We start from the raw sequence: 86857 nt of genomic DNA, 5'->3' as shown, positions 1-86857 counted from the left end.
TATTGGATAAAAATTAAAAGTTTTTTTTTCGTTTGTTATCTTAGTAGATCTTACTGTTTCTGCCCATCTAAAGGCCCTTCTGCGCTTACTGATACTCTCGTTTTCAGTGGGGCAAAGATAGAGACTTTATACCACGCAAAACAAATAAACTTAACATAAATTTCATATTCATGTAATATTTTACACCTAACACACTGATACCTTGAGAGAAAAATTTTAAACATTTGTTTGGCGAGAGACAGTGGAGGGTTAGAGGGTATGGGTGTGGGAGGGAAATGGACGTTATTATAGATGAGTAATGAGTAATGAGTAATGAGTAATGGAAGATATACATATTGTAATACATGTGGGATTTTCAAAAAAAATGAAAATAGGTTTTGGCTAAAGCCAATGGATGAAGAAGATTTGTTTATGTAAACGGGCTTCCTTCGGCTAAGCCCAATCCTATTGATGAACTTCTATTTGTTGGACGATAATGATAGAGTACAGCATTGTTTAGATCCTTACAGATGACAAAGATTGCATAAAGAGAATAAAGAATAAGAGAGAGATGGGAAATAAAGAGACTATATTATATATATAAGGAGAAGGATTATTATGATAGATTATAAACATGACTGAAGGGAAGTGTTTTTTTATTTCCCCACAGAGGACACGGATTTTCACAGAGGACTGAGAATAATGAATATTGGAAAGTTACCACCCCGTCAAAAATCTTTTGAATTTTTGACACCCCTCCAAAGGATGGGAATGATGGAAGCCGACCCATATGGATAATCGTGATCATATTAATTAATGCCAACCTATTACCTATTACCTATTACTTATTACTCATCATTTATAAATTCATCCCCTACCCTAGCCCCGATAGGAACGGTTACCCCGCAACAAGAGTTGGAGAGTGGGAGGGTTTGAGGGCGGCCAGCTCAGTGTGAGGAGTATGAGTGGATAGCGGGATCAAGCTCCTGAAAAGTTTTGAGAGATGAAGATCGCGATTTCGAAGAATGTGAATGGAAGGAAGATTGATAGCCCACTCTCTTAATATATGTATGTACATTGCATCATAAAGTGTTTTGTAAATCCTAACGATTATCCTTTCTACTATAATAAGATGCAAGGCTTTGGATCTATTGAGAGAATTAAAATAAAAATCTAATTTGAAAGAATTCATTTTTTTGCCAAAGTCATTAAAGACTTTCTATTTTACTCTTTCTTAAAAAAAGGATTTGGATGTATATAAATCATAAATACAATAATTTTTCACCTTGTCATTAATTAATTGATCCTTATCTACTAAGGTAAAAAACATAGTATTCATTTTTTCTTAAATGATAGTACTATTTTTGTTAAATTTGCCGTTTTACATAAAAGCGTAGAAATATTTTATTTTTTTGTATATTTTTTAAAAAACTGCATACTTTTTGTTTGTGCTAATTGCCTGAAGAAACGAATGATGTTAAATAACAATTCCAAAAAACACTATTTTTTATTTTTTTTCCTGACCATTGCCAGCTTTGTATATGCTCAAAACAGGGCCAGCGGAAAGATTGTTGATGCTAAAAACAAAGAAGTGAGCAAAGTTGATATTTTTATCAACGATAATACAACTCCATCTCTTACCACAACTTCTGGAAGCTTTAGCGTTCAGTCTGACAGCATTATCCAAAGATTAAAGTTTGTTCGAAAGAATTATACTACAGAAACTTTTGATGTTACGCCCGAAAATGCAGAAAATATTTTTGTACAGCTTTCCCAAGCCAAAGTGAGCAATATCCAGGAAGTGGTGATCCAGGCAGGAAAACCTAAATACAAAAGCAAAAAGGAAAACCCAGCTTATGCTATCATGCAAAAAGTGTGGGCTCAAAAAAGAAATAACGGTCTCGAAAAATTTGATACTTATTCTTACAAGGAATATGAAAAGACTCAATTTGACCTCAATAATATAGACAGTGCTTTTATGAAGAAGAAAATCTTCAATAAGCTAGACTTTATTTTTAATTATGCAGATTCTACAGCCAGTGGCAGACTCGGTCTTCCTATTTTCCTGAATGAAGCCGTTTATGAAAATTATGGTAAAAACAGACCGGATAAAGATAGCAAAAGAACATTGGTAGCTCAAAAAACGTCAGGTTTTCAAGACAATCAGGTCATTACTGTTTCTGCCAAAAATCTTTACAGAGACATTAATATTTACGATAATACTTTAAATTATTTTGATATTGGATTTCAGAGCCCTGCAGGAAGTGATGGATTCGGGACTTATGATTACAGTCTTGTAGATACTATTTCTATTCACGGAGAGAAAGCTTTTCAAATAAGATATCAGCCTAAACGTAAAGATGTACTGGCATTTCAGGGAAATCTTTATATAGATACAGACAGTTATGCTGTTCTGGGAGCTACTTTAAGATCAACACAAAAAATAAATGTCAATTTTGTCAATAGTGTTTATACTCAGCTGGAGTATGACAATCCGGATGAAACAACATTTCTTCCAAAGAAGTTGATTACTGAAGTTGAGATGAGTCCTTTTTCAAAAAAGAAAGGATCTAAGAGTATTATTGCCAGAAAATCTGTTGATTATTCAGATTATCAATTCAACATATCTCTTGATCCTAAAGTTTTTAAAAGAAAGGAGGAGGAATACGAAGACAAATTCACGGATAAAGATGATGCTTACTGGGTAAAAGCAAGGCCAGATACTTTATCTAAATCTGAACAGGGTGTATATAAAATGTTAGACCAATTACAGCAGACGCCCAAGTTCAATCGTATGGTAAAATTGTTTGAAACCCTTGGCTCCCGCTATTACAATGCCTTTAAAGGGGTAGACTTCGGACCTATTTTCTCAGTATACGGAAGAAATGAAGTAGAAGGAGACCGAATAAGATTGGGAGCAAGAACCTATTTTGGATTGAATGATCCATGGAGAGTTCAATTTTATACTGCTTATGGATTTAAAGATCAGCAGGTAAAATACGGTGCTGAAGCACGATATATGTTCAATAGGCTTAACCGATTTATGATTGGAGCTGGAACCAGCAGAGATATTGTTCAGCTAGGAGGACAGCTTACATCCGGAGACGGAGTGGCATCACGTTCTTTATCTTCAAGTACATTTTTTGCAAGAGGTGAGAATATTTCTTTAAGTTCTGTAAACCAAACGAGTGTTTTTGCTGCTATTGAACCGTGGAAAAACATACAAATACGTGTTGACGGAGTCATGCAAAGTATCAAATCTGCTATTCCGGAAAAATTTAACCTGATGTATTATCAGCCGGATGGGCAGTTAAGAAAAACCGTAAATGATTCTCACGTTACAATTAGTTTGATCGCAAAACCTGGAGCTCGTTTTTCCCAAACAGGAATTGACCGATATCAAGCAAAAAACCTGGCTCCTACGATTGTATTAAGATATACGAGAGGTATTGAAGGATTATTCAATGCTGATTTTAACTATGATAAGCTTCAGTTTATGTTCTACAAACCATTTTTGATTGGAACATTAGGGAAAACGGTGGTAAGTTTTGAAGCGGGTAAAAATTTCAATACAGTTCCATTGGCTTTGCAGAATATTATTCCTGCTAACCTTTCTTATGGCTTAGTTCCTAATACATTCTCTCAGCTTAATTATTATGAATTTGTAGCTGATGCCTATACCACTCTTCATCTGGAACATCATTTTAACGGTAAAATATTGTCTTACATCCCTTTAATTAAGAAGTTAAAGTTTAGAGAGGTTGCTTTTATAAGAGCAGCATACGGAACTTTGAGTGATGCATCCAAAGCTATCAATGTAGAAGGGTTTAAGTATTCAGCACCAAGTGATCATATTTACTATGAATATGGATTCGGAATTGAAAATATTGGTATCGGAAATCTAAGGCTTTTCAGAGTAGATTTCAACTGGAGAGGGAATTATCTTGACAGACCAGATATTTCAAAATTTGGTGTTAAAGCTGGTATTCAAGTAGGGTTTTAAAGTAAAACGAGCACAATACACAAATCGGGCGGCTTCTTCGAAGCCGCCCGATTTTATTATAAACTTTACTAAGAGCAGTTACAAGACTCTACTAAAGTATTCAGACAATATTGTTGTTGCCAGGAACTTAGTACACACCATTGCACACATGTCTTTATTATGAAATCCGGGCATGTATAATCATTACCACCTCCAATTGATTTTAATTGCTTTTTAGTAATCTTTTTATAATTTCTCATGTTCTGCAATAGTTTATTAAATACATTCACAAGGCTCTTCAAAGATATTACTCGGGCAATGTAACTTCTGCCATGGAGTCCAGCGACACCATGAATTACAAGAACTTGCTACTGGAGGACAGTTCCCCGCCCCGCCATTAATTTCTTTCAGATTTTTTTTTGATAATTTTTTCAGATTTTTCATAGTATTTAGTTTTAATTCGTTGTTTTACTCTCTATATTTTTGGCATCCGCAACTTATTTAGAGTTTATTGGAGCAAATAAATTATTTTCTTTTATTTATTCATCGCAAGGCATACAAAGTATTTCAAGTAAACAACGTTGTCTCTGGCGTGGCGTCCATCTGCACCAATTGAAGCAATCATCTGTTACAGGAGGACAATTTTCTGAGCCTCCACTAATATTTTTCAGGCTCTTTTTTGTAAGTCTATTCAAATTCTTCATAAATCCTATGTTAATTTATTGACTGTTTATAAGAAATAGACTAGCAGTCACAAGGCATATCAATAACTGCATTGGCACAATGAGCTTTTTGCCATGCGCTCCATCCACACCACTCGCTGCACCATGAAGCTGGAATTGGACATCTCTCACCACCAGCAATTGTTTTTAGCTGCCTTTTTGATAGTTTTTTTAGGTTTTTCATAGTATTTAGTTTTAATTTTTTGCCTACTCTGTATGCTTTTCGGCTACCGCAACTGATTTGTTATTTGATATATAACAAATATATAAATATTTCACAATCTGTAGAATATTTATAAAAATTTTAACTTTTGGATATAGAAACAAAAAAAAGCCTCAGCAAAAATGCCGAGGCTTTAATCTTTATAAAACGCTTACGATTATGCGTTTGGTTCTACAGATACGAAAGATCTGTTGTTTGCTTTCTTTCTGAAAACTACTTTACCATCTACTAATGCAAACAAAGTGTGGTCTTTACCGATACCAACGTTATCACCTGGGTGGTGTTGAGTACCTCTTTGTCTAACAATAATATTTCCGGCAATAGCTGCTTGTCCTCCGAAAATCTTCACACCTAATCTTTTAGAGTGAGACTCTCTACCGTTCTTGGAACTACCGACTCCTTTCTTGTGTGCCATTTTATTACTGGATTATTTGTTAAGTGCTTTAAATTGATCAATATTCTTAATGATAGCAGCATCTACTTCTTCATGAGTAAGAATATTCTTTTCTAATTCAACTTTAACTGCTTTACCTAAAGTAATTAAAGTTTCTCTGTTCTCTTTAGATTGAGACAAGTTATTTTTCTTTAAGTGATAGTTCAACTCGTGATCTTCGCTAAAGTTAACAGTTGCGTTGTCAGAAAGAACCTCAGACTTTACAGTTTCTTTTTTAGCAGCTTTTTTAGCTCCTGCTTCAAATCCTGTAATACCAGTGATTACGATTTGAGTTAAAGATTGTCTGTGACCGTTTTTCACTTTGTAACCCTTTCTTCTTTTCTTTTTGAAAACGATTACTTTATCAGCTTTTACATGGTCTAGGATCTCTGCCTCCACAGTGATACCGCTTACAGCTGGGGCGCCTACAGTGATTGCTCCGTTTACAGTAAGAAGAACTTTATCGAAAGAAACTTTTCCTCCTTTATCTCCTTTTAAACGGTTCACAAACAACTTCTGGTCTTGCTCAACTTTGTATTGAAGCCCTGCTATTTCTACAATTGCAAACATTGTTTATAAATTTTTAGTTATTTCGAGGTGCAAATATACAAAGAAATTTCTAAACACCTTACAATCAAAGCAATGTTTTTTATAAAAATAATGTATTCACTATGTTTTGAATAATTTTTCATAGTAAAGTACTCATACATAAAAGATAATTTCTTACCTTCGTTTCACCAACTAAATAATTATATGAAAAGAAACTTTAATCTCTGCTTTATAGCAGGCGCTATTGCTGCAACATTCCTGACAGCATGTAGTGATGACAAAATGGAAGAGACTGTTCTTCCTCAACAGGAAAACCTTAGTGCAAAAATAGAACAACCAGGAGCCACAGAAAAAAACTGCTCTTATGTAGACAACTACTGGAGTTCCAGTTCTGTTTTAGTTACCGGACTTCAAAACTCCACAGACACCAATTTTATGAATGCTCAGATGACTAAAATTGCAAGTTTATGGGGAAGAAGTAATCCTACTCTGCGATTCGTAAACGATCCATCCAATTTCAATTCAACGTACAATGCTATTTCCTATTCTACAGGAAAAATCTATTATGGATATGCTATCTATTATGATGCAAAAGCAAAAGGCGGTGATATTGTGAATGCAATGATCCTCGCTCATGAGTATGGACATCAGTTACAATATATATTCGGACTTCCTTCAGTAAACGAAAACACAGCAAGACCCAACGAGCTTGAGGCAGATGGTTTTGCAGGATATTATCTGAGAAGACCTAATGGGTATAACAAAACCAATTTCTCTGAAATTGCTGCAGCTTATGAGTTTGCACAAAGTATTGGAGATTATCAAACATCAGATCCAGGACACCATGGAACGCCTGCACAAAGAAGATCAGCAGTTCGTTTAGGTTTCCTTTTAGGGCAGTATGACCTAAATGCCTCTAATTTTGATTACAATTTCTTCTATTATTATCAAGGTGTTCTTAACGGAACTTATAAAATGGCTAAAAACACTGTAAACCCAGAAATTGACGCTTACATGAGCCAATATATAGATGAGTTAAGAAAAATTCAATCTGGAGAAATCTCAGCAGAAGAATTTAAACATCTTCAATAACGAAACATTCATTTTTAGCATATTTAAGAAAGGAGGCGGACGATTGAGTTCTGCCTCTTTTTATTGGACTTGAAAAATAACGGAAGTTTATTTACTTTTGATCCCACATTCAATAATAATGAACAGAGATCTCTATATTGACTTCGCCAAAGGATTGGCTACCCTATCCATTATCTTTATCCATACTGCTTTTTGGTCGGGGCAGTTCTATATTCCTGCGGAGGTAAGGGTCTTTTCACTTGTTTTTGATGTTGCCTTATTCTATGCATTAAGCGGAATCACATCAGGCACTAATATTGAGAAAACTTTTTACAGATTGCTCAAATTACAGATCACTTACATGATCTTTGTGACTTTTCTGTTCTTTTTAGATTATTTTTTTAAAGTATTTGGCCTTACCTTCTTTTCTTTGGAATGGCTTCAGAGTTTTTATTCCACATTTGGGTCTAAATACTCCACAACCAGTATTTCTACAATACCTCAATGGCAAAATCTGGGAAATTGGTATCTTCATCAATATACCAATGCTGATACTTTTCCAGTAGTAATGGGAAGCTTTTGGTATTTGAAGGTCTATTATATTCTTACTGTTTTAGGGGTATTAATTTTAAGGTTTTTTCCAAAACACATCAATTGGTTCATTGGTGTTTGTATTGGTCTCACTCTGTTATTCAATATCTTTCCGGAATATTATCCGACAGGACAGGTAGGTTATGTTGCCTTTTATATGGCAGTATTTTTAATCGGGAACAGAATGCGTGGTAACAAGATCCCTACGAAGTTTATCCCTGTTTTATATGCACTTGTAGGAATTGCTTTAGCATGGATGTTCTGGTATTATGGAAATGAAATTTTCTACAAAATCAATAAGAATAAATTTCCGCCCCAAATCCCTTATATCATTTGGGCACAGTTCTCATTGGTTACCTTATTTATTCTTTATAACAGATTAAAAATAACCAAAGATAATATCATAACTTATATTGGTAAAAATGCCATTTTCTTCTATTTTGCACAGGGAATTAGCTCATCATTGGTTTATTTCCTTGTAGTTCCTTTGAAGGAAAACATGCCTTGGTGGATTTTGATGTTAATTATTTATGGAATTAATATTATTTTAGCCTTCATTATTTCTGCAGGATTGAAAAAAGTAGATACATTAGGATGGAATATCCTTGAATTTTTAGGAAAGAAAACAGCTATTAAAGACTGATCTTCTTACTAAAACTTTCTGAAAGATCAATTCTAAGACCTAAAGCGAAAACACTCTTTTCTCTTTCTCCCGTTGATGTTTTCCCATAGAAAATCTTTGTTCACTATAAATTTGTGCAAATTTAAAAGGGAAATAAGAAAGACCTATAATAATATCATTCTTTTTAAATCCTGAATCAAGAGCATATTGCGCTGAAACTTCATCTATAGATTTTGTTTCAAGAAGATATAGATTATATCCTGCTAAAACAGAAAACTTCTGGAACTTATATTTCCCGAAAACTTCTAATCCTTTAGCATTGAAGACTGTTGTAAAAGGCAATGATCGAATGATTATCTGATTATTAGTTTCGTTACTAGACAGAAATGTAAGAAAAAATATAATAATCTAAGGGTACAAGTATTTATAAATACTGCACAAAACAAGCTCCTCATTAAACAAAACCCAACAGAATAGAAATTCTAATCCGTCAAAAGCACCGAATATGCCTAATTTGTTTTAAATTTACAAAAATTTAAAACATGTTTAAGTTGAAACTCCCAACCGATCCAAGGTGGGCAAACATTGCAGAAGGAAACATCGAAGAAATTTTAACAGACCATGCCTGGTGTGAGCAAAAAGCAGCTACCAACGCCATTGGCCTGATCACCATGCTTCCTGAATATCCGGAGATCGTTACCGAGCTTCTTGCTATTGCTCAGGAAGAACTGGATCATTTCAATCAAGTTCATGAAATCATTAAAAAGAGAGGCTATAAGTTTGGAAGAGCCAGAAAAGATGATTATGTGAATGAGCTGGCCAAATTTATTATTCAGGGAAGCAGAGAAGATCTGATTGTAGACAAAATGCTTTTTGCTGCTATGATTGAGGCCAGAAGCTGTGAAAGATTCAAGGTTCTTACTGAAAACATCAAAGATGAAGAACTTAAAGTCTTCTACAGGGAACTTATGATCTCTGAAGCCAACCATTATACAACTTTTATAGGGTTTGCCAGAGAACTTGGAGATCCTGAAAAAGTAAATGAACGATGGGAAGCATGGCTGGAATATGAGGCCAATATCATTAAATCCTATGGAAATAAAGAATCCATTCATGGTTAAAATATAAAACAGTAAAGAAATAACGTTGAAGAAACCAAGCTTTGAAAGTATTGCGAATCTATTCCTGAAAAACTTTTTTCAGGGACTAGTTATTATTGGACCAATCGGACTGACAATTTTTGTAATCTGGTATATTGTAAGTGCAATAGACAATCTTGTACCTTCACTTGCAAAGCAGATTCCTGGGCTTGTTTTCGTTTCAATCATATTACTTACTGCTATTTTAGGCTATCTGGGTAATAAATTTGTGGTAGGGAGATTCTTTTTCGATACCATGGATAGCTTACTGGAAAAAACGCCAGGAGTAAAACATATTTATACTCCTACCAAGGACGTGATGTCCTCTTTTGTGGGCGACAAGAAAAAATTCAATGATCCTGTATGGGTAAAAACCAATGAAAATCCGGAAATCTGGAGGATCGGCTTTTTAACTCAAAAAGAAATGTCGGACGTTGACAAGCATAATTACGTTGCGGTATATTTACCCCACTCCTATGCAATTTCAGGCTGGGTAATTGTTACTGAAGAAAAAAACATCAAACCTGTAGTGGGGATGACTGCTGCTTCTGCCATGAAGTTTGCGGTAAGCGGCGGTGTAGCCGGATTCCATTCTGATGAAAATATATTTAAAGCTCCGGAATAATCCTTATTCTATTTTAAATGTACATTGATGAATTTGAAAATATTTTCAAACTGATTTTTCTTTTATACACAATTTAAAAACATACCAACCCATGAATTTACCGTACGCGGAACCTTACCGCATTAAAATGGTGGAAGAAATCTACCAATCTACAAGAGCTGAAAGAGAACAATGGCTTAAAGAAGCGAATTATAACCTCTTCAACTTAAAATCTTCACATGTTTATATCGATCTTTTAACAGATTCCGGAACCGGAGCCATGTCTGACAGACAATGGGCAGCATTGATGACTGGAGATGAAAGCTATGCAGGATCCCGTTCTTTTGAACAGCTGCAAAACAATGTTGAAAAAATTACAGGATTCAAATACCTGTTACCTACCCACCAGGGAAGAGCTGCTGAAAATGTTCTTTTCTCGGTGTTGGTAAAAGAGGGAGATGTGGTTCCGGGGAACTCACATTTTGATACTACAAAAGGACATATTGAGTTCAGAAAGGCACATGCCATTGACTGTACTATTGACGAAGCATTTGATATCAATAATCTTCATCCTTTCAAAGGAAATATCAACCTTGAAAAGCTGGAAGAAGTTTATAAGAGCCACCCTAAAGAAAATATTCCTTTCTGCCTGATTACTATTACCTGTAACTCTTCCGGAGGACAGCCTGTTTCTCTTGAAAATATGAAAGCCGTAAAGGCTCTTTCCGATCAATATGGAATCCCCGTATTCTTTGATTCCGCAAGGTTTGCAGAAAATGCTTACTTCATTAAAAAAAGAGAACAAGGTCAGGAAAACAGAAGCATCAAAGAGATCTGTAAAGAAATTTTCTCTTACGGTGAAGGAATGACAATGAGTTCTAAAAAAGATGGGTTAGTCAACATTGGAGGTTTTATCGCTTTAAACAACGAAGAAATTTTCAGAAAAGCTTCTAACTTTACCATTATCTATGAAGGATTTATTACTTATGGAGGAATGGCTGGAAGAGATATGGCTGCATTAGCGGTTGGCCTTGATGAAGCTACAGAATTTGCTTATCTGGAAAGCAGAATCTCTCAGGTAGAATATCTTGGAAATAAACTGATTGAATATGGAATTCCTGTTCAGAAACCAATCGGAGGACATGCTGTTTTCATTGATTCTTTACATTTCCTTCCTAATGTTTCCCGAGAAGAATACCCGGCACAGACTTTAGGGCTTGAAATCTACAAAGAAGCAGGAATCAGAACCGTAGAAATTGGAACGTTACTGGCAGACAGAGATCCTGAAACAAGACAAAACCGTTATCCAAAACTGGAACTGGTACGTCTTGCCATCCCTAGAAGAACCTATACCAATAACCATATGGATTATATTGCAGCAGCAATAAAGAATGTATATGAAAGACGTGAAGAAATTGCTAAAGGCTATAAAATCACCTGGGAACCAGAAATATTAAGACACTTTACTGTTCAACTTGAAAAAGCATAAGCATAAAAATAAAAGCCGGAATTTATTTCCGGTTTTTTTATGCTATCTATATATTCGCTAAATATTTTGCTCAATACCGTACCTTTTGACTGCTATAGTTCTTATGCTTTTCATCTGATTTTTCAGGAATTCAGAATCAATTTAATTTATTTTTTAAAAATAATGAATGATTTTAATTTACTTTTGTATCTATAAAAAACAGACCGAAAAGTATTTAAACACCAACCTGAAAAAATCCATTATTCCGAACATGAACAAAATTGCTGTCGTGGGCGCTGGTATTTCCGGCTTAAGCATGGCGAATTATCTCGAAAAACACAAAATTGATTACCACATTTATGAAAGAAGAAATAAAGAAGATCTGGCAGGCCATGGCTTTCTTATTCCACAGGAAGGCATTAAGTACCTTACACAGATCATAGACCCTCCCCTTCTGTTCAAACATGGAGGTTTTCTGAAAAAATACATCCAGTATTCCCATACAGGAAAAAAAATTGCAGAAAAAGACCTCAGCAATGTGTTTGCTATTTCAAGACATGCCCTTATACAGCTTTTATCAGCAAATATTTCTCCTGAAAATATTTCGTACAATACAACAGTAATTCCTTCTGAGATAGAAAAAGGAAAACTAAGACATACTGACGGGACTTCTATAGATGTTGATATTGTCATTGTTTCAGACGGTTCTAAAAGCCGCATCAGAAAATATTTATTCAAGGACGAAAAGATGAGACAAGTCAGAGAAAATGAAGTGGTTAATATCATTAAAAATGAAGATATTGCTGCCTCTGTGGAAAATGACTTTATGAAGTTTCATCACGATCAGGGTGGACTTACTTTTGGAATCCTTAAGCTTTCTCATGACACAATTCTTTGGTACTCTCAGTTTGATAATGAAAAATATAAAATCAATGAGTGCTCCTCAGACAATCTTAAGACCTATATGCTTGAAGTTTTTGCCGGCTGGGATCCTTTAGTCTCTTCAATTATCCAGCAATCTAGCTATGAAAATGTTCATTTGTGGTGTGTTTATGAACTGGAAGAACTCAATCCTTTTTATAAAGATAATATTGTATTCATAGGCGATGCAGCACATCCGCTCATCCCTTTTACAAGCCAGGGAGTTACCTCAGCGTTGAAAGATTCCTATACACTAACTAAATATCTAGTTGAAAAACCCAATTTCACAGAAGCTTTTCGTAAATATGAAGCGGATAGAAAACCTGAAATAGAAACCCATATCAATAATGGCAGAATATTATTGAATCAGTTTCTTCTCCCGATTGACCAACAGACAGATCGTATTTTACCTATATCTTATAAATAAAAAAATGTTCACCAATAACGATATCAACTTTGAAGCCTTAAAAAGAAAAGCCTATAATGGTAGATGGGCTACACTGGAAGACGGAATTATCCCTTTAACCGCTGCTGACCCAGATTTCAGAACAGCTCCTGAAATAGAACAGGGAATTATTGAATATATAAAAGACGGCTACCTGAGCTACGGTCCCTTTTCCGGACTTCCTGAATTTAAGAAAAGCGTAGCTGATCATTTCAATCAGGAAAAGCATGGCCGCTTCACTGCTGAAAATATACTGGCCGTAAACAGTGCTGCACAGGGAATGTTCCTGATCGCCAAATATGTTTTAAAACCTGGAGATGAAGCCATCATTCTGGATCCTGTAGATTTTTTATTTAAGAAATCTGTTGAAACAGCTGGTGGAACAGTAAGATTATGTCCTGTAAACACCCAAACAGGGGAAATTGATTTTGAAAAATTGGTTTCTTTAATCAATACCCATACAAAACTGATCAGTATCTGTAACCCACACAATCCTCTTGGAAAAGTTTATTCTAAAGCAGTACTGAAAAAGATTTCAGAGATTGCTTCAGCTCATGATTTATGGGTTATGAGTGATGAAATCTGGAGTGATATTATCTATGACAACAGAGATTATTATACCTATTCATCTGTTTCCGAAGAGGCCAAAATAAAAAGCTTTACCGTATATGGATTTTCAAAATCATTTGGAATTGCAGGGTTGAGAATTGGAGCCGTTCTATGCAATGACCAGGAAATTCTGGAGGACTTTACAGAAAAATCAGGTTTCAACTCTACCATAGAAGGGGTCTCCACTCTATCCCAGATTGCAGGCAGTGTAGCATTGGAAAAAGCTAAACCTTGGTACAAAGAGTTTTTAAATCATTTACAACAGAATAGAGATCTGGCTTTCCAACTTCTGAGCGGATCGGGTCTTGTTACTCCTAATCTTCCCGAAGCCACTTTTGTATTATTTCCGAAGATTGAAAACGGAATGTCCAGTGACCAATTTGCACAGCATGTTCTTCAGCAAGGAAAAGTCGCTATTGTTCCTGGATCAGAAAGATGGTTCGGGAAAGGAGCTGAAGGACATATCAGAATATGTTTTTCCACTTCTCGGGAAATTCTGGAAGAGGGTCTTAAGAGAATCATTATCAGCTTTTAATATTAAAAAATTTCGTTAAATTCTATATTTTAACTATTATTTTACATTTATTTACTATAAACAATATTAAATTAAGACATTCATAACAAATAATCAATTTAATTGTTGATTTAAAAATAAATATTGATAATTTTGAGTTAACCATCACTCAAAATTATCAATATGAAGATAAAATACATAAGCATTATTTTTCTTACGGCATCTTCACTATCCTATGCCCAACAGGTAAAAGATACCTTAACAAAGGAATCCAAAATAGACGAAGTAGCCATTACCGGAAGCCGGAACAAAAAAAGAACTGTCATCAACACTCCTGTTCCCATTGATGTTATCGATATCAAACAGGTAAGCCAGTCTACAGGCCAGGTGGAGGTAAACCAACTTTTACAGTTCTCCGCACCTTCCTTTAACTCCAACAAACAATCAGGGTCGGACGGTGCTGATGCCGTAGATCCGGCAACTTTGAGGGGGCTCGGTCCGGATCAAACTCTGTTGCTCCTTAATGGAAAAAGATACCACCAGTCTTCATTGATTAACCTTTTCGGAACTAAAGGAAGAGGGAATACTGGATATGATATGAATACCATCCCTATCGGAGCCATTAAACGGGTTGAAGTGCTGCGCGATGGGGCCTCAGCTCAATATGGTTCGGATGCTATTGCTGGGGTCATTAATGTTATTTTGAATGACAGGGATAAGGGTTTTGAAGGAAATGCCTTCTATGGAATGAATCTTTTTAAAAGCCCTGGAAATAATGATGTGGTTTCTGATCATAAAGTTGATGGAAATACCTTTAATTTTAATGGGAACCTGGGAACAAAAATAGGAAACAAAGGAGGCTTTGGTAATTTCACGGCAGAGTTTATCAATAAAGATTACGCCATCAGAAATGCCAACCCGGAAATGTATAGTGCACCAAGGCAGCGCTTCGGAGACGCCAAAGCTCAAAATGTGTATTTCTTTGGAAATATTGAGCTTCCTTTAACGGATGGACTAAAGTTCTATTCCCGACAGGGCTTTTCACACAGAAATACCAAAGCTTATGCTTGGACAAGAACTCCTAAAGCCAATGGCAATATCCCTGAAATCTATCCTATGGGGTTTGATCCTATTGAAGATACCAGCATCAGTGATTTCACCTTTGATAATGGTTTAAAATTTAAGGTTGCCAACTGGGATGTAGATTTTTATAATGCTTTTGGAAATAATAGGTTTACTTATGATATCACTAATACCGTTAATGCAACTCTAGGTAGTAAATCACCGACTCAATTTTACGCTGGCGGACATTCATTGCTTCAAAACACAACAGGATTTAATGCTGTAAGACAGTTTAAGGTCCTTGAAGGATTGAATATTGCCTTCGGATCAGAATTCAGATATGAAAAATTCAATATCATTAAAGGAGAAGAGGCTTCCTATACGATGTATGATATCAATGGAAATCCTGTAACCCCAAACACTCCGGACAATTTATTGGTCACTAATCCTATTGCTGATGATCCTGAAGACAATATAAGACCAGGAGGATCACAAGGATTTCCAGGTTATTCTACAGATATTGGTAAAAGCAGAAATAATTTTGCTGCTTATGTAGATACCGAGCTTGACATTACCAAAAAATGGATGATCAGTATTGCTGGAAGATTTGAAAATTATAATGACTTTGGAAGTACATTGAATGGAAAATTTGCTACAAGATATGCTATTACTCCACAACTTGCTTTCAGGGGATCGGTCTCTACGGGCTTCAGAGCACCTTCTCTAGCACAAAAATACTACAGTCAACAGTTCACCAATTTTCAGGGTGGTAAATTGGTTACCATTCAACTTGCATCAAATGACAGTGATTTAGCCAGCAGAGTAGGTATAGAACAGTTAAAACAGGAAACTTCAGTCAACGGAAGTGCCGGCTTCACTTTTAATACAGGTAAATTTACGGCAACGGTTGATGGTTATTATATTACTGTAAAAAATAGGATTGTTCTTACTGGTAATTTCTCAAGAGATGACTTACCTACAGATGTTCAAACTGATTATCCCTATATTGACCAAGCTCAGTTTTTTTCTAACGCCATTGATACCCGGACTAAAGGTATCGATGTCATCTTAAGTTATAGTGAAAGTTTAGGCTCTGGAAAGTTAACAGCTACTTTAGCCGGCAACTATAATGATATGGAGATCACAAAAATTAATACTTCAAAACAATTGGCAGGGAAAGAAGATATTTATTTAAGCCGAAGAGAAAGAGGCTTTATTCTCGCTTCCGCTCCAAAGACAAAAATAAACCTTAACCTCAACTATAAGATCAATAAATTCAATGCAAATCTTCAGTTGGTAAGATTTGATAAGGTTACATTAATCGGGTATGATGATGCAGAACAAGTCTACAATCCAAAAGTAACAACTGATATTTCTTTTGGATATGAATTTACAAAGAACCTCAACTTTACCTTAGGGAGCAAAAATATTTTCAATAGATATCCAACTTTGCAAAGAACACATGTGAGTGATGGAAATACAGAAGGAGGTGGAATTTTTGATCCGGTACAGATGGGATTTGCAGGAAGACAGGTTTTTGCCAGACTTAATTTTAAGTTTTAAAAAGAATAGAAGCTGGAAGAGGGAAACTGAAAGCTCCTAGTTATCCTACACCACTTAAAATCAATTCCTAAAAAATTAGAATTTCACTTATCATAACTATTAGAGCTTCTCTTTTTCCACTCTTCTGCTTCATTACCAAAACGCCAGCTAAAAAATATTCAGCTGGCGTTTTTTATTTCTTCGAAATTCTATATAGTTTTCCGCTGTCTGTTACTGCATAGAGATTACCATCTATCCCATTCAACACATCACGGAAACGCTCACCCTGATCTGCAAGAAGACGTTCTTCTCCTACAACTTTCTTATCCTTCATCACAATTCTGTTGATATGTTCACCACTCAGACATCCGATAAAAAGATTTCCTTTCCATTCATCTATATTCCCGGTATAAAAAGTAACTCCACTTGGAGAAATTACAGGATCCCAATAATAAACTGGTTGTTCTGTACCGTCTTTCTGGGTAATTCCAGCACCTACTTTAGCTCCAGAATATTCTATACCATAGGTTACATCTCCCCAGCCATAATTTTTCCCCGGTTGAATAAGATTGATTTCATCACCTCCTCTTGGTCCCATTTCCACATCCCAAAGATTTCCATCTGGATCAAGAGCCAATCCCTGAGGATTACGGACTCCGTAGGCATAAATTTCAGGTTTATAACCTTGCTTCCCTATAAATGGATTTCCAGGAGAAGGCAGCCCATCCTTGGTAATTTTTATTATTTTACCTAAATAATTGTCTGTTTTCTGAGCGTAGACCCTCGTTTCCTTATCAGACCTTTCTCCTGTACTTATGAATAAGTTTTTATCTTTATCAAAAACCAAACGGCTGCCATAATGTTTATCGCCATCATAAGAAGGTTCTGCTCTGAAGATAACTTTTACTTCAGAAAGGGTTTTGAGGTCTCCTGATAACTTTCCTTTAGCAACAGAAGTCAGATTTCCTTTTCCAAATGGTTCAGAAAAACTGAAATAAATAACAGAATTAGTTTTAAAATCAGGATCCAATGCTACATCCAGCATTCCACCCTGCCCTTTGGAATCTACTTTTGGAAAACCATCTATCTTAGAAATCTGTTTTCCATCTTTTGAAACCACATTCATATATCCTCTTTTATCTGTAATGAGGAATTTTCCATCCGGCAAATTAATAATTCCCCAAGGCTTTCCAAGCTCTTTATTCAATATTTCTATACTATACGGGGTATTTGTTCTTACTGCCTTAATCCTTGTTTGCCCCTTAAATGCAGGCTGATAGTCAGAATTAGGTTTTTCAGTCTCTACACTACTATTGTTTCCGGTCTGTTGTGCATTCGCATAATTTTTTTTACACGAAGATAAAGTCAGAAAAAGACTTAGCAAAGAGATGTAAAATTGATTGATTTTCATACTATTATGATTATGTGTTTAAAAATGAATGGAAAAATAATGCCATAAAGTTTGTGTAATTAAATTTTTATTCTACATTTGTAGAACAAATTACAACATTGTAGAATGAAAGAGATTAAACTTACTGATTCTGAAAAAGTTCTTATGGATATTCTTTGGGAGAGAAAGAAAATTTTCATGAAGGACATTCTGGAAGCTTATCCGGAACCTAAACCCGCTGCCACTACCATAGCAACTTTATTGAAAAGAATGCAAAATAAAGAGCTTGTAGGCTATACATTATATGGAAATTCTCGTGAATACTATCCTATGGTAGAGAAAGGAGAATATTTCAAGGAAGAAATGACTTCTATGATTGACCGTTTTTTCAACAGCTCTGTAGCACAGTTTGCCTCATTTTTTACCTCCAATGCTAAGCTTAGCCAAAAGCAATTGAAAGAACTTCGTGATATTATTGACGATCAGATAAAAGAATAGCTATGGTACCAATTATTCTAAAAATAATTCTGTGTTCAGCACTTTTCATTGCAGTATATTATTTGTTTTTGGAAAAAGAGAAAATGTATAGATTCAATCGTGTCTATCTGTTAAGCTCCCTGCTCCTTTCATATGTAATTCCATTTATTACGTTTACAGTACAGGCTCCAAAAGCAACTCATCCACAGCTGATTATTGAAGAAGCGACACAACTTGTTACCTTGGCGCAGCCTGAACAGGAAAGCTTTAATTGGATCAATTTGATATGGGCAATCTATGCCGCTGTCACTTTTTTCATGCTGATTAAAGGTATCCTAGCCATAATAAGCATTAAAAGAGTACGAGGAGAAAAGTGTAAGTACCAAAATTACAATATTATAATTACTCAAAAGAGTCTCTCTCCATTTAGCTTTTGGAACACTATCTATATGGGAAAAGAATATGTAAAAAACGGCATTATCGATCCAAGAATATTTCTTCATGAGAAAAGCCACCTTGATCAAAAACATAGTATAGATCTCTTCATTATACACTTTGTGAAAATTTTCACGTGGTTCAACCCTGCTCTTTTCCTCTATAAAAAAGCAATTATTACCAATCATGAATTTTTAGCGGATGAGGCTGTATTGAATAATGAGTTCAACCTTAAGGAATACCAGAACCTAATCCTGGATGAGCTCATGGGCAGCCAGAATATGCCATTTACTCATTCACTTAATTTTAATAACACAAAAAAACGATTTATTATGATGAAAGCTCAAAAAACAAAATTCAGCTTATTGCGGAAGACCGTAGGGATCACGGCACTTGTAGCAGCTACAGCATTACTTTCGGAAAGAACGTATGCCAACAACTCTGTTAAGACTGAGAACAATACAGAGTTCAAACCTGCTTTTGCACCTATCAAAAATCTAAATACAGAAACAACAAAGGTTGTACAGTATTCAATGAAAAATCTTCCAGAAGATATTTTGAAGGAAGAAAGCCCTGTAGCTCCCAAAGCTTTAAAAACTGTCACTGACACAATTTCTCCGAAAAAAGACGAAGAAGGTAAGAACACAAACATTCAGGAAGACAAAAACTTTGTCAGTGCAGAATATCTGGGCAGCATGCGAGATCTTAGAGTCAAGATAGGTCAAACTATGGATTTAAGTGAACTACAACCTGTGGCAGGAGTCATAAAGGGAATGGCGTATGTTCATATAGACCAAACAGGAAAGGTAACCAACGTGACAACTTCAGGGGATAACGATATTTTCAATAAGGAATTCCTTAAAACGATGACAGCCATCAGCAACGAAACAAGCTGGAAACCTGCAATGAAAGATGGACAACCCATCGCATCAGTGTTAAAGATTCCGGCAACCATGACTTTCACAAAACCATGAGAACGAAGCGCTTTTTAAAGCGCTTTTTTTGTATATGATCCTGCCATTTTTACTCAAAAGTTATTTCCTAAAAGAACCGAAAAGCTAAATGAACATCAGCTTAAGTTTTATAATCAAAATATTCATCATCAAAACCTTATCATGCCTAATAATTTCTTTTGTACTTTTGTTCTATACATTCTTTTCTTATGGATTTTAAGCTTCAATCAGAATATAAACCCACTGGGGATCAACCCCAAGCCATTGATAAATTAACTGCAGGAATAGAGATTGGTGAAAAATACCAGACTCTTCTTGGGGTAACAGGGTCCGGTAAAACCTTTACAGTTGCTAATCTTGTTCAAAACGTTCAACGTCCTACTCTGGTTCTGGCCCATAATAAAACACTGGCAGCACAGCTTTTTATGGAGTTTAAAGAATTCTTCCCCGAAAACGCTGTAGAATACTTTGTCAGCTACTATGATTACTATCAGCCGGAGGCTTATATTGCCACAACCGGAACTTATATTGAAAAGGATCTGAGCATTAATGAAGAAGTTGAAAAATTACGTCTTTCAGCTACAGCAAGCCTTCTCTCCGGAAGAAGAGATGTGTTGATTGTGGCTTCTGTTTCGTGTATTTATGGTATCGGAAACCCAACAGAATTCCACAAGTCATTAATTTCCATTGCTATTGGAGAAAAAGTAACGAGAACAGCATTGCTCCATTCTTTAGTGAATGCTTTATATGCGAGAACATTAAATGAATTCCAAAGAGGAACATTCCGTGTAAAGGGAGATGTTATTGATGTTTTCCCTGCCTATACCGATAATGCCATCAGAATTCAATTTTTTGGAGATGAAATTGAAAAAATTCAAAGCTTCGATCCAGTGAGTGGAAATGTAGAGGATAATTTTGACCAAATTCAGATCTATCCGGCAAACCTTTTTGTAACATCAAAGGAAACACTCAACGGAGCCATCAAAGATATTCAGGACGATATGGTAAAGCAGGTAGACTTCTTCAGTTCTATCGGAAAACCTTTGGAAGCTAAACGACTTCAGGAAAGAACAGAACTGGATCTGGAAATGATCAAAGAGCTTGGATATTGTTCTGGAATTGAGAACTATTCCAGATACCTTGATGGCAGACTTCCCGGAACAAGACCTTTCTGCCTGATTGATTATTTCCCCAAGGACTTCTTAATGGTTATTGATGAAAGCCACGTAACCGTTCCACAGGTTCATGCCATGTATGGTGGAGATAGAAGCAGAAAAGAAGCATTAGTAGAATATGGGTTCAGGCTTCCTGCAGCAATGGATAACAGACCTTTAAAATTTGAAGAATTTGAAGCTATTCAGAATCAGGTTATCTATGTTTCTGCCACTCCCGCTGATTATGAGCTGGAAAAAACAGGTGGAGCTTATATAGAGCAGATCATACGCCCAACAGGGCTTCTTGATCCCATTATTGAGGTGAGACCAAGTTTAAATCAGATTGATGATTTAATGGAAGAAATTCAAAAAAGAGCTGATGCTGATGAAAGAGTTCTGGTAACGACCTTAACCAAGAAAATGGCGGAGGAATTAACAAAATACTTCACAAAATTCGGAATCAGAACAAGATATATTCACTCTGATGTAGAAACGCTGGAGCGTATTCAGATTATGCAGGATCTTCGTTTAGGGCTTTTTGATGTTTTGATTGGAGTCAACTTATTAAGAGAGGGATTGGACTTACCGGAAGTTTCATTGGTAGCAATTTTAGATGCTGATAAAGAAGGAATGCTGAGAAGCAGACGATCCATGATCCAAACAGTAGGACGTGCAGCAAGAAATATCAATGGTAAAGCGATTATGTATGCTGATAAGATCACCAAATCTATGCAGGCAACATTAGATGAAACCGAATACCGCCGAGCCAAGCAGATGAAGTATAACGAGGATAATGGTTTGGTACCAAAAGCTCTTAATAAAAAGATATCTGAAAATCTCGTAGGAAGAAGTAAAGACTTCCCGGATGAAAAATATACTCAAAAAGAAATTCTTCAAAAAGTGGCTGAAGTTAAATCTACCTATGCCAGTGAAGATGTAGAGAAAATGATCGAACAGAAGCAAAAAGAAATGGAAGCGGCGGCTAAAAATCTTGATTTTATTAAAGCAGCTAAACTTAGGGATGAAATTGCAGCACTTAAAGCTTAAAATATCTTAGACAAAATAATTTGGGCGGCTTCTTCGAAGCCGCCCAAATTATATCATAAAACAGAACTTCTTACAATCCGTTTCTTACAGAAGCTCTGATTGGTGTTAACAGGTCCATCAATCCGTTTAATTTAATTTCATAAACAGTCGACAGCTGCATTCCCAATTTACCTTTAGGCATTCCATTTTTATTGAACCATTCCAGATAGCTTATCGGAAGGTCAATCAATACTGTTCCTTCATATTTGCCAAATGGCATTTTAAAAACACAGATTTCTTTTAATATTTCCGTATTGAGTTCCTCCACTTTTTATATAATTAAATCAATTTATCTTCTATTTCACCCTGATTGGGTAATTCCAGGTCAGGAGGAGCATTTTCATCCGCGAACTCGTTTCTGTACACTTGTATCAAAAGAAGAGTAAGCGAGATCAGGATAGGCCCGAAAATAAGCCCCATAAAGCCAAACAGATTCATTCCCATAATGATTCCAAAAACGGTATTCAGAGGGTGAATATTTTCAAGTTTCTTTAAAAGCGTAAAACGAAGCAGGTTATCAGTAAGCCCTACTACCACTACACAATAAATGGCTAGTCCCAGCCCTTGTCCAGTATTCCCTTCTGCAATCATAAAGATACAGACAGGAACATACACAATAGCCGTTCCTACTACTGGAATAACAGAAGAAGCGGCTGTAAGAGCAAATAATAATACTGCTCCCGGAGCTCCAAATATAAGATATCCTATCAAAGAAACAATCCCCTGGCCAATAGCAACTACAGGAATACCAATAGCATTGGCCATAATTAACTTCCTTAGCTTTTCTCCGATCAACGAAATATTGGCTCTCTTTAGAGGTGCTGAATTCGTCAGAATTCTTTCAAACAGCCTTGGCTTTTCTAGCATAAAATACAGAATAAAGTACATGGACATTATTACTGTAAGCGTATTGAATGTTCCACTCAATGCTGAAGTAGAAAACTTACCTACAAAGCTTTTCAGTTTGTTCATATTCTCCTGGCTCAGAATATCAAAACTTGTTTTGGTTTGGATATAGGAATGTATTTTGTCTAAAAACACATTGAATTTGTCCATATAAGCCTGTGCATTCCCTAATTTATCAATTATCAGATCGGCAATGAAATAAATAGGCAGGATCAGAACGATAAGACTTGCCAACATTAATACAAAAGCTGCAAGCGAAGGTTTCCACTTCTTTTCTTCCTGAAGATAAAAATTATACTTTCTACAGACCACATAAATGGTAATCGCTCCTAAAACCGATGGAATAAACAATGCAAGATTAAAGCAGATCAAACCTGCCAGCACCAAAATAATGGCGAGCAAAGAAATCTGCTTTATGGCAACACTGCTTATTTGATTGTCTTTATTCATCAATTGTTATTTATTTTTATTGTTTTGTATACGTGATTTGTCTTGGCTTTCCTGCAAAAGCACAATATGCAGAATACATTACAACCATAATGAATGGTGCCGTCAAAATAAACCCGATTCCACATAAAATAATCCCTGCCATTGAGATTAAAAGCCCAAGGAAACTTACTCCTAAAAGTGTTCCGTAATTCTCTTTTGCAATATTGAATGACTTACTTAAAGCATCAATAGCTGATGAGTTTTCAAATAATAAGATAGGATATCCTAGCAATAGAAACGGATAAATAAAAATAAACGGAAGAAAGCAAAGCGTCAGCGCAACAGAAGAAATAATCCCAGAAATGAAACTGTAGATCAATATATTAACAAAGTTCTGGCGGTATCCGATGAAGAGATCAGAAAACTCAATTGGATTTTTGGTATTGAATTTATTCACCATATAGATCAAACCTACATACAGCGGAGTTAATAACAATAAAAAAAGACTGGAAAAAGTCATATACATTGAGAATCCAGGAGTTTCCCAATATCTAAAATTTCCATAATCACCTGAGGTTCTCATTTCTTCCATGATCGCTGCAGAATTGAAACCGGTAAGACTTTGGATAATAATTCCTCCAACGATATAAATTATCATGGCAACAATAGCGTACCCAAAAACCCCTTTATACATTTCAAAGGCATGAGAAATGATTGATCCCGTTTCCCTGTTGGGAACAGAACCTTGCTGATCAAATTCGTTAAATTCAGACATAGTTTAAATATTTTAATGATTTTACCAAATTTAACTTTTTTTGATAAAAAAACATATTAAACCTGATTGAATTTTAGCCTTTCTCTGAAAATATTGTTTTATATAAAGAATAAATCATAGCATTCCAGAAAGGAAAAGTAAAAAGACCACCAATTAAAAACAAACTGAATCCCAGACATTTAAACAAAACCGCAACAAATACACACACCATGATTTCTACAAAATACATTTTAAGAGCTTTAAAATTTAAAGAAATCGCCTCAAATATCCTTTTATTGGTGAAGAACATTAATGGAGCTACAAATACGGTCACTGCTACCCATACAATTGCTAGAAGAATCGTAGGCATAGTAAACCTGTAGATCATAAACCAAAACAGATAGTACCCAACGTATTTAAAAAAATTTATTCCATTATAGCCTACGAATAAATCTCCCAATTCAATCTTTTCGTTCAGATCCAGTTTTCTGAAGATCTGAAACATTCCTAGATTCAGAGGATACAGAAACGCTGTTGTTGCCCAGATGGAGAGTATAAACATCTGATAATTTTCCGTTGCACTTAGTTGGGCTATCTTTTCCATATAAGCTTTTGTCCCCTCTTTTAAGGCATCTGTTAATACCTGATTCTGCTCCCATATTCCATATCTTTCTCCAAAGAAGAACAAAGAGGTAAGAAAGATTCCAAAAAATATCATTGAAAACATCAACTGAAAAACCAGTGTTTTATTCCAATAGAAAAAAGCCTGCTTCAATATAAAATCTATTCCTGGTTTCTGAGGATATTTACTCTGCATCATAAAAATTTTATGCAAAAGTAAACATCAATAAGTATTTTTGCCGAATGTTTTCAGTGAATCATCAAAAATTTATGGAAATGGATGAACTTTCCCTTCAGAAAGTTCCCTATTTCTTTGTTATCGACTTTCTTTCAGAGAATGTTGAAATCTATCAGGAAAACGAAATTGAAAAATCAGGCTTACTCATTGATTTTCAACTATTTTCAAACACAAAAAAAGAACACAAGCTTGATAAAAAAGTAGAATGGAAATTCTTTTCGGAAACCCTGGAAAGCTTTAAAATAGGATTTGATAAGGTTCAAAAAAATATTCGTCTCGGAAATTCTTACCTGGTAAATTATACCCGAAAAACTGAAATTGAGACCAATTTAAGTTTAGAAGAAATTTTTTATCACTCAGAAGCCAAGTACAAGGTTTTTTATAAAGATTTTTTTGTATTTTTTTCTCCTGAAACTTTTGTAAAGATTATTGACGGAAAAATTCTGACTTATCCTATGAAAGGTACTATTGATGCCTCCATAGAAAATGCAGCCGAAATTCTGAAGAATGATCCTAAGGAAAAAGCTGAGCATTACACAGTCGTGGACCTACTCCGCAATGACCTGAGCATGGTAGCAGATAATGTACGTGTAGACCAGTTTCAGCATATCGACTTCCTCAAAACCCGGCAAAAGGACTTATATGCCATGAGTTCTGAAATTTCAGGAGCATTAAAACCTGAATTTGACGGAAAAGTTGGAAGTATTATGCAAAAATTGCTCCCTGCAGGTTCTATTTTAGGAGCTCCAAAACCTAAAACTTTGGAAATAATTCTGGAGGCTGAAGGCTATAACCGAGGATACTACACGGGAGTGTGCGGCTGGTTTGATGGAAAAAATGTTGACAGCTGTGTAATGATACGTTTTATTGAAAAAGAAGGCGATAAGCTTTATTTCAAAAGCGGAGGCGGTATAACGCACATGAGTAAATTAGAAGACGAATATCAGGAAATGAAAAATAAAATCTATGTCCCAATTCATTGAAAGCATTAAGGTAGAAGATAAGGAGGTTTTTCTATTAGATCTCCATCAAAAACGTGTCAATCAAACATTCTCTCACTTTGGAAAAGAGGGATCTATTGATCTGGCCAAAATCTATAAAAACCTGCAGCATGATGAAGATGGACTTTTCAAGTTAAGAATCTCTTATGACCTTGACAAGAGAATTAGAACCCAGATGATTCCGTATGCAATTCCTGAGATTCAGGATTTCCAGCTGGTAGAAAATAACAGTTTTGACTATTCTTTTAAGTTTGAAGACCGTAAGGAATTAGATAAAATGAAGATGAAATCCAAAGCTGAGGAAATCATCATTGTTAAAAATAATCATATCACCGATACGTCTTTTTCTAATCTCTTATTTTTAAAGGGTAAAGACTGGTTTACTCCCAACTCTTTTCTTTTGAATGGGGTACAAAGACAACATCTTTTAAAACATAAAAAAATAAAAGAGGCTGAAATTACTTTACAGAATATAAAGCAGTTCAGCCACTTTCAACTCATCAACGCTTTAAACGATTTTGATGATATGTTTATCTACCCTATTGACAGAATTATGAATCTACCGGGAAGTGAAGAATATTTAGATCTTTAGCTTTCTTTCATAAAGTTAAAGTAAGCTTTCTGAACATCAGCACTGTTTTTCCCATAGGTGTTTACTTCCAGAATTTTTGGTTGTGCATCCGGCTTGAAGAAATTCTCCAACACCCTGTCCAGCGTCAATTCATCTTCCACTTTGATGTAAGAGAATCCAAAATGTTTCGCCAGATGTTCCGCATTTTTACGGTGTTTGGTGGCAATAAACTCATCCAGGGTATTAGGATTGGCATTGCCTGGTCCAGGAATGATTTTAAAGATATTCCCTTCTCCGTTGTTGAAGATCATAATTCTTACAAATGGCGGAATATACTGGTTCCAAAGACCATTGATGTCATAAAAAAAGCTTAGATCTCCGGTAATCAATAAAGTAGGATTGGCATTTTTGATTGCAAATCCCATTGCTGTAGACGTTGAACCATCAATTCCGCTGGTTCCTCTGTTACAGTACATTTTTCTTTTCCCAAAATCAAACAACTGTGCATACCTGATTCCTGAAGAGTTACTGAAATGGATATTATAGTTTTCAGGAACGGTTTGTGCTGCCTTATTGAAAAAATAAAAATCCGAGAACTCAACTGTATTTAAAAACTGTTGGTGCTTCGCATCTTTTTTATCTCTCAAAACATCCCAAAGGTTGAAATAAGGTCTTGGTTCCAAATTAATAAACTTTAATAATTTAGAAAAGAACACCTCCGGCTTTACCTCTATTTTCTCTGTTAATGAGAAATAAGTATCAGGCTGCCAAACTTCATCCAGATGCCAGTGCTGTTTTGGTCTTGCACTTCTCAGAAACTGTTTCACTTTTTTGGAAACCACATTCTGTCCTACCGTAATTAATAAATCTGGCGCATAGGTTTTATAGTCTTCTTCTGTAAAATTGAAGATATAACGGTCTATATGTCTGAAAAACTTCTCATGGTAAAGGTTAGAGTTCGCTTCACTCAATACTACTACAGAATGATTTTTAACCAATTGCGTCAACTGATTTTCCAATTCCGGACTATAATCTCTTGTCCCTACCAACAGCATAATTCTCTGAGAGGTATGCCAATCTGCAATCAGGTTGGATGGGATCTCATAGTCTTTATGCTTGATCGTTTTTTCAACGGTAGGGAAAGTAGGAAGTTCTGAAACCAACTCATACAGTGGCTCTTCCAAAGGAATATTAATATGTACTGGGCCCTGCTTTTCAAAGCAAAGTTCAATTGCCTTTTTAATGATATCAAAATTTATATCTTCTGCATTCTCAACACTGTCTTCCAGCAACTGGAAGTCTCCATAAGAGTGCTGATGAAAAACATCCTTCTGCCTGATGGTCTGTCCATCAAAAATATCAACAAAATCTGTTGGCCTGTCGGCAGTTAGCACCAAAAGTGGAATATTCTGATAAAAAGCTTCTGTAACTGCAGGATAATAATTGACAACTGCAGACCCGCTGGTACAAGTGATAGCTACAGGTTTTTTCTCACTTTTAGCCATTCCCATTGCTACAAAAGCGGCACTTCTCTCGTCTACAATGCTGTAGCAGTTGAAACTGTCTATTTCTGAAAAATGAATCGCCAAAGGAGCATTTCTCGATCCCGGGGAAATGACAACGTCTGCAATTCCGTACTGCTGAAGAAGATGTGCAAGTATTTGGATACTTCTCTTAGAAGAATATTTTTTCATACAGCAAATTTAACTTATAAATAATGATTTTAAAATCATTTAATTTAAAAAAAATGTAATTTTGCTATTCGTAAATTTCTAAAAATGGATAAAATACCTAGTGTAGACCTGCGTGATTTCCTTTCGGGTAACCCGGAACGCAAACAGAAATTTGTAAATGAAATCGGAAAAGCTTATGAAGAAATTGGTTTTGTTGCCTTAAAAGGCCACTTTCTTGATGACAACCTTGTAGAAGATTTATATGGAGAGGTAAAAAATTTTTTTGACCAGCCAGTGGAAACGAAACAGAAGTATGAGATTCCAGGAATTGGCGGCCAAAGAGGGTATGTAGGATTCGGTAAAGAAACTGCAAAAGGTTTCAAAAAAGGAGACTTAAAAGAGTTTTGGCACTTTGGACAATACTTGTCTGATGATTCAAAATACAAAACAGAGTATCCAGACAATGTCATCGTTGATGAACTTCCAAAATTCAACGAAGTAGGTAAAGAGGCATTCCAGATGCTTGAAAAAACAGGACAGTATGTTTTAAGAGCATTAGCTTTACACCTTGGTTTAGATGAGTTTTATTTTGACGATAAAATTGCTGAAGGAAACTCAATCCTAAGACCTATTCACTATCCGCCAATCACTGAAGAACCGGATGATGCGGTAAGAGCAGCTGCTCACGGAGACATTAACCTTATCACTCTTCTAATGGGAGCACAAGGAAAAGGTCTTCAGGTTCAGAACCACAACGGAGAATGGATCGATGCGATCGCAGAACCAGATGAATTGATGATTAATGTTGGAGATATGTTATCAAGACATACCAACAATAAATTGAAATCTACGATTCACAGAGTGGTAAACCCGCCGAGAGAATTATGGAGTACTTCAAGATATTCAATTCCTTTCTTTATGCACCCTATCAGTGGTATGTCATTAAATGCTCTTGACAATTGTGTAGACGAAAACAATCCAAAGTTATACGAAGACACTACAGCAGGAGAGTTCTTGCACGAGAGATTAATCGAATTGGGATTGATTAAAAAATAAAAAAGAAAGCCAGTAAATTTAAATTTACTGGCTTTTATTTATCCTGTTATACAGTAAAACTCTGGACATGGAGTAGATTGTGTAAAAGTTCCCCATGGACAAATGCAGGTATAAGTATCTCCACCTCCACCAGTTCCACCACCACCTCCAGGGTCACCTACATAAGGTACACATTTTCCTCCAGAGCAGATATATCCAGGTGCACAACCACCTGTCCCAGGTGCTTCACCGTCAAAACAATATGCAGGACCTATATCTCCCGCAATCATTTTCTTTTGTTCATCTCTTGATAGCTTTTTGAAATTTTTCATATTTTTTGGGTATTTAGTTTTTCCTACTCTATAAGCTTTTCGGATATCGCTTTTCTAAAATTAATTTTTATTTCATTAATAATCAAATATTTGCATACAAAATTACATGATAAAGATTTTTTTGAATAAATTTTCATTTTTCTCACCTTATAACTTATATAATTGAAAATATTTTATATAATTTTGTTATACTATCAAATTTTTAATTAAAACAATATGAAAAATCTAAAAAAACTAAGAAAAGACCAATTGAAAGGTATTTCTGGCGGAGCTAATTTCCCAGGTGTTGAATACTGTTTGTATGCTTGTAATGGCACCGTCATTTGTGCCGCTTGCAGCGATGACTTTCAATGCCCTGTTACGGGAGGGGAAATAATGTAAGGACAGCCTTCAAAATGTAATCATACCGTTTCTTCTGAAACGGTATTCTATTTTCCACTATCAAGCATTAAAACGAAATAAAAAACTCATTAACAGCTACTTGAAATTATTTTCATATCTTTATTTAATACCAAAATCAAACAATATGAAAAACTTAAAAAAATTAAGCAAAGGTAAGCTGAAAGTAATCTCTGGAGGGATAAGTTATCCTTTTCCCGGCGACTGTTTCTATGTGTGCAGTGATGGAATTCAGTATAAAGCACTATGCAGAATGGAATTCATTTGCCCTGACGGCGAACAGCCTATTATTTACTAAAATAACAAAAATGCTCCGGTTGGAGCATTTTTCCTCTATTAATCAAACAGTCTTAACTGCTGGTCTTTTGTTCCTGTAAAATTGGCCGTTGACAGTTTAGGAAATTCTTTTCCTTCAAAAAATTTTTTCCGTCCTATTTTGAAAGTAGTATGGATCATTTCTGCAATATTCCCTTCTCCTCTCTGTCTTTCAAAATATCTTTTATCGCCCAGTTTTCCGCCACGCATAGAGCGTATAAGATTCAATACTTTCTGGGCTCTATCCGGAAAATGTGATTCGATCCAATTGACAAAAACAGGTTCTACAGTATCATTCAATCTAACCAATGTATACCCGAATCCCATAGCACCGGCATCAGAAATAGATTTCAGAATATTTAAAGGCTCATCGCTATTCAATCCGGGAATAATAGGGGCCACCATTACATGAACCGGAATTTTATTTTCGGAGAGGATTTCAATAGCTTTTAATTTATTGGGAGCAGAACTTGTCCTGGGTTCCATTTTTCTTCTCAAATCCTCATTGATGGTAGGAATACTCAGGGAAACTGAAACAAGATTCTGCTCAGCCATTGGTTTTAAAATATCCAAATCCCTCAGTACCAATGCGTTTTTTGTCAAAACATTGACAGGATGTCTGTAATCCAGACAAACCTGCAGCAATTTTCGTGTAATTTCAAATTGTCTTTCAGCAGGCTGGTAACAATCGGTATTTCCGGAGAGCAGAATAGGAGCCGCTTTATACCCTCTTTTCTGAAAAAATTTCTCCAGCAATTCCGGGGCATTTTTTTTCACCATGATCTTTCTTTCAAAATCAATCCCCGCACTATACCCCCAATATTCGTGGGTGGGTCTGGCAAAACAGTAAGAACAGCCATGCTCACAACCCTGATAAGGATTCATAGAATATTCCATGGGGAGATCTTCGCTTTTCACCTGATTCACAATGGTTTTCGGAAAAACTTCTGTAAAAGAGGTCTTTACAGTCTCGAACTCTTCATCTTCCGGCTCATAGGTATACCTGTCGAAACGGTTGATAACGTTTCGCTGAGCTCCCTGACCTTTTATGAAATTTTCGTTTGACATTCTGATGTAAAATTAGAATGGATTTTTTATAAAATAATGAACTTTAACATTTAAGTTTTCCACAAAAAAAATCCAACACTTTCAAAAGCGTTGGATTTAAACATAATTTAATATATTTTTTTACTACTTCAGCGCGTAAAATTCCACTCCGTGCGTTTCATCGTCGTGGCTCTTTTCATCAAAGTGTCTGTGATAGTCTGAATAACTATCACTATATTTTTTATCTTTTTTAGTCAATATTTTTTTGATACTTATTAAACTCAATACTGCCAAAAGACCAACTCCTCCTGCCAGTAAAACTCCAACTTCTTTTTTCATATTTTCTTTGATTTATTGTTTTGGATATTGCAAAAAGTGTACCTATTTTATTTTTCTGAATTATAAATTTTGTTAACATTAAACTCTATTTTTAAGAAATTTATAATCCTTTATTTTTCTTATCTTTAGAAAAGCTATGGTTTAATTATTGTACTAACCAAGAAAAATATTATTATGGAAAATCCAGAAAACATTGATCAAATGACCACCTTAAGTCAGGTAATGAAAAAGCTCTCTGAGAGAGGGATACAGAGAGAATTCAGAATGAATGAAAACTGCGAGATGAAATTCGAAAATTCTGATAAGATTTATACTCCCTCTGAACTGACTATTTTAAAGACATACCGCTTTGAAGGTGACAGTAATCCTGATGACAATGCCGTATTATATGTTGTGAAGGATGATGCAGGAAACCGTGGGATGATTATAGATTCTTACGGAGCAGACAGTAATTATCCCGGGGCTGAATTTGATGCATTTCTGAGAGATATCGCTATTCTCGAAAGTGATGAATTCAATTTTTAATGATTACTTCTCAATATTGATTTTTTAAACCATTAAGGATATTTAAATTCAATTGATTTCCGCCAGTCGCAAAAAATCAACTCATTATTTTCCCTTTAATGGTTTAAAAAATTACTTTTCCTCTGCATTCTCTTTCTTTTTAAAAATACCATTTAAAAAACCTTTTTTCTCCTTTTTCTCTTCCTGAGGTGGCGTTATATTCTTTTTCTGTTTTATTTCTTCTTTAATATCCTTTACAGACTTCTTCATTTCTTTCACTGAAGAAACTGCATTTTTTACTTTCTGTTCTGTTTTTTCAACATTTTTTCCAATGAGAGTCTTCTTCAATCCCTGTTCAATCCCTTTCCAGAAAAGATTAAAGAATGATTTCGTAGGATCACGCTCCACATTCTCCACTGTTACTGATTCCGGATAACTTCCAGAGTCTGATTTCAGGAAAACATTTGCTACAGCGGTCAAAAAACCTTTTTTCTCGTGATTGTTTTTATTCAAAACAGCAATCTTCAGGTCTTTATGCTTTAAATTAAATGTTCCATGCAATCCTCCTGGATTTCCTTTAAAATTAAACAGCATTTCCTGAATTGTCCCCGCAGTAGCTGTTACATGCAGATAAGGTCTGATGAATGGGTTAATTCCGTTGGCGGGAAGATTAGATGTCTTTCCAGAAATGGCAAATCTATCTTGTTGATCAGCAACATCAAAGCTCCAATTCACAGACAGCGGCGATAAATTCATGAATGAACAATGAATATTGATATCAACTTTCGTTGGTTTTCCTTTTGCTTTTGCTGAGTTCAGGTTTTTGACATTCATATTAAAATTACTGAATGTAAGCTTACCCGGCCCCATACTTTCCGGTGTATCTTCTTCATATACCAAAACAGAGTTCTTCAGATCCAGAGTATTGATATTCATAGGGATTTTAATAGAACGAAGCATTTTGGAATATAATGCTTTAATTTTTGGGTCATCTTTTGGAATTTTGCTTCTGAAAATATTAGCATCAGCTGATTGAATTACAACGCGAGAGGCATTAATAGACTTATGCTCTGAAAAAAGATCCCAATCACCCTCAGCTGTTATTTGGCCAGCCTTCAGATCATACAGATCTCTTTCTACAGGTATCATTTTGATAAATTGACTTCTCGAAACGAGAGGCTTCATTGCAAAATTATTGATCTGAACCTTATTTTTGTTCAGCTTTAAAAGCCCAACACTGAGGTTGTAGAATTGAGTTTTGTATGCAAAATTGCGGGTTGTCAGAAAATAATCTTTGATCTTAAAGGAAAGTTCTTCGCTATTTAATTTAGGACTTATTTCAATACCGTTTACAGTAGCATTCAGATCATGAAAAGCCAGTGGTTCTTTTCCTTTATCGTAAGTAAGATTTGAATTCTTTAAGGACACTTTTCTTACAATGACAGACTGTATAATACTAGGATTGGCATTTTTCTTTGGCTTATTTTCTCCAGCATTTATAACTCCGTTTGCATTTTCAACCAGAACATCTTTGACATCCAGGTTCAACTTTTTATTAATAAATTCCAGCTTATTAATATTAAAAGCAATATGACTGGTATTCAGATCCATTGTCGTCTTTCCGGAAGATTGAGGGCTTGGAGTAAATGAAAGATCTAAAATTTCCCCGTTCGTTGGCTTTAAGGCAATACTTCTAATGGCAATATTCTGATGATCAGCATACACAATATCTTTTCCAGAGAATGTAAAATCTTTGTAACCAACCGGAACTAATTGCTCAGAAGTCTCTTTATTGAACACAAGCTGATTGATATTCAGGTTCAGATTTCCAGCAGACAAAAGCTTATTTCCATCGGGTTTGTTAATTTGAGCAACAGCATTTTTAAGTTTTATATTTTCCAAATTAACTTCAAAATCAGAGCCCTTCTTTTCTTTCTTAGCCTTTTTTACTCCAGTATTATAGACTGTAAAAACAGGATTCTGAAATACAGCATCGGCAAGAGAAACCTTATTTTTCTGCAAAACCACATCTTTAAATTCCATTTTTGGAATAGCGAATTCAAATAGCTGCCCCTTTTGAGGATAAAACTTTTTAAACTGAATAAAAGAAAGCAAAGGAATCAGCTTAAAATTTTCAACAGCCATCTGTCCATCTATAGTAGTAATGGAACGAATAGTAATGGCATATACATTATCCGGTCTAAAGAAAAAGTTTTGCCCTTTAATATTGTATCGGTCAAAAGTAACAGGTAGTTTATCTTCTACAGACTCTTCTGTCATCTGCAGGTTTTCTACAAACAGGTCAAGCTGTTCTACAGATAAAAATTTCTGTTTGGTATGCTTGAAAATAGCTACTTTCCCCTCATTGATCCTGATATTTTCAAATAAAAGAGGATTTCGTTTCTTTCCCGTTTTCTGATCAATGGGTTTTGCTAAAATGACATTCAGATTCGGTTTTGCCAATAACAAATCGGAAGAGCTTATTGTTTTATTAAAAACAGCATCATAGATTCCAAAACGACTGATCTTCAATGTATCAATAGTTCCTTGAAGCCCAATAACATTAATATTTTGCGGGTTCTTTGAGTTGACGGAAATTCCGGTAGCTAAAATATTTCCTGTGCTAAGATCTACATCCAGACTTTTATAGGAAACCTTATAGTCTGTATTTTTTTTGATGTACTCGGGAAGTTGGGTTTTAAGCCAGAAATTCAGTCCGAAATTCGCAGCAAGAAGAAGTCCCGCCAGGATTCCGAAGCTGATTAATAATCTTTTAACCCATTTATTCATATTTGTGATTTGGTTATATATTTCTCGATACTATTAATTTTTAATTTCCAGTTCTATCACATACCCTTCATGTCCTCTTACATTGATAAAGCTTCCGCCTTCAAATCCCAGGTATTGTCCTTTGATCCCTGTAAGTCTTCCTGTAAATTCCGGTTTTTTATCTAAAGTAAATGATGTTACTTTTTCCGGTTTTTCAAAAGGATAATCAAATGCCCAAAGTTCTTCTCCATCGCTGTAAAACTTCTGGAAATCTTCTGGGAAATGTTCTTTGATCTTTTGTCTGAAATCTGCAAGGTCTACCTCTCCTTCAAAATCATCCTGAAGCATCTTTCTCCAGTTTGTTTTATCCGCAAGGTGTTCTTTTAAGGCAACCTCTATCATACCCGCTTCATAACGGTTTTCTGTTCTTGCGATTGGCAGTGCAAAAGTGGCTCCCTGATCGATCCATCTTGTAGGAATCTGAGTATTTCTGGTCACCCCAACTTTTACATCTCCGGTATAGGCCAGATACACTGTATGAGGCTGAAGCTGAATTTCTTTTTCTACTTCCAGATCACGTTCTGCCACCCCTAGATGAGCTGTAGAAAGTTCCGGACGGATAATTGTATCACTGGCATAAGGACTTTCAAAAAAACAGTTTTTACAGAAACCCATTCTATAGATAGGTTTATTCTCACCACAGTTTACACATTGAAACCCTACATGCTTAATGCTTAATTCCTTTCCCAACAACTCATTGATATGAATCAAATCTCCTGAAAGATTCAGATAATATTGGATAGGTTTAGCATCGTAGCTTATCATTTTTAAAATTTGCCCTTGAAACTGCATATTATATTTATATTACTTTTTTACGTAAATTTAATGATTATATTTTTCAAAAAGTAAAATTTATATTTTTGTATTCATAAAAAACCATTGATGATTTATCTTGTAACAGGCGGTAGCGGGTTCATCGGTTCCCATTTAATTGAACAATTATTAAGAAATGGACATTCTGTCATAAACGTTGACAATTTTGATGATTTCTATAGCTATCAGATCAAAATTAAAAATACTTTAGAGTCTATTGATAGAATTTCGGATTTTGAATTCTCTGATAAGGAGGCAGATATTCAACGGCTGATTTCCCTCTCTCAGTCTGATCAATATTCCCTTTACTATCAGGATATCAGAGACAAAAAAGGTCTTGAAAACATTTTCAGAAATCACTCGATTGATATGGTGATTCATCTTGCGGCATTAGCAGGTGTTCGCCCTTCTATTGAAAGGCCTTTGGAATATGAAGAAGTAAATGTTCGTGGAACAATGAATTTATGGGAACTCTGCAAAGAATTCAATATTAAAAAATTCATTTGTGCTTCTTCATCAAGTGTTTATGGAAACAACGAGAAGATCCCTTTTGCAGAAACAGACAATGTAGACAATCCTATTTCTCCTTATGCCGCAACAAAAAAGTGCGGAGAGATTCTGGGCCATGTATATCATAACCTTTACCATATTGATATGATCCACCTTAGATTCTTCACGGTATATGGACCGAGACAGCGCCCAGACCTTGCCATCCATAAGTTTACCAAGCTTATTTCAGAAGGTAAGGAAATCCCATTCTATGGCGATGGTACAACGGCAAGAGATTATACTTATATTGATGATATCATTGATGGAATCTTAAAATCTGTCCTGTACTTGGAAAACAATTCAAACGTCTACGAAATTCTTAATTTAGGAGAAAATGAAGTTGTAACCTTAACGGAAATGGTTGCTACAATAGAAAAGGCTCTGAGCATGACAGCTTTCCGAAAAATTCTGCCAATGCAACCGGGAGATGTCACAAAAACCAATGCAGACATCACCAAAGCGAAGACTTTGCTAGGGTATAAACCTGACACAGACTTCCAAAATGGCATAAAAAAATTTGTGGAATGGTTTTTGAGAAAACGACAATAGTAAATTACTGACATGGCTGTCATGCAGTTGGTGACAGTGATTTATAAGAAAATATTATAAAAAGAATTGAAAATCAAGTATAAAAAAGTTTATTATACAACCTATTTTTATACTTTTGCAAAAAATTAGAAAATTATGTACTGGACATTAGAATTAGCATCATATCTAAGTGACGCACCTTGGCCAATGACAAAAGCAGAGCTTATTGACTACGCAATCAGAACTGGTGCACCTATGGAAGTAGTAGAAAACCTTCAGGCTATCGAAGACGAAGGAGAAATTTATGAATCTATCGAAGAAGTGTGGAGCGATTATCCAACTGACGAGGATTTCCTTTGGAACGAGGACGAATATTAATAAAGCGATAAGCTTTAGGCTGCCGGCTTAGAGCTTTTTTGCCCTTTTTTATATATTAACTTACACGATAAGCGTGTCATTAAAACGCTTAAAGCATCTTGCATTAAGCATAAAGCAAAAAATTTATGAGTTTTTTAAACAAAGTTCTTAAAGGGTTTTTGGGAGACAAAAAAGCGCAGGACCTAAAAGAAGTAAAAAAAGTTGTAACAAAAATCAAAGCTGTAGAACCTAACATCCAACAATTGTCGGATGATGGTTTGAGACAAAAAACTGCTGAGTTTAAAGCAAGTATTAAAGATGCTACCAGCAAGATCACAGCTCAAATAGAACAGATTAAAGAGCAGATAAAGAACTCAACAAACGTTGACGAGAAAGAAGCTCTTTTCTCAAAAATTGAGTCTTTAAAGAAAGAATCATACGAAATTGAAGAGAAAGTCCTGGTTCAGGTTCTTCCGGAAGCTTTTGCATTGATCAAAGAAACCGCAAGAAGATGGGCTCAGAACGGAGAAATTCGTGTAACGGCAAGTGACTGGGACAGAGAACTGGTTGCTGCTGGGAAAGATTTCGTTTCTATTCAGGGAGACCAAGCTGTTTGGAAAAACTCATGGGACGCTGCCGGAACTCCTGTAGTTTGGGATATGGTCCACTATGATGTTCAGTTTATCGGAGGTATTATTCTTCACAGCGGTAAAATTGCCGAAATGGCAACCGGTGAAGGTAAAACTTTGGTAGGAACATTACCTATTTACTTAAATTCACTTCCGGAAAGAGGGGTTCACGTGGTAACCGTGAATGACTACCTTGCGAAAAGAGACTCCGCTTGGATGGGGCCGTTATATCAGTTCCATGGTATGTCTATCGATTGTATCGATAACCACCAACCAAACTCAGACGGAAGAAGAAAAGCATACAACTCAGATATTACTTATGGAACGAATAACGAATTCGGTTTCGATTATCTGAGAGATAACATGGTAACTTCACCTTCAGAATTGGTACAAAGAGAATTAAACTTTGCGATCGTAGATGAGGTAGACTCTGTATTAGTAGATGATGCAAGAACACCGTTGATTATTTCAGGTCCGGTTCCTCAGGGAGACAGACAGGAATTCGATGTTCTTAAACCTTCTATCGACAGAATCGTTGAAGTTCAGAAAAAGACTGTTTCTGCTATTTTCAATGAAGCGAAAAAATTAATTGCAGCAGGAAACACTAAAGAAGGTGGATTCAAATTGCTTCAGGCATACAGAGGTCTTCCTAAAAACAGACAATTAATCAAATTCTTATCGGAAAGCGGAAACCGCGCATTACTTCAGAAAGTTGAGGCTCAATACATGCAGGACAACAACCGTGACATGCCGATCGTAGATAAAGATCTTTATTTCGTAATCGAAGAAAAGAATAACCAGGTAGACCTTACAGACAAAGGTGTTGAATACATGTCTCAAGGGAACTCTGATCCAAACTTCTTCGTTCTTCCGGATATCGGAACTGAAATTGCTGAAGTAGAGGCTAAAAATTTATCTAAAGAAGAAGAATTCGAAGCTAAAGAAAAACTTTTCGGTGATTTTGCTGAAAAATCTGAAAGAGTTCACACGATGAGCCAGCTATTGAAAGCCTACACATTATTTGAAAAAGATGATGAGTATGTAGTGATTGATGGTGAGGTAAAAATCGTTGATGAGCAGACAGGTCGTATCATGGAAGGAAGACGTTATTCTGACGGTCTTCACCAGGCGATCGAAGCGAAAGAAAATGTAAAAATTGAGGCAGCTACTCAAACTTTTGCAACGATTACGCTTCAGAATTATTTCCGTATGTACAACAAGCTTGCGGGAATGACAGGTACTGCTGAAACAGAGGCTGGTGAGCTTTGGGAGATCTACAAATTAGATGTTGTGGTCATTCCAACCAACCGTCCTATTTTAAGACATGACAGACAGGATTTAGTTTTCAAAACTAACAGAGAAAAATATAATGCTGTAATTGAAGAAATTGAAAGATTGACTGCAGAGAAAAGACCTGTACTAGTAGGTACAACTTCTGTTGAAATTTCTCAGTTGCTTTCAAAAGCACTTCAGCTAAGAAAAATTCCACACCAGGTATTGAATGCAAAACTTCACAAGAAGGAAGCAGAGATTGTTGCAGGAGCAGGACAGCCAGGCGTTGTTACCATTGCAACAAACATGGCAGGACGTGGTACGGATATTAAACTATCTAAAGAAGTAAAAGAAGCTGGGGGTCTTGCAATTATCGGTACGGAAAGACACGATTCAAGACGTGTTGACAGACAGTTAAGAGGTAGAGCTGGTCGTCAGGGAGATCCGGGAAGTTCTCAATTCTATGTATCTCTTGAAGATAACCTGATGCGTCTATTCGGTTCTGAGAGAATCGCTAAAATGATGGACAGAATGGGTCACAAAGAGGGTGAAGTTATTCAGCACTCTATGATCAGCAAGTCTATTGAAAGAGCTCAGAAAAAAGTGGAAGAAAACAACTTCGGAACAAGAAAGAGACTTCTTGAATACGATGACGTAATGAACAAACAGCGTGACGTAATCTATAAGAGAAGAAAGAATGCTCTATTCGGAGATCACTTGAAATATGACATCACGAACATGATTTTCGATGTAGCTAACTCTATCGTTGCGAAAGGAAAAGCTACAGGAAACTTTAAAGATTTCGAATTTGATATCATTAAAACATTCACAATGGAATCTCCGGTTTCTGCAAATGATTTTAATAATAAAAATATTCAGGATCTTACGAATATCTTATTCAAAGCTGCTCAGGAAGATTATCAGATGAAATTGAACCTATTGAAAGAAAAATCATTCCCGATCATTGAGAATGTATACCAAAACCAAGGTTCAATGTTTAAAATGATCCAGGTTCCTTTCACAGACGGACACAAAACAATGACTATTGTAGCTGATCTTAAAGAAGCTTATGATACTCAGTGTGAAAGCTTAATCAATGATTTTGAAAAGAATATCACCTTGTCTATCATCGATGAAAACTGGAAGCTTCACCTTCGTGAAATGGACGACCTAAGAAGATCTTCTCAGGGAGCCGTTTATGAGCAGAAAGACCCACTTGTTATCTACAAACAAGAATCTTTCCACTTATTTAGTGAAATGATTGAGAAATTAAACAAAGAGATTATTTCTTTCTTATACAAAGGAGAAATTCCTGCATAAGAAATAATTAACGATATTATTAAAAAACCGCTCTGGCATTGGCCGGAGCGGTTTTTTGTTATTGATTGTATAATAATTTTATGACAAATATCAATATTATTGTTTATTTAGAATAGTTAAAAACAATATATTTGCATAAAATTTGACTTTCATGAAAAATGTACTGATGTATGCTTCTTTGCTGGGTTCTGTATTCACTTTTGCCCAAGAAAAGGATTCTATAAAAACCAAAAGCATCGATGCCATCATCATTAGTACATATATAAAAAAAGATAGTGAATCTTCAAATAAAATGCCTTTAAAAGCAATTGAAAACCCACAAGTTTATTCTACTATTGATAAAGTCATTTTAGAAAATCAAGGAATTTATACCGTTGACGATGCCTTCAAAAACATTACTGGTCTTCAAAATATGTGGACATCTAATGGTAGAGCTGGTGATGGTGGAGCTTATGTAAGCTTAAGAGGCTTTGTCTCTTCCAATTCTTTAAGAAACGGAGTATTGGGAGCAGTAACAGGAACTATAGATGCCATCAACCTTGAAAAAATAGAAGTTCTTAAAGGTCCTTCAGGAACATTATTCGGAAGTTTACTATCAAGTTATGGTGGAGTAATCAACAGGGTAACTAAAAAACCTTATGATACATTTGGAGGAAACATTAGCTTTGCGGGCGGTAGCTACAACACTTACAGAGCAGCTGTAGATATCAATACACCTCTTACTCAGGATAAAAAATTGCTATTCCGATTAAACTCGGCTTATACTAATGAAGGAACTTTCCAAACAGAAGGATTCAGAAGAAATCTTGCCATTGCTCCGAGTGTAAGCTATAAACCTAATGACCGATTAAGCATCAATCTTGATATGGAGCTATTCCAGATGAAGAATATGAGCGATCAGACCATTTTCTTTTATTCAGGCTCTTATCTGCAAAAGGTAAACAACATCAAAGATCTTAATCTCGATTATAGAAATTCATACCTGGGAAAAGACCTTACCAATACGGGAAGAAGCATCAACTTCTTCGGACAGGTTAATTACAAAATCTCAAACACAATCACTTCAAATACCAATTTTAGTACATCATCCAGTTATTCTAATGGATTTATGCCCTATCTGTATTTCATGGGAGATAGTGCAGACAATATATATAGAAGTGACCAATCTACAAGAGATAGCAGAAAAAGATCTCTGAATTTTCAACAAAACTTTAACGGTGATTTCAGGATTGGAAATTTAAGAAACAGAGTCGTTTTAGGTTTCGATTATTTGAGGGTAAATAATAATCAGAACTTTTATGATGTAAATGGGTTTGATAAGGACGAAAAAGGAAACTCAATCCCTGTTCCTTTACATCAGCCAGGTTTTGATTATACAAATTTTAACGGTACAACTCTTCAAGCACAATACAATGCCCTAGCTGGAAATGAATCCCCTTACCTGATAAAAGGAATACAGGAGAACTACGCCGTATACTTGTCGAACGTACTCAATATTACTGACAATCTTAATGTATTAATGGCTTTAAGAGTTGATAATTTCATTAATAAACCGGATAAAGTTGATGAAAAAAAGCTAAATCAGACGTTTTTTTCTCCAAAGCTAGGCATCGTTTATGAAATTATTAAGGACAAGGTTTCTGTTTTTGGAAACTATCAGAACAGTTTTAAAAACCTTTCATATTACATTGATAATGCAGGAATTACAAGAACCCCGCTTCCTGAACAGGCTAACCAAATGGAAGGAGGAATCAAAACAAGCCTTTTTAACGGAAAGGTCTCTTCTACCTTTAGTTATTACAATATTAAAGTAAAAGATGTTTTAAGAAATTTACAGCTTGCATCTAACCCACAAGCGCAGATTCAGGATGGAACTATCGTAAGTAAAGGTATTGAACTTGAGGTCAATGCTTATCTGGTTAGAGGTTTCACAGCCATTGCTGGGTTTACTTACAATGATTCAAAATACACAAAAGCAGATCCTTCCGTAGCAGACAGAAGACCTAATACATCAGGTTCTCCTTATTTGGCAAATTTATATGCCAGCTATCAATTCTTAGACGGAAAACTGAAAGGATTGGGATTTGGGATTGGAGGAAATTATGCCAGCGAAAACAAAATATATAATTCTGCAGACGGAGTTTTCTCACTACCATCATACATTGTACTGAATGCCAGTGCTTATTATGATGCCAGAAAATTCAGAATTGGGGTAAAGGTAGACAACTTTACCAATCAACATTATTGGATTGGATATACAACCGCCAACCCACAAAGACTCATCAATGCTGTGGGAACTCTTACATATAAATTTTAAACTGTTATTTTAATTTACTTCCCTTTATAAACAATGAAAAAACTTACGATAGGAGCAGCAGTATTAGCTTCCATGTTAACATTTGCTCAGGAAAAAGACACGATTAAATCTAATAATATTGAAGAAGTTGTTGTCAACGGAAGATATTATAAAAAATATGTTGAAAAAGAAGGTTCATCATCTCTTCGACTGGATGAGGCACTGATCAAAATTCCGCAGAACATCTCAATCATTACCAATAAAGCTTTAGAAGATCAGCAGGTGACTACATTAAGTGATGGTGTATTAAGAAACGTTGCCGGAGCTCAGAGACTTGAGCATTGGGGAGATATGTATACCAGAGTAAATATGAGAGGATCCAGAGCGGCTGCTTTTATGAATGGAGTTAATGTAACCTCTAACTGGGGACCGTTAAGCGAAGATATGAGTTACGTAGATCATATCGAATTTATCAAAGGACCATCCGGGTTTTTAATGTCAAATGGAGAACCAAGCGGTATTTACAATATTGTTACAAAAAAACCTACAGGAAAGGCACTAAACGGAACAGCAAAAGTGACACTTGGGAGTTTTAATATGTATAGAGGAGAAACTGATATTGATACCAAAATTACTGACAAGGTTGCTTTCAGGTTAAATATGATGGCTCAGAACAAAAAAAGTTTCAGAGATTATGAGTTTAACGATCGATATATAATCAACCCTTCATTAAAGGTAAATCTTACTGACAAAACTACTGCAGTAGTTGAATATATTTATCAAAAAGCTAAAATGTCTGAAGTAGGGTCAGCGTATGTTTATAGTTTCGAAGGCTACGGTAAAAAACCTGTTGAATATACCGTGTCTGACCCTGGAATTGATCCTACAAGAATTACAAATCATACAGTAAATTTAAATTTACAGCATAAGTTTAATGATAACTGGAAATTAACAACCCAACTATCATATGTAAATGAATATACGATGGGAAGTGATATCTGGCCGGGTAAATTTATTTCTGATACAAAGTTCATAAGAACTCTTAATTTCTGGGAGGCGAGTAATGTAATGAAATTTGGACAAGTATTCCTGAATGGATACTTAAAAACAGGTCCGGTTTCACATAAAATATTGACAGGTCTCGATCTCGGTTCAAAAAAATATCTAGCTGATTGGTCTAAAAGCGGACCCCTGGATACCGAGGAAAAACCTTTTGACCTTAATGCAGGAACTTATATCCCCCCAAGTGCAGGTTATCCTAAATTTGATAATCAAGGAAAATCATTGTTGGAAAGAGCAACTCCTTATGGTACTATTGAGCAGGAATATACCGGATTATATTTACAAGATGAATTAGGCTTTCTGGATGATGCACTTAGATTAACAGTAGCTGCACGTTATACTAATGTAAAAGAAAACAGCTACGGAACAAAAACCGAAGCCAACAGAATTACTCCTCGTATTGGTTTAAGCTATTCAATTGATACCAACACTTCTGCTTATGCATTATATGATCAAGCATTTACCCCACAGTCAGGATTATTCAGAGATGGAACTACAGCAAAACCAATTACGGGAAATAGCATGGAGATTGGATTCAAAAGAGATTGGTTTAATGGAAAATGGAATACAACATTATCACTTTATAATATCAATAAGAACAATGCTATTTCTGGTGATCCTACAGATATTACAGGCGTTTTTTCTATTCTTTTAGGTAAAACACGAGTTCAGGGATTGGAATTTGATTTGAAAGGAGAAATTACAAAGGGATTTAATGCCATTCTTAACTATGCATTTACCGAAAATAAGTTCACAGAAACAACAGCGAAAGCAACGAAAGGAGATCTTGTTCCAGGATATGCAAAACACACAATTAATGGTTGGTTAAACTATACATTTACTCAAGGAGATCTTGAAGGTTTTGGATTAAGTTTTGGAGGAACTTTTCTAGGAGGAAGAAGTACATGGAACTGGGGAAGCACAAATGCTCCTTTACAAATGAATGACTATCTGAAATTTGATGCCGGAATATCATGGGAAAATCCTCAATTCAGAGTAGGTTTAAATGTTTTCAATGTTTTCAACAGATATCTGTACAGCGGAAGCAGTATTAACTTTACAATGGCTGACACTAACAACACCCAAAGAGGAGGATATTATTACCAGGCTGAGGCACCAAGAAACTTCAGAATATCTTTAGCATATAAATTCTAAAAATAAAGGTTAACCCTCTCGTGGGTTAACTTTTTGCTATGAAAAAAAAGCATCACTATAAAAAGAAAATTTCTCCAACCAAAAAATGGTCTGCCAAACTACATCTGTGGTTTGGTTTGTCAGTTGGTATCATTGTTTTCATAGTCTCTCTTACAGGGACCTTATATGTTTTTAAGGATGAAGTACAGAATATACTTCGTAAAGACGCTATTTATGTACAACAGAACGTTTCAAACCAAAAGCCATTACCCATTAGCATTCTTCGCGAAAAGGTAAATTTGGAGCTCAATGAAAAATACCCGATCAGCTCTGTTGAAGTATCCTTAGACAAAGGAAAATCCTATCGTTTTTTATATTATGAAAAGAGCAAGAAAGGCTGGAACTACTTTCAACAGGTATTAATCAACAAGCAGGTCTATGTCAATCAGTATACAGGGCAAATTCTTGCTGTTTATGATGAAAAATATGATGTATTCAACATTTTGAAATATATCCACTGGGGACTTCTATTGAATTCCGAATGGGGACCTTATGTAGTGGGAATTCCTACAGTACTCTTTATCATTATGTTAATTACGGGTATCATTTTATGGTGGCCTAAAAATAAAAATGCCCGAAAAGGAAGGTTCTGGTTCAATTGGGAAAATGTAAAAAACTGGAAACGCAAAAATTATGATCTTCATAATGTATTGGGGTTCTATGCATTATTTATTGCCTTAATAATGAGTGTGACGGGGATTTACTTTGCCTATCCTTATGTGAAAAACACTTTTAATCTTGCCATATCTGGTTATTGGGAGCCGCCAAAAGAAAAGGAAATCAAATCTCCGGATTCTCTGATGGTAAAGTCAGATGCCGTTTTTGATATTGCAGCACTCCAGGCAGAAAAACTATATGCAGAATCATCCAGTTTCAGAATTACTTTAAATGGAAAAAATAAAAAAGGAAAGGAGCTCAAAAATCTTCCGGTCACGGTGTATGGTCAGGATGGAAGATTCAGTGAAAGAAACCTGCTTACTTTCGATAAATACTCAGGAAAACTACTAGCCAATAAACCTCATCACAAACTAAAAGCCGCAGAAAAATATGCAAATGCCAATTATGATGTCCATACCGGATCTTATTTCGGACTGCTTGGAAAAATCATCTGGTTTATCGCAGGGCTTATCTGTACCTCACTCCCTGTTACCGGATTTTTGGTCTGGTGGGGAAAAAGAAAGAAACAAGGAAAGAAAATATAATGAAAAAAGCAATTTTATCAGCTGCTAGTCTGGGAACTACAATCGTTTTTGGTCAGGTAAAAGATAGTTTACAAACCCAAAATGTGGATGAGGTTGTGATGACGGCTTCCAGAAAAAAAGAGAACATTAAAGAAGTTCCCAGCTCGATCACAGTGGTTGGAGAAAAGCAGATTCAGTCTCAGTTGACCGTCAATTCAGATATCACCAGCATATTGCAATACACCGTTCCAAGTTTAGGAACCAATTCCGGTCAGACATCCAATACCGGACAAACATTAAGAGGCCGCCAGGTATTAGTATTGATTGATGGAATTCCTCAGTCTACTCCACTACGAAACGGAGCAAGAGATCTGAGATCGATAGATCCTTCAGCCATTGAAAGAGTTGAGGTCATTAAAGGAGCATCATCAATCTACGGAAATGGTGCTGACGGAGGGATCATCAATTATATCACAAAAAGAAATAAAACGGATCAAAAGATTTCCGGAATATCACAGATTGGTTTTACCGGGCAACCTTATGGAGGCACATTAGGAGTAAGAGCCAGCCAGCTTTTATCCGGTAAGGTCAACAAATTTGATTACACTCTTTCATTAGCATATGAAAGGACAGGATATATGAAAGACGCAGACGGTATCTTCCTAAGTCCTACTTACAGTACTGCAAAAATGGACAATTACAACGGTTTGTTGAAATTGGGGTATAACATTAATGATAATCAAAGAATTGAAGCATCTTATATTGGTTATTCCTCAAGATCAGATCTTAATCTGGGTCTAAGTACAGGAAAGTATGGTACAAAGCCTACGATTGGTGAAGGAGTAGGAAAAGGATTGGAAACAACTCCTCAGGGAACACCGAAAAACCACAATATCAGGCTAAGTTATGACAATAAAAACCTTTTTGCCGGAACTTCTCTAAACATCAATCTTTATTATCAGGACTTTAAAACCGTTTATGGTTATAGTGATACCTTCTTTAATGGTGGGCAGTCTAATGTGCTTTCAAAAAAAGCAGGTGCCCGATTCAATTTTGATACCCAACTTTGGAATTCTGCCAATTCTCAGGGAGAAGTCATCTACGGAGTTGATATTCTGAACGATCAAACCGTACAAAAATTGGAAGATGGCAGATTCTGGACTCCTAATATGAACATGACCAATATTGCTCCTTTCTTATTAGCAAAAGTTGACTTGTTTAAAAAATTGACCATCAAGGCAGGACTCCGTTATGAAAACATCAAAGTAAATGTAGATGACTTTAATACTCTTTCTGTAATTAAAAGTGACGGAACATTTACCAAGAGCATTCCCGTAGAAGGAGGAAAACTCAACTACAATGCTTTAGTAGGGAATATTGGAGTCCGTTATAATATTGAACCTTATATTAATCTTTTTGCAAGTTTTTCACAGGCCTACTCTATCAATGAATTAGGAAGAATCTTAAGAACTTCAACGTCAGAAACCATTAAAAGCCTTGAAACAAAACCCATTATTGTCAACAATTACGAACTGGGAGCAACAGGACAGCTTTCCAGCTGGCTTAATTATGAATTGACTTCTTATGTAAGTACTTCAAAACTAGGAGCCTCATTTGTACAGAGCCCTGACAGAGCTCTGATGATCCAGAGATCACCAGAAATAGTATATGGAGTCGAAGGTTTTTTACACTTTACTCCGGTAAGATGGATACAGTTTGGAGGAAGCTATAGCTGGATGGAAGGAATTACCTCTGTAAAAGATGATGGAGATTATTCTACTAAGATCAACAATAGCAGGATTTCAGCTCCTAAAGTTCTTGCTTATGTACAGGCAAAGCCAATCCCGGCATTATCTGTTGGGCTGGATATGCTCCATTCTTTTACACAAAACCGGTTTGAACCGAAAGCAGGACTCTATACCTATGGAGAAGGGTATGTACCGAAGTATACAGTTTTCAATTTCAAGTCAAGCTATGAAGTTAACCACAACTGGAAGTTATCTTTAGGTATTGAGAACATATTCAATAAAAAATACCAGCCTGCTATCGCGTGGTGGACAGCAAGGGACAGCGAATTCGTTAATGCACTGGGAATGAGAGGAACTTTCATTATTGAATACAAATTTTAATTAATCTAAATAAAAAGTAAAGTTTATCTTTGCAGAACTTTAACTGTAATATGAAAAAAAATCATCACCACAAAAAGAAAAAAACTGGATTTTTTAAAAAATGGTCCGCAAAACTCCATTTGTGGTTTGGGCTTGTTATTGGGTTTTTAATCTTTATCATCTCTATTACCGGAGCATTATATGTGTTTAAGGATGAGGTAGAAAACTATACCCGAAAGGATGTAATCTACCACCATGAAAATAACATTGAGCAAAAGCAGGTTCTTCCCATTCGTGTTATGGAAAAAGCAGTAGCTGAACAGGTAAAAGAGAAATATCCGATCCATTGGGTTAATATTCCTATTGACAAGAAAATGTCCTATATGTTCTTCTGGTATGAACATAATACTAACGCCTGGAACTATTTTGATGAATTTCCTATCTATAAGCAAGCCTATGTAAACCCATATACAGGAAAAGTACTCAGAGTATATGATGAAAAGAACGGATTCTTCAATATTGTAAAAATGATCCACTGGAGCTATCTTCTTAAGCAGGACTGGGGAACTTATGTGGTTGGAATACCTGTGATTATTTTCATCATCATGCTCATTACAGGAATTGTTTTATGGTGGCCTAAGAATAAAGCAGCCAGAAAACAGCGTTTTTCTTTCAAATGGAAAAATATCAAGAGTTGGAAAAGGAAAAACTATGATCTTCATAATGTACTGGGTTTTTATGCTTCAATTTTTGCCCTTATATTCTCAATCACAGGATTATTTTATGCCTTCTTTGTGGTTCAAGCGATGATCTATGTACTATTTTCCGGTGGAGAAACCCAATATCCTGACTTCTCTCATATCAAGACAAAGGCTCCAATAGAAATGAGAACTGAAACTACTCTTGATAAGATCATCAACACTGTGGAAAAAAAATATCCTGATTCTTATGGCTTTGCCATAGATCTGGGGCATGAGCACATGGATGACCATGAGCATCCAAACTTTGAAGTATATGTAAAACACCTTACTTACTCTTATCACAAAAGCAGCAGCCTTATTTTTGATGAAAATTCAGGTGAATTGCTGCATACCCATGATCCAAAAGATAAAAACTTTGGGGAGAAGGTAGTAAGTGCCAATTATGATATTCACGTAGGGGCTATTTTAGGGCTTCCTACAAAGATTATTGCTTTTATTGTAAGTCTTATCTGCGCTTCTCTTCCGGTAACAGGTTTCATGATCTGGTGGGGGCGAAGAAAGAAAAAACCAGTAAAAACAGCTTAATCTTTTAAATAATACAAGGTTAATAAGCTATTAATACAATCTTTTTTATAATTTTAGCCCTTAGAATTTAATAATAGAAATGTCATTAATAGATTTATCAAAACAGGTTGCCCTTGGAGTTGACATCGGCGGAACCAATACCAAGTTCGGAATTGTAAACCACCGTGGAGAAGTTCTGGATAAAGGAAACCTTAAAACAGATGCCTATGATAAAGTAGAAGATTTCATCGATGCTTTATATGAACATGTATACCCTTTAATGGAAAAACATGGTGCTGAAAAGCACTTCGACGGAATTGGTGTAGGAGCACCGAACGCCAACTATTATAAAGGAACCATAGAATTAGCTCCCAATTTACCTTGGAAAGGCGTAATTCCTTTTGCTGAACTGATGACTGCAAAATTCAATCTGCGATGTACGGTAACCAATGATGCTAATGCAGCAGCTTTGGGAGAGATGCTTTTCGGAGCGGCACGCGGAATGAAAGATTTCATCATGATTACTTTGGGAACAGGAGTAGGAAGTGGTATTGTCGCCAACGGAAACCTGATCTATGGACATGATGGTTTTGCAGGAGAATTAGGACACACTATTGTAAAACCTGGTGGAAGAAAACACTGGAGCACAGGATCCGAAGGAAGCCTGGAAGCTTATGCTTCTGCTACAGGAATTACGATTACAGCTAAGAAAATGAGAGCTGAGTTCCCGGAATCTATGCTTAACCAATATCCTGAAGACGAAATCAACTCTAAAACAGTATATGAATGTGCAATGAAAGAAGACCCGATTGCCATTGAGGTTTTTAGATATACAGGACAAAAGCTGGGTGAAGCATTAGCCAATTTTGTAATGTTTTCTTCACCTCAAGCTATTCTGTTATTCGGTGGAGTAATCAAAGCCGGAGATTTTATCTTAAAACCTGCTAAACTTCATATGGAAAGGAACCTGCTTCCGATCTTTAGAAATAAAGTAAAACTAGTATTCAGTGAGCTGGACGAAGCCGACGCTGCTATTTTGGGAGCAAGCGCTTTGGTTTGGGAAAAATAACTGATACACTTATCATATTTAAAGCGATCTCATGATGAGATCGCTTTTTTTATTTGCCACGTAATTCACGAATGAATTTATTTAATGCATTTGTGGTCTAAAAAACAGCTCTTTTGTATAAACCCAGACTTACTTTTATCATTAGTATTATCTATGAAAACAATTCACTCTATCCGTATCAGAATCCATCAACTTTTTCTTACTTTTGATTAACATTTTCCGCAAACTTTACAGCTCAGGAAAATGTAATAAAACAATATAATTACCAAAAAATGGATAACAATAATTTAGAAACCATCGTTTTCGGTGGCGGATGCTTCTGGTGTGTAGAAAGCTGTTTCAATCTTTTAAAAGGTGTTGAATCTGCCATTTCAGGATATTCTGGTGGCCATAAAGACAACCCGACTTATCAGGAAGTTTGCACAGGAGAAACTGGTCATGCAGAAGTGGTAGAGATCACTTACAACCCTTCCATAATTTCTTACGAACAACTAATGGATGTTTTCTTCTTCTTACATGATCCTACTCAGCTTAACAGACAAGGAAATGACATCGGAACGCAGTATCGTTCTGTTATTTATTATAAAAATGCTGCAGAAAAAGCAAAAGCTGAAGAAGCCATTAAAGTTTCTCAGGAATCAGGAAGATGGCCAGGAACTTACGTCACTGAACTGGCTCCATTTGAAAAATTCTGGCCGGCAGAACAGTATCATCAAGGATACTACAATCATAACCCTACCCAGCCTTACTGCAGCGCGGTGGTAGGACCTAAAATCCAGAAGTTTAAAAAGTATTTTGGAGAACTGGGAATGTTGAATGCAGAGTAATAAAAAAAGCGAAGGAAATTTCCTTCGCTTTTTTTATTCAACAAGTTCTATTGAATCTTTTTGTTTTCCTGCATACTTATAGATAATAAGAGATGTGACTTTTCTTAATTCCCTTCCATTATCAGGGTCAATTCCATCATCTGTAAAGAATTCAACTTCATTATTATACTTTGAATACCAAGTTTTTCCAAGAGAATTCACATCAGTCAAGGTATCCTTCCTCATAATCTTTTTAAAGTGCAGCAATTTATGAGTATCCATAGCCACAATATCTATTCCTGGGCTAATATAACTGCTGTCTGTTCCAATATACATTTCTCCATTCCAATACATGTATTTTTTATCTGCCATTGGCATCATTCCTGACATAAAACCCAAAGAATAAGAAGACCCATTATTCATTTTCTTATTGCTAGAAAAATGTACACTCCCGGTTACAAGACACAAAATCAAAGTAATCTCTAAAATGCCAAGCCCATTTTGTTTTAAAAAATCAGGCATTTTAAAATGCTGTTCATTGGTAATATTGATATTTAATTTCGAGAATTTATCAGATATGGATTGTTCATCCTTATCAACAGTTATTTTAACTGTCGTTTTATTAGCTTCTTCATCTTTTTTGACAAACGTATTCGAAAAATCAATAAAATCCTTATAACCAATATATTCGCTAAGCTTATTAAGAATTAGCATATCCTTTATGTTGGCATCCCGGTCATCACGTATACAAGTATCATAATACCTCGTAAATGTCTTCTCATTAATCATAAAATTCATATTCTTTTCAAAATGATCAGACAATTCGGAAGCCCAACCACTCTTTGTGCTTTCCCCGGGAAAGTCTTCTCGAGCTTTATTGAATACCTCATGAATTAATAGTTTTTTCTTGGACATATATAGTTTTTTGAGTCTTTACAAAATAGGTGATTATTCATCATACCACATTACGGATTCCCATAAAGCCTTCATCGTCCATTTCGTGTCCATTGATGTCCAAAACGTGACTAACACATGCGTCACAGTTTGTCGCATCTTTGCTTCAGAAAATCAGTGAAAAACAAAACATTACAAAAACAAATTTACAAAACTGATTTCAAAATCACCAGATAAAACGGAGGGAAAACTCCGGGTTGGGAAGCAGATGTTTCTCCTCCGTTTTTGAAGGTTCACTTCCCAACAAATTAGAAGCGCTTCGAAATTTTAACTGTGTACTGCCCGAGATAAAAATGTCTTGGGAGGAAGAAAAACAATTTCAAACGAAAAAATTTTTAAGGAAATGATACAATTGATTTTAATGCTACTTGGACTAGCATTCTCAGATAATAATACCAATACAACAAACGATAGTAATACAACGCCAATTACAACACAGAACGGTACCAATCAAGGTGGTTCAGGCGTTGATCCGGGTGATACAGGTGGTGATACAGGTCCTGTAAGACCACCAAAAATATAAGTTTTAGCAAACCACTCTTTTTATGAGTGGTTTTTTATTTATTTTAGTGGGATGATGAAATATCTATTTTTTTGCCTACTAATTCTTGTTTCCTGCGGAAAAGATAAGAAGGGTGACCCTACAGCAACAGAAGGTAATGATAGCTTGTATAAAGAGGGAATTGCCCTAGTACAAAATGATAATATCAAGGCCTACTCAAAATTTCAGCAGGCTATTATTCATTACAGCAAGCTAAAAGACTCTGTAAAAATTTCAAAGAGTTTAATCTATCAGTCTATTGTTCAAAACTACACTGGTGATTATCTGGGATCAGAAGCTACATTAGTGGAGGCTTTAAATTATATGAAAGAAGGTGACGAAAGCTATTATTCTGTGTATGGTAGTCTGGGAAATCTAAAATATGATCAAAAAGAATATTCAGAAGCAGAAAAATGGTATACAAAAGCGCTTGCAGAAGAAATTAAATCTATTGAAGAAAAGGCAAATCTCATCAACAATAAATCCGCAAGTGAATATAGACAGGGAAAGTATACCCATGCCCTAAAAACATTGGGTCAAATTGATCTAACAAAAATTTCAGATAAAAATCTTATCAATAGAATTAAAGAAAACACCGTTTATATTCAATGGTTACAGAATAACAATTATCCCGCTCAGAAAGAATTTGAAAGCCTATTAACCGATAAATTACAAAACAATGATCTGTGGGGAGCCAATTCCAGCTATGCTCATTTATCAGAAATCAATCAAAAAAAAGCTCCGGAAGCTTCTTTAAATTATGCAAAAAAAATGCTTCAAAATGCTATTAAAATCAAAAGTCCCGAAGATAGACTTGAAGCTATGGAAAAGATTATTGCTGTAGACACTCCATCAAACTCCAGACAGAATTTCAAAGTTTATAAAATCCTTTCAGACAGTATTCAGAGAAGTAGAAATGATTATAGGAATGGGTTTGCATACATCAAATATGATAGTGAGAAAAAAAATGCAGAAAATCAGACGTTAAAAACTCAAAATGCAGAAAGCAAGATCAAACTATTACAACAAAATGTTATATTAGCAGCTTTATCACTACTGTTAATTAGTGGTTATCTATGGAATAGGCGAAGAAAGAAAAGACTTCAAAAAGAAAAAGAGCTTGAAATAAAAAACACTCAGCTCAAAATGTCTAAAAAAGTCCATGATGTAGTAGCCAATGGGATCTATCAGGTAATGACCAAAATTGAAAATCAAGAAAATTTTGATAAAGAGAAGGCTCTGGATGAATTGGAATTTGTTTATGAAAAATCCAGAGACATTTCGTATGAAAAACCGGAGATTAAGGATACTGTAGAATTTGCTGAAAAAATATATAATCTCATTCACTCCTTTAATAGCGATAAAGTCAATCCTTTCCTGACCGGAAACAGCCAAACCTTATGGAATGATGTAAATAGAACGGCTCAAAGTGAAATTTTCCAGGTTATCCGTGAATTGTTGGTCAATATGAAAAAACACAGTCAGGCCAATCTTGTAGGTTTTAAATTTGAAAAAAATAATAACCGGATAAACATTCAGTATAAAGACAATGGAATTGGAATACCAGGAGAAATTATCCATGGAAATGGATTATCAAATACGGTTTCCCGTATTGAGAAAATAAAAGGGACCATTATTTTTGACAATACAACAGAAAAAGGATTGAAAATCAATATTTCATTTCCTATTTCTTAAAATGAAAAAAGAAATGTTCAAAAAAATTTTAATAGCCGAAGACCACGAAAGCAGCAGTATTTCTGTACAAAGAACACTGGAAGATCTTAATATTTCCAACGCAGATTATGTGTATTATTGTGATGATGCAGTAGCTAAAATTCAAAAATCAATCCGGGAAACAGATTTCTATGACTTATTAATTACAGATCTTTCCTTTGAAGAAGATCATCACGAACAAAAGATTAAAGACGGTAAAGAACTCATCAAAGCCGTAAAAGAGCTACAACCTGCCTTAAAAACAATTGTTTTTTCTTCTGAACATAAATCCGGTGTTATCAATTCTCTTTTTACAGAATATGGAATCAATGGATTTGTTCGTAAAGCAAGAAATGATGCCAAAGATTTAAAAAAAGCAATTGCTTCAGTATATGAAGGGAACAATTATCTCTCACTTGATCTTAAACAGGAAGTGAAGAAACTAAACAGCTATGAGTTTTCAGAATATGACATCACTCTTGTTTCTCTCTTAGCGCAAGGGGTTCTTCAAAAAAACATACCTGTCTATCTTCAAAATAATAATATCAAACCCAACAGTCTGAGCAGTGTAGAGAAAAAACTCAATAGTCTGAAAGAAGAACTTGGGATTACCAATAATGAACAGCTTGTCGCTTTTTGTAAAGATTTAGGAATTATTTAGACTATAAAAACCAACTCAATTTTTTATACAACCTTTCAATATTTTTGAAAGGTTTTTTATTTTTACGGGTTCCCGTAAGGATTGGTTTTTAAAGGGTTATATTTTTGACCCATAAATAAAAATAATCATGGAATACAAAGTAGTACCATTTGTTGCCACTGCAAATCAACAAAATATGAGTTCAAAAAATATTGCAGAACAACTAGAGAATTTAATAAAAGTGAACACTAGTGACGGCTGGGAATATCTAAGGTTAGAAAGTGTATCCACATATATACAACCTGTTGAAGGATGCTTTGGACTTGGTCATAAACCAGGCTATATGACATCTTACCAAATGGCTGTTTTTACAAAAAATAAAAATGAAAAATCTATTAATACTTCTTATTAAAGTCTATTGGTTGGTAACTCCACCTGCAAAAAGAAGAAAATGTATTTTCAGAACAAGTTGTTCCAAACACGTTTACGGAATAACAACAAACGAGGGATTCGTTGCCGGGTTAAACGCTTTCATATATAGATTTAAAAACTGCAGATCTGGCGCATATATTTTGGAGAGTCCCTCAGGAGAAACTCAAATCATTTTACCTAATCAACAAATTCTTAATGAAATAGAAATTTCAGAAAAGTTTATTAAAAATAAAAACAATCATGGGAAAATTTGTGATCACCCGAAGAGCAGATAAAGAATATCAATTCAATCTGAAAGCCGGAAACGGAGAAAATATCCTAACCAGTGAAGGCTATGTTCAAAAAGCTTCATGTCATAAAGGTATAGAATCTGTAAAGCTCAATTCTGTAGAAGACTCAAAATATGAAAGAAAAGTCTCAGTAAATGATAAAGACTATTTTGTTTTGAAGGCTCGAAACGGAGAAATTATTGGTAAAAGTCAGTTATACAGCTCTAAGACAGCAATGGAAAACGGTATAGCTTCGGTAAAAAGCAATGCCCCTGAAGCAGAAATAATAGATGAAACCCTTTAATAATAATATCATGGATCTAAAGATTAAACTTGAGCAATTACAACAAAAAGTTGTAGCACTAAAAGATCAGATTGCCACTGAAGAGGCTACTAAAAATGCTTTTGTAATGCCTTTTATACAAATTTTAGGATATGATATATTCAATCCTACTGAAGTCGTTCCCGAACATGTATGTGATATAGGAACAAAAAAAGGAGAAAAGGTAGATTATGTAATTAAAAACAATGATGAACCAATCTTTATCATTGAATGTAAGCACTGGAAAGAAAATGCCGATGCTCATAATTCTCAGCTTCACAGATATTATCACGTTTCTAAAACACGGTTTGGAGTTCTTACCAACGGTATTGTCTATAATTTCTATACCGATCTTGAGAAACCTAATATTATGGATGAAAAACCCTTTTTCACCATAAATATTGAAGATTTAAAAGATAGCTCCATTAAAATTCTTGAAAGCTTTACTAAGAAAGACTATAATCTTGAAAATATTCTGGATTCTGCTGAAGCTTTAAAATATATTAAAGCAATAAGAAAAGAATTTGAAAAAGAAATAGAGACCCCTTCTGATGAGATTGTTAAGCTTTTAGTGAATAGATTTTTTGATAAACCTATTACAGCCAGTAGATTAGTTTCTTTTAAAGAGTACACAAAAAAAGCATTAACAACCTCCATCAATGAATCTATTAGTTTTAGATTGAAATCTGCATTAAGTATTAATGAGCAAATTGAGAAGCTGGATGATGATATAAAAACGCCACAACCCATTGACGAGAATAACGATTCAAGAATTGTTACTACCGAAGAAGAACTTGAAGGTTTTCAAATTGTAAAAGCAATTATGAGAGAAAAAATTCCTTCAACACGTATAGCCTACAGAGATACACTATCTTATTTTGGAATTTTGCTGGACGATAATAACAGAAAACCACTTTGTAGACTTCATTTCAACACCACTAATAAGTATATAGAAACATTTCATAATGGCAAGGATGCTGGTGAAAAAGTACTGCTTGGTAACCTTGATGAAATCTATAATTTTAGAGAAGAGCTCCACAAAACATTAGAAAATTATTAAGATTCATCTATCCACCCACAATAAAAAATTGTTTCAATAACCATGAAAACTATTTATATAATCAAAAAACAAATACTATGAAAAAACTACTTTTTACAGGTCTTCTAGGCCTTGGCTTATTATTGCCTACAAGCATTTTGGCATCTACCAACAATACTGCTTCAACAACAGAATTTACTAAAAACCCTGGAAAAGGAAAAACAAAGTCAAGCAAAAAAAGCAAATCGAAAAGATCAAGTTACACTCCCTCAAAATCTTACACTTCAAGTTCAAGAAGTAAAGGCTGTACTTACAATGGGAATCAACTATATGTTGGGTCAAGAGGTGGATGTTATTATTACTCAGGAAACAGTAAACAGTATGTAGATAGATCTTATTGTGCCGGATGCAATTAAAATGCAAAGCTAATAACCATGAAATTCAAATAATCTAAAAAAACACTCAACATATAACCATTGAAAAAGGTATCCCATCTGAGATACCTTTTTTCTTTATTTTCTAATCATTTCCGTATGCGGAATATCATCCTCCAGATATTTCTTTCCAGTATCTTCAAAACCGAAATCACCATAAAATCTCAGCAGATAATCCTGTGCTGAAATTCTGATTTCAGAAGTATGAAAACGATTTTCTATGATATCTACAGCATATTTAATCAATAGCTTTCCTAAGCTTCTTCCTCTGCCCTTTTCTGATGTGAGAACCCTTCCAATAGAAGTTTCATCATATTTTATTCCTTTATCAAAAATACGGCAGTATGCCAATACATTTTCGTTTTCTTCTGCCCAGAGGTGAACTGCTTTCTGATCATAATTATCCAAATCAGGATACGGACAGTTCTGCTCTATAACAAAAACATCAATGCGGGCCTTCAATACAGCATACAGTTCAGGAACTGTAAACTCATCAAAGGTTTTTACTTTCCAAACAATACTACTCATCGAAGCTTACTCCATTTTGAGTTAAAAAATCATTCGTCTTTTCAATAAAATTTAAAATAGCATCACCACCCTCTTTCTTTTCAGCTGAAGTGATATATAATTCAGGAAGATCTTCCCAGGTTTTATGCAATTCCAATTTATAATCTTCAACGTTTTTGATGACAGCATTGGGCTTCAGCTTATCTGCTTTTGTAAACACAATTGAAAACGGAACACCGCTCTCTCCACACCATTGCATAAAATCAAGATCTATAGCCTGAGGCTTATGTCTAATATCTACCAATACAAAAAGATTCACAAGATTTCTTCGGTTCAGGATATAATTGGTAATCAGTTTCTCAAAATCCTTTCTCTGAACTTTTGAAACCTTTGCATATCCATATCCAGGCAAATCGGTAAGATACCAGTTTTCATTCACGTAAAAATGATTGATCAGCTGAGTTTTTCCAGGAGTTTGAGACGTTTTTGCAAGATCCTTGTGATTCATCATTGCATTGATTAATGACGATTTTCCCACATTAGATCTTCCGATAAAAGCATACTCAGGGATATTCGGCTCAGGACATTCCTGCCATTTTCCACTACTTTTTATAAACGTTGCTGTCTTAATAATCATCTTGAATATATTTTAGAAAAATAAACCATTAAGAAAAGCTCTTAATGGTTATTTGTTATGTATTTAAACTTTATCTTTTATCCAGTTATATAGGGTTTCATTGAATTCATCCGGCTTTTCCATCATTGCAGCATGACCGCAATGATCAATCCAGAACAAATCTGAATTTGGAATAAACTTATGCATATCCTCCGCTACTTCCGGGGGTGTTACATTATCCTGCTTCCCCCAGATCAGACATGTGGGTGTCACAATCTTTGGAAGGTCGTTCAGCATATTGTGTTTGATGGCACTTCTTGCCAGCATTACTGTTTTTATTCCTTTCATTCTATCATTTACCACTGCAAAAACTTCATCTACAAGATCTTCAGTAGCCACTTTTGGGTCATAAAAAACTTCTTCTGTTTTCTTTCTGATATAAGACCTGTCATTCTTTCTTGGAAAACTGTCCCCAAAAGTTCTTTCGTACAAGCCTGAACTACCAGTCAGAACAAGGTTCTTTACCAGATCAGGTCTTGCCAAAGTTAAAATAAGTCCTACATGACCTCCCATTGAGTTCCCAACAATAGTAACGGGACCAGAAATATGACTTTCTATAAACTTGATGATATATTTTGCGATAGTGGTAAGATTGGTATTGAGTACCGGCAAATCATAGATGGGCAACTGAGGAACATATACTTTGAATCCTCTGTCCGAAAAAAAATCTACCATTTTATCGAAATTACTCAAACCACCCATTAATCCGTGCAACAGCACTAATGGATGTCCTTCCCCAGCCTCCACATAGGAATATTTCTTTTCTTTTTTTGTACTAAATATCATATAATGCCTTAATAAAGCCCTGCAAAAATACAAATTAAACCTCAAAAATATTTTGATTATCCTAATTTAAGATAAAAATAATACAATATTCTCCTTTTTAACTTTTTTTTTCAAAATCCCATTATTATGGCTTAAATAACACTTTTAACAACATTCTACATATCAACTAATTACATTCTTAGAACTCAATCTTTAATAAAACTTATTAACATTGAGTCAAAAAGTGGGAAAAAGTGGGAAATTTTGGAAATTATTATATAAATTTGTCCCAAATGAAAAATTTCATTGGGACATATGAGTGTAAAATTGACGACAAAGGCCGCTTAAAAGTTCCTTCATCTTTAATCAAACAGATGGAAAACTTCGACGATAAGGCGTTTGTAGTCAAAAGATCTGTGTTCCAACCTTGTCTGGAGGTCTATCCAATGAATGCGTGGGATAAACTGATGGGCAAAATTAATAAACTGAACAGATTCATAAAAAAGAATGCTGATTTCATACGAATGTTTACGGCAGGAGTAAAAACAGTAGAATTGGATAATGCAGGAAGATTACAGATTTCCAAAGACCTGATGACTTTTTCAAATCTTCAGAAGGATGTAGTAATCACCAGTGCAGGAGAACTTTTCGAAATTTGGGATAAAGAAGCCTACGAACAGGTAATTTCTACCAATGAAACTGATTTTGCCAGCCTTGCCGAAGATGTGATGGGTTCTTTTGACGAAGAATAGCTGTAAAGGTTATTAAAGATTTTATTAATAAAAAACACAATTAAGCATGTATCATAACCCCGTTTTGTTGAAGCAGAGTGTAGATGATTTGGTGACGAATCCTGACGGAATCTATGTGGACTGTACCTTTGGAGGTGGCGGCCACTCAAGGGAGATTTTGAGCAGACTTTCTGACAAAGGAAAACTGTTCAGCTTCGATCAGGATCTGGATGCGCTTAAAAATACAATTGATGATCCCAGATTTACATTAGTGAATCAGAATTTCAGATTTCTGGAAAACTCTTTATTAATGTATGGCGTTCCTCAGGTAGATGGTGTTTTGGCTGATTTGGGAGTTTCTTCTCATCAGTTTGACGAAGCAGACAGAGGATTTTCTACAAGAAGCAACGCTCCTTTAGACATGCGAATGAATGTCATGCAGAGTCTTGATGCTAAAAAAGTAATCAATGAATATGGCGAGGAAGAACTTGCAGATATTTTTTATTACTATGGAGAATTAAGAGAAGCCAGAAAACTGGCAAGAGATATTGTTCATCATAGAAAATCAAAAAGCATAGAAACTACTGAGGATTTGAAAAAGCTTTTCAGCTATCTTCCACCTCATAAAGTAAATAAATTCTATGCACAGCTTTTCCAGGCAGTGAGAATAGAAGTAAACCAAGAGCTTGAAGTATTAAAAGAAATGCTGGTTCAGGCTTTTAATGTTTTAAAACCGGAAGGAAGACTAGTGGTGATTTCTTACCATTCTTTAGAAGACCGTTTGGTAAAAAGATTCCTGAAAAACGGAATGTTTGAAGGAGAACCGGAAAGAGATATCTACGGAAACTATAAAAAGGCATTTGAATTGATGAAGAGCAAAGCAATCATTCCTGATGATAAGGAGATTGAAGAAAACTCAAGAGCAAGAAGTGCAAAAATGAGAACAGGAATTAAAGTTTAAAAGTGAATCGTCAATAGTGAATTTTAAAATTAGATTGACCATTGATATCACTACAAAGCAAATTGACTTAAATAAATTGGCAAAAAGAACAACAAATCGCCCCCAGAAAAGACTCACTTTTATAGATATTATAAAAGGAAACTTTCTGAATCGTGATGAGATCAAAATACATTACAAGTATTTTCTCTTGTTGTTTATCTTGATGATGGCTATGATTTACAGTAATCACCTCGTCAATAAAAAAATTAAAATTGTAAACACCTTAAAGGAGGAAACAGAAGAATATAAATCACGAAATGCTTACGCCCAAAGTAAGCTGATCAAGGTAAAAATGGAATCAGAGTTGGGGAAAGAGGTTGCACGGGACTCATTAATGACCCTCGAAAACCACCCTCATAAATTGCTAATAAAACTGGACAGTACAGATGCAAAAGCAAAATGAATACGACAATAAACGTAAAAAAACGTTACGATGGGGCTACCTCTTTGCAGTGGTAGCTTTGTGCGTGTTTGTAATGTTCTTGGCAAGGATTGTTATCCTTCAGAATACCAATGTGCAGGAAATTAAGGATGATTATATCAACAAAAACTATCGCGAAGCCACTTTAAAGGCTGCCCGTGGTAATTTATTCGCTTCTGACGGATCTATTTTAGCTACAACCGTGATGCGCTACGATATCTATCTTGACTTCAAAACAATGAAGGATACGATCTACAGCAATAACATCGGAGCATTAACGGATTCCCTGAGCAAAATGTTCGGAAAATCCAGAGGAGAGTTCAGACAAAAATTTGATGAGCAGAAGAAAAAGAAAAACCAATATTATACCCTGGTAAAAGGACTTGATTTTGACCAATACGACAGAATCAGAAATTTCCCGATCTTTAAAAGAGGTAAAAACAAAGGCGGATTCATTGTAGACAGAAACTACAAAAGAGAGCTTGCCACTTCTGAAATCGGAGCCGGAACCATCGGTATGGATAACGGAGAACTCAAGTCCGGACTGGAAGGAGCATTCTCAAAATACTTAACAGGTACTGATGGGAAAAGACTAGAACAAAGAATCAACTCTTCCCAATGGAAACCTATTGACTTCTGGAAAGTTCAGGAACCCATTGATGGAGAAGATGTATATACAACCTTAGATCTTAGAATTCAAGATATTGCACACTCTGCACTACAGAAACAGCTGATCCATTACGAAGCTAAACATGGAACTGTAGTAGTGATGGAAGTAGAAACCGGAAAAGTACGAGCCTTAGTTAACTTAAGAAGAACTGAATCAGGAGAATACGAAGATTCTTACAACTATGCGTTAAAAGATAATATCGAACCGGGATCCACTTTCAAAACCATTTCGCTTTTAGCAGCAATGGATGATGGGTTTATTGATGAAAATTCAACTGTAAACGTAGGAAATGGTGTCTGGACCTATGCAAAACAAAGAATTTCGGATGGCCACGGTGGCGGGACTTACGATATCAGTGATGTATTAGCCAAATCCAGTAACGTAGGAACAGCAAAACTCATTACAAAGTTTTATGCTGAAAAACCACAGATCTTCCTTGACCATTTGAAACGTTGGAAATTATTTGATAAAATGGACATCGAACTTCCGGGAATCACAAAACCGAAGATTTTAACACCACAAAATAAAAGATGGAATGCCGCTACCCTTGCTTCTATTTCATTCGGATACTCTTCCAATGTTAACCTGCTGCAGCTGGCAACATTCTACAATGGAGTAGCTAACGGAGGTAAAATGCTTAAACCATTATTTATCGATAAGATCATGAAAGACGGAAAGGTAATGTATAGTGCCAAACCTGAGGTAATGGTCAACAAAATGGCATCTGAGAAGGCTATCAAAATGATGACCAATGCATTAACTAAAGCCGTAGAAAAAGGAACAGGACGAAGCATCTTCACTCCTAACCTTAAAATGGCTGGAAAAACAGGAACCGCAAGATTTGAATACTGGCTTCCTGGTCCAATGAAATACCGTGCATCATTCGCAGGATTCTATCCGGCTGATGCTCCAAAATATACGTGTTATGTAATGGTAAGTGAACCCAATACAGCAATTGGGTTTTATGGAGGACCTGTAGCAGCACCAGTGTTTAAGGAAATAGCAGGAAAAACCTTTCTGAAAACACCGCAAAACATTGAAAAAGAAATGCTGGTAGACAAAAAGGTAAACCTGAGCAAAATGGTAGAACCTAATGTAAAAATAGCAGTCAATGATAAGCAAATGCCCAATGTAGTAGGATTGATTGGTAAAAACGTCATCCCACAATTGGAAAACTTAGGATACCGTGTCGATTTTAAAGGAGTTGGACGAATCAAAGAACAATTCCCATTAGAAGGCACAACGATCAGTAAAAACCAGAGAATATATTTATCTCTACAAAATTAAAAAAACAAAGTCCAGAAGGGACGGCTTAACAAAAAATAGGATAAAGTCCTATTGATATAAAATGATAATAACAGAATTAGTAAACAGGATCCCAGTAATAGAAATCCATGGTGATAATAACCGTGAGGTATCAGAATTGGTGTTCGACAGCAGAAAGGTTACAGCAAACTCTCTTTATATTGCGATGAGAGGAACAGTAGTGGATGGACATTCATTCATTACATCTTCTATTGAAAAAGGAGCAACAACAATTGTTTGTGAAGAATTTCCTGAAACATTAGCAGAAAACGTAACTTATATTAAAGTTAAAGATTCAGCTAAAGCTTTAGGCCACCTTGCTTCTAACTTCTACGGGAATCCTTCTAGAAAACTGAAACTGATCGGAGTTACAGGAACCAACGGAAAAACCTCTGTTTCTACCCTTCTCTTTGATGTTTTCAGAAATTTAGGATATGATTCTGCTTTATTGTCAACCGTTGAAATCAGAATTGGGGAAGAAATTATTCCAGCTACTCACACAACTCCGGATGTTATTACTATCAACAAAATTTTAGCAGAAGCTGTTGAAAAAGGATGTGAGTTTGCCTTCATGGAAGTAAGTTCTCACGGAATTGCTCAAAACAGAATTGAAGGATTACACTTCAAAGTAGCAGGATTTACGAATCTTACCCACGATCATTTAGATTATCACAAAACATTCGAAGAATATTTAAAAACGAAAAAAAGATTCTTTGATGAATTAGAAGATACAGCCATTGCCATCACCAATGTAGATGACAAAAACGGTAATGTTATGCTTCAGAACACAAAGGCTACAAAGAAGTCTTATGCTTTGAAGACAATGGCAGACTACCACGGAAAATTACTGGAAGTGGATTTCAACGGAATGCTGCTGAATTTCAACGGAAAAGAATTCTGGACGACATTGACAGGTAAATTCAATGTATATAACCTATTGCTTGTATTTGGAATTGCAGAAGAACTTGGTTTCGAACAAGACGAAATTCTTCAAGCTATCAGCAAATTAAAAAGAGTTTCAGGAAGATTTGAAACCATGAAATCTGATGGCGGAATCTTCTTTATCGTAGACTATGCACACACTCCTGATGCTTTGGAAAACATTTTGGACAGCATCAACGATATCAGAACTAAAAACGAAAGATTAATCACAGTTTTCGGCTGCGGAGGAGACAGAGATCACTCCAAAAGACCTGAAATGGGAAATATTGCCACTAAAAAATCAACCTTGGCAATCATTACATCAGACAATCCGAGATCAGAAGACCCAGGACAAATTATAAAGGAAATTGAAGCAGGTGTTGAACCTCAGAACTTCAGCAAATACACCTCAATTCCAGACAGAAAAGAAGCCATCAAAATGGCCATAAAGTTTGCAGAACCTAAAGATATTATTCTCGTAGCCGGAAAAGGACACGAAAATTATCAGGAGATAAATGGCGTAAAACACCATTTTGATGACAAAGAAGTAATTAATGAGCTTTGGAAATTAATGTCCAAGTAATTATTAACAATTGAAACTATGCTATACTATCTATACGAATATCTAACAGACCATGGAATTCACGTTCCGGGCTTAGGAATGTTGAAATATATCTCCTTCCGTGCTGGAATGGCTGTGCTATTCTCTTTAATTATTGCTCTTGTCTACGGAAAAAGAGTCATCAATTACCTGAGAACAAAGCAAATGGGCGAATTAGTCCGTGACCTTGGATTAGATGGCCAGAAGCAAAAAGAAGGAACTCCTACCATGGGAGGACTTATCATTATTTTGGCGACCATTATTCCTGTATTGCTTTTTACAAGAATTACCAATGTATATATTGTGTTATTGTTGGTTTCAATGTTCTGGATGGGAGCCATCGGATTCCTGGATGATTATCTGAAGAAAATAAAGAAAAATAAAGACGGACTAAGCGGTAAATTCAAAATTGTAGGACAAGTTGGCTTAGGCTTAATTGTCGGGGTTACAATGTATTTCCACCCGGACATTACTGTTAAGAGAAAATATGCAGATGCAAAAGTAGTAAACAGAAACAATGTAGAGCAGAATTTCATGCCTACAGAAAAAATCACAGTTTCTACAGTACCTTTTGCAAAGAACAATGAGTTCGATTATAGCGGAATCCTGTTTTGGATGAATGAAAAAGATGCCCACGAATGGGCATGGATTGTCTTTATCCCTATCGTTATCTTCATTGTAACAGCCGTTTCCAATGGAGCCAATATCACAGACGGAATAGATGGCCTCGCAGCGGGAACCAGTGCCATAATACTGCTTACCCTTGCCCTTTTCGCCTATCTTTCAGGGAACATCATCTTTGCAGACTATCTCAATATCATGTTCCTTCCTAATATGGGAGAAACCACCATTTTCGCAGTCGCAATGGTAGGAGCAGTAATTGGGTTTTTCTGGTACAACACCTATCCTGCCCAGGTTTTCATGGGAGACACAGGAAGTTTGATGCTTGGAGGAGTTATTGCTGTTTTAGCGATTATTTTAAGAAAAGAATTATTGATTCCTGTTTTATGCGGGATTTTCTTGATTGAGAATCTGTCTGTAATGCTTCAGGTAATCGTTTTCAAATACAGAAAGAAAAAATACGGGTTGGAATATGCCCAAAACAATAGACTATTCAAAATGTCACCACTACACCACCATTATCAGAAAGACGGTTTCCACGAAAGTAAAATCGTAAACAGAATGATTATCATTGGAGTAATACTGGCAATTGTTTGTCTGATCACCTTAAAAATGAGATAAAATTAAAAGCTGTAAGTAATAAGCTTAAAGCTTAAAGCCTATAGCATAAAGCTTTTATAATATGAAAATAGTTGTTTTAGGAGGAGGAGAAAGCGGATGTGGAGCTGCTTATTTGGCCAAAAAGAAAGGTCTGGAAGTATTTCTTTCAGATAAAGGAGCCATTAAAGATAACTATAAGCAGTTTCTTACCGAAAATAGAATTGAATTTGAAGAAGGAAACCACAATGAAGAAAGAATTTTAAATGCAGATTGGATCGTAAAAAGCCCGGGAATCCCGAAAAAAGCAGAGATCATCAATAAAATTCATGAAAAAGGAATAAGACTTTCCTCTGAAATTGAATTTGCTTCTGAATTTACAGATGCTAAGATCATTGCCATTACAGGAAGCAACGGAAAAACAACCACTACTTCATTGATCTATTATATCCTGAAAAACGATGGATTAAATGTAGGTTTAGGAGGAAACATAGGCTATAGTTTTGCAAAACAGGTTGCTGATGAAAACCATGAATATTATGTGCTGGAAGTAAGCTCTTTCCAGTTGGATGATATTCAGAACTTCAGACCTTATATCTCTTTATTGTTGAACCTGTCTCAGGATCACCTGGACCAGTATAACTACAACTATGAAGAATATGCATTAGCAAAATTCAGAATCACTGAAAACCAGGAAAATGACAACTTCTTCATCTACAATAAAGATGATGAAATGAGCAAAAACCTGCTTGAAAAACTGGAAATAAAAGCGAAGATGATTCCTTTCTCCACAAAGGAGCAGCTTCCTGAAGGAGGTTTTGTGAATGATGATCAGATTTTGGTAAAAATGAAGGATGAGTTCTCCATGAAAGTGGAAGAATTATCCCTGCTTGGGAACCATAATGTTGCCAATAGCTTAGCAGCATCTATTGCAGGTAAAATATTGAAGATCAACAACGAAAGCATAAGACATTCATTAATGACATTCCAGGCTGTTGAACACAGATTGGAATTTGTAACTGAAACAGAGGGTGTAAAATACATCAATGACAGTAAAGCAACCAATGTGAATGCAACGTACTACGCTTTAGAAAGTATGAAAACCCCAACCGTATGGATCGTTGGCGGATTAGATAAAGGAAATGACTATACTGAAATTGAAGATTTAGTCAAAAGAAAAGTAAAGGCAATTGTTTGCCTTGGAGTTGATAATAAGAAGATTATAGACTTCTTTAAAGATAAAAAAGAGTTTATCTATGATACTTCAAGCATGGAAGAAGCCGTGAAGATATCAAAATCACTGGCTAAAAAAGGAGACACCGTTCTGCTTTCCCCATGCTGTGCAAGCTTTGATTTATTCAAAAGCTATGAAGACAGAGGACGCCAGTTTAAAGAACAGGTATTAAAAGCCAATGGCCATTAGCCAAAAGCCAATAACATTAATTATGGACGAGCAGAATACAGAAACCAGATTTGAATTTCTAAAGGGCGATAAAGTACTTTGGATGGTCATTCTTGTGATCTCCATTTTCTCTATTTTCCCTGTTTACTCTGCAAGTTCAAACCTGGAATATATTGTGAATAACGGAACCACCACAGGCCACGTTATCAAACATATGTTCTTTGTAATGCTGGGATTGGCCATTATGAGGCTTGTGGGAACAATTAAGTATGAATACATCGGAAAGCTCAGCAGCATCCTTCTGGGACTGATGATTGTTTTGTTGATAGTAACCATGTTTACCGGGCAAACCATTGACGGAGCCAGTGCTTCCAGATGGTTGAAAATTCCGGGAACCCCTATCTCCTTCCAGCCGTCATCATTTGCCTTCCTGATGTTGATTATCTATTTATGCAGATACTTAACCAAGAAGATCACAAGAGAAAGGCTTCCAATAGAGAATATCATGTATATTTTCGGACCTATTCTTCTTGTTTTTGTACTGGTAGCAAAAGATAACGGTTCTACCGCACTAATGATTCTGATGGTTTCAGTAATCGTTTTGATTGTTGGACAGCTTCATTGGAAATACATTGCAGGCTTTATTTCAGCCTCATTTGTAGCCATTGTATTCTTTCTGTTGATTGCATTAAATACCAATATGATTGGCGGAAACCGTGTTCACACATGGATGAGCCGTATTGAAACCTTTACATCAAGCAAAGCTAAATCAGCAGATACCGATGATGAAAGCGTGAAAGCCAAAAACTATCAGGTAATGCAGGCCAAAGCAGCCATCGTACACGGCGGAATTACCGGAATGGGACCAGGAAAAAGTGCATTAAAACAAATGCTTCCACAATCTGCATCCGACTTTATCTTCGCCGTTATCGTAGAAGAATATGGAGTAATAGGAGCTGCCTTCCTCATCAGTCTCTATCTGATTATGATGATAAGGATTGTGATGATTGCCAGTAAAATGCCCGCTTTCTTCGGATCGTTGCTGGTGCTCAGTCTCGGGGTAATGATTTTTATACAGTTATCAGTAAACATTGCCGTTGCAGTCAATCTGATCCCGGTAACAGGACAGCCATTACCATTGATTAGTTACGGAGGAACTTCAATGCTGGTGACCTATTTACAGTTAGGAATTATCTTAAATATAAGCTCAAGAATTCAGATTTACGATGAAGAAGGAATGGGCAAAAAACAAAGCATCGCAGAAATAAACGATATCGCATAAACCAAAAGAGTCCCAAGGGGACAATTAAACAAAAAATCGGACGCAGGTCCAATTATACTAAACAATGAGCAAAAAACTAAAAATACTACTATCAGGCGGAGGAACAGGAGGACATATCTTCCCTGCCATCGCCATCGCTGATGAAATCAAGAGCAGATTTCCTGATGCAGAATTTTTGTTCATTGGAGCCAACGGAAAAATGGAAATGGAAAAAGTTCCGCAAGCAGGCTACAAAATTGAAGGAATTGATATCGCCGGATTCAACAGAGGAAACCTATTATCCAACTTAGGGCTTCCTTTTAAGATTCTGAAAAGCTTGTCCAGATCTAAAGACATCATCAAAAACTTCAAACCGGATGTTGCTATAGGAACAGGAGGATTTGCAAGTGGCCCCGCTTTATATGAAGCTACCAAGTTGGGAGTTCCTGTTTTTATTCAAGAACAGAATGCCTATGCTGGAGTAACCAACAAAATTTTAAGTAAAGCAGCTAAAGCGATATTTACAGCATATCCGAAAGTAGCAGGATTTCCTGCAGAAAAAATAAAATTCCTGGGAAATCCGATTCGTTCCACGATTATTACTGGAATGCAGGACACCACTCAGGCAAAACAAAAAATGGGATTACATAAAGATAAACTTACCATTCTATCCGTAGGTGGATCTTTAGGCTCCAGAACATTAAACAATGCCTGGGAATCTCATTTAAAAGAAATTGTAGACAAAGACTATCAGCTCATCTGGCAGACAGGAAAGCTTGATTATAAAGATATTATTGAAAAAACAAAAGATACTGTAACCAGAAATATTCTGATCCGTGAATTTATCAAAGACATGGAACTAGCATATTCTGCAGCAGATATCATCGTTTCGAGAGCCGGAGCCATTGCCATTTCAGAGTTGGCAGTAGCACAAAAGCCGGTATTATTGGTGCCATTCCCATTTGCGGCAGAAGACCACCAAACTAAAAATGCCATGAACCTGGTTGAAAAAAATGCTGCCAGAATGGTAAAAGACTCTGAAATGCAGGAAAAATTCTGGAATACATTATCAGAAATCTGCGAAAACGAAAATGTAAGAAAAGAAATGTCCGACAATCTTGAGTATTTTGCTAAGCCAAATGCCACGAAAGAGATTGTAGATGAGATATTTAAATTTATAAATAGATAAAGGAAAATGAAGAATTTAGAAACATATCAAAACTTTTACTTCGTTGGAATCGGAGGCATCGGAATGAGTGCTTTAGCACGCTATTTCCATGCGTCTGGAAAAAAAGTATTGGGTTACGATAAAACCAACACCAAGCTTACCCAGAATCTGATGCAAGAAGGAATTGATATTGTTTTTGAAGATCTTATAGACGAAAGAATTACATCCCTTCAAAAAGAAGATACATTGGTAATCTATACCCCTGCTATTAAAACGCTTGGAATCTTAGATTACTTCAACCAAAATCAGTTTGAAGTGTTGAAACGCGCAAAAGTTTTAGGCTTAATTACTGAAAATACAAACTGCATCGCAGTAGCGGGAACCCATGGTAAAACAACTACATCTACTCTGGTTTCTCACTTATGCAAGGAAGCAGACCTTCCATTCTCATGCTTTTTAGGAGGTATTTCTGAGAATTTTAAGTCAAACTTCCTCTATAACGGGTCTACCTATTCAGTAGTAGAAGCAGATGAATATGACAGAAGCTTCCTGAACCTTTCTCCGGACTGGGCAGTAGTTACTTCAACCGATGCAGATCACCTGGATATTTATGGAGACAAAAGCCATATTGAAGAGGGTTTCAGACAATTTGCAGCATTAGTACCTGAAGACAAGCAGCTATTCGTAAGAAAAGGAATTGAAATTGGAAGAGCTCATCAAACCTATGCTGTAAACGAAAAGGCGGACTACTACTCAGATCACCTGAGAATGGATCATGATAAGATTTATTTTGACTTCCATACTCCAACAGAAACTATAAAAGATTTTGTTTGGGAGATTCCGGGAATCCATAATGTTGAAAATGCTACAGTAGCATTGGCAATTTTACACAATTTGGGCGTAGATTTTGATACGCTGAAAAAAGCAATTGCTAATTTTAAGGGAATTAAAAGAAGATATACCAAGCATTTTTACGAAAATGGTAAAATTTATATAGATGATTATGCTCACCACCCAACAGAAATCAATGCGGTAATGAGCTCAATTAAAACATTTTACCCCAACAAAAAATTATTGGTAGCCTTCCAGCCACACCTATTTAGCAGAACAAGGGATTTTGCAGAGGGATTTGCAGAAAGCCTGAGTAAAGCAGACGAATTGATCTTATTGGACATTTATCCGGCAAGGGAGCTTCAGGAAAATTTTGAAGGAATTACCTCAAGCTGGCTACTGGAAAAAGTAACATTAGATAAAAAAGAAGTATCCACTTTATCCGATGCTTTTGAAAAAATAAAAGAAAAAGATTTTGATATCCTTCTTACGGTAGGTGCAGGGAATATAGACACCCTATACGACCCTATCTGCGAATGGATAAATAAATTGTAAAAAGTAATAATGTATTTATGTATTCATGAATACATTTTACATACATAAATACATGAATACAAAAAATGTATGAAAAATAAATACAGAATATTAAAAATTGTTGTCACCGTAATCATCCTTGGGTTGTTACTGAGTTTCTCATTGAAGAGATTCGGTGGCCAGAAGATTACAGATAATAAGATTTCTGTAAAAATGAATGAAAAAACTCCGGTTTACTTTGTGGATGAAAAAGACATCCGAGAGATTGTAAAAAAGGAGAACCCATCAGGAAAAGTAGGAGATCTGAACATTCCGGCATTGGAAAAAAAGATCAATGCACTTCCGGCTGTAGACAGTGCCAATGTCTATCTGAACCTCAACGGGAAGTTGAATCTGGATATCAAACAGAGAGTTCCGGTATTCAGACTCAATAAGGAAGGAAAAGACTTTTATGTAGACGAAAGAGGAGTTGAATTTCCTATTTCAAGAACCTATTCCCACCCATGTATGCTGGTTACAGGAAATGTACAGCCTGATGAATATGAAAAGCTAGCGGAACTGGTTGGAAAAATTGACAAAGATGACTTCAGTAAGAAATTCTTCATTGGAATTTCAAAAAGTAAAGACAGTTACAATCTCCTCACCAGCGAAGGCAACTACAGAGTAGAAATTGGAGATCTGGAAAATATTGATTTCAAAGTAAAAGGATTTAAAACTTTTGTAGAGAAATACCTAGTCTATCAGGATCCTCTAAAATACAGCATGGTTTCTGTAAAATACCAGAACCAGATTGTAACCACTCTAAACCCACACTTCAAGGAAAACGACAGTATCCTGAAGGCCGGTAAAATAGAAATGGCCAAAGCTCCCGCACTTACAGCTGCTGCTAAAAAGACGGATGCAAAGCCAAAGATTGCAGAAGTGAAAAAAACAAGCTCAACTCCGGCAAAACCGAAAGAGAGCACAAAACCTAAAACACAGGCAAAAGAAACAAAGAAAACAGAGAAAAAAACAGCGGCCCCGGCACAGTCCAAGCCAAAACCGAAACCAAAGGTGAAAATAGAATAAAAAAGTCTCAAAAAGGCAATTAACACAAAGCAGAACTTGGTTCTGCATGGAAAAAGTAGAAAAAAATCAAATCGATATAAAAATGGAAAATCAAGAGTATTCAGTAGGTCTGGACATCGGGACAACAAAGATAGTCGCGATTGTCGGAAGAAGGAATGCACACGGGAAAATAGAAGTTCTCGGTGTAGGAAAAGCTAAAAGTCTTGGTGTTCATAAAGGTATTGTGAATAATATTTCACAGACTATTAATTCAATCAAGGCTGCAGTATCCGAGGCACAATCCAGTGCCGGGGTTCCTATCCGCAAAGTTACGGTAGGTATTGCAGGAAAACACATCCGTTCTCTGCAGCACTCCGATTATATTATGCGTGAACATCCGGATAAATTCATCACAGATGATGATATCGAAGCATTAAAAGATCAGGTCAAGAAACTGGTGATGCTTCCTGGAGAAGAAATTATCCATGTCCTTCCACAAGAATATAAAGTGGATTCCGAAGGGGAAATTCAAGAGCCTGTCGGAATGCACGGAAAACGTTTAGAAGCCAATTTCCACGTTGTAGTCGGGCAGATGGGAAGCATCCGAAATATTGCAAGATGCGTTCGTGAAGCCGGACTAGAAATGGAAGCCCTTACTTTAGAACCACTAGCCTCCTCCGAAGCTGTTCTTACCAAAGAAGAAAAAGAAGCTGGAGTTGCTATTGTTGATATTGGAGGTGGTACTACAGATATTGCAATCTTCAAAGACAACATCATCCGTCATACCTGCGTAATCCCTTACGGAGGAGGAATTATTACGGAAGATATCAAAGAAGGCTGCTCCATTATTGAAAAACATGCTGAACAATTGAAAGTAAAATTCGGTTCGGCTGTTCCCGAATTGGAAAAAGACAGTACTTTTGTAACAATTCCGGGACTTCATGGGCGACCAGATAAGGAAATCTCTTTAAAAACCCTTGCTCAGATCATCAATGCAAGAGTAGAAGAAGTTCTGGAAATGGTAAATACAGAGCTTAAAGCTTACGGAGCCTTTGAACAGAAGAAAAAACTGATTGCGGGAATCGTTCTTACAGGAGGTGGATCAAATTTGAAACACCTTAGACAGCTCGCCAACTATACCACAGGTTTTGACAGTAGAATCGGTTTTGCCAATGAATATATCGCCAACGATAAAAATCAGTACCTGAAAGGCCCTGAATTTGCTACGTCTATTGGGTTACTGATGGAGAGTTTGAAGATCAGGGATAAGAAACAGACTATTGATGATATAGAAGAAGCTGTAAAAGAGCAGACTAAACCTGAAGCAGCTCCGGTACAGGCAGAAACTGTTCAACCCGTTCAGCAGACTGCTGCTCCGGTACAGGAACAACCGGTTGCAGATGAAAGACAGGAAAACAGAAAAGCTAAACTGACTTTCGGGCAGTCGCTTATGGAAAAAGTAAAAAAATTCTTTGAAGAAGTAGAGTAAATTATAAATGATGAATGATAAGCGATAAACGATCTTTTCCTTATCAATTATCATCAGTCAATTATCAATTATAATTATTAAAAGTATAGTTATGGAAAATATAGGTACACAAGGATTTTCATTTGACCTACCAAAGGGAAATTCATCCATCATAAAAGTAATCGGTGTAGGAGGCGGAGGAAACAACGCATTAAAACACATGTACGAAAAAGGGATTCACGGAGTTGATTTCGTGATCTGTAATACAGACGCTCAAACCCTGGATAATAACCCTGTTGCCAATAAAGTTCAACTGGGAACTTCTATTACAGAAGGTCTTGGTGCAGGTGCTGATCCTGAAGTAGGTGAAAAATCTGCTATTGAAAGTATTGAAGATATCAAAGCTGCTATGGGGCAGAATACGAAAATGGTGTTCATCACTGCCGGAATGGGTGGTGGTACTGGTACCGGAGCCGCTCCTGTCATTGCTAAAGTAGCAAAAGACATGGGAATCTTAACGGTAGGTATTGTGACCGTTCCTTTCAGCTTTGAAGGAAAAAGAAGATTAGAACAGGCCGAAAACGGACTTGATAAATTAAAAAATAATGTTGACTCATTAATTGTCATCAACAATGATAAATTGAGACAGCAATTCGGAAACCTTGGATTCAAACAGGGATTCTCTAAAGCAGATGAAGTATTAGCAAACGCCGCGAAAGGTATGGCAGAAGTTATTACAGGTTACTTTGATGTAAACATTGACTTTAGAGATGCTAAATCTGTGCTTCAGAACTCTGGTACTGCTCTAATGTCTACAGGTACTGCTTCAGGTGAAAACAAAGCCGAAGAAGCGGTAAGAAAAGCATTAGACTCTCCACTATTGAATGACAACAAAATTACAGGTGCTAAAAATGTACTATTGTTGATCAGAAGTGGTGCAGAAGAAGTGACTATGGACGAAATCGGTATCATTATGGACCACATCCAGAAAGAAGCTGGAAATACCGCTGATATCATTTTCGGGGTGGGTGCTGATGAAGAACTAGGTGATGCTGTAAGTGTATTGGTTATTGCTACAGGATTCTCTAATGATAATAAGAAATTCTCTGGTCCTACAGAAAAGATCAGAATCAGTCTTAACGATAATTTAGAAACTCCAAAATCTTCTCCTTTTAAAACAAGAGAAGAAAGAGAGTCTGGTCCTGAAGTAACACATGATTTCGGTGGAAAAAGCCTATTCAGACTAGATGATGAAGACCATGATACTCCTTTCAACGTGACTTCTACCGAAAAAAAAATGATTATTGAAGAAGAGGAAATCAGAACTGAAATAAAATTCTTTGATAAAGAAGAAACCAGCATCAATACTCCTGAACAGGGATGGAGAAATGAAGATGGACAGGAAGAATACAGCCTTTCTATTGAAGAAGATGAAGAAGATCCCAACGATTTGGAAATTCAGTCTTTCTCATTTGATTTCGACAATAAAAAAGAAGACCCTCAATCTGGAAATGTATTCAACAACAACTCTTCACAAGAGAAACCGGTTGAGTTCAACTTCTTCGTTAATGAACCGGTTAGAAATGAGCCTAAATCAGATTACGGGCAGCCTAAAGCAGAATTTAATGCTCCGGCTGCGGTAGCAGAACCTGCTCAGAAAATCGAAACTTTCTATCAAAAAGAAGAACCGAAAACTGAAACAAGGCCTGCTTTTGAAACCAAAACAGAAATTGAAACCTCAAAAACTGAAGAATCAGAATTCACTTTCGTGAACAAAACGATTGATCAGGATAGAATCATTGAAAGAAGAAATAAATTAAAAGAATTCAATTCCCGCTATCAAAGCTTTGACAGCACAAGTGAATTTGAATCTATTCCTGCTTTCAAGAGAAAAAATATCTCTATTGACGGAACCAATCCATCAGACCAAAATATTAACACCTATATGTCTGATAACAATGGTTCTATGCAGATCAGAGAAAACAGATTTTTAAATAAAGACGTAGATTAAAATGCTATAAGCTGTATGCAGTAAGCTATAGGCTATTCCAGCCGAAGCAAAAAGGCTTACTGCTTATAGCCTAAAGCCTAAAGCCAAAACCATGAGTTTAGAAAATACAATAAGCGAAGCTATAAAAACAGCAATGAGAGAAAAAGACAGAATTGCTTTGGACTCTCTTCGTGCTGTGAAATCTCAAATTCTTCTTTTACAGACAGAAGCCAGAGGTGCTGAAGTTTCTGCAGAACAGGAAATTGCCATTCTTCAGAGAATGATTAAACAACGTAAAGATTCTTTTGAACAGTTTTCTGCCCAGGGAAGACAGGATCTTGCTGAAGTGGAAGAAGCTCAAATGAAAGTAATCGAGAAGTTTTTACCTAAACAGCTTTCTGCAGAAGAATTAGAAACAGAAATTAAAAATATAATTTCAGAAACCGGAGCCGAATCTATGAAGGATTTAGGAAAGGTAATGGGAGTTGCATCAAAAGCATTAGCTGGAAAATCAGACGGAAAAAGTATTTCCGAGATGGTTAAAAAGCTCCTTTCATAATGCAATCCGGGTTTCTGGGTTGGGATCTATTACCAAACCTATAAGCACGTATTGCATTCCATAACTAAGGATATACAACCTTTGCATATCGATTTGATTAAGAAGCCCGGGACTATTCAGTCTCGGGCTTCACTTTGTTGGATATTAAAGTCTGTTTGTCTTTTGATTCAAAAAACTTTAAAAAAGAGTTTAGATACAATCATATTTCAGATGGTATTAAGGGATTGATTGCTTGAGGGAAAGCCTTAAATGTTTTTTTCATGGTCGCTTGTTTTTCAGAATCATTTCAAATTTAGTAATAATATTTCATTATTCCTAGCTTTAATTCACATTTTTATGAATATTATTACAATATTAATATTTAGTTAATTTTATATGCCTAAACCATTCATAGTTATTATATATTGAACAAACGTAAAGAATTGTGTAACTTTGTACTGATAAAAAACAAAATATATGTATCCAACAGATTTAGTAATGCCTATGAAGGCTGAACTTACAGATAAAGGTTTCCAAGATTTAACAACTCCTTCTCAGGTAGAAGATGCTATAAAGCAGTCTGGAACTACACTATTAGTAATCAATTCAGTGTGTGGATGTGCTGCAGGAGCTGCAAGACCAGGAGTAGTATACTCTTTAACAGGAGATAAAAAGCCAGACCATTTAACTACTGTATTTGCAGGATTTGATACTGAGGCTGTAGTAGAAGCAAGAAAACACCTTGCTCCATTCCCTCCAAGTTCTCCTTGCGTAGCACTTTTCAAAGATGGAGAGCTAGTTCATATGCTGGAAAGACATCACATTGAAGGAAATCCTGCAGGAGCAATCGCTGCAAACCTTCAGGCTGCTTATGATGAGTACTGCTAGGACAAACAATAAACCAGATACTAAACCGTTACAAATTTTGTAACGGTTTTTTTTATTTAGCCCTTAAAAAATTCTCTAAACATCCAAATATTATTATATTTGTTGGAATGGCAACCAAAGCACTTTTTAATACCGTGGTCAACTGGTTCATCCGCCAGAGGATAGATCAGATACAGAATTTCATGGATCATCCCATTGAGACTCAGAAGGGTATATTGTTTTCCCAGCTGTTTCATGCAGAAGATACGGAATATGGTAAGCAGTACGGGTTTAATTCTATTTCAAGTTATCAGGACTTTAAAAATAAAGTTCCGATTGTTACCTATGAAGAAATGGAGCCCTATATTGAAAAAGCGAGACAAGGCCAAAAAGATGTAAGCTGGCCGGGGCTTATTAAGCATTTTGCAAAATCTTCCGGAACAACCAATGCTAAAAGCAAATTCATTCCTATTTCTGCAGAAAGTCTGGAATACTGTCATATGAAAGCGGGGAAAGATATGGTTTCCATCTATGCCAATAACCACCCGGAAAATCAGCTTTTCAATTATAAGAATTTACGTTTGGGTGGAAGCTCAGAATTATATGCCGATTTTAATACGAAATTTGGAGATCTATCAGCAATTTTAATAGATAATCTCCCATTTTGGGTAGAAATCACCACCACTCCCAGCAAGAAGGTTTCTTTAATGGGTGAATGGGAAAGCAAGCTCAGAGCCATTACATCTGAAGTAAAAAATGAAGATGTAGGAAGTATCCTTGGAGTACCGAGCTGGATGATGGTCCTTCTGCAGAGAGTATTAAATGAAACGAATGTAGGAAGTATCTCTGAACTCTGGCCCAATCTGGAGGTGTTTTTCCACGGCGGAATCAGTTTCAAGCCTTACAGGGAGCAATACCGTAAGATCATCGGAAAAAACATCAATTACTACGAAATATACAATGCTTCGGAAGGCTTCTTTGGAATACAGGACAGATCCAATAGTGATGAAATGCTTTTGATGCTGGATTATGGAATATTCTACGAATTCATTCCTATGGATCAGTTCCATTTTTCCAATCCAAAAGTAGTCAGTTTGGAAGATGTAGAAATTGGAAAAAATTACGCTATGGTTATCACTACCAATGGCGGATTGTGGAGATACTTGATTGGTGATACCGTTGTATTTACTTCCTTGAATCCTTTCAGAATAAAAATAACTGGTAGAACCAAGCATTATATCAATGCTTTTGGGGAAGAATTAATGATTACCAATGTAGAATCTGCTCTTTCAAAAGCCTGTGAGCTAACGGGTGCTCAAATTACAGATTTTACTGGAGCCCCAGTTTTTATGAAGGAAGATGAAGGTGGCGCTCACGAATGGATCTTTGAGTTCAGTCAGTATCCTGATAATCTGGATAGTTTCGTTGACGCTTTTGATCAGCATTTGAAGAAAATTAATTCGGATTATGAAGCGAAAAGATATAACAATATGACACTCAGAAGGCCTATAGTGCATATTGCAAAAGATAATCTATTCTATCACTGGCTGGAATCCAAAGGAAAACTCGGCGGCCAGAATAAAGTTCCTAGGTTAAGTAATGACCGGGAATATATAGACCCTTTACTAGAGCTTAATAAATGAAAGGAAATGAGGATGGAAAATGAAGGTTCTTGCAATCTTTATACTACTAATATTTTCTTTTGAAGTGATTTAACTTATAATGATTATAGTTAGAGGGAGAAGGCAATTCCAGCTTTTTTCTTCTGACTTCCAACCATAAAAATAAACCCGCAACTGAATTCAGTTGCGGGTTTATTTTTATTTACTTAAATCTTCTTTTAATTTTTTAGCGGCATCCTCTACTTTCCCGGCTCCTTTTCTGGCTGCGTCTTTGGCATCTTTTCCAGCTTCCTGCGCTCCCGTTTTGATATCTTTTCCTACTTTATTTGCCTCATTTTTGATATCCTGCCCAGCTTTATTCAGATCTTGTTTGGTCTTGTCTGCTGTAGCATCAATTTTATCTTTAGCTTTTTGAGCGGCATTGTCTATCTTATCTCCAGCCTGATCTAATTTGGCATCAACTTTTTCTTTAGCTTCAGTTACTTTTGCAGAATCAACCATGTGAGGAGATGTTTCCGTAACCGTTGTGGTTGTGGTAGTAACAGACCCATCTGCATTTTCTACCTGTTCTGTTTTTGATGTTGATTTTGTGCAGGCAACAGTGAATACCGAAATCACGATTGCTGCAAGAATTTGCTTTTTCATATTGTATATTTTTAAAGATGTTTTTTGGATTTATTCTGTTTTAGATTCACCAGGAGATGGAGTTTCAGCAGTTTTTTTCTTCTTTTCAGCATCTGCCTTTTTCTTTTCTTCCTCTTCTTTCTTTTTGTTTTCTTTGTCTAGCTCTGCTTTAAGTTTCTGCTCTTCTTCCAGAGCTTTTTTAGCCTGCTTTACAGAATCAAGATATCGGGGTGAAGACATCTTGATCTTGCGGGCAATATCTACACTAACAGCGCCATTAGAAAAAGAATCAACAGCCATTGTATCATAATGGATTTTTAGGTCCTGTTCAGCACCAAATCCAGAAGATTCTTTCTTGGAACAGGCCGTCAAAAGAAATATAAGAATGAAAATGGCAGACAATAAATTTTTCATGGAACTAATTTAGCAGAAATTCTGCAATTACAGGATAGTGATCCGATAATTTCACAGACTGATCTACTTTATAACTTAGCGGAATGATTGATTTTGAACTAAAAATATAATCAATTCTTAAAGGAATTTTATAATCATGAAAGCTGGAAGCACTTCCCTTACCTGCTGTTAAAAAAGCATCCTGAAGATCTTTTCCTAAACTATAATACTCATAAGAATTGGGAACAGAATTAAAATCTCCAGCTAAAATTACCGGATATGGAGAAAAATCAATAGCTTTTCTGATCTTTTTAATCTGATCTTCATGCGCCTGAAAAGTAGGAATCATATGAGAAAGAAGAGTAGATACATTTCCAATCCCCATAGCATCCAGCTTAGTAAACATGGTTTTCTGAAGTCGGAAAGGTTCCAAGTAAACATTTACAATTCTGATAATCTTTCCATTGATATCTACATCTGCATAGAACGAATTTCCTCTCGAATTATCTTCTATAATCTCTGCCTGTCGTACAATTTTATGTTTTGTTTTCAGAATTACGGAAGGATATTTTACCAGATCCTGTCTTAAAGCACGGTTGGTATCTTTTTCTTGTACCAGAATGATGTCCGGATCCTGTTCTTTGATATAGTTTTTTACTTTATCCCATCCATAATCACCATATTTAACATTAAAAGTAAGTACCTTAATATCTCGTATTGTTTTTACTTTATCTGGTTTAGGAGAAAAATTAACCCATCTTCTGATCGGATTATAAAAAAGTAATGTTCCCAGCGCAAAAGCAATAGCAATCTTATTTTTTTTGAAAACCCAGACCAGCGTAAGAAGAATATAGGCAGATATCAGATAGGGAAAACCCAGAGAAAGCAAATTAAGGTTCCCCAAAAGGTTAGGTGGAACCCATGCATTTCCCAATGTGCATAGCAGTAATACGGCAACAGCGATATGTATAAATAGTAATATCTGATTCGACTTCATGAAAAAACATTCTTGGTACCCATTTTTTTAAGCAAAAACCCTACCAAGCAGTCAAATTTTAACTATTTTTATGATTATTTTCCACTTATCGAAAGCTCTGCAACAACCGGATAATGATCTGAAATACTGACAGAACGGTCAACGGCATAAGATAATGCTTTCAAAGATTTTGAATAAAAAACATAGTCGATCCTGATTGGAAATTTATAATCATGGAAACTGGTTGCACTCCCTTTTCCTGCTGTCATGAAGGCATCTTCAAGCCCCTCCGACAAGTGATAATATTCATAAGAATTAGGAACAGAATTAAAATCTCCGGCAACAATAACCGGGTATGGAGAGTCTTCTACAACCGTACGGATCTTTCTAACCTGATCCTGGTGCAGTTTGAAGGTAGGAATTAATTTTTTTACAACTCCCTTTACTTTCTGTTCATTAGCTTCAGAATCTCCATCAAGCTTAACCATCTTTTTTTCAAACTGAAACGGATAAAGATAGACATCAATAAACCTATAGGTTTTCCCTTTGATTTCAATATCTGCCTGAATACCACTTGGCAAAGTTACTGCCTCATTTTCAGAAAAAATTAATTTTTCATTGGATAGGCTATGCTTTGTAAGAATGGTTAAGAAGCCATTCGATTTAGTTCTATTATAGTTCTTAAGGGTAGGATATGCCATTCCTCCATCTTCCTGTAAAAGAATAACATCTGCATCCTGAGCTTTGAGGTAATTCAAAACCTCTTCTTTTCCCATAAGCCCAGCTTTGATATTGAAAGACACAATTTTTATAGAACCCGAAATTTCTTTTTTTTCAGAAGAAAAATTAACCCATCGCTTTACCGGTTTGATAAATGCCAATCCCACAAACATGAATACAAAGGCTCTTTTTTTCCAGCTAATTACCCAAAATACCGTTAAAATAATATATAAGGTAATCAGAATGGGAAACCCTAAAGAAAGCAGATTAAACCACGGAAATATTTTAGGCGGGATATAAGCATTCAATAAAGAACCCAGCAATAGAAATAATATTCCTACATGCAGGATCAACACTATAAGTCGGAAAATCTTCACAGGAAATGATTAATTGAATCTATACAAATGTTTCTTCCAATTTCTGGCTAACAGCCAGCCTACCAAAGCTCCTCCAACATGAGCCAGGTGTGCAATACCACCTCCATTACCGGAAATTCCAAGATATACAGAAATCACAATAACAATTGGTAAAAGATATTTTACTTTTATTGGAACCGGAATAAACATAATTCCAATTTTTGAATCAGGATATAATGTTGCAAAAGCAGCTACTACACCAAAAATAGCTCCAGACGCGCCTACCATAGGAGTGGCTACAATCGCTTTCAAACTCTCCAATAATTCTTTCTGCTTCATAATAGCCCCCGCATCTCCTGAAAACTGCACACTTGCTCCAGACATATAAGCATTTACATTAAAGCCTAACTGCTGTAATTCACTAGAAAGCTGCTGAGCTTCAACAAAATTCCATAAATTAAACAGGAAGAAAGCTCCGAGACCACTTAGAAAGTACAGAATCAGATATTTTTTATCACCCAGTGTCTGTTCCAAAATAGGTCCAAAACTGAAGAGCGTCATCATATTGAATAAGATATGCATAATGCTTCCATGCATAAACATGTGAGTAATCACCTGCCATGAATGGAAGAAAGGAGAAAAGGGATAGAATCCGGCAAGATAACCTATTACCTGATTTCCCATTAAAGAAGTAACAATAAATACGATCACATTAATAATGATAATATTTCTTGTAATTGGTGGTATATTGTTAAACATATTTTTTTAAAATTTGTTTTTAAAATCATTAAACGGAACTTCATAGAAGCACCTTTTCCCATCGGGTAAAAACTCAGGGAATCCTAATGCTGTAAAGTCTTTAATAACCTGTTCCGCATCTTTTTTATAAATAAAGTCAAATCTTGATTTTGACTGCATTTTACTCCATTGATTGTGATAGTAGAGCATGAATTCGTCTTCTGTTTTATAATCCAGGATTTCGAAAAGATTTTCCAGGAACTTCATAGCCTGTGTTTCTTTCAGCCCTTCCGGAAGTGAATCTATTCTCAATACGCTTTCATGAGCAATTTTCATGTCAAACCCAAGCTCAGGAAGATATTTTTTGATGGATTCATATTTATTTTTCTCAATTTCGTTCATATGATATTCCAGAGAGAAAAGCAAGGCATGGCTGTTTGTGTTTGCATTGGTTTTTCTAGTAGATTTATTATTCTCTGAAACCAACAGCCTGTGCATTCTTCCCAAATCAAGCATCAGGGTAACATCACCCTTATTGAACAGCCAGTAACCGTTGGGCAGTCTCATCAGATCTTCATCAAAGTCTTCATCTTCAAACAAATTAATTTTTGAAGGTTCTGCGGTAATATTCTGATGGTACATTTCTGTAAGATTCTGAATTTCTTCAGGATGCACTACATTTTTTTCTTCTAAGAAGGGATTATAATCTCTATCTACAATAATCTCCGGCATTTTCATAACACTGCTACCACCACCGTTTCCTTTACTTGGAATAGGTTTATTCATCATTTCATCCAATTCCGGATCTCTATCGAAATCAAGACTTGGAGAAACATTATAAATTCCCAGTGATCTCTTGATCGTAGAACGAAGTAACGCGAAAATAAGATGCTCATCTTCAAATTTGACTTCTGTTTTCTGTGGATGAATATTAACATCTATTTTCTCAGGATCAAGTTCCAGATAAAGAAAAAATGATGGGACATACCCCGGTTGAAGAAGACCTTCAAATGCCTCCTGCACTGCTTTATTAAAATATGGACTTCTGAAATATCTCCCATTGACAAAAAGGAATTGTTCTCCTCTTGCTTTTTTTGACCCCTCGGGTTTGGCAACAAATCCGTGAAGCTTACACCAAATAATATCTTCTTTAATAGGAATCAAAAGCGGCTGCAATTTTCTTCCGAAAACATCTACAATACGCTGCATCTGACTTCCTTTTCTCAATCTGAAGACAGCTTCATCATCATGAAACAGGGAAAACTCCAATCCTTCATGGGCCAATGCTACACGTTGAAATTCATCAATAACATGCCTGAATTCAATATTATTATTTTTCAGGAATTTTCTTCTAGCCGGAACGTTATAAAATAGGTTCTTTACCAGAAAATTTGATCCTTCAGCAGTCTGTACAGGGTCCTGAAACTGAAAAACCCCACCTTCAATATATATGTTGGTCCCAATGGAAGCCTCTTTTTGCTTTGTTCTCAGCTCAACCTGTGAAACAGCAGCAATAGAAGCTAATGCTTCACCACGAAAACCTTTTGTTGCGATCTTAAAGATATCTTCCGTTCCTCTGATCTTAGAGGTAGCATGCCTTTCAAATGCAAGCCTTGCATCTGTTTCGGACATTCCTTTTCCGTCATCTACGACCTGGATAAGATTTTTGCCGGCATCCCTGATAATCAGTTCAATCTTCGTTGCATCTGCATCTATAGCATTTTCCAAAAGTTCCTTCACGATGGATGCAGGTCTCTGCACCACCTCTCCTGCCGCAATTTGGTTGGCTACATGATCCGGTAAAAGCTGAATAATATCTGACATAAAAACGTAAATCAACTTACAAAAATAGTCAATGAAAATGGGAATTAAAACATTAAAAACGGGAATTAATATTTAATTATCAACATTTCAACAATACAGCTTTCTGCAAATTCTGCTCCAAACTGTTTGTGATATTAGCTTTCTATAGAGAACAATCCCCTATTGTTTTTATACCAATAGAGGATTGAACCAGCTAGTTTATACAAAAAATTAATAGTGATATTTACCCTGCACCAGGTATCTAATCCTAGTCTTCAAAGACCAGTTTTCTATTCTTTTTACTTTTAGGAATCCCATGGACCTTTTCATAGAGATAGGCCAAAAGGTTCGGTTTCTTATAAATCCTGTTGTATCTGTACTTTGTATTGAAGTGTCTTACATGAATTTTATACGCATCATATCCGATCACGATCATAAGACATACACTAATAACGTAGAATACTCTAAATTCCAGATAATAGTAAGTTAATCCCGAGAATACAGCACCCAATACATAGGCTACCATAATGCTCATAAGCAATTTTGCTCTTCCAATTAATTCACCATTTTTTCTGTATTTCTTTTGAGTAAACATGGAAACCAGAATTCCTAAATCGGTGGTTGTTCCTGTAAGGTGGGTCGTTTTAACGGAGAAGTTGGAAATACTTGCTGTTAAACCATTTTGTAACCCTGTAGCGAAAAGCATTATTGCCACTAATACTTCCGTTTCCGCCAGTGTTCTTTGATAATACAATTGTCCATACACTCCTACCCCAAACAAACATATTATTTCTAATACAAGTGGCATTGCGTGGGCAAAATACTTGCTTTTTTTATTGAAATTAATCACAATGAAATTGGACAGGAAACTTCCGAAGAAGAATAAAAAGATCCAACTGCCCATTACTGCCACCTGAGACCAGTTTCCTTTACTGATTTCCGCCGCAAGAATCGCATAGTGTCCCGTTACGTTTGATGTAAAAGAGAGAAATATAAGTAGGGATGCAATATTTATAGTACCTGCCGTAAAGGCAGTCAGCGTCCCCAACCTGATATTGTCTCCCAATGTTCTGCTGTTACTATAATTTCTTAACATTTTTAATTTTTTTAAATTGTGATAATGATGATTAGACCTCTACAAAGATCTCTGCCAGCCTTCCTCTTTCCGGAAGTTTTTCTCTGATTTCAAGGGCAATTTCCCCGGACTGAAGAGCTTTGCATTTCTTAATATAAGGAACAAGATCAAACTTGCCTTTTCCTTTGCTTTTAATAGCTGTAGAATAGTAAGCCTCTTCAATATTATTTGCTTCTACATATTGGTTAAAGGTTCTCTGAAAACTTCCGGTGAAGATGTCGCAGGTAATTTTATTAATTAAGTGAGGATACTTATTCTTGATGATTTCATAGCCATCACAGAACTCATTAGGCCTGATTTTGTTAAAAATCGTAGTCTTGGTATTGAATAAAAGATCTCTGATTGAATCTCCGGAATCATATCCTGAAACCAGAAGGATATTGTATTGATTCTGATCTTCAGAAGCATCTTTTTCTCTCAGCACTTTTTTCAATATGTTTAATGACTCAAGAGAGTAATCTGTTGCAATTAAAATTGTTTTAGCCATGTTCTTATTATTTTGTATTGTGTTTATCTTTTTCGATGATACAAAACTAGAACGGTGAGATTAGAAGTTCTTTGGAATAGAATTAAAATGTCATTAAAGAGATTAAAATGAGATTAGAAAATTGTTAACGGGTATTAATATGAGGAAAAAAAGCAATCAAAACCATCGCACAAAACAATCATTATCAACAACATAAATAAAAGCGAATGAAATTTTATCATAGATAAATCTTTGCGCCTTAAAAGCATACACCATGTTAAAAATCTTGCGTCTTTGCATTTCTCCAAAAACAATCAGCAAAATCAGAAGTGGAAAAAATTTTAAT

Annotated in this window: 80 protein-coding genes; 52 read left to right on the top strand and 28 right to left on the bottom strand. The window is 35.7% G+C overall.

All coding sequences use genetic code 11. The features are described 5' to 3' along the window. Window positions 1–1450 precede the first annotated feature (1450 nt). Window positions 1451–3982, top strand: a complete 2532-nt coding sequence (locus AC3HD6_RS08480) for a DUF5686 family protein (protein WP_488895936.1) — start codon at window positions 1451–1453, stop codon at window positions 3980–3982. Between the two features lie 255 nt (window positions 3983–4237). Here the strand turns inward: AC3HD6_RS08480 and AC3HD6_RS08475 are convergent, their stop codons facing one another. The 4 genes from AC3HD6_RS08475 to rplU form a co-directional block, all read right to left on the bottom strand. Then, complete coding sequence (locus tag AC3HD6_RS08475; protein WP_488895935.1) at window positions 4238–4405, bottom strand: bacteriocin-like protein; 168 nt, start codon at window positions 4403–4405, stop codon at window positions 4238–4240. 300 nt (window positions 4406–4705) lie between these two features. Continuing rightward, window positions 4706–4924, bottom strand: a complete 219-nt coding sequence (locus tag AC3HD6_RS08470; protein ID WP_488895946.1) for a bacteriocin-like protein — start codon at window positions 4922–4924, stop codon at window positions 4706–4708. A gap of 139 nt (window positions 4925–5063) precedes the next feature. After that, on the bottom strand, window positions 5064–5321 hold the full coding sequence (rpmA, locus tag AC3HD6_RS08465; protein WP_027372929.1) for a 50S ribosomal protein L27: 258 nt from the start codon (window positions 5319–5321) through the stop codon (window positions 5064–5066). A gap of 12 nt (window positions 5322–5333) precedes the next feature. After that, complete coding sequence (gene rplU / locus AC3HD6_RS08460; protein WP_073299989.1) at window positions 5334–5909, bottom strand: 50S ribosomal protein L21; 576 nt, start codon at window positions 5907–5909, stop codon at window positions 5334–5336. Window positions 5910–6092: 183 nt separating this feature from the next. Between rplU and AC3HD6_RS08455 the strand changes: the two genes are divergently transcribed. Both AC3HD6_RS08455 and AC3HD6_RS08450 read left to right on the top strand, forming a co-directional pair. Continuing rightward, the gene (locus AC3HD6_RS08455; protein WP_068941473.1) at window positions 6093–6980 is read left to right on the top strand and encodes a neutral zinc metallopeptidase; all 888 of its coding nucleotides are present in this window, start codon (window positions 6093–6095) and stop codon (window positions 6978–6980) included. A 118-nt stretch (window positions 6981–7098) separates the two neighbouring features. After that, window positions 7099–8193 (top strand): acyltransferase family protein, encoded by a 1095-nt coding sequence (locus tag AC3HD6_RS08450; protein WP_488895934.1) that lies wholly within the window; start codon window positions 7099–7101, stop codon window positions 8191–8193. A gap of 39 nt (window positions 8194–8232) precedes the next feature. Here AC3HD6_RS08450 and AC3HD6_RS08445 read toward each other — a convergent pair whose 3' ends face one another. Further along, the gene (locus tag AC3HD6_RS08445) at window positions 8233–8514 is read right to left on the bottom strand and encodes a hypothetical protein (protein WP_488895933.1); all 282 of its coding nucleotides are present in this window, start codon (window positions 8512–8514) and stop codon (window positions 8233–8235) included. A gap of 200 nt (window positions 8515–8714) precedes the next feature. Here AC3HD6_RS08445 and AC3HD6_RS08440 point away from each other — a divergent pair, with 200 nt between their 5' ends. The 6 genes from AC3HD6_RS08440 (at window position 8715) to AC3HD6_RS08415 (ending at window position 16497) form a co-directional block, all read left to right on the top strand. Then, entirely contained in the window at window positions 8715–9293 is a 579-nt protein-coding gene (locus AC3HD6_RS08440; RefSeq protein ID WP_068941469.1) for a MiaE family protein, read from the top strand. A gap of 25 nt (window positions 9294–9318) precedes the next feature. Then, window positions 9319–9936, top strand: a complete 618-nt coding sequence (locus AC3HD6_RS08435) for a DUF502 domain-containing protein (protein ID WP_089735663.1) — start codon at window positions 9319–9321, stop codon at window positions 9934–9936. Between the two features lie 91 nt (window positions 9937–10027). Beyond that, window positions 10028–11404, top strand: a complete 1377-nt coding sequence (tnaA, locus tag AC3HD6_RS08430; RefSeq protein ID WP_488895932.1) for a tryptophanase TnaA — start codon at window positions 10028–10030, stop codon at window positions 11402–11404. Between the two features lie 166 nt (window positions 11405–11570). After that, window positions 11571–12731, top strand: coding sequence for an FAD-dependent monooxygenase (locus tag AC3HD6_RS08425; RefSeq protein ID WP_488895931.1), 1161 nt, complete (start codon window positions 11571–11573; stop codon window positions 12729–12731). 4 nt (window positions 12732–12735) lie between these two features. Beyond that, on the top strand, window positions 12736–13893 hold the full coding sequence (locus AC3HD6_RS08420; protein ID WP_488895930.1) for a pyridoxal phosphate-dependent aminotransferase: 1158 nt from the start codon (window positions 12736–12738) through the stop codon (window positions 13891–13893). Window positions 13894–14055: 162 nt separating this feature from the next. Next, window positions 14056–16497, top strand: coding sequence for a TonB-dependent receptor plug domain-containing protein (locus AC3HD6_RS08415; RefSeq protein WP_488895929.1), 2442 nt, complete (start codon window positions 14056–14058; stop codon window positions 16495–16497). Window positions 16498–16669: 172 nt separating this feature from the next. On the opposite strand, the gene AC3HD6_RS08410 is transcribed toward AC3HD6_RS08415, so the two are convergent. Beyond that, window positions 16670–17887 (bottom strand): PQQ-dependent sugar dehydrogenase, encoded by a 1218-nt coding sequence (locus AC3HD6_RS08410; protein WP_488895928.1) that lies wholly within the window; start codon window positions 17885–17887, stop codon window positions 16670–16672. Window positions 17888–17992: 105 nt separating this feature from the next. Between AC3HD6_RS08410 and AC3HD6_RS08405 the strand changes: the two genes are divergently transcribed. From AC3HD6_RS08405 to uvrB, 3 genes are all read left to right on the top strand, one after another. Then, window positions 17993–18364: a BlaI/MecI/CopY family transcriptional regulator gene (locus tag AC3HD6_RS08405; protein ID WP_068941455.1), complete on the top strand. Its 372-nt coding sequence runs from the start codon at window positions 17993–17995 to the stop codon at window positions 18362–18364. Window positions 18365–18366: 2 nt separating this feature from the next. Next, window positions 18367–19752, top strand: a complete 1386-nt coding sequence (locus tag AC3HD6_RS08400; RefSeq protein ID WP_488895927.1) for a M56 family metallopeptidase — start codon at window positions 18367–18369, stop codon at window positions 19750–19752. Window positions 19753–19940: 188 nt separating this feature from the next. Beyond that, a complete protein-coding gene (gene uvrB / locus AC3HD6_RS08395; protein WP_488895926.1) occupies window positions 19941–21932 on the top strand; it encodes an excinuclease ABC subunit UvrB in 1992 nt (663 codons plus the stop codon). A gap of 70 nt (window positions 21933–22002) precedes the next feature. Here the strand turns inward: uvrB and AC3HD6_RS08390 are convergent, their stop codons facing one another. The 4 genes from AC3HD6_RS08390 to AC3HD6_RS08375 form a co-directional block, all read right to left on the bottom strand. Then, window positions 22003–22239 (bottom strand): DUF3820 family protein, encoded by a 237-nt coding sequence (locus AC3HD6_RS08390; RefSeq protein WP_488895925.1) that lies wholly within the window; start codon window positions 22237–22239, stop codon window positions 22003–22005. A gap of 11 nt (window positions 22240–22250) precedes the next feature. Beyond that, a complete protein-coding gene (locus tag AC3HD6_RS08385) occupies window positions 22251–23327 on the bottom strand; it encodes an AI-2E family transporter (RefSeq protein WP_488895924.1) in 1077 nt (358 codons plus the stop codon). Between the two features lie 16 nt (window positions 23328–23343). After that, window positions 23344–24081 carry a beta-carotene 15,15'-monooxygenase gene (locus tag AC3HD6_RS08380; RefSeq protein WP_068941446.1) on the bottom strand — a complete coding sequence of 246 codons (738 nt, stop codon included), beginning with the start codon at window positions 24079–24081 and terminating at the stop codon, window positions 23344–23346. Between the two features lie 73 nt (window positions 24082–24154). Continuing rightward, a complete protein-coding gene (locus tag AC3HD6_RS08375; protein ID WP_488895923.1) occupies window positions 24155–24880 on the bottom strand; it encodes a hypothetical protein in 726 nt (241 codons plus the stop codon). A gap of 44 nt (window positions 24881–24924) precedes the next feature. On the opposite strand from AC3HD6_RS08375, the gene AC3HD6_RS08370 reads away from it, so the two are divergent. Continuing rightward, window positions 24925–25902 (top strand): aminodeoxychorismate synthase component I, encoded by a 978-nt coding sequence (locus AC3HD6_RS08370; RefSeq protein ID WP_488895922.1) that lies wholly within the window; start codon window positions 24925–24927, stop codon window positions 25900–25902. Next, complete coding sequence (locus AC3HD6_RS08365) at window positions 25886–26512, top strand: aminotransferase class IV (protein WP_488895921.1); 627 nt, start codon at window positions 25886–25888, stop codon at window positions 26510–26512. Before AC3HD6_RS08370 ends, AC3HD6_RS08365 begins: the two co-directional genes overlap by 17 nt. On the opposite strand, the gene menD is transcribed toward AC3HD6_RS08365, so the two are convergent. Then, complete coding sequence (gene menD / locus AC3HD6_RS08360) at window positions 26509–28185, bottom strand: 2-succinyl-5-enolpyruvyl-6-hydroxy-3-cyclohexene-1-carboxylic-acid synthase (protein WP_068941438.1); 1677 nt, start codon at window positions 28183–28185, stop codon at window positions 26509–26511. The genes AC3HD6_RS08365 and menD overlap by 4 nt on opposite strands. 84 nt (window positions 28186–28269) lie before the next feature. Here menD and AC3HD6_RS08355 point away from each other — a divergent pair, with 84 nt between their 5' ends. Next, the gene (locus tag AC3HD6_RS08355) at window positions 28270–29220 is read left to right on the top strand and encodes an isopenicillin N synthase family dioxygenase (RefSeq protein ID WP_488895920.1); all 951 of its coding nucleotides are present in this window, start codon (window positions 28270–28272) and stop codon (window positions 29218–29220) included. A 38-nt stretch (window positions 29221–29258) separates the two neighbouring features. Here the strand turns inward: AC3HD6_RS08355 and AC3HD6_RS08350 are convergent, their stop codons facing one another. Then, a complete protein-coding gene (locus AC3HD6_RS08350) occupies window positions 29259–29531 on the bottom strand; it encodes a hypothetical protein (RefSeq protein ID WP_488895919.1) in 273 nt (90 codons plus the stop codon). Window positions 29532–29747: 216 nt separating this feature from the next. Between AC3HD6_RS08350 and AC3HD6_RS08345 the strand changes: the two genes are divergently transcribed. Together AC3HD6_RS08345 and AC3HD6_RS08340 are read left to right on the top strand one after the other, a co-directional pair. Beyond that, entirely contained in the window at window positions 29748–29912 is a 165-nt protein-coding gene (locus tag AC3HD6_RS08345) for a bacteriocin-like protein (protein ID WP_488895918.1), read from the top strand. Window positions 29913–30057: 145 nt separating this feature from the next. Then, window positions 30058–30228 (top strand): bacteriocin-like protein, encoded by a 171-nt coding sequence (locus tag AC3HD6_RS08340; RefSeq protein ID WP_488895917.1) that lies wholly within the window; start codon window positions 30058–30060, stop codon window positions 30226–30228. A gap of 38 nt (window positions 30229–30266) precedes the next feature. Here AC3HD6_RS08340 and AC3HD6_RS08335 read toward each other — a convergent pair whose 3' ends face one another. Both AC3HD6_RS08335 and AC3HD6_RS08330 read right to left on the bottom strand, forming a co-directional pair. Continuing rightward, a complete protein-coding gene (locus AC3HD6_RS08335; protein WP_488895916.1) occupies window positions 30267–31313 on the bottom strand; it encodes a PA0069 family radical SAM protein in 1047 nt (348 codons plus the stop codon). Window positions 31314–31436: 123 nt separating this feature from the next. Beyond that, entirely contained in the window at window positions 31437–31631 is a 195-nt protein-coding gene (locus AC3HD6_RS08330) for a hypothetical protein (RefSeq protein ID WP_123869127.1), read from the bottom strand. Between the two features lie 174 nt (window positions 31632–31805). Between AC3HD6_RS08330 and AC3HD6_RS08325 the strand changes: the two genes are divergently transcribed. Then, the gene (locus AC3HD6_RS08325; RefSeq protein WP_488895915.1) at window positions 31806–32156 is read left to right on the top strand and encodes a hypothetical protein; all 351 of its coding nucleotides are present in this window, start codon (window positions 31806–31808) and stop codon (window positions 32154–32156) included. Between the two features lie 111 nt (window positions 32157–32267). On the opposite strand, the gene AC3HD6_RS08320 is transcribed toward AC3HD6_RS08325, so the two are convergent. After that, window positions 32268–34925 (bottom strand): AsmA family protein, encoded by a 2658-nt coding sequence (locus AC3HD6_RS08320; protein WP_488895914.1) that lies wholly within the window; start codon window positions 34923–34925, stop codon window positions 32268–32270. A 33-nt stretch (window positions 34926–34958) separates the two neighbouring features. Continuing rightward, window positions 34959–35756, bottom strand: a complete 798-nt coding sequence (locus AC3HD6_RS08315) for a DUF2797 domain-containing protein (protein WP_488895913.1) — start codon at window positions 35754–35756, stop codon at window positions 34959–34961. A 90-nt stretch (window positions 35757–35846) separates the two neighbouring features. Between AC3HD6_RS08315 and AC3HD6_RS08310 the strand changes: the two genes are divergently transcribed. The 10 genes from AC3HD6_RS08310 (at window position 35847) to msrA (ending at window position 51434) form a co-directional block, all read left to right on the top strand. Further along, window positions 35847–36875 carry a GDP-mannose 4,6-dehydratase gene (locus tag AC3HD6_RS08310; RefSeq protein ID WP_488895912.1) on the top strand — a complete coding sequence of 343 codons (1029 nt, stop codon included), beginning with the start codon at window positions 35847–35849 and terminating at the stop codon, window positions 36873–36875. 135 nt (window positions 36876–37010) lie between these two features. Further along, window positions 37011–37232 (top strand): DUF2795 domain-containing protein, encoded by a 222-nt coding sequence (locus AC3HD6_RS08305; protein ID WP_002662059.1) that lies wholly within the window; start codon window positions 37011–37013, stop codon window positions 37230–37232. Window positions 37233–37357: 125 nt separating this feature from the next. Then, window positions 37358–40432, top strand: a complete 3075-nt coding sequence (gene secA, locus AC3HD6_RS08300; RefSeq protein ID WP_488895911.1) for a preprotein translocase subunit SecA — start codon at window positions 37358–37360, stop codon at window positions 40430–40432. A gap of 151 nt (window positions 40433–40583) precedes the next feature. Beyond that, window positions 40584–42749, top strand: coding sequence for a TonB-dependent siderophore receptor (locus AC3HD6_RS08295; RefSeq protein WP_488895910.1), 2166 nt, complete (start codon window positions 40584–40586; stop codon window positions 42747–42749). A 33-nt stretch (window positions 42750–42782) separates the two neighbouring features. Further along, window positions 42783–44945 (top strand): TonB-dependent siderophore receptor, encoded by a 2163-nt coding sequence (locus AC3HD6_RS08290; protein WP_488895909.1) that lies wholly within the window; start codon window positions 42783–42785, stop codon window positions 44943–44945. Window positions 44946–44983: 38 nt separating this feature from the next. Beyond that, the gene (locus tag AC3HD6_RS08285) at window positions 44984–46186 is read left to right on the top strand and encodes a PepSY-associated TM helix domain-containing protein (protein WP_488895908.1); all 1203 of its coding nucleotides are present in this window, start codon (window positions 44984–44986) and stop codon (window positions 46184–46186) included. Next, a complete protein-coding gene (locus AC3HD6_RS08280) occupies window positions 46186–48294 on the top strand; it encodes a TonB-dependent receptor (protein ID WP_488895907.1) in 2109 nt (702 codons plus the stop codon). The genes AC3HD6_RS08285 and AC3HD6_RS08280 overlap by 1 nt, the downstream gene beginning before the upstream one ends. 50 nt (window positions 48295–48344) lie before the next feature. After that, the gene (locus tag AC3HD6_RS08275) at window positions 48345–49559 is read left to right on the top strand and encodes a PepSY-associated TM helix domain-containing protein (RefSeq protein ID WP_488895906.1); all 1215 of its coding nucleotides are present in this window, start codon (window positions 48345–48347) and stop codon (window positions 49557–49559) included. A gap of 79 nt (window positions 49560–49638) precedes the next feature. Next, the gene (locus tag AC3HD6_RS08270) at window positions 49639–50607 is read left to right on the top strand and encodes an ROK family protein (protein WP_488895905.1); all 969 of its coding nucleotides are present in this window, start codon (window positions 49639–49641) and stop codon (window positions 50605–50607) included. 272 nt (window positions 50608–50879) lie between these two features. Next, on the top strand, window positions 50880–51434 hold the full coding sequence (msrA, locus tag AC3HD6_RS08265) for a peptide-methionine (S)-S-oxide reductase MsrA (protein ID WP_488895904.1): 555 nt from the start codon (window positions 50880–50882) through the stop codon (window positions 51432–51434). 33 nt (window positions 51435–51467) lie between these two features. Here the strand turns inward: msrA and AC3HD6_RS08260 are convergent, their stop codons facing one another. Next, the gene (locus tag AC3HD6_RS08260) at window positions 51468–52328 is read right to left on the bottom strand and encodes a hypothetical protein (RefSeq protein ID WP_488895903.1); all 861 of its coding nucleotides are present in this window, start codon (window positions 52326–52328) and stop codon (window positions 51468–51470) included. 400 nt (window positions 52329–52728) lie between these two features. Between AC3HD6_RS08260 and AC3HD6_RS08255 the strand changes: the two genes are divergently transcribed. The 8 genes from AC3HD6_RS08255 (at window position 52729) to AC3HD6_RS08220 (ending at window position 57739) form a co-directional block, all read left to right on the top strand. Continuing rightward, a complete protein-coding gene (locus AC3HD6_RS08255; RefSeq protein WP_488895902.1) occupies window positions 52729–52890 on the top strand; it encodes a hypothetical protein in 162 nt (53 codons plus the stop codon). A gap of 51 nt (window positions 52891–52941) precedes the next feature. Further along, complete coding sequence (locus AC3HD6_RS08250) at window positions 52942–54603, top strand: tetratricopeptide repeat-containing sensor histidine kinase (RefSeq protein ID WP_488895901.1); 1662 nt, start codon at window positions 52942–52944, stop codon at window positions 54601–54603. A gap of 13 nt (window positions 54604–54616) precedes the next feature. Then, the gene (locus tag AC3HD6_RS08245) at window positions 54617–55282 is read left to right on the top strand and encodes a response regulator (protein WP_488895900.1); all 666 of its coding nucleotides are present in this window, start codon (window positions 54617–54619) and stop codon (window positions 55280–55282) included. A gap of 127 nt (window positions 55283–55409) precedes the next feature. Continuing rightward, window positions 55410–55673 carry a hypothetical protein gene (locus tag AC3HD6_RS08240; RefSeq protein WP_488895899.1) on the top strand — a complete coding sequence of 88 codons (264 nt, stop codon included), beginning with the start codon at window positions 55410–55412 and terminating at the stop codon, window positions 55671–55673. Then, window positions 55645–55968 (top strand): membrane protein insertion efficiency factor YidD, encoded by a 324-nt coding sequence (gene yidD / locus AC3HD6_RS08235; protein WP_488895898.1) that lies wholly within the window; start codon window positions 55645–55647, stop codon window positions 55966–55968. The genes AC3HD6_RS08240 and yidD overlap by 29 nt, the downstream gene beginning before the upstream one ends. Next, the gene (locus tag AC3HD6_RS08230) at window positions 55934–56266 is read left to right on the top strand and encodes a YegP family protein (RefSeq protein WP_488895897.1); all 333 of its coding nucleotides are present in this window, start codon (window positions 55934–55936) and stop codon (window positions 56264–56266) included. Before yidD ends, AC3HD6_RS08230 begins: the two co-directional genes overlap by 35 nt. A gap of 10 nt (window positions 56267–56276) precedes the next feature. Continuing rightward, window positions 56277–57344: a type I restriction endonuclease gene (locus AC3HD6_RS08225; RefSeq protein WP_488895896.1), complete on the top strand. Its 1068-nt coding sequence runs from the start codon at window positions 56277–56279 to the stop codon at window positions 57342–57344. Window positions 57345–57421: 77 nt separating this feature from the next. After that, the gene (locus AC3HD6_RS08220; RefSeq protein WP_488895895.1) at window positions 57422–57739 is read left to right on the top strand and encodes a hypothetical protein; all 318 of its coding nucleotides are present in this window, start codon (window positions 57422–57424) and stop codon (window positions 57737–57739) included. Between the two features lie 96 nt (window positions 57740–57835). On the opposite strand, the gene AC3HD6_RS08215 is transcribed toward AC3HD6_RS08220, so the two are convergent. From AC3HD6_RS08215 to AC3HD6_RS08205, 3 genes are all read right to left on the bottom strand, one after another. Then, window positions 57836–58285 carry a GNAT family N-acetyltransferase gene (locus AC3HD6_RS08215; RefSeq protein WP_488895894.1) on the bottom strand — a complete coding sequence of 150 codons (450 nt, stop codon included), beginning with the start codon at window positions 58283–58285 and terminating at the stop codon, window positions 57836–57838. Continuing rightward, complete coding sequence (gene yihA, locus AC3HD6_RS08210; RefSeq protein WP_488895893.1) at window positions 58278–58901, bottom strand: ribosome biogenesis GTP-binding protein YihA/YsxC; 624 nt, start codon at window positions 58899–58901, stop codon at window positions 58278–58280. The genes AC3HD6_RS08215 and yihA overlap by 8 nt, the downstream gene beginning before the upstream one ends. A 63-nt stretch (window positions 58902–58964) precedes the next feature. After that, entirely contained in the window at window positions 58965–59726 is a 762-nt protein-coding gene (locus AC3HD6_RS08205) for an alpha/beta fold hydrolase (protein ID WP_488895892.1), read from the bottom strand. A 272-nt stretch (window positions 59727–59998) separates the two neighbouring features. Here AC3HD6_RS08205 and mraZ point away from each other — a divergent pair, with 272 nt between their 5' ends. The 16 genes from mraZ to AC3HD6_RS08125 all read left to right on the top strand — a co-directional run bounded on the left by mraZ (window position 59999) and on the right by AC3HD6_RS08125 (window position 79321). Continuing rightward, window positions 59999–60457, top strand: a complete 459-nt coding sequence (gene mraZ, locus AC3HD6_RS08200; protein WP_045492316.1) for a division/cell wall cluster transcriptional repressor MraZ — start codon at window positions 59999–60001, stop codon at window positions 60455–60457. Between the two features lie 46 nt (window positions 60458–60503). Further along, a complete protein-coding gene (gene rsmH, locus AC3HD6_RS08195; RefSeq protein ID WP_488895891.1) occupies window positions 60504–61397 on the top strand; it encodes a 16S rRNA (cytosine(1402)-N(4))-methyltransferase RsmH in 894 nt (297 codons plus the stop codon). 76 nt (window positions 61398–61473) lie between these two features. Then, window positions 61474–61839 (top strand): FtsL-like putative cell division protein, encoded by a 366-nt coding sequence (locus AC3HD6_RS08190; RefSeq protein WP_068941378.1) that lies wholly within the window; start codon window positions 61474–61476, stop codon window positions 61837–61839. Beyond that, window positions 61823–63814 (top strand): penicillin-binding transpeptidase domain-containing protein, encoded by a 1992-nt coding sequence (locus AC3HD6_RS08185; RefSeq protein ID WP_488895890.1) that lies wholly within the window; start codon window positions 61823–61825, stop codon window positions 63812–63814. The genes AC3HD6_RS08190 and AC3HD6_RS08185 overlap by 17 nt, the downstream gene beginning before the upstream one ends. A 61-nt stretch (window positions 63815–63875) precedes the next feature. Continuing rightward, entirely contained in the window at window positions 63876–65336 is a 1461-nt protein-coding gene (locus AC3HD6_RS08180; protein ID WP_488895889.1) for a UDP-N-acetylmuramoyl-L-alanyl-D-glutamate--2,6-diaminopimelate ligase, read from the top strand. An 18-nt stretch (window positions 65337–65354) separates the two neighbouring features. Then, window positions 65355–66596 (top strand): phospho-N-acetylmuramoyl-pentapeptide-transferase, encoded by a 1242-nt coding sequence (gene mraY / locus AC3HD6_RS08175; protein WP_068941371.1) that lies wholly within the window; start codon window positions 65355–65357, stop codon window positions 66594–66596. A 61-nt stretch (window positions 66597–66657) separates the two neighbouring features. Continuing rightward, on the top strand, window positions 66658–67995 hold the full coding sequence (gene murD, locus AC3HD6_RS08170) for a UDP-N-acetylmuramoyl-L-alanine--D-glutamate ligase (protein WP_488895888.1): 1338 nt from the start codon (window positions 66658–66660) through the stop codon (window positions 67993–67995). A 22-nt stretch (window positions 67996–68017) separates the two neighbouring features. Then, entirely contained in the window at window positions 68018–69256 is a 1239-nt protein-coding gene (locus tag AC3HD6_RS08165) for an FtsW/RodA/SpoVE family cell cycle protein (protein WP_488895887.1), read from the top strand. 64 nt (window positions 69257–69320) lie between these two features. Continuing rightward, entirely contained in the window at window positions 69321–70424 is a 1104-nt protein-coding gene (gene murG, locus AC3HD6_RS08160; protein WP_488895886.1) for an undecaprenyldiphospho-muramoylpentapeptide beta-N-acetylglucosaminyltransferase, read from the top strand. Window positions 70425–70430: 6 nt separating this feature from the next. Further along, window positions 70431–71789 (top strand): UDP-N-acetylmuramate--L-alanine ligase, encoded by a 1359-nt coding sequence (gene murC, locus AC3HD6_RS08155; protein ID WP_488895885.1) that lies wholly within the window; start codon window positions 70431–70433, stop codon window positions 71787–71789. Window positions 71790–71858: 69 nt separating this feature from the next. Beyond that, the gene (locus AC3HD6_RS08150; RefSeq protein WP_488895884.1) at window positions 71859–72836 is read left to right on the top strand and encodes a cell division protein FtsQ/DivIB; all 978 of its coding nucleotides are present in this window, start codon (window positions 71859–71861) and stop codon (window positions 72834–72836) included. Window positions 72837–72918: 82 nt separating this feature from the next. Further along, window positions 72919–74304 (top strand): cell division protein FtsA, encoded by a 1386-nt coding sequence (gene ftsA / locus AC3HD6_RS08145; RefSeq protein ID WP_488895883.1) that lies wholly within the window; start codon window positions 72919–72921, stop codon window positions 74302–74304. Window positions 74305–74395: 91 nt separating this feature from the next. Beyond that, window positions 74396–76294: a cell division protein FtsZ gene (ftsZ, locus tag AC3HD6_RS08140; RefSeq protein WP_488895882.1), complete on the top strand. Its 1899-nt coding sequence runs from the start codon at window positions 74396–74398 to the stop codon at window positions 76292–76294. Window positions 76295–76385: 91 nt separating this feature from the next. Beyond that, complete coding sequence (locus AC3HD6_RS08135) at window positions 76386–76832, top strand: GatB/YqeY domain-containing protein (protein ID WP_068941355.1); 447 nt, start codon at window positions 76386–76388, stop codon at window positions 76830–76832. A gap of 456 nt (window positions 76833–77288) precedes the next feature. Further along, the gene (locus AC3HD6_RS08130) at window positions 77289–77699 is read left to right on the top strand and encodes a BrxA/BrxB family bacilliredoxin (protein WP_488895881.1); all 411 of its coding nucleotides are present in this window, start codon (window positions 77289–77291) and stop codon (window positions 77697–77699) included. Window positions 77700–77806: 107 nt separating this feature from the next. After that, on the top strand, window positions 77807–79321 hold the full coding sequence (locus AC3HD6_RS08125; protein ID WP_488895880.1) for a GH3 auxin-responsive promoter family protein: 1515 nt from the start codon (window positions 77807–77809) through the stop codon (window positions 79319–79321). Window positions 79322–79498: 177 nt separating this feature from the next. On the opposite strand, the gene AC3HD6_RS08120 is transcribed toward AC3HD6_RS08125, so the two are convergent. The 8 genes from AC3HD6_RS08120 to AC3HD6_RS08085 form a co-directional block, all read right to left on the bottom strand. Further along, on the bottom strand, window positions 79499–79945 hold the full coding sequence (locus AC3HD6_RS08120; protein WP_488895879.1) for a hypothetical protein: 447 nt from the start codon (window positions 79943–79945) through the stop codon (window positions 79499–79501). 30 nt (window positions 79946–79975) lie between these two features. Further along, window positions 79976–80338: a hypothetical protein gene (locus AC3HD6_RS08115; RefSeq protein ID WP_488895878.1), complete on the bottom strand. Its 363-nt coding sequence runs from the start codon at window positions 80336–80338 to the stop codon at window positions 79976–79978. A gap of 4 nt (window positions 80339–80342) precedes the next feature. Further along, the gene (locus AC3HD6_RS08110) at window positions 80343–81314 is read right to left on the bottom strand and encodes an endonuclease/exonuclease/phosphatase family protein (protein WP_488895877.1); all 972 of its coding nucleotides are present in this window, start codon (window positions 81312–81314) and stop codon (window positions 80343–80345) included. A 74-nt stretch (window positions 81315–81388) separates the two neighbouring features. Continuing rightward, the gene (locus AC3HD6_RS08105; protein ID WP_488895876.1) at window positions 81389–82390 is read right to left on the bottom strand and encodes an endonuclease/exonuclease/phosphatase family protein; all 1002 of its coding nucleotides are present in this window, start codon (window positions 82388–82390) and stop codon (window positions 81389–81391) included. A gap of 9 nt (window positions 82391–82399) precedes the next feature. Beyond that, window positions 82400–83128 carry a rhomboid family intramembrane serine protease gene (locus AC3HD6_RS08100; protein ID WP_488895875.1) on the bottom strand — a complete coding sequence of 243 codons (729 nt, stop codon included), beginning with the start codon at window positions 83126–83128 and terminating at the stop codon, window positions 82400–82402. A 6-nt stretch (window positions 83129–83134) separates the two neighbouring features. Next, complete coding sequence (gene mutL, locus AC3HD6_RS08095; protein ID WP_488895874.1) at window positions 83135–84931, bottom strand: DNA mismatch repair endonuclease MutL; 1797 nt, start codon at window positions 84929–84931, stop codon at window positions 83135–83137. A 247-nt stretch (window positions 84932–85178) separates the two neighbouring features. Further along, window positions 85179–86006, bottom strand: a complete 828-nt coding sequence (locus tag AC3HD6_RS08090; protein WP_488895873.1) for a YoaK family protein — start codon at window positions 86004–86006, stop codon at window positions 85179–85181. A 31-nt stretch (window positions 86007–86037) separates the two neighbouring features. Then, window positions 86038–86532: a hypothetical protein gene (locus AC3HD6_RS08085; RefSeq protein ID WP_488895872.1), complete on the bottom strand. Its 495-nt coding sequence runs from the start codon at window positions 86530–86532 to the stop codon at window positions 86038–86040. Window positions 86533–86857: the final 325 nt, after the last annotated feature.

It is taken from the genome of Chryseobacterium sp. II3a, assembly GCF_057815135.1.
The sequence above is the reverse complement of the archived record's forward strand: the minus strand, read 5'-3'. Positions and strand labels throughout refer to the sequence as shown.

What these genes read in the sequence shown, in the direction of transcription:
- AC3HD6_RS08315 (WP_488895913.1), bottom strand. Translation starts at nt 35,756, where the DNA reads ATGCAGTTTCAAGGGCAAATTTTAAAAATGATAAGCTACGATGCTAAA.
- murG (WP_488895886.1), top strand. Translation starts at nt 69,321, where the DNA reads ATGAGCAAAAAACTAAAAATACTACTATCAGGCGGAGGAACAGGAGGA.
- AC3HD6_RS08260 (WP_488895903.1), bottom strand. Translation starts at nt 52,328, where the DNA reads ATGTCCAAGAAAAAACTATTAATTCATGAGGTATTCAATAAAGCTCGA.
- AC3HD6_RS08270 (WP_488895905.1), top strand. Translation starts at nt 49,639, where the DNA reads ATGTCATTAATAGATTTATCAAAACAGGTTGCCCTTGGAGTTGACATC.
- AC3HD6_RS08475 (WP_488895935.1), bottom strand. Translation starts at nt 4,405, where the DNA reads ATGAAAAATCTGAAAAAATTATCAAAAAAAAATCTGAAAGAAATTAAT.
- AC3HD6_RS08290 (WP_488895909.1), top strand. Translation starts at nt 42,783, where the DNA reads ATGAAAAAACTTACGATAGGAGCAGCAGTATTAGCTTCCATGTTAACA.
- AC3HD6_RS08275 (WP_488895906.1), top strand. Translation starts at nt 48,345, where the DNA reads ATGAAAAAAAATCATCACCACAAAAAGAAAAAAACTGGATTTTTTAAA.
- AC3HD6_RS08380 (WP_068941446.1), bottom strand. Translation starts at nt 24,081, where the DNA reads ATGTCTGAATTTAACGAATTTGATCAGCAAGGTTCTGTTCCCAACAGG.
- AC3HD6_RS08425 (WP_488895931.1), top strand. Translation starts at nt 11,571, where the DNA reads ATGATTTTAATTTACTTTTGTATCTATAAAAAACAGACCGAAAAGTAT.
- AC3HD6_RS08230 (WP_488895897.1), top strand. Translation starts at nt 55,934, where the DNA reads ATGGGAAAATTTGTGATCACCCGAAGAGCAGATAAAGAATATCAATTC.
- AC3HD6_RS08325 (WP_488895915.1), top strand. Translation starts at nt 31,806, where the DNA reads ATGGAAAATCCAGAAAACATTGATCAAATGACCACCTTAAGTCAGGTA.
- AC3HD6_RS08115 (WP_488895878.1), bottom strand. Translation starts at nt 80,338, where the DNA reads ATGAAAAATTTATTGTCTGCCATTTTCATTCTTATATTTCTTTTGACG.
- AC3HD6_RS08110 (WP_488895877.1), bottom strand. Translation starts at nt 81,314, where the DNA reads ATGAAGTCGAATCAGATATTACTATTTATACATATCGCTGTTGCCGTA.
- AC3HD6_RS08135 (WP_068941355.1), top strand. Translation starts at nt 76,386, where the DNA reads ATGAGTTTAGAAAATACAATAAGCGAAGCTATAAAAACAGCAATGAGA.
- AC3HD6_RS08220 (WP_488895895.1), top strand. Translation starts at nt 57,422, where the DNA reads ATGAAAAAACTACTTTTTACAGGTCTTCTAGGCCTTGGCTTATTATTG.
- AC3HD6_RS08400 (WP_488895927.1), top strand. Translation starts at nt 18,367, where the DNA reads ATGGTACCAATTATTCTAAAAATAATTCTGTGTTCAGCACTTTTCATT.
- AC3HD6_RS08375 (WP_488895923.1), bottom strand. Translation starts at nt 24,880, where the DNA reads ATGATGCAGAGTAAATATCCTCAGAAACCAGGAATAGATTTTATATTG.
- ftsA (WP_488895883.1), top strand. Translation starts at nt 72,919, where the DNA reads ATGGAAAATCAAGAGTATTCAGTAGGTCTGGACATCGGGACAACAAAG.
- AC3HD6_RS08305 (WP_002662059.1), top strand. Translation starts at nt 37,011, where the DNA reads ATGTACTGGACATTAGAATTAGCATCATATCTAAGTGACGCACCTTGG.
- AC3HD6_RS08450 (WP_488895934.1), top strand. Translation starts at nt 7,099, where the DNA reads ATGAACAGAGATCTCTATATTGACTTCGCCAAAGGATTGGCTACCCTA.
- menD (WP_068941438.1), bottom strand. Translation starts at nt 28,185, where the DNA reads ATGAAAAAATATTCTTCTAAGAGAAGTATCCAAATACTTGCACATCTT.
- AC3HD6_RS08090 (WP_488895873.1), bottom strand. Translation starts at nt 86,006, where the DNA reads ATGTTAAGAAATTATAGTAACAGCAGAACATTGGGAGACAATATCAGG.
- AC3HD6_RS08480 (WP_488895936.1), top strand. Translation starts at nt 1,451, where the DNA reads ATGATGTTAAATAACAATTCCAAAAAACACTATTTTTTATTTTTTTTC.
- AC3HD6_RS08085 (WP_488895872.1), bottom strand. Translation starts at nt 86,532, where the DNA reads ATGGCTAAAACAATTTTAATTGCAACAGATTACTCTCTTGAGTCATTA.
- AC3HD6_RS08245 (WP_488895900.1), top strand. Translation starts at nt 54,617, where the DNA reads ATGTTCAAAAAAATTTTAATAGCCGAAGACCACGAAAGCAGCAGTATT.
- AC3HD6_RS08340 (WP_488895917.1), top strand. Translation starts at nt 30,058, where the DNA reads ATGAAAAACTTAAAAAAATTAAGCAAAGGTAAGCTGAAAGTAATCTCT.
- AC3HD6_RS08405 (WP_068941455.1), top strand. Translation starts at nt 17,993, where the DNA reads ATGAAAGAGATTAAACTTACTGATTCTGAAAAAGTTCTTATGGATATT.
- AC3HD6_RS08330 (WP_123869127.1), bottom strand. Translation starts at nt 31,631, where the DNA reads ATGAAAAAAGAAGTTGGAGTTTTACTGGCAGGAGGAGTTGGTCTTTTG.
- AC3HD6_RS08215 (WP_488895894.1), bottom strand. Translation starts at nt 58,285, where the DNA reads ATGAGTAGTATTGTTTGGAAAGTAAAAACCTTTGATGAGTTTACAGTT.
- rplU (WP_073299989.1), bottom strand. Translation starts at nt 5,909, where the DNA reads ATGTTTGCAATTGTAGAAATAGCAGGGCTTCAATACAAAGTTGAGCAA.
- uvrB (WP_488895926.1), top strand. Translation starts at nt 19,941, where the DNA reads ATGGATTTTAAGCTTCAATCAGAATATAAACCCACTGGGGATCAACCC.
- tnaA (WP_488895932.1), top strand. Translation starts at nt 10,028, where the DNA reads ATGAATTTACCGTACGCGGAACCTTACCGCATTAAAATGGTGGAAGAA.
- AC3HD6_RS08180 (WP_488895889.1), top strand. Translation starts at nt 63,876, where the DNA reads ATGATAATAACAGAATTAGTAAACAGGATCCCAGTAATAGAAATCCAT.
- murD (WP_488895888.1), top strand. Translation starts at nt 66,658, where the DNA reads ATGAAAATAGTTGTTTTAGGAGGAGGAGAAAGCGGATGTGGAGCTGCT.
- AC3HD6_RS08415 (WP_488895929.1), top strand. Translation starts at nt 14,056, where the DNA reads ATGAAGATAAAATACATAAGCATTATTTTTCTTACGGCATCTTCACTA.
- murC (WP_488895885.1), top strand. Translation starts at nt 70,431, where the DNA reads ATGAAGAATTTAGAAACATATCAAAACTTTTACTTCGTTGGAATCGGA.
- AC3HD6_RS08165 (WP_488895887.1), top strand. Translation starts at nt 68,018, where the DNA reads ATGGACGAGCAGAATACAGAAACCAGATTTGAATTTCTAAAGGGCGAT.
- AC3HD6_RS08365 (WP_488895921.1), top strand. Translation starts at nt 25,886, where the DNA reads ATGTCCCAATTCATTGAAAGCATTAAGGTAGAAGATAAGGAGGTTTTT.
- yidD (WP_488895898.1), top strand. Translation starts at nt 55,645, where the DNA reads ATGAAAAATCTATTAATACTTCTTATTAAAGTCTATTGGTTGGTAACT.
- AC3HD6_RS08455 (WP_068941473.1), top strand. Translation starts at nt 6,093, where the DNA reads ATGAAAAGAAACTTTAATCTCTGCTTTATAGCAGGCGCTATTGCTGCA.
- AC3HD6_RS08150 (WP_488895884.1), top strand. Translation starts at nt 71,859, where the DNA reads ATGAAAAATAAATACAGAATATTAAAAATTGTTGTCACCGTAATCATC.
- AC3HD6_RS08310 (WP_488895912.1), top strand. Translation starts at nt 35,847, where the DNA reads ATGATTTATCTTGTAACAGGCGGTAGCGGGTTCATCGGTTCCCATTTA.
- secA (WP_488895911.1), top strand. Translation starts at nt 37,358, where the DNA reads ATGAGTTTTTTAAACAAAGTTCTTAAAGGGTTTTTGGGAGACAAAAAA.
- AC3HD6_RS08120 (WP_488895879.1), bottom strand. Translation starts at nt 79,945, where the DNA reads ATGAAAAAGCAAATTCTTGCAGCAATCGTGATTTCGGTATTCACTGTT.
- AC3HD6_RS08225 (WP_488895896.1), top strand. Translation starts at nt 56,277, where the DNA reads ATGGATCTAAAGATTAAACTTGAGCAATTACAACAAAAAGTTGTAGCA.
- AC3HD6_RS08185 (WP_488895890.1), top strand. Translation starts at nt 61,823, where the DNA reads ATGCAAAAGCAAAATGAATACGACAATAAACGTAAAAAAACGTTACGA.
- yihA (WP_488895893.1), bottom strand. Translation starts at nt 58,901, where the DNA reads ATGATTATTAAGACAGCAACGTTTATAAAAAGTAGTGGAAAATGGCAG.
- AC3HD6_RS08240 (WP_488895899.1), top strand. Translation starts at nt 55,410, where the DNA reads ATGGAATACAAAGTAGTACCATTTGTTGCCACTGCAAATCAACAAAAT.
- AC3HD6_RS08320 (WP_488895914.1), bottom strand. Translation starts at nt 34,925, where the DNA reads ATGAATAAATGGGTTAAAAGATTATTAATCAGCTTCGGAATCCTGGCG.
- AC3HD6_RS08440 (WP_068941469.1), top strand. Translation starts at nt 8,715, where the DNA reads ATGTTTAAGTTGAAACTCCCAACCGATCCAAGGTGGGCAAACATTGCA.
- rpmA (WP_027372929.1), bottom strand. Translation starts at nt 5,321, where the DNA reads ATGGCACACAAGAAAGGAGTCGGTAGTTCCAAGAACGGTAGAGAGTCT.
- AC3HD6_RS08345 (WP_488895918.1), top strand. Translation starts at nt 29,748, where the DNA reads ATGAAAAATCTAAAAAAACTAAGAAAAGACCAATTGAAAGGTATTTCT.
- ftsZ (WP_488895882.1), top strand. Translation starts at nt 74,396, where the DNA reads ATGGAAAATATAGGTACACAAGGATTTTCATTTGACCTACCAAAGGGA.
- msrA (WP_488895904.1), top strand. Translation starts at nt 50,880, where the DNA reads ATGGATAACAATAATTTAGAAACCATCGTTTTCGGTGGCGGATGCTTC.
- AC3HD6_RS08255 (WP_488895902.1), top strand. Translation starts at nt 52,729, where the DNA reads ATGCTACTTGGACTAGCATTCTCAGATAATAATACCAATACAACAAAC.
- mutL (WP_488895874.1), bottom strand. Translation starts at nt 84,931, where the DNA reads ATGTCAGATATTATTCAGCTTTTACCGGATCATGTAGCCAACCAAATT.
- AC3HD6_RS08285 (WP_488895908.1), top strand. Translation starts at nt 44,984, where the DNA reads ATGAAAAAAAAGCATCACTATAAAAAGAAAATTTCTCCAACCAAAAAA.
- AC3HD6_RS08350 (WP_488895919.1), bottom strand. Translation starts at nt 29,531, where the DNA reads ATGAAAAATTTCAAAAAGCTATCAAGAGATGAACAAAAGAAAATGATT.
- rsmH (WP_488895891.1), top strand. Translation starts at nt 60,504, where the DNA reads ATGTATCATAACCCCGTTTTGTTGAAGCAGAGTGTAGATGATTTGGTG.
- AC3HD6_RS08420 (WP_488895930.1), top strand. Translation starts at nt 12,736, where the DNA reads ATGTTCACCAATAACGATATCAACTTTGAAGCCTTAAAAAGAAAAGCC.
- AC3HD6_RS08205 (WP_488895892.1), bottom strand. Translation starts at nt 59,726, where the DNA reads ATGATATTTAGTACAAAAAAAGAAAAGAAATATTCCTATGTGGAGGCT.
- mraY (WP_068941371.1), top strand. Translation starts at nt 65,355, where the DNA reads ATGCTATACTATCTATACGAATATCTAACAGACCATGGAATTCACGTT.
- AC3HD6_RS08335 (WP_488895916.1), bottom strand. Translation starts at nt 31,313, where the DNA reads ATGTCAAACGAAAATTTCATAAAAGGTCAGGGAGCTCAGCGAAACGTT.
- AC3HD6_RS08130 (WP_488895881.1), top strand. Translation starts at nt 77,289, where the DNA reads ATGTATCCAACAGATTTAGTAATGCCTATGAAGGCTGAACTTACAGAT.
- AC3HD6_RS08410 (WP_488895928.1), bottom strand. Translation starts at nt 17,887, where the DNA reads ATGAAAATCAATCAATTTTACATCTCTTTGCTAAGTCTTTTTCTGACT.
- AC3HD6_RS08250 (WP_488895901.1), top strand. Translation starts at nt 52,942, where the DNA reads ATGATGAAATATCTATTTTTTTGCCTACTAATTCTTGTTTCCTGCGGA.
- AC3HD6_RS08280 (WP_488895907.1), top strand. Translation starts at nt 46,186, where the DNA reads ATGAAAAAAGCAATTTTATCAGCTGCTAGTCTGGGAACTACAATCGTT.
- AC3HD6_RS08370 (WP_488895922.1), top strand. Translation starts at nt 24,925, where the DNA reads ATGTTTTCAGTGAATCATCAAAAATTTATGGAAATGGATGAACTTTCC.
- mraZ (WP_045492316.1), top strand. Translation starts at nt 59,999, where the DNA reads ATGAAAAATTTCATTGGGACATATGAGTGTAAAATTGACGACAAAGGC.
- AC3HD6_RS08125 (WP_488895880.1), top strand. Translation starts at nt 77,807, where the DNA reads ATGGCAACCAAAGCACTTTTTAATACCGTGGTCAACTGGTTCATCCGC.
- AC3HD6_RS08385 (WP_488895924.1), bottom strand. Translation starts at nt 23,327, where the DNA reads ATGAATAAAGACAATCAAATAAGCAGTGTTGCCATAAAGCAGATTTCT.
- AC3HD6_RS08100 (WP_488895875.1), bottom strand. Translation starts at nt 83,128, where the DNA reads ATGTTTAACAATATACCACCAATTACAAGAAATATTATCATTATTAAT.
- AC3HD6_RS08355 (WP_488895920.1), top strand. Translation starts at nt 28,270, where the DNA reads ATGGATAAAATACCTAGTGTAGACCTGCGTGATTTCCTTTCGGGTAAC.
- AC3HD6_RS08295 (WP_488895910.1), top strand. Translation starts at nt 40,584, where the DNA reads ATGAAAAATGTACTGATGTATGCTTCTTTGCTGGGTTCTGTATTCACT.